The organism is Leifsonia sp. 22587 (genome assembly GCF_052044215.1).
GTDB lineage: Bacteria > Actinomycetota > Actinomycetes > Actinomycetales > Microbacteriaceae > Leifsonia > Leifsonia shinshuensis_C.
On the sequence record NZ_JBQENB010000001.1, the window covers coordinates 1 to 111365 of the forward strand.

Consider the following 111365-nt stretch of genomic DNA (forward strand, 5'->3'; position numbering starts at 1 on the left):
GGGCGTCGATGACGCCCGGGACTCAGCTGCGCACTCGGGAATGCCGTCCCGGATCGATGTGTTCACATGGGTATAGCCAGGCAATGGAGCCGCGTCCCCTGTACATCAGCATCTCTGGAGCATCCATGTCCCTCGCATCCGCCCCCGTCCGCACCGCCGAGACCTCCGTCCCGCTGCTGCCCGTGCTCGCCGAGCGCTGGAGCCCGCGGGCCTTCGACCCCGTCGCCCCCGTCGACGAGGACAAGCTCACCGCCGCCCTCGAGGCCGCGCGCTGGTCGCCGTCCGCCGCCAACACGCAGCCGTGGCGCTTCATCGTCGCCCGTCGGGGGTCCGAGGCGTTCGACGCCATCGTCGCGAACCTGATGGGCTTCAACCAGGTGTGGGCCGGGAGCGCCGGCGTCCTCATCGTCGCCGTCGCCGAGTTGGTGGACGCCGAGGGCAAGGAGCGCCGCTGGGCCACCTACGACCTCGGTCAGGCTGTCGCGCACCTGAGCATCCAGGCCCACCACGACGGCCTGCACGTGCACCAGATGGGCGGCTTCGACGTCGACGGCCTGCGCCGCGCGTTCGAGATCGACGAGAGCTTCGAGCCCGTCTCGGTCACCGCCCTCGGCACCGTCGGGGACGCGGAGTCGCTGCCCGAGCCGCTCCGCCAGCGCGAGCAGGCCCCGCGCACCCGCCTGCCGCTCGCGGACATCGTCGTCGTCAACGACTGACGCAGCGCACGAAATCGCTCGAAGGGGCGGTCGCCGATCCGGCGGCCGCCCCTTCGTCGTGTGAACGGCATGTGTCCCGGGTGTAAAAGTTCGTAACATTCACGGAGGGCCGCGGCGGGCCCTCGACCGGGGGACAAAATCGGGGCAGTCCGGGCGTGTCATGGATGCGCGCCCCGGCACCCGCCGCAGTGCCGCAAAGATCGGTTGATCGGCCCTTTCTCATCGGCCCCGCCGGCCCTGAGCGTTCTCTCACCGCTCCCAGCCGGCTGTCCGCCTGACGACGGACCCGCGCCTCCAGAGCGCTCCGCGACACGCCGGAACGGCCCCGTCGACCCCCTCTTGCGGGTCACTCGAACCCTCACGTAGAACTGACCTCACCCGAACCCCGACCAGATCCCCAGTGCTGCGGATGCCACCCCCACCACAGTGAGAGGTCCCGTCCGTGTTCATCTTCCTTCTTCAACTCCGCCACATGCTCGGCGGCCATCCCGAGTTCTATCTCTTCGCCGTCTACTCGGCCCTGATCTGGGTCATCTGGATCGTCAAGGTGCTCATGTCGCGCCGCTACCGGGCCTACACCGGGGAGTTCCACGGCACGACCAGCGTCGTCGTGCCCGTGGTCGACGAGCCCCTCGACCTGTTCCGCGACGTGCTCGGCCGGATGGTCGAGCAGCGTCCGGGCGAGATCATCGTCGTCATCAACGGCGCCCCCAACCCCGAGCTGGCGGAGGTCTGCGAGGAGTTCGCCCCGCTCGTGCGGTGGGTCCACACGCCCATCCCGGGCAAGCGCAACGCGGTCATGATCGGGACGAAGATGTCGACCGGCGAGATCACGGTGCTGGTGGACTCGGACACCATCTGGACCGAGGGCACCCTGGCCGAGCTGGTCAAGCCGTTCGCCGACCAGCGCGTCGGCGGCGTCACGACCAAGCAGCGCATCCTGGAGCCGGCCCGCAGCTGGATCACCCGCTGGGCGGACTGGCTGGAGAACTCCCGCGCGCTCTACTCGATGCCCGCGCAGAGCGTCGTCGGCCAGATCGGCTGCCTTCCCGGCCGGACCATCGCGTTCCGCCGCTCGATCCTGATGCGGGTCATGGACAAGTTCATGACCGAGAAATTCCTCGGCGTGTTCCTCGAGGTCTCCGACGACCGCACGCTGACGAACCTCACGCTGAAGGAGGGCTACCGCACCGTCTACCAGCACACCAGCCTCGTCTACACGGATGCCCCGCTCAAGGTGAAGAAGCTCTTCAAGCAGCAGCTCCGCTGGGCGCGCGGCAGCCAGTACAACACGCTGCGCATGCTTCCGTGGATGCTCGGCCACGCGCCGGTGCTGGCGTTCTTCTTCGTGATGGACATCATCCTGCCGTTCATGCTCGCGGGCGTCATCGGCGGCTGGATCTACCGCTCGATCACCGGCGGCGGCTACAACTTCTACGAGGGCTTCCTGAAGTCCTACGGGATCGAGGGCGGCATCCTCACCGTCGTGGCGCTGATGGTCGCGTCGTCGGTGATCAGCATGTCGATCCGCCAGATCCGCCACCTCTCCGAGAAGCCGAGCGACTTCTTCCGTCTGCCGGTGTTCATCATCGTGTCGACCTTCTTCCTGATGCCGATCCGCCTGATCGGGTTCTTCCGGATGGCGCACGCCAGTGGATGGGGTACCCGCGCCGGCGCCTACGCCGGCGGCCCCGGCGAGATCAGCTCCGAGGAGGAGATCGCGCAGCACACCACCGCGGCCGCTCCGTCGGGCCACGTGGCCCCCGCGCTCCCGGACTCCGTCGGCGGCATGACCACCGCGACCGCGCTGGCCACCCGCACGCAGCTGGCCACCCGGGCCGAGGCCAAGGCGGCAGCAGCCGCTCCCGCCCCCAAGCCCGCAAAGAGCCGTCGTCGCAAGCTCAACCCTTACGCCGCCATCCCCTACCTGATCGGCATCGCGATCCTGACCCTGGAGGCTCTCTTCCTTGTCTGACCAGACCGCTCCCTCGCGGACCGCCGCCTGGTGGTCCCAGTCCAAGTCCCGCTCGCAGGCCACGGCGGCCGCGGCCATCGTGCTCACCGCCGTGCTGGTCGGAATCTCGGCCTACGTCTGGGTGTCGCCGACCGGCGCCCCGCTCCGCAAGGCGGTCGACCAGGCCACCGCCGTGATCAACCCGATCGCGGCCCAGAACGCCGAGCTGAAGCGCAACCTCGACCGTGCCACGGAGACCATCGCGTCCCAGAAGGGCAAGCTCACCGCTCTGCAGAAGGCCTCCCTCGCGGCTCAGGCCGCGGCGGCGAAGCAGCTCGCCACCGCCCAGCAGAAGGCGTCCGCGGCCGAGGGGCAGCTCGCCAGCGTGCAGGCGCAGCTCTCCGCCGCGCAGGCGAAGAGCGCCTCCGGATCGGCGTCCGCCGCGGGCTCGCACACCTCGACGGGATCCGGCAGCAAGGGCGGCGGGTCGGGCTCCGGCTCCTCCGCGGCCCCGATCACCGCCCCGTCGCGCGCCGCACTCGTCAACCCGGACAAGCGCTACTTCGGCATGTACACCGAGCAGGCGCCGTTCAACTGGGCGACGTTCGACGCGACCAGCGCGAAGGTCGGCGTCGCGCCCAACATGGTCGGCTACTTCAGCGGCTGGGACGAGAACTTCCGCGCCAACGCGGTCACCCGCGCCTGGCAGCAGGGCCGGATGCCCCTGCTGACCTGGGAGTCGCGGCCGATCGGCGACGCGAACAACGTCGTCGACTCTCCCGCCTACTCCCTCCCGAAGATCATCGGCGGCGACTTCGACGCCTACCTGCACCAGTACGCGAAGGACATCGTCGCGACCGGCCTGCCCCTCGCCATCCGCCTCGACCACGAGATGAACGGCAACTGGTACCCCTGGTCGGAGTCCGACGGCAACGGCGGCACGATCAACGGCAACAACGCGGGCGACTACGTGAAGATGTGGCGGCACGTCCACGACATCTTCCAGCAGGAGGGCGCCAATGACCTGGTGATCTGGGACTGGTCGCCGAACATCGTCAACAAGCTCTCGCCGTCCCTCCGCTCGGACACCTACCTCCGCTCGCTCTACCCGGGCGACGAGTACGTGGACTGGGTGGGCGTGTCGGGCTACCTGCGGCCGCCGTACTCGGCGAACCAGGCGTTCACCTTCGACTACACCTACAAGACCACCCTCGACATGCTGCGAGCGATCACCGACAAGCCGATCCTGCTGTCCGAGGTCGGCGCCTCGGAGATCGGCGGGCACAAGGCCGCCTGGGTGACCTCGTTCTTCGAGGCGCTGGGCGAACCGGAGAACTCGGATGTGATCGGGTTCAGCTGGTTCAACCTCGCCATCACCAGTTACGTGCAGGGCGAGCGCGCCACGAACGACTGGCGCATCGACTCCCGCTCCGACTCGCTCTCCGCCTTCATCGCCGGGCTCACGCGTCCCGAGGACGACTTCGAGCTCACCCCGGCCCCCTGACCTTCCGCAGACCACCAGAAAGGACGATCCCATGACCGCTCCGAAGAAGACCGCAGACCAGCCCGCCCCGCGCATCAGCGTGATCGGCACCGGCTACCTGGGCGCCACGCACGCCGCCGCCATGGCCGAACTCGGGTTCGACGTCGTCGGCGTCGACACCGACCCGCGCAAGGTGGAGGAGCTGAAGGAGGGGCGCGCACCCTTCTTCGAGCCGGGCCTGCCCGAGCTCATCCGCCGGAACGTGGCCGCCGGCCGCCTCACCTTCACCACGGACCTCGCCGAGGCGGTGGCCGTGTCGGATGTGCACTTCATCTGCGTCGGCACGCCCCAGCAGTCGGGTTCCTTCGCCGCCAACCTCTCGTACGTGGAGGCTGCTGCGCGCGGGATCGCCGAGAACCTCACCCACGACGGCCTGATCGTCGGGAAGTCGACGGTGCCGGTCGGGACCGGCGCGCGGCTCCGCGCGATCGTGGCGGATGCGGTGCCCGCGGGCATCGACGTCGAGCTGGTGTGGAACCCCGAGTTCCTCCGCGAGGGCAAGGCGGTGGAGGACACCCTGTCGCCCGACCGCCTCGTGTTCGGCGGCACCTCGGCCCGCTCGGAAGCCACCCTCCGCCGCATCTACCAGAAGCCGATCGCCGAGGGCTCGCCGGTGCTGGTCGCCGACCTCCCGACCGCCGAGCTGGTGAAGGTCAGCGCCAACGCGTTCCTCGCCACCAAGATCTCGTTCATCAACGCGATCGCGGAGGTCTGCGACGCGGCGGGGGCGGATGTGTCGCTCCTGGCGGACGCGCTGGGCCACGACAAGCGGATCGGGCGGCAGTTCCTCAACGCCGGCCTCGGCTTCGGCGGCGGCTGCCTCCCGAAGGACATCCGCGCCCTCATGCACCGCTCGAACGAGCTCGGCGCCCACGCCGCGGTCGGCTTGCTGCAGCAGGTGGACGAGATCAACATGGGCCGCCGCCAGCGGGTCATGGACCTGGCCCTCAAGGCGCTCGGCGGCTCCGTGCTCAACCGCCGGATCGGCGTGCTCGGCGCCGCGTTCAAGCCGCACACGGACGACGTGCGCGACTCGCCCGCGCTCAACGTGGCGGCGGCCCTCCACCTGCGCGGCGCCCAGGTCGTCGTGTACGACCCGCAGGCGCGGGAGACCGCGCAGCGGCTCTTCCCGACGCTCGGCTACGCCGACTCGATGGAGGAGGCGCTGACCGGCGCCGACCTGACGGTCGTACTGACCGAGTGGGACGAGTTCACGTCCGCCGACCCGGCCGCCCTCGCATCCATCGTCCGCAACCGCACCGTCATCGACGGCCGCAACTGCCTCGACGCCGGGACGTGGAGCCGTGCCGGATGGTCGCTCTACGCCATGGGCACCGTCCCCGAGGTCGCGCCCCTGGCCGACGACCTCGCCGCCCTGGCCCCCGTCCGCTGACCCCGCTACCCCTTTCGTCGAGGTGCACGTTGTTGCGCAGTCGCACGGCGTGTCGACCACAACAACGTGCACCTCGGCGGAGAAGACAAGGAGAGAAGACATGACCAGTTACGTGACGAAGGCGGTCATCCCGGCGGCGGGACTCGGCACCCGCTTCCTCCCGGCGACCAAGGCGATGCCCAAGGAGATGCTCCCGGTGGTCGACAAGCCGGCGATCCAGTACGTCGTCGAGGAGGCCGTCACCTCCGGCCTCCACGACGTGCTGCTGGTGACCGGCCGCAACAAGAACGCGCTCGAGAACCACTTCGACCGCAACGCCGAGCTCGAGGACGCCCTGGCGAAGAAGGGCGACCACGACCGCCTGCTCAAGGTCAGCTACTCCACGTCGCTCGCCGACATGCACTACGTGCGGCAGGGCGACCCGAAGGGCCTCGGCCACGCCGTTCTGCGCGCCAAGATGCACATCGGGCACGAGCCGTTCGCGGTGCTGCTCGGCGACGACATCATCGACGCCCGGGACCCGCTGCTCGGCCGGATGCTGGAGGTGCAGCACGCGCTCAACACGACCGTCGTCGCCCTGATGGAGGTGCCGCCGGAGTCCATCCACCTGTACGGCGCCGCCGCGGTGGTCGAGACGGACGACGACGACGTGGTGCGGATCACCGGCCTGGTCGAGAAGCCGAGCCGCGAGAACGCGCCGTCGAACTACGCCGTGATCGGCCGCTACGTTCTGCGCCCGGAGATCTTCGACATCCTGGAGAAGACCGAGCCGGGCAAGGGCGGCGAGATCCAGCTGACCGACGCGCTGCAGGGCCTCGCGACTGCGCCCGCCTGGACCGGCGGCGTCCACGGGGTCATCTTCCGCGGTCGCCGCTACGACACGGGGGACCGGCTGGACTACCTGAAGGCGATCGTTCAGCTGGCGGTCGCGCGCGAGGACCTCGGGCCGGAGCTGCTGCCCTGGCTGAAGGAGTTCGCCACGACGGCCGGTCCCGCGGAGACCGCGCCCATCCCGACGCTGCCGGCGATGCCGTCGCTGGTCCCGGCCGCGGAGACCCCCGTCAAGCCGGCGCCGAAGCGCGTGGCGCCCGCCAAGGCGCCCGCACCGATCCCGGCAGAGCCGGAGCGCGAGCTGGAGGCCGCGGTCGGCGCCTGAGGCCCGGTCCGTGCGGGAGGCGCACCCCGACCCCCAACGCGCCTCCCGTGCGGATCGACGGCGGCGACCGCCCGTCGGTCAGTCGAGGCCGAGCCGCTTCAGCGTGTGCTTCTCGCTGTGGCCGGCGTCGGTCTCGATCTCGTCGATCGCGATCGGGATGCTGGGCCCGACGGCCAGCCAGACGAAGCCGTCGCGGTGCACCAGCGGCACGAGGTCGGTGGTCCCGTCGCGGAGCAGCGTCCGCACCCGCTTCAGCAGCGCGTAACCCTCGGCCGGCTTGGTCACGTAGGTCTTGCGGCGGTAGTGGATGACGTGGGCGACGGTCTTGGCGCTCAGCCCGGCGACCTCGGCGTCGGGCAGCACCTCCGCATCCACGGTTCGGGTGTCGGTCATGGAACGCACGGTACGCCGCGTGCGCCTCCCCCGACAGGCGGCGATGCGGCTCTCGTCGCGTCCCTCAGCGGGACGATTTGTGCCAAATCGAGGTTATGCCGCCGCGAAAACCGCGATTTGGCACAAATCTCGGCACGGAGAGCGGAGGGTGCGGCGAGGAGCCTACGGTGCGGAGGCCGGGGCGGGCTCGGCGCGGTACGACGCCAGGAACGTTCCGGCGTACAGCGCAGCCGCGACCAGGAAGCCCGTCGCCATGGCGTACGACGCCCAGTCGCTGCCGAGCGTGATGGTGAGCACGCCCGCAAGGAACGTGAGCACGATCACCACCAGCGCCCAGAGGGCGAGCCGCTGGCCGACGCCGGCCGCCCGCGCGGCCAGGAGCGCCCGGATGGCGACCACGATCAGCCCGACCGCGACCAGCACGTGCAGGATGACGATGATCGTGTCGATGACGCCAACCAGGGCGCTGTCGGGCTCGCCGATGAGGTTGGCCGCCATCCCCAGCAGGTACTGGACGGCGAGTGCGACGAGCGCCTCGCGGGACCGGCGGAGGAGGTTCGTGGCGGCGGGGCTCACCGCTGTGGCGGATGCGGACATGGGCACTCCTCGAGGAGAGACGGTCAGGGCGTCGGCGCCATTCTGCTCTTCCGTGCGTCGCCACAACAGCCGGCGTATCGCGGACGCCCCGCGCCGAGGCGTCAGGCGCCGAAGATCGCCCGGAGCTCCTCGATCGGCGCCTTGGGGCGGCGGTCCTCGAAGACCAGCCCGTTGGTCTCCTGGCCGGTGTCGGCGAGCTGCGTGTAGCAGTAGCCCGCCAGCGGCGCGGCGGACCGCACCGCTCCGACCAGGGCCCGCAGCCGCTCCACGAGGTCGTCCGCGCTGGTCGCGGTCGAGTAGCCCCAGGCGTCCTCCGGGCCGTTCTCGGTGTACGAGATGCCGCCGAACTCGGTGAGCATGATCGGCGCGTCCGTCCGCTGGGCCGCATCCACGATCAGGCGCCGGCCGGGCAGCGTGAACGAGGCCGAGAGGATGCCCTCCCGGGTCGCATAGCGCTCGGCGACCCGGCCCGCGTCGTAGTCGTAGTCGTGGATCGAGAGGATGTCCGAGTCCGCGTGCTCCCAGCCGTCGTTCGAGATCACGGGGCGGCTCGGGTCCAGGGTCTTGGTCAGCTGCACGAGCGTCTTCGCGTACGAGACCATCCGCTCGTCGTGGGCGATGTGCTGGACGCCCCAGCTCTCGTTGAGCGGCACCCAGGTGACGATCGAGGGATGCGAGCGGTCGCGGTCGAGGATCGCCGACCACTCGGCGACGCTGCGGCGCACGGCCTCCGGGGTGAACGCGTACGCCGCGGGGGCCTCGGACCAGACCAGCAGTCCCAGCCGGTCGGCCCAGTAGAGGAAGCGCGGGTCTTCGTACTTCTGGTGCAGCCGCGTGGCGTTGAAGCCCAGGTCGAGGATGAGCTGCGCCTCCGCGCGGAGGGCGTCCGCGCTCGGGGCGGCGGAGTGCGACGCCGGCCAGTACCCCTGGTTCAGCACCGACCGCAGGTAGAGGGGCCGGTCGTTGAGCAGGAAGCGCCCGCCCTCGACGCCGACCGAGCGCAGCCCGAAGTACGAGCGCACCACGTCCTCGGCGGCTCCGGGCACCCGGAGGCTGACCGTCGCGTCGAGGAGCGTCGGGCGCGACGGGGACCAGAGCAGCTCCTCGTACGCCTGACCGTTGGTCTGCCGCTGGATGCGGAACGGGACCTCGATCTCGCGGCCGGAGACGGAGGTATCCAGCGTCGCCAGCTCGTCGGAGCCCACGGCGACCTGGATGCGGACGCTCGTCCCCGCGGGCGCGGGCCGGCTCAGCCGCACCTGCGCGGTCACCTCGCCACGCGGGACGTCGGTGACCCAATGGAGCTGCTCGACCCGGACGGCGGGAGCGGCCTCCACCCAGACCGGCTGCCAGATGCCGGTCGTGCGGTGGTACCAGATGGAGTGCGGATGGTGCCGCCAGTCCTGCTTGCCGCGCGGCTGCGCCACGTCGGCGGGGTCGTCCTCGGCCCGGACCGTGATGGAGACGTCGCCGTCGCCGACCAGGTCGGTGATGTCGAGCGTGAACGGGGTCGACCCGCCCTCGTGGCGGCCGGCCGAGCGGCCGTCCACCCACACCTCGCAGTCGTGGTCGACCGCGCCGAGGTGGAGGAGGATGCGCTCGCCTGCCGGCAGGTCGTCGCGCACGACGGTCCGCTGGTACCAGACGACGCGGTGGAAGCCGGTGTCGCCGACGCCGGACGCCTCCGACTCGAAGGGGAACGGCACCTGGATGACGCCGGGCAGTGAGCCCCGCGACTCCCAGTGCTCGCGGCGGCCCCGGTCGTCGTCGTCGAAGGCGAAGGTCCAGGCGCCGGACAGGTCGAGCCAGTCGGCCCGGACGAGCTGCGGGCGCGGGTAGCGTCCGTCCTGTGCGGTGGCCGCCCCTACGCGGCGTTCCTCGGTGAGCATCCACTTAGCATGCACGATTCGTGCAGCGCTGTAAAGCCGGTAAAGGTACCGGAACGGCCCGTCAGGGGATCGCGGGCGCGCTCTCCCGGGAGACCAGTGAGAACGGCGCCAGCTCGTGGCGGCCCATGCCGTCGTATCCGGAGATCCGCTCGAGGAGCATGTCGACGGCCCGCGAGGCGAGGCCGCGCATGTCCGGTGCGACCGAGGTGATGGACGGATACGTGACGGCGGTCATCGGCGTGTTGTCCCAGCCGGTGACCGCGACGTCCTCCGGCACCCGAAGGCCCCGCTCCTGCAGGGCGCGGAGGGCGCCGATCGCCGCCAGGTCGTCGCGGCACACCAGCCCGTCGAACCGGAGGCCGCCGTCGAGGGCGGCGCCCACGGCGCGCACGGCGTTGCCCGCGGTCACGGCCTGGCTGGAGATGAGGAGGGCCGGATCGGGCGTGATCCCGGCATCCTCGAGCGCCTGCTGGTAGCCCGCGATGCGCAGCTCGGAGGTGCGCGTCCGCCGGGGGCTCTCGTGGCCGGCGAAGGCGATCCGGCGGCGGCCCTGCGCCAGCAGGTGCTGGGTGGCGGTCCGGGCCGCCTCGACATTGTCGATCATGATGCGGTCCACCGTCAGCGGCGCCGCGTTCTCGCCCAGCACGACCAGGGGGATGTCGGAGCGCGACTGTGCCAGCTCGGCCGAGTTCATGACGCTCGGCTGGAAGAGCATGCCGTCGACGAGGCCCGATTCGCTCGCCGTCACGACCGCGCGCTCGCCCTCGATCGTGCCCTCCGTCTGCTCCAGCAGCACGCGGTAGCCGCGCCGCTCCGCCTCGTCGGCGACGACCCGGGCGAGCTCCGCGAAGTAGGGCAGCGTCACGTCGGCGAAGGCGAGCGCCAGCAGCCCCGTGCGACCGGTCGCCAGCCGTCGGCCCATGATGTTGGGCCGGTACCCGAGCTCGTCGATCGCACGCTGCACGCGCTCCCGCATCTGCGGACTGACGTGCGCATAATTGCGGACGACGTTCGACACGGTCTTCATGGAGACGCCGGCGTGCTCCGCCACGTCCTGAAGCCTGACCGCCATCGCGCATCCTCTCGCGTCATGATGCGGTTTCCCGCGGGGTCACTCTACAGCGCGGCGCGCATACCGGTCACGCCTGGTTGACACCGGATGTCCAGCGCTGTAAATTCACGGAACATGCCGGGTGTCTCGGCTCCAGCACCAACCGATCACGTTCCCGCCCCGGCGGGGCCCCCGCGTGAGCGGCTCACTCAAGGGAGAGATCACATGAAGAAGCGATTCGCCGCACGCGCGATCGCCGTCGCGGTCACCGCGGGCCTCGGGCTCGCGCTGACGGCCTGCGGAAGCAGCTCCGGGTCAGGAGGAGCCGAAGTCTCCTCCGGCGACTACACCGGACCGAAGGTCACCATCAGCTTCTGGAACGGATGGACCGGTGGCGCAGCCCCCGTGCTCGTTCCGAAGCTCGTCGACAAGTTCAACTCCGAGCACAAGAACATCGTGGTGAAGGACGTCCCGATGGAGTGGGCGGACATCGCCCGCAAGATGCCGCTCGCGGTCAAGGCCGGCAAGGGCCCGGACGTCGCGGTCGGCCACGGCGACGACATCGCGACCTATGCGGCCCAGGGCCTCGTGCTCAAGGCCGACAGCATCGTGAAGTCGCTCGGCTACAAGGCCAGCGACTTCCCGGAGGGGCTGCTGGACGCCGGCAAGTACAACGGCGGCCAGTACGCGGTGCCGTGGAGCGTCACGCCGCTCGGCCTCTACGTCAACAAGGACGTGCTGCAGTCGGCCGGCGTGGACCCGAACTCCATCCCGCAGGACAAGGAGTCGTACCTCGCCGCGCTCGACAAGCTGAAGGCAGCGGGCGTCCAGGGCGAGTGGGTGGACGGCTACGTCTTCACGGGCACGTTCGAGTTCGAGAGCCTGCTCTGGCAGTACGGCGGCGACCTGTTCAACAAGGACGCGACCAAGGCGACGTTCAACTCCGACGCCGGCGTCAAGGCGCTGACCTGGATGACCGACCTCATCAAGAAGGGCTACAGCCCCGCCGATGTCGCCCAGGACGGCAACATCAACGCCCTCATCGCCGGCAAGACCGCGTTCAACTGGAACGGCGTCTGGCAGACGACGAACACCGCGTTCGACAAGCTGAAGTGGCAGGCGGTCGCCGTGCCGCAGATCGGCGACGAGAAGGCCGTCTGGTCGTCCTCCACCCACTGGATGTTCATGAACAACAAGGGCCAGGACAAGAACAAGACCGCGGCCGCGGCGACGTTCGTGAAGTGGATGAACGACAACTCGGCGGACTGGCCGAAGACCGGTGAGCTGCCCGCCAAGAACTCGGTGCGCAACGACCCGAAGCTGGTGCAGACCTACCCGAACCTGAAGCCGTTCCTCGACGAGCTGCCCTACGCGCACTACGAGCCGATCGCCGCGGGCATCACCACGGTGGAGGCCACGATCACCACCGCGGTGAACGAGGCGATCACCGGCAAGAAGGACCCGAAGCAGGCGCTCGACGACGCGGCGGCCAAGGCCGACACGCTGCTCAAGCAGAACAAAGAGAAGTACGGTGACTGAGACCGCTTCGATCGTGGTGCCCCGGGAAGCCGGGGCACCACGCCTGCTCCGCCAGGGGCGCAACGCGGGCCGCCGGCCCGGCGCCCCGCGACGCACAGGCGTCGCCTACCTGTTCCTGGCGCCGTTCCTGGTGCTGTTCGTGGTGTTCGTCCTGGCACCGGCGGTCTTCGGCCTCTGGATCAGCCTCACCAACTGGAGCCCGTTCCGCGCCACCCAGAAGTTCATCGGGCTGCAGAACTACATCGACCTGTTCACCCCCGGCAGCGCGACCTCGGGCGACTTCTGGCAGTCGATGCTGGCGACCCTGATCTTCACGCTGGCCAGCGTCCCGTTCCTGCTGATCATCCCGCTGCTCATCGCCGTGCTGCTCAACCAGAGGATCCGGGCCGGATCGTTCTTCCGCGGCGTCTTCTTCGCCCCGTACGTGCTGGGCGTCGCCGTCATCGGCGTGATCTGGAAGTACCTCCTCGACACCCAGTCCGGCATCGTCAACCACCTGCTCGGCATGATCGGGCTCTCGGACAACATCCCGTGGACGGTCGACGTGCCCTGGGTGTGGGTCACCCTGGCGGGCGTCACGGTCTGGTGGACCATGGGGTTCAACACCGTCATCATCCTCGCCGGGCTCAAGGGCATCAGTCCCGACCTCTACGAGGCGGCGGCGCTCGACGGGGCCGGAGCGGTCCGTCAGTTCTTCAGCGTCACCCTCCCGGGCCTGCGCCAGGTGATGACCTTCGTCATTACGATCACCATCCTCGCGAGCGCCAACATGTTCGGCCAGTCGTTCCTCATCACCAAGGGCGGGCCGGGCAACACCACCCGCACGGCGATCATGTACATCGCCGACCAGGGTCTGTCGCAGAACAACATGGCCGCGGCCTCCGCGATGAGCTACGTGCTCTTCGCCTTCCTCGCGATCATCAGCATCGTCAACTTCCGGCTCCAGCGGGAGCGGGCGGAGAAGAGCGCCTCATGACCACCACGACCGCCCCTGAGACGACCGCGACCCAGCGGCCGGCCGCCCGCCGCAAGCAGAGCCCGCAGCGCGCCCTCCGGAAGAGCGTGCTGTACGCCGTGCTGATCGTGCTCGCGCTGGTCGTCATCCTGCCGCTGCTGTGGATCCTGATCACGTCGTTCAAGACCGACGGCGACGCCATCCGCAACCCGTACTCCGCCATCCCGAACCCGTTCTCGACGGAGGCGTACACCACGCTCGCGAGCGGGCAGCAGCCGGTGTTCCGCTGGTTCCTGAACAGCCTCGCCGCGGCGGCGCTGCAGACGGTCATCATCCTGGTCACGGCCTCCATGGCCGCCTACGCGCTCGCCCGCCTGGAGTTCTGGGGCAAGCGGATCGTGTTCGGGCTGATCGTCGCGACGCTTCTGGTGCCGCCGGTGATCTTCCTGATCCCGAACTACCTGATCGTGCAGAACCTCGGCTGGCTCGACACCATCTGGGCCATCACCATCCCCGGGGCCGCCAGCGCGTTCGGCGTGTTCTTCCTCCGCCAGTTCTTCGTCGGGCTCCCCGCGGAGATCGAGGAGGCGGCGCGCATCGACGGTGCGGGCGACTTCCGCATCTTCCTGCAGATCGTCCTCCCGCTGGCCCGCCCGGCGCTCGCCACGCTCGCCGTGCTCAGCTTCCTGGCCAACTGGAACGACTTCCTGTGGCCGGTCTACGTGCTCCTCAGCCCGGAGAACCTCACGCTGCAGCCGGGTCTGTCGCAGCTCCAGGGGGCGTACTCCACCCACTACGCCATCGTGATGGCCGGCGCGGTGATCGCCTCGGTGCCGGTGCTCATCCTGTTCTTCTTCGCGCAGAAGCAGATCGTGGAGAGCGTCGCCACCAGCGGGGTCAAGGGATGACGGCTCGCCGGCGCATGCTCGGAGCGGCGACGGCGGCGGCGGGCCTGGTCGCCCTCGCCGCCGCGCTCACGGGCTGCTCGTCCGGCTCGGCGCCGAGCGGAGAGCCGTCGTCGTCGATCGCCCCGTTCCAGATCGACAGTGACTTCCCCGATCCCGGGGCGCTGGTGGTCGGCGACCGGGTCTACGCCTATGCGACGAACACCCGCGCCGTGAATGTGCAGGTGGCGTCCAGCACCGACATGAAGCACTGGACGGTCTCCGACCAGGATGCGCTACCCCAGCTGCCGTCATGGGCCCTGCCCGGCAAGACGTGGGCGCCCGGACCGGCCGAGCTCGCGGACGGCCGCTTCGCCCTGTACTTCACGGCGTCGGATGCGGCCAGCAAGTTCCAGTGCATCGGCGTCGCGTTCTCCGACAAGCCGGAGGGCCCGTTCACGTCGACCGCCGACAAGCCGCTCGTGTGCCCGGTCGACGAGGGCGGAGCGATCGATGCGAGCGTGACGGCGGATGCGGACGGCCAGCGGTACCTCGTCTGGAAGAACGACGGCAACTGCTGCGGCTACGACACGTGGATCTCCGCGCAGCCGCTGTCCGCCGACGGCGCGTCCCTCGCCGGCGAGCCCACCCGGCTGATCAAGCAGACGGAGTCGTGGGAGGGCAAGCTCGTCGAGGCCCCGGTCATCGTCCGGCACGGCGACGAGTACGTGCTGCTCTACTCCGCCAACGACTACGCCAACTCCTCGTACGTGACCGGAGCGGCCACCGCGAAGAGCCTGCTCGGGCCGTACACGAAGTCGAAGCAGCCGCTCCTGTCGACCCCGGGGACCAAGGGACGGTATCTCGGACCGGGCGGCGAGGATCTCGTGACCTTCCAGGGCAAGGACTGGATGCTGTTCCACTCGTGGGACGAGGCGTTCGCCTACCGGGGAATGCACGCCGTCCCGGTGACGTGGAAGAACGGCCTTCCGGAGCTCGCATCGTGAGCGTGTCGTCGCTTCGCGTGACGCGGCACTGGGGTCCGGTGTGGGACGGCTACTTCGCCGACCCGTTCGTCCTCCGGCTCGCGGACGGCGGCTACGTCGCCTACGGCACGCACCCGGAGAGCGACGGCGACCGAGTCTTCGAGGCGCTCGTCTCGCCCGACCTGGAGCACTGGGAGAGCGCCGGACCGGTGCTCGAGCGACTCCCCGGCCGCTTCGGCGACGACTACTGGGCGCCCGAAGTGGCGGAGGCCGACGGCGCGTTCTGGATGTACTACTCCGTCGGGCGCGGCATCGAGGGTCACCACCTCCGCGTCGCGCGTGCGGAGTCCGCGACCGGGCCGTTCCACGACCTCGGCGTCGACCTGACGCCCGACGAGCTCTTCGCGATCGACGCGCATCCGTTCCGCGACCACGACGGCCGCTGGTACCTGTTCTTCGCCCGGGACGTGCTCGACCACGAGCGCCCGGGAACCCACCTGGCCGTCGCACCGCTCGACGCGGGCATGACGTCGCTTGCGGCTGCGCCCACGGCGGTGCTCGCCCCGGACGCCGACTGGCAGCTCTACGAGCGCGACCGGCTCATCCACGGACGCCGCTTCGACTGGCACACCCTCGAGGGTCCTGCGGTGCTGCACCGGGACGACCGGTACTGGCTGACGTACTCCGGCGGCGCGTGGACCGGCCCCGGCTATGCCGTCGGGGTCGCGGTCGCCGCGCATCCCCTCGGCCCCTGGACCCACGTCGATCAGCCCCCGCTGCTGAAGAGCGGCGGCGACCTCCGCGGGCCCGGACACAACTCGCTCACGACCGGGCCCGACGGCGGCGACGTGATCGCGTTCCACTCGTGGAACGCGGAGTCGACGGCCCGGCAGCTCCACCTCGGCACGCTGCGAATCGAGCAGCACGCGCGCGACGGACGGCTCGCGCAGACCATCACCTGAGAGGAACGACGACCATGGACGACGCGGTTCCGCACGTCACCCCCACCCTCCCGGACACCACCGGCCTCGACCCGGAGCTCCGGAACGCCGTCGAGACGATCTACACCGACGGGATCGTCGGCAAGAAGGGCGCCTTCTCCGCCGAGTGGGCCGACCGGCTCCGCGAGGACATCGAGGTCGCCTTCGAGGAGGCCCTCGGCCGGCCGGGCGGCGCGGTCGGCCGCGGGACCAAGCGCTACTACGTCGAGATCCATCCCGAGCAGATGCGGGGATGGCTGGAGCTGGTCGATCACCCGTGGGTGCGTGGCGTCTGCGAGGCGGTGCTCGGACCGGACTACCAGATCGTCGAGCTCGGCTTCGACGTTCCCGGGCCCGGCGCGAAGGACCAGCCGTGGCACCGCGACTTCCCGATGCCCGACGAGACCATCCAGACCGGCCGGCTGACGTCGCTCGCCTTCAACCTCACCGCGGTCGACACCGCCGAGGACATGGGCCCGTTCGAGATCGCGCCCGGCACGCAGTGGGACCTGCCGGTCGGCTTCGAGCACGACATGTTCCCGAAGCCGGAGCTCTACCCCCGGTTCCTGGAGCGTGCCGTGCGCAAGTACCCGCAGCGCGGTGACGTCTCCGCGCGCTCGGCGCTCACGCTGCACCGCGGCACGCAGAACACGTCCGACCTCTCGCGCCCGGTCCTGGTGCTGGGTGTGGATGCGCCCGGCGCGGGGAACGCGGAGCACCACGACATGGCGGTCACCCACGGTTTCTACGAGTCGCTGCCCGAGCGCGTCCGTCGCCATCTGGTGTGCCCGGTGGTGGATGAGCTCACCCCGATCACGCAGAAGCACACGATCGAGGGCCTCATGATGGGCGACGCCTGACGGAGCCGAGCGTTCGCCGTTAAACCACGATGCCGGGCTGTGGGAAGACTAGGGTTTCTTCCTACGGCCCGGCATACGTTCGGGGTTACGCAAGATGGATATTCGGGTTCCTCCTGCGCTCTTTGAGACTACACGAAAAGTCCGCGTTGTGTAGGTCAAATGGAGGACAATTTTGTACCCCGACACCTACCCAGTGTGGGGGGTAAGCGGTTCAGGCGTCCCGCAGCTCCTGCGTCAGCGCCGCCACGAACGCGTCGATGTCGTCCTCCGTGGTGTCGAAGGCGCACATCCACCGCACCTCGTTGTTGGCCGCATCCCAGTCGTAGAACCGGAAGTGCTGCCGCAGGCGGTCGGCGACGCCGGACGGCAGCGTCGCGAAGACGCCGTTCGCCTCAGTCTTCTGGCTGAACCCGACACCCTGGATGCTGCCGTCGGCGATGCCCGCCTCGAGGGCCGTGCGGAGGCGGGTGGCCATCGCGTTGGCGTGCGAGGCCGAGCGCAGGTAGAGGTCGTCCGTGAGCAGGGCGATCAGCTGCGCCGAGATGAAGCGCATCTTGGAGGCGAGCTGCATGTTCAGCTTGCGGAGGTAGATCAGGCCCTCGGAGGCCTCCGGGTTGAGCACGACGACGGCCTCGCCGTAGAGCATGCCGTTCTTGGTGCCGCCGAAGCTCAGCACATCCACCCCGGCGTCGGTCGTGAAGGCGCGCAGCGGCAGGCCGAGGGTCGCCGCGGCGTTGGAGATGCGGGAACCGTCCATGTGCAGCTTCATGCCGCGGGCGTGGACGTGGTCCGCGATCGCCCGGATCTCGTCGACCGTGTAGGCGGTGCCGAGCTCGGTGGTCTGCGTGATGGAGACGACCAGCGGCTGTGCACGGTGCTCGTCGCCCCATCCCCAAGCCTCCCGGTCGATCAGCTCGGGCGTCAGCTTGCCGTCGGGGGTCTCGACGGGCAGCAGCTTGATGCCGGCGACCTTCTCGGGCGCTCCCGCCTCGTCGGTGTGGATGTGCGCGGTCTTGGCGCAGACGACGGCGCCCCAGCGGGGCAGCATCGACTGCAGGCCGACCACATTCGCGCCCGTGCCGTTGAACACCGGGTACACCTCGACGCCGGCACCGAAATGGTCGGCGAACACCTCGTGCAGGCGGGCCGTGTAGACGTCCTCGCCGTAGGCGATCTGGTGGCCGTTGTTGGCGGCGGCGATCGCGTCGAGGATCTCGGGATGCACGCCCGCGTAGTTGTCGGAGGCGAAGCCGCGCAGGGTCAGGTCGTGGAGTTGAAGCGTCACCCGTCCATCCTTTCAGGCTCGAGGGGGATGCGTCGGCCGTTGACCGCCGCCGCGTCCTGCTCCCACAGGCGCACGACCTCGTCTCCGAGCCGTGGCTCGAGGCCCTCGAGAGTCTTCACGACGAAGACGGTCGCCGCGGACCGGGGCGCCTGCTTGGCGAAGCCCTGCGCGATGGCGCGCACCCAGGCGTCGGCCGCCGCCTTCGCCGCGGCGTAGTTCGCGCCGCCCGGGTACGGCTTGTCGACGGCGGTCGACGAGACGATGGCCAGCCGGCCCGCGGGGGAGGCGGCGAGGTCGTCGAAGAAGATGCGGGTGGTGTTCCGGAGGGTACGGAAGCCCCGCTCCAGGAACTCCCAGTCCTCGTCGCTCTGGCCGGCGATCCCGCCGCCGCCGCGCCAGCCGCCGACGAGGTGGATGAGGCCGTCGATGTGCCCGAACTTCAGGTGGATGCGCATGGCCAGCTCGGCCACCGCATCCCTGTCGGACAGATCGCACGGTCGCGTGTCGACGCCGGGGACCGCCGCGGCCAGCGCATCCAGCGCCTCCTGCCGGGTTCCGACCGCCAGCACGGTCGCGCCGGCCGCCACCAGCGCGCGGGCGACCGCCTCGCCCGACGCGCTCGCGGCGCCCGCGATCAGGACGAGACGGCCGCGGACGGTGTCCGCGCCGAGCGGCCCGGCCTCCGAAGAGGGCCGGGCCGCCTGGTCCGCCGTGGGGGCGTCGGTCATGCCGCGTCGGTCGTTCCGGTGATGCCGGCGGTGGACTCGATGACTCCTGCCATCTTCTTGTTCAGCGCTTCGTAGAACATCGAGAGCGGGAACTCGTCGTCCAGCACCTGGTCGGTGTAGCCCTTCGGCGGTCCGGCCAGCACCTCGTCCGACAGCCCGCGCGCCCAGTTGGAGGCGGGGTGCGGGGTGAGGGTCTCGGTGAGCATCTCGTAGGCGGCCAGCCAGTGCGCCACCTTCGGGCGGTCGATCGAACGCCAGTAGAGGTCGTTGATCCGGTCGCTCAGCGCGACGACCACGTCGGGGACGTTCTCCCAGTCGATGGTGAGCTGGGTGTCCGTCCAGTGCAGCACGTTGTGCTGGTGCATCCACGCGAACAGCAGCTGGCCGCCGAGCCCGTCGTAGTTGCGCACGCGGCTGCCGGTGATGGCGAACCGGAAGATCCGGTCGAAGATCACCGCGTACTGCACCAGGTGGGCGTGGTCGCGGATCGCCCGCTGCGCGTCCGACAGCTCCGACTCCGGCAGGGCTCCGAGCTCGCGCTCCAGCTTCACCGACTCGCGGAACGCCGTCAGGTCGCAGCGCAGCTCCTCCAGCGAGTAGAGGAAGAACGGCATCCGCTGCTTGATCATGAACGGGTCGAACGGCAGGTCGCCGCGCATGTGGCTGCGGTCGTGGATGATGTCCCACATCACGAAGGTGTCCTCCGTGAGGTGCTGGTCGCCCAGCATCGCGGCCGCGTCCGCGGGCAGCTCCAGCTTCGTGATCTCCGCGGCCGCCCGGACGACGCGGCGGTAGCGTGCCGCCTCGCGGTCCTGGAAGATCGCGCCCCAGGTGAAGGACGGAATCTCGCGCATGGCGACGGTCTCGGGGAACAGCACGGCCGAGTTGGTGTCGTAGCCCGGCGTGAAGTCGACGAAGCGCAGCGCGACGAACAGCTTGTTGCCGTAGTCGCCGGCCTCCAGCTCCGCGATGAAGTCGGGCCAGATGACCTCGACCAGCAGCGCCTCGACGAGCCGGTTCGGGCTGCCGTTCTGCGTGTACATCGGGAAGACGACCAGGTGGCCGAGCCCGTCCACGCGGTGCTGCTGCGGCTGGAACTCGTTGAGCGCGTCGAGGAAGTCGGGCACGCCGAATCCCTCGTCCGCCCAGCGGCCGAAATCGCGCTGCAGCGCGGCGAGGTAGGACGCGTCGTGCGGGAACGCCGGTGCGAGTGCGGCGATCGAGTCGACGATGGTGCGGACGTGCTCGGCGGCGGCGGGCCGGTCGGCCTCGTTCTCGACGGAGCCGTCCTTGACCTGCAGCGCCTGCAGGGCGATGGCCGCATCCTTCAGGCGCAGCCAGGCGGGATCGTTCGCGACCTCGCGGACCGGTCGGCCGTCCTCGACGACCTCGGGCTCCCCGACAATCGCGTCTGCGGTGAAGTGCTGGACGAATTGAGACATGACGAACCTCCCGTCGCTGGTCGGCCGCTCGCACGCGGCAGTGGTGTGAATGGAACGAGCCTATCCGGGGATCGCAAGCGTTTTGTTGTCCATTCCGGCGGAAAAGTGCGCGATCTGCGCTGAAGGCGCAGCTAATCGCTAGCGTGCGGCCTGATCGGCGGCTGTCCACACAGGCGTGCACAACGATTCGAGGCGGTCGCAGGCATCGAGCAGACCGCGCGGCTCGGTCCCGGCCGCGGCGACGATGTCGTCGAGCGCCCGAAGACCGACCCGGTCGAGCAGCCGCTTCTCGTTCGTCACCCAGACACCGCTCGCCGCGGCCGACGCGTGCGCGGTCTGGAGCGCGGCGACCGTGAGGGTCGCGAGGCACTGGGCCGACCGCCCGGAGGCGGCGTGGCTCCGCGCGTACGCGGCGTGCAGGCGAGCCGTACCGGCCCAGACGGCGGGTGCCCGTTCTCGGAGCCGCGGCGGGTACGAGGGGCGTGGCAGCTCGCCGGCGAGCACCCGGGCGATCGCGAGTTCGGCCAGGAGGATGTACCCGGGGATTCCGGCCAGGTGGAAGGACAAGGGCTCGATGTGCATCCGTCCCTCCTCGGCGTCGGCCAGTTCCCGCTCGACCACGTCGAGGTCGCGCCAGTGCAGGTCGACGGGCACGCCGCCGACGCGCAGCCAGGCGCCGCCGTTGAACACGCCCCCACCCCAGGCGCCGAGCTCGGACACCTCGCCGGGGTAACCGAGCGCCCGGACGGCGTCCGGGTCGAAGGTGCCGCGGTAGTAGACCCCGAGGTCCCAGTCGCTGTCCGGGCGTTCGTCGCCCGTCGCGCGGGAACCGCCGAGAGCCACAGCCTGCACGCCGTCGAGGGCGGCCAGCTGCGTCACGAGTCGCTCGATCGCCTCATCCATCCCGCGATGGTAACGGCATCCCGCGATGGTAACGGCCCGTCGCGCGTCGGCAGGAGGCGGGGCGCGCCGGCGCCGACACTGCGATGATGGAGGCATGGGCAGGACGGTTCGCGGGGCGCGGGTGCTGGTGACGGGTGCGGCCTCGGGGATGGGGCGGCTCTATGCGGAGCGCGCCGTGCTCGAAGGGGCGCGCGCCGTCGTGCTGTGGGACCGGGACGAGGCCGCGCTGATGGACCTCACGCACCGGCTGCGCCGTGAGGTGCTCGCGGGGCGCACCTCCGCCGCGTGGGGCGCACCGCCGCGCTCGCCGAGCTCGGCCGGCGGCGCACCGGCCACCAGCGTGCTCCCGTACGTCGTCGACCTGACCGAGCTCGGAGCGATCGCGCAGAGCGCGCAGGCCGTCCGCAAGGAGCTGGGCGGGATCGACGTGCTCATCAACAACGCCGGGATCGTGCGCGGCAAGTACTTCTGGGAGCACGACAACGGCGAGGACACCCGTCCCACCATGCAGGTGAACGCGCTCGCTCCCATGTACGTGACCCGCGAGTTCCTGCCCGGGATGCAGCAGAGCGCCCGGGAGGCGCGGATCGTGAACATCGCGTCCGCCGCGGGCACCCTGTCCAACCCGCGCATGAGCGTCTACGCGGCGAGCAAGTGGGCGGTCATCGGCTGGAGCGACAGCCTCCGCCTCGAACTGGTGCAGCAGGGCTACGAGCACGTGAAGGTGACGACGGTCGCGCCGAGCTACATCGACACCGGGATGTTCGCGGGCGCGCGCGGGCCGCTGCTCACGCCGCTCATGACTCCCGAGTACGTGGTCGACCGCGTGTGGCGCGCGATGCTGGCCGGACGTCCCATGCTGATGCTGCCGTGGACGGTGGGGCTGGCGAAGACGCTGCGCGGCATCCTGCCCACACGCGCGTGGGATGCGGTGGCCGGGCGGGTGTTCGGCGTCTACGACTCGATGGAGGAGTTCACCGGGCGGCAATAGCGTGCCGGTACTCCCGTTTCTGTGAGAACTCACATACAGTGCTCCCCAACGAGCGATCGAAGGAGCACACCGTGAGCGATCCGTCGTGGACCCAGGTGGTCAAGACCGTCGAACCGGAGCAACCGGAGCTGAAACGCGCCCTCGGGCCCGGCCTCCTCCTGCTCTTCATCGTCGGCGACATCCTCGGCACCGGCGTCTACGCCCTGACCGGGCAGGTGGCCGCCGAGGTGGGCGGCGCAGCGTGGCTGCCGTTCCTGCTCGCGTTCGGCGTCGCCACGGTGACCGCGTTCTCGTACCTGGAGCTGGTGACCAAGTACCCGCAGGCGGCGGGCGCAGCGCTCTACACGCACAAGGCGTTCGGCATCCACTTCCTCACCTTCATCGTGTGCTTCGTCGTCATGACGTCGGGCATCACATCGGCCTCGACCGCATCGCGCGCGTTCGCCGTGAACCTGACGGTCGCGTTCGGGCTCTCGGACGACAACCTGACCACCCTGCTCATCGCGCTCGCGTTCATCGTGCTGATCATGCTCGTGAACCTCCGCGGGGTGAGCGAGAGCGTCTGGCTCAACGTCGTGCTGACGCTCGTCGAACTGTCCGGCCTCCTGCTGGTGATCTTCATCGGGCTGTGGGCGATCGCCGGAGGCAACGCCGACTGGTCGCGCGTCGTCGCGTTCGAGACGCCGCAGGACAAGGGCGTGCTCCTCGCGGTCAGCACCGCGACCTCGCTGGCGTTCTTCGCAATGGTCGGGTTCGAGGACTCCGTGAACATGGCGGAGGAGACGAAGGATCCGAGCCGGATCTTCCCGAAGATGATGCTTAGCGGGCTCGGCATCGCCGCCGTCATCTACGTGCTGGTGTCCATCACCGTCGTGGCGCTCGTGCCGATCGGCGAGCTGGCCGGCAGCGAGACCCCGCTCGTCGCGGCGGTCGAGGCGGCCGCCCCCGGATTCCCGATCAACGACCTCCTCCCGTTCATCTCGATGTTCGCCGTGGCCAACACGGCGCTGATCAACATGATGATGGCGAGCCGCCTGCTCTACGGCATGAGCCGGCAGAACGTCCTCCCGCCGTTCCTCGCCAAGGTGTCGCCGAAGCGGCGCACGCCGTGGACGGCCATCCTGTTCACCTCGGCGCTCGCCGTGGCCCTCATCGGCTACGTGTCGCTCGACCCGAAGGGGTCGATCGTGGCGCTGCTCGGAGGCACGACGTCGCTGCTGCTGCTGGCGGTCTTCGCGATAGTGAACGTCACCGTGCTGGTGCTGCGGAGGCAGCCGGTGGATCACAAGCACTTCCGCTCGCCGAGCGTGCTTCCGGTGATCGGCGCCATCACCTGCGTGTACCTGGTGCTGCCGTGGACCTCCGGCCGCCCGGCCGGTCAGTACACGATCGCGCTGGGGCTCCTGGCGATCGGTGTGCTGCTCTGGGTCGTCGAGCGGATCTACTCCGCGGTGGCGCGGAAGCGCACGGCGGGCGTCCCGAAGTAGGTCACCGGGTGGGCCCGGGACCGGGGTCGCCGCGCTCGACGATGGCGGCGGGGTCCAGGTCGTCCTCCGGCGGCACGGGGACATCGCCGACATCGTCCGGGCCGCCGGTGCCCGGGCGGACGCTCGCGCCGGTCGAGTCCGCCTGCTTGGCCTCTGTCTCGCGTTCGCTGGACGGGCTGTAGGAGCGGTCCTTCGCTGTCTGGTCGGCGTCGCTCTGGTGCTCGTCGGGCGCATCCGGTGTGGCGTTCATTGCGCGGACGGTACGCGCACATGGCTCCCGGCTTAAGCCCCTGACCACCGGCGGCGACGGGTGTTCCGTGGGGAGCACACGAATGGAGGTCATGGATGTCTTTCCCTGAGCAACAGCAGCAGCCGCCCGGCGAGACCGAGGCGATGGAACCGCGCCCCGACCACGGCGAGGAGAGCTATCGCGGCAGCGGCAAGCTGACCGGCAAGATCGCGCTCATCACCGGCGCGGACAGCGGCATCGGCAAAGCCGTCGCCATCGCGTACGCGCGGGAGGGCGCCGACGTGGCGATCTCGTATCTGTCGGAGGACGAGGACGCGGAGGACACGGCCAAGTGGGTTCGTGAGGCGGGGCGGAAGGCGCTGCTCCTGCGCGGCGACGTCTCTGATCCGGCCCATTGCCGCGAGATCGTCCGGAGGACCGTGGAGGAGCTCGGCGGCATCGACGTGCTCGTCAGCAACGCCGCCTTCCAGATGAACCACGAGTCGCTGGAGGAGATCCCGGACGACGAGTGGGATCACACGATCGCGACGAACCTGTCGGCGTTCTTCCACCTCGCGAAGGCGTCGGTTCCGCACATGAAGCCCGGAGCGAGCATCATCGGGTCGTCGTCGGTGAACTCCGACATGCCGTCACCCACGCTGCTCCCGTACGCGGCCACCAAGGCGGCCATCGCGAACATGACCGCGTCGCTCGCGCAGCTGCTCGGCGAGAAGGGCATCCGCGCCAACAGTGTGGCCCCGGGGCCGATCTGGACGCCGCTCATCCCGTCGACCATGCCGGAGGAGAAGGTGAGCCAGTTCGGGAGCGACACCCCGCTGGGGCGCGCCGGGCAGCCGGCCGAGCTGGCACCGGTCTACGTGCTGCTGGCCGGCGACGACGGCTCGTACATCTCGGGCGCGCGCGTCGCGGTCACGGGCGGGCGGCCCATCCTGTAACCGTCCGTACGGCGCCTCGGCACACGGAACGGCGCCCGGTGCGTGATGCACCGGGCGCCGTCTTCGTCGTGATTCTCCGTCGTGGGGGAGCGGTCAGACCGTCTCGCCGCGGTCGACCTCGCCGCGCCAGGCGCCGGTCTCGGTGCCCTGCGACTCGATGAACTTCTTGAAGTTCTCGAGGTCCTTCTTGACCGCGTGGTCGTCGAGGCCGAAGACCGAACCGATCTTCTCCAGGGCGTCCGAGGGCGCCCACTCGAGCTGGACCGTCACCTTGGTCTCGGCGTCCGAGAGGCGGTGGAAGGTGACGACGCCGGCGTGCTCGGTGTCGCCGGCCACGGACTTCCACGCAACGCGCTCGTCCGGGAGCTGCTCGGTGATGACGGTGTCGAACTGACGCTCAGCACCGCCGATCTTGACCCGCCAGTGGTTGGTCGTGTCGTCCACCTGGGTGATCTCCTCCACCTCGTCGAGGAAGTGGGGGAAGGACTCGAACTGGGTCCACTGGTTGTAGGCGGTGGTCACGGGCACGTTCACGTCGATGGACTGGGTCACTGCAGCCATATCGGCTCCTTTCGTCGTCTGTTCGTCTCTGTCCTCCGCGACGGTAGGCCGGGCCCGGATTCGATATAGGGCCTCGACTTCACAGGGAGTTCGTGCGATGGCAAGCGCCCTGCAAGGTCTTGCCAGCGCCGGAGATGGGGGTAGGCGTGGAGGGGAACAGACCGCAGACGGAAGGAGCGGATCATGGCCGACCGGCCCATCCAGATCGACGTGCAGAAGTACCTGGGCGGCGTGGACTACCCCGCGAGCAAGGCCGACCTGGTCGGCAAAGCCCAGGGTCAGGGAGCCCCGAAGGAGGTCATCGACGCCCTCGAGAGCCTGCCGGACCGCCGGTTCGAGAGCCCGGTGCAGGTGACGGAGGGCATCAGCGGGAGCTGAGGCTCGGGGCGCAGCAGCCGTGCCGTACGGCGGTCGGTTTCAGCTGCGCGTGCCGCTGGTGCGACCGCTCCAAGAGAGGGAGTGGCGCGCCTGTTCCGCCGTGAGGGCGGTCTCGCCTCCGCAGTTGGTGCACTGGTTCACGTAGCGCGTCGACACGGGGAACAGCGGAATGAAGAACAGCGTGAAGCGGTTCGAGCGCTTCACGACGTTCTGGGGCGCGTCCACGCCGCAGTAACCGCACACGAAGCGGACGACGTTGATGATCGTCTCGTGCAGGCTGGAACCGAATATCAGGAGCATGCGTCGGGCCTTCCTCTGGGCAGCCGCTCCATCTAGCAGCGCTGTTCCCCATCGGGGTAAGCCCTTGACCGGGCCGGGGAACGGCGCTCAGAAGGTGGCGCCGGGCACGCCCGAGATCACGAGGGCGGCGCCGCCGACCCAGACGCCGACCGCGAGCAGGATGCCGACGATCGGCACCCAGAAGCTGATCCGGCGCAGCACGAGCAGGACGACCGCGGCGATGATCGCGACGACAGTCACCGCCGCCGGCCCGATCAGCGCCACGAAGAATCCGATGCCCATCCGTTCGGTGTCGCACACGGTCGACCCGCCGCAGGGGTCGCTCGCGAACACCAGGAAGAACGCCGCGAACGTCAGGATGCCGGCGAGGACGACGCCGACGACCATCAGGACGATCGACGTGACGAGGTCCCAGACGATGACCGGGCGACGCGTCGTCGTCCCGGGCGGAAGCGTGGTCACGAGCGGATGCTCCTCAGCCGAAGATCATCGGACGGTCGTCGTCGTCCTCGGCCGCGGGAGGCGATGCGAGTTCGACGAGCACGGGTACGTGATCGCTGGGCGCGGTTCCCTTGCGCTCGTTGCGGTGGATGCTCGCACCCACCACGCGGTCGGCGAACGCGCGCGATCCCAGGATGAAGTCGATCCGGAGGCCCTCGTTCCGCGGGAAGCGCAGCTGCTTGTAGTCCCAGTAGGTGTAGCCGTCCGGAACGATCGGGCGCACCACATCCGTCAGGCCGGCCTTCTCGAACGCCGCAAAAGCCGTCCGCTCCGGCGGCGAGATGTGAGTGGACAGGCCGGGCACGAGGCTGGGATCGCCGACATCCGAGTCGAGGGGGGCGACGTTCCAGTCGCCCATCAGCGCCAGCTGAAGCTCGGGGTCATCGGTGAGCCAGCGCTGCGTGTCGGCCGCGAGGGCGGCCAGCCAGTCGAGCTTGTACACGTAGTGCGGGTCGGACAGGGAGCGGCCGTTGGGCACGTACAGGCTCCACAGCCGGAGGCCGTCGACGGTCGCGCCGATCGCGCGCGCCTCCTTCGGGAGGTCGGGGCCGTCGTGGTCCTTGAGGAATCCCGGCATGTCGGGGAAGCCGATCGTCACATCCTCGATCGGCAGACGGCTGGCGATCGCGACGCCGTTCCACTGGTTGAGACCGTGCAGCACGACCTCATAGCCCGCCGCCTCGAACTCGGCGTAGGGGAACTGCTCGGGCTTGCACTTGATCTCCTGCATGGCGAGCACATCCACGTCTTCGCGGACCATCCAGTCGACGACCCGGACGACGCGGGTGCGGATCGAGTTCACATTCCAGGTGGCGACGCGCATGCCCCGATCGTATCGGCCCCCGCCGACGTCGCCGGAGCCGGGAGCCGCGGCTGTGGACGGCGGGCGGCCTGTGCACAACTCCCGGTCGCACGCCCCTTCCCCTCTAGAATCGGGGATGTGACCGACGCACGACAGCAGCTCATCGACTACATCGCCGCCGAGGCCGTCTTCCACGGCGACTTCACCCTGACCAGCGGCAAGAAGGCGAGCTACTACGTCGACCTCCGCAAGGTGAGCCTCGACCACCGCGTCGCGCCGCTGATCGGCCAGGTCATGATCGACCTCATCCGTGATGTCCCGGACGTGGTCGCCGTCGGTGGGATGACGATGGGCGCCGACCCGGTCGCCGCGGCCATCCTGCATCAGGGCGCCGCCCAGGGTCTGTCGTACGACGCCTTCGTCGTGCGCAAGGAGCCGAAGGACCACGGCCGCGGCAAGCAGGTGGAAGGGCCCGACCTGCAGGGCAAGCGCGTGATCGTGCTCGAGGACACCTCGACCACCGGCGGCTCCCCGCTCAAGGCGATCGAAGCGCTCACCAAGGTCGGCGCCGAGATCGCGGCCGTCGCCGTGGTCGTGGACCGCGACACGGGCGCCCGCGAGGTCATCGAGGGCGCCGGCTACCCGTACTTCGCCGCCATCGGCCTGAAGGACCTGGGGCTGGCGTAGTGTCCGACGAACGCGGGAGGGGCGCGGGGGACGACGCCCACCTCGACGACGAGCGCCCGGGTGACGAGCGCCTCGGCGACGAGCGTCCCGGCGACGAGCGCCCCGGTCACGACGACGCGGCACCCGCGGAGCCCGAGTTCGGGAGCTCGGAGTGGCTGCTCCAGCAGCTGACCGGTGGCCGCCACGTCGACCGGCCCGTGGATGCGGACACCGCAGAGCCGGACGCGAACGGGCCCGAGGCCCCCGCGGAACAGCCCTCCGTCGACCAGCCGGCGTCGTCGGTCTCCGAACCCTTCGAGGATCTCCTCGGGCCGGGAGAGCAGCCCACCGCTGTCGCTGAGGAGCCCGCCACCGAGTTCCCGGTCGCGTTCTCGTGGAACCTGAAGCCGGGCGAGGGCTACGACCCGCTGGTGGGAGAGCCCGCGGCGGAGTCCGCTCCGGCCGCCGCGGAGTCCACTCCCGTCGTCCCGGCCGCCGAGCCGGCACCCGAAGCTTTCTCGCTCGCCGAACCGACGCCCACTCCTCCCACCGGCTGGGCAACGGGCATCCCCGCCGACGACGAAGACGTCCGCGAGGAGGACGTCCGTGACGAGGAAGTCCGCGACGAGGACGCCGACGGCGAGCCCGCGGACGAGCGATCCGACGCACCCACCCCGACGTCGGAGACACCCGTCGCCGCCGGCTCCTGGATCATCGAGACGCCCGCGCCGGCGCCCGCGGCTCCGGAGCCGACGCGCACCATCTTCGATCCGCCTGCGCCGCGCGCGGACTCGGACGACACGTCCGAGAGCCACGGGCTGGCCGCCCTGCTCGGATTCGGCGCGCCGGAGGCGGACACGCCCACGGGCCGCTCCATCATCGGTGACACGACCAGCGTCATCCCGATCCTTCCGGCGGACCTGAGCCGCCCACCGGCGAGCGACCCCGTCGAGGAACCGCCCGCCGCGCCGGATCGTTCCGTCGCCGACACGCCCACCCAGCAGCTCGACGCAGCGGCGATGGCAGCGCTCCTGCGCCACGACGAGCGAGACGATGTCCTCCCGTCGGAGCTCGCCATCCCCGCCGCGGAGGCCGAGCTCGCGATGGGCGGCGTGCCGTCCCCCGCCACGAGCCCGATCGACGCCGCCAGCATCGCCGCCGCGTCCGAGCCGGAACCGTTCGCGCCCGCCACGGAGGCGGCCGAGACCCCGGAGGATGTGGATGCCGCCGATGACGGCGAGCAGACGCCGTCGGACGGGATCGCCGCGCTGTTCGGAGAGGTCGCCGTCCCGGTGGAGGACGTCGCCGCCCCTGCGGAGATCGACGAGCCCGCCGCCGAGGAGCCAGAACTCGCCGCGGAGCCGGAGCCCGAGCCGGGGCCCGAGCCGGAAAGGTGGCCTGCGCCGAGGCCGGAGCCCTCGCCGGACCCGGAGCCCGAACCCGAGCCCGCCGCCGACCTCGAGGGCCCTCAGCTCACCGCGACCATGCCCTTCTCGCGCATCGCCCCGGACGCCGAAGAGCAGCCGGACGGTCGCGCAGACGTCCTGTCCCCGCCGACGTTCACCCCGCTGGCGACGCAGCCGATCGCCCCCGCGAGTGCGACTCCGCCGGTGGCTGCCGCGACGGCGACCTCCGCGACCGCGCCGGGTGAGCCCGGTGACCCGGGCGCACCCTCCGGCCCGACCGGCCCGACTGGCCCCGGTGGCCCGACCGGCCCCGGAGGCCCCGGAATCTGGGCATCGCGCAACAACCGCATCCTGCTGCTCGCGCTCGCCGGTCTCGCCGTCGTGCTGGTGCTCGTCGGGCTGTTCGCGCTGGGCACCCGCATCCCGTCGCTCGTCGGTGCGCCCGCGCCCGCCGCGCAGCCCACCGGCTCGGCGAAGCCGTCCGCTCCGTCTCCGACGCCGACCCCGACTCCCACGCCGGTCCCGACCGTCACCCCGAAGCCCGCTGCGGCGGTCGGCCCGGGCACGCACCCGTGGGATGCGCTCGGCGGCGGCGAGTGCATCCAGCCGTTCACGTCCGTGTGGGCCGAGGAGTTCACCGTCGTCGACTGCGCCGCCCCGCACACCGCGCAGCTGCTCTACACGAACGTGCTCTCCGCCGATCCGGCAGCGCCGTATCCCGGGGCGGATGCGCTGGCCCAGCAGATCCCGGGCCTGTGCACCGCCTCCGGCGTCGTCGACCTCGGTGCGGCCGGCGCCTACCCGGACCTCCAGGTCACCGGCTCCTTCCCGGCCACGGAAGAGCAGTGGAAGAACGGCCAGCGCTCGTACTACTGCTTCGCGAACCGGTCGAGCGGCCAGCCGCTCACGTCGTCCGTCGCCGGTCCCGGCCCGTCCGCCTGACCGGGCCCGAGGCCGCGAAGCCGCGCCGCGACCCTCAGAGCTCGGTCTCGACGGGCTCCCGCACGACCAGCTCGTCGACGCCGCGCAGCACCTCGTCCGGGCGGAACGGGTAGCGCTCGATCTCGCTGTGGTCGCTGATCCCGGTGAGCACCAGGATGGTGTGCAGGCCGGCCTCGATGCCCGCGACGACGTCCGTGTCCATCCGGTCGCCGATCATCGCGGTGTTCTCGGAGTGCGCGCCGATGCGGTTCATCGCCGAGCGGAACATCATCGGGTTCGGCTTGCCGACCACGTACGGGTCGCGGCCGGTGGCCTTGGTGATCATCGCGGTCACCGCACCGGTCGCCGGCAGCGGTCCCTCGGCGCTCGGGCCGGTGGCGTCGGGGTTCGTGGAGATGAACCGTGCGCCCTTGCCGATCAGCCGGATGGCCTTCGTGATCGCGTCGAAGGAGTAGCTGCGCGTCTCGCCGACGACCACGTAGTCGGGGTTCGTGTCCGTCATGATGAAGCCGGCCTCGTGGAGCGCCGTGGTGAGTCCCGCCTCGCCGATCACATACGCGCTCCCGCCGGGCATCTGCGACTTCAGGAAGTCCGCGGTCGCCAGGGCCGAGGTCCAGATCGACTCCTCGGGAACGTCGAGGCCCGAGGTGCGCAGCCGCGCCGCGAGGTCGCGCGGCGTGAAGATGGAGTTGTTCGTCAGCACCAGGAACGGCGTCCCCTGGTCCCGCCACTGCTGGATGAGGTCCGACGCGCCGGGCAGGGCCTGGTTCTCGTGGACGAGCACGCCGTCCATGTCGGTGAGCCAGCACTCGATCTCGTCGCGACGCGTCACGCGGACTCCTTCCACGGGGGATTCGATGCGTCCAGCTTAGGGGCCGGGGCGACGCTGCGGTGAGGCACCGCATCCGGTGGTGGATACGCTTGTGCGGTGGACGACACGCCCAACCCGACGCACGAGCTGACGACGCACGGTGTCGGACCGTGGCCGGGCGAGTGGCCGGACGACCCGCGCTACGACCCGGAGCTGCTGCGACACGGGGACACCCGCAACGTCATCGACCGCTACCGGTACTGGCGCATGGAGGCGATCGTCGCCGACCTCGACGAGCACCGCCACCCCTTCCACGTGGCGATCGAGAACTGGCAGCACGACATGAACATCGGCTCGATCGTGCGCAGCGCGAACGCGTTCGCCGCCGACACCGTCCACATCATCGGGCGTCGGCGCTGGAACAAGCGCGGCGCGATGGTCACCGACCGTTACCAGCACGTCGTGCACCACGAGGATGTGGAGTCCTTCGTCGCGTGGGCACGCGCACAGGGGGTGCCGGTGATCGCGATCGACAACGTCCCCGGCTCGGTCGGCATCGAGACGTTCGCGCTCCCGCGGGAGTGCGTCCTGCTCTTCGGTCAGGAGGGTCCCGGACTCTCGGAGGCGGCGCTGGATGCGGCGGACGCGGTGGTCGAGATCGCCCAGTTCGGCTCCACCCGCTCGATCAACGCCTCCGCGGCCGCGGCGATCGCGATGCACACGTGGATCACGCAGCACGTCCCGTTCGCCTGACAGCCGTGGTCAGCGGTTGACCCTCCGCCAGACGAGCTTCAGCCCCGACCAGTCGGTGTCGATCGCGGCGACCTTCACATCCACGAGTCCGCGCTCCAGCGCCGCATCCCGGATCACGTTCTCGTTCAGGTCGCTCACGTGCCCCGCGGCCTTGCGCGGCCAGGCCGCCCAGATCATCCCGTCGGGCCGGATGCGCTCGCCGAGGGCGTCGAGCTCGGCGAGGAACTCCGCCGCCGAGCGGTAGAACGCCAGCACGAGTCCCGCCGGGCCGTCGTCGGCCCAGTCGACGGACGCCGGATCATCGAGGGGGATGCGCCACCCGGCGTCGGCGTGGAGCACGGACACCCGCATGCCGGGTTTCACACCGAGCTTCTTCCACAGCGGTGTGCCGGAGTATCCGGCGGCAGTGCTCACCGGCGCCAGCCCGCGTCGTCGGCGATGCGCCGGATCGCCTCCGCGTCGAGGTCGTAGACGGTCTCGCCGTCGTCCTTCGCCGGTGCGGCGATCATGTGCGCCCGCATCGGGCCATCCGCGGGCAGCTGGATCCAGGCGAACCCGGCGCCGCGCACGGCACGCTCCCGCGGCGGCGGCCAGAGCACGTCCGTCGTGTTGGCGACCGCCGGCGCCACGACCACCGGGATGCCCGTGCCGCCCGCCTCGGTGACCAGGCCGTGATGGAAGTGCCCGGCGAGGATGAGCCGGACGCCGCCTCCCGCGCACATCTCCAGCAGCGGCTCGGGCTCGACCAGCCGGAGCGGCTCGAACAGCACCGTGGTCGGCGGGACGGGTGGATGGTGCAGCACGACGACCGTGCCGTGCTCGGCCGACGTCGACAGGGTCTCGCGGAGCCGGTCGAGCTGCGCTTCCGTCACCTTGCCGTACCCGGCTCCCGGCACGGAGGTGTCGACCGTGACGATCCGGAACCCGCGCACCGAGACCTCGGTCTCGCGGTCGCCGAGCACCTGCTCGAACCCGTCGCGGAGGTCGTGGTTGCCCATCGCGTAGACGACGACCGCTCCGCGTTCCGCGGCCCACGGGTCCAGCGTCGCCTTCAGCCGCCGGTACGACGCGGCGCTGCCGTCCTCGGAGAGGTCGCCTGAGACGACCACCGCATCCACCTCGGTGAGCGACGCGGCGCGCGCCAGAACGCGGTCGAGCGCGCCCAGGGTGTCGACGATGCCGTAGTGCAGCCGCCCGTCGCCGAACAGGTGCGTGTCGGAGAGGTGGAGGATGCGCAGCGAATCGGTCACGCCGCCACCCTAGCGCCGGCCACCGTCGTCGCCCGGGCGCCGCCCGTCACTCGGTGTCGAGCGCCTGGATCAGCGCGTCCACCGCCGTCACCAGGTTGTGCAGCGCCTGTCGTTCGATGGAGTCCTCCGGCAGCTTCTGGATGTCGTAGCTCGCGGCGCTGGCCGCCTGTCGCGCCTGGGAAAGCGCCGCCTGGACTTCGAGATCGGCCATGGTCGTCCTCCTGAAGGTCGAGTGCTGGTGGGCGCCACACTAGCGCCAGGCGATGGGCGCCCACCAGAGTCTCCGGGACCTCTCCGGGACGGGGTCCGGCCGTCAGCCGATCAGCGACGGCCGGAGGTCGCGCAGGGTGCGGAAGTGCGTCATCCGCGTGACCCCGATGGCGGCGATCAGCAGGGCGATCAGCATCCACAGCGCCAGCACGCCGGCGTCCGCCCAGGCGGTCGCCGGGTTGCCGCCGTACATGAGCTGACGGATGCCGTCCACGGCGTACGACATCGGCAGCGCGTGGTGCAGGGCCGCGAGCGGACCAGGCAGCGTCTGCCAGGGGAACGTGCCGCCGGCGGTCACCAGCTGCAGCACCATCAGGACCAGGCCGAGGAACTGCCCGACGCTCCCCAGCCAGACGTTGAGCGCCAGGATGATGGCCGCGAACGTGACCGAGGCGAGCGCCATCATCCCGAACATCCCTGCGGGGTTGTCGATGCGGAACCCGAGAGCCCCCGCGACGATCGCGAACAGGCCGACCATCTGGATCGCGCCGAGCAGGCCCGGGGTGAGCCAGCCGGCGAGGGTGATCTTGAGCGGCGAGTGCAGCGCCGTGATGGCCCGGCGCGAGACCGGCTTCACGATCAGGAACAGAGCGTAGATGCCGATCCAGCCCGCCAGTGCGACGAAGAACGGGGCCAGTCCGGCGCCGTACGTGCCGGCGGAGGTGATCGAGTCGTTCTTGAGGTTCACCGGATCGGAGATCGTCGACGCCTGCTTCTTCTGCAGGGCGGGGGAGTTGTCCGGGATGCGGTCCACACCCGACTTCAGCCCATCCGCCAGCTGCGTCGTGCCGTCGTGCAACGTCGTCAGGCCGTCCCGGAGCTGTGCGGCCCCGGTCGCGGCGCTCGAGGCGCCAGAGGCCAGCTGCGATGCGCCCGCGGCCGCCTGCTGCGAGCCGGAGGCGACCTGCGACGCCCCTCCGGCGACCTGGTCCGCGCCCGCCGACAGCTGGTTGATCTGCCCGACGGCGGTCTGGATCTGCTCGTTGCCGGACGTCACCTTCGTGTCGAGGTCGCCGAGCACGGCCTTCACCTGGTCCAGCTGCTCCGGCGTGGCGCCCGCGGCGGTGAGGCGGTTCAGCAGGTCCTGCTGGGCAGCCGGCGCGGCCGCTGCGATCTGCGTCGCGGCCGCCGCGGCGTCGTTCGCCTTCGCGGCGAGCTGCCGATTGCCCGCTGCCACCTGTGCCGCGCCGTCGCTGACCTGCTGGGCGCCGGAGGCGAGCTCGCCGAGCTTTCCCGCCAGTTCCTGCGATCCGGACGCGAGCTGTGCGGTTCCATCGGCCAGCTGTGACGCGCCCGACTGCGCGGTCGCACTGCCGTCGACCAGCTTGTCCGCGCCGTCGGCAGCGGTCACGAGGTTCGAGCGGATGTCGGCGAGGCCGACGAGGAACTGCTTCGCCGCCTCCTCGTTCACCTGCTTGACGATGGAGGTGCGGATCTTCTCGGCAGCCTGCGTGCCGATGGTCGACGCCAGGTAGCTGTTGGTGTCGTTCGTGGTCAGGGTCACGACCGCGCGGTGCGGGTCGGTGCCCGACGCGGACGCCAGCGCCGAGGAGAAGTCCTTCGGGAACGTGATGCTGAAGTCGTACTTCGAGTCGTCCACGCCGCTGGCCGCGGAGCCCTCGGCGACGCGGTGCCACTGGAACGAGCCGTCCTCGATGAGCTGATCGGCCACCTGGTCGCCGTAGTTCACGGTGGCGCCGTCGACCGCGGCGCCCGTGTCGTCGACGACGATCGCGGCGGGGATGCGGTCGAGGTTGGCGTACGGGTTCTGGTTCGCCCACAGGTACAGCCCGCCGTACAGCACGGGAACGCACATCAGGGCGATGAGCGCCACGATGGACATGGGGCTGGCGGTCAGGCGGCGGAACTCCGCCGCGATCATCTGCGGGATCTTCATGCGCCTTCTTCAATCGGCTGGGTCATGATCAGGTCCGGGAGATCGTCGGTGTCGTCCCGGCCGGGGTCTTCGTCAAAGGTCTGCTGGTCGGTCTCGTCGATGCGCGAGACCAGGGATGCCGCGGCGATCGCGGCGGCGGAGGCGTCACCCGCCACCACGAGCACGGCGATGCCGCGCCCGGCGAGCTCGCGCGCGAAGCGCCACCACTCGACGGGGTCGCCGCCGTGCCGGTCGGGCGAGACGAGCACGAGGCCGTCCACCCCCGCGCGCAGCAGCGCCAGCTCGGCGAGCAGGCGGATGCGCACCGTCGGCGGAACCGTCCCGATCGACTGCCGCGCCCATTCGGAGGCGTCCAGTTCGCGCAGGCAGCGGTTGACCGCGACGGGATGCGACGCGCGGCCCGCGAACATCAGCTCCTCGGCGACGATGCCCGCGACGGTCACATCGGCGGCCGGCTCCGACACGTCCGGCGCGTCGATCAGGGCGATCCGCCGCCGCATGGTGCGGAAGTCGGTGGTGCCATCGATCGTCACGGTTCCCGCGTCGGGGCGCATCCGTCCGGAGGCGATGAGGCCGAGAACGGTGGGCCGCTGCTCCGTCTCGGCACGGGCGAGCGAGGCGCGCCCGGTCTCGAACGAAGCGGACGTGGGCGGCAGGGCGGCGCCCTTCGCGACGCGGTCGAGGACGACCTTCATCGGCGTGCCCCTTCCGCCGTGGTGGAAGCGGTGGATGCGGGGGATGCTGTGGTTCCGGCGGCGCCGAAGGCCAGCTCCGGCGTCGCGGCGATCAGCGCTCCGGCGTCCGTCCATCCCATCCCCGCGGCGCCCAGCCCGGCCAGCATAACGAGGCGGTGACCCGCCTCGGGGCTGAGCCGCGCGCGGGTCGCCTCGTCGAGCACGGACACGGCGGCGTTCTCGATCAGGCGGGTGACCGTCTCGCGGTCGAGGTCGGTGCGGATGCGCCCCGACTCCATCCCGCGGCGGACCGTCTCGCGCAACCGCTCGCGGGCGGGGTCGAGCGCGGTGCCGACCAGCTCGCGGTGCGGTCCGCGGACCGCCAGAGCCGCGCTCACCCGGACGTGCTCGACCTCGGCCCACAGTGTGGCGCCGAAGAGGGCGATCTCGACCAGCGGGTCGGGATGCGACACCGGGTCGAGCAGGGCGGCCAGGCGACGTGCGCCTCGCGTGAACACCTCGACGAGGAGCTCGTCGCGGGTCGCGAAGTGTCCGTACACCGCGCGGCGGCTGAGGCCGGCGCGCGCGGCGATGTTCTCGAGGGAGGCGTCGATGTCCTCGTTCAGCGCGACCGCGGCGGCGGCGAGGATCGCCTCGCGGTTGGCGGTCGCGTCGCGGCGCGGTGCGCGGGTGGAGGGGGTGGGCATGCCACCAGTGTACTCCCTTCTTGCACACGTGTGTGCAACTTAGTGTCTCGCGATAGGATCGAGTGCGACGGTCGTCCGGGTGGCGCCGACGCGTTCCATCCACCGAGAGGACATCCACGTGCCCGCGATCGTGATCATCGGCGCCCAGTGGGGCGACGAAGGCAAAGGCAAGGCGACCGACGTCCTGGGGAGCCGCATCGACTACGTGGTCAAGTTCAACGGCGGCAACAACGCCGGCCACACCGTCGTCGTCGGCGACGAGAAGTACGCCCTGCACCTGCTGCCGTCCGGCATCCTCACCGAGGGCGTCACCCCGGTCATCGCCAACGGCGTCGTCGTCGACATCGAGGTGCTGTTCGAGGAGCTGGATGCGCTGATCGCGCGCGGCGTCGACGTCTCCCGCCTCAAGGTCAGCTCGAACGCGCACGTCATCACCTCGTACCACCGCACGATCGACAAGGTCACGGAGCGCTTCCTCGGCAAGCGCCAGATCGGCACCACCGGCCGCGGCATCGGCCCGACCTACGCCGACAAGATCAACCGGGTGGGCATCCGCATCCAGGACCTCTTCGACGAGAACATCCTGCGGCAGAAGGTCGAGGGCGCCCTCGACCAGAAGAACCACCTGCTCGTGAAGGTCTACAACCGCCGCGCGATCACGGTCGACGAGGTCGTCGAGCAGTTGCTCGAGTACGCCGAGCGCCTGCGCCCGATGGTGGTCGACAGCTCCCTGCTGCTCAACCAGGCGCTTGAGGACGGCAAGTACGTGCTCTTCGAGGGCGGCCAGGCGACGATGCTGGATGTCGACCACGGCACCTACCCGTTCGTCACCTCCTCCAACTCCACCGCCGGCGGCGCCGCGACCGGTTCGGGCATCGGACCCAACCGCATCGACCGCGTGATCGGCATCGTGAAGGCGTACACCACCCGCGTCGGTGCCGGTCCGTTCCCGACCGAGCTCTTCGACGAGTGGGGCGAGTTCCTGCGCGAGCGCGGCTTCGAGTTCGGAACCACCACCGGCCGCCCGCGCCGCACCGGCTGGTACGACGCCCCGGTCGCCCGCTACACGGCGCGCGTCAACGGCGTCACCGACTTCGTGCTCACCAAGCTGGACACGCTGACCGGCATCGAGCGCATCCCCGTCGCGGTCGCCTACGACGTCGACGGCGTGCGCCACGACGAGGTCCCGGCCTCGCAGAGCGACTTCCACCATGCGGCGCCGATCTACGAGGAGTTCCCCGGCTGGACCGAGGACATCAGCGGCGCTCGCACCTTCGAGGACCTGCCGAAGAACGCCCAGGACTACGTGCTCGCCCTCGAGCGCATGTCCGGCGCCCGCATCTCCGCGATCGGCGTGGGCCCGGCCCGCGACCAGATCGTGGTGCGCCACGACCTGATCGACTGAGGCCGACGGGCTCGGGCCGCTCCGGCCTCAGAACCAGGTGCTGAGGCGCGGGGGCACCGCCGTGCGGAACAGCCGGTCGAGCGCCTCGGCGTCGCCCTGGATGCGGCCGGCCAGCGCGAGCGCGCGGGCCGTGTCGTGGCCGAGGTACACGCTGCCCAGCGAGGCGACCGGCAGGGTCACGTCCGCGTCGTCCTCGGTGGTGGCGACCTCGGCGCGGCGGTCCGTCACCGTCAGGCGGTAGCGGCCGCCGGCCATGCCGAGGTCGTCGGCCACCTCGAGCGCGATCGAGCCGTCGCGCTCGTATGTCCGCGCCTGCAGCGCCGCCGGGACGTCGAGGATGCGCACCCACAGGTGGTCCTCGACCGCGGTGACCTGGGCGCCGCGGATGTCGGAGACCAGCGCGGGCAGCGGCTCGTCGACGCCGCGCGTCCAGACCTTCACGCTGGCCACCAGGTCGAGCTCCAGCAGGTAGCGCCACAGGGCGGTGAGCGCCTCGTCGGTGGCCGCCGCCAGGTAGCTGACGTCCACCGTGTGGCGCGTGAAGTCGTCGTCGCCCTTGACCGTGTACGAGACGAAGCCCTCGGGCTCGCCGGACGGCGAGTCGTAGCGCACCAGGCGGTACTGGTCCGCTTCGGTGTTGCCCTTCAGCGGTCCGGTCAGGCGGTGCGCCAGGTAGGTCTCCAGGCCGATCTCGCCGTGCCGGCCCGCCATCACGCGGTCGAGCACGCGCTCGGCGGTGTCCCGGTACTCCTCGGGGTCGGTGAACGACAGGCGCCCGGTGGTCTCGGCGCCCGCCCAGCGGACGCGCTTCGTGTCGACCGTCCAGGCCGTCGCGTACGTCGCGGGACCGAAGCCCCAGCGTCCGTAGATCACCGACTCGGACACGGTGAGGATGGCGAGCGGAACCCCGAGCGCGTGCGCGGTGCGCAGTTCGCCGCCGAGCAGGGCGCGCGCGATGCCGCGACGGCGGTGCGTCGGCGCCACGGTGACGGAGCTGATCGCCCAGGCGTCGACGCGGGCGCCGCCCGGGACGGTGAGCGGCGCGACCCACGAGTTGACCGTGCCGACCGGTTCCCGCGTCGGGATCGCGTCGTCGTAGACGCCGGTGGTGCGGCGGCCGCCGAGGTAGCCGCGCGCCTCCTCCAGCACCTCCTCCTTGGGGCGCCCGCTGTGGAAGCCCCGGAAGTCGGCGCGGATCCAGCCGTCGAAGGCGGCCGCGTCGGTCGTGTCGACCAGCGCGAGGCGCAGGCCGCCCGCGGAGAGGTCACGTTCGGAGGTGGGATCGATGGGCTGGGTGCGGTAGTCCATCCCTTCACCGTATCGGCCGCGGGGCGGCCGCGGCAGGTCCGGCCGTCCGATACCGTTGGAGCATGAAGGTGCGGGGACTCATCCAGACCAGTCTGACGAGCGAACTCACCGCCGAGGCGGACGATGCGGAGTCGGCCCGCGCGCTGATCGAAGCGCAGGTGCCCGACGGATTCGACCTCCTCCAGGTGCACAACGCCATGCCGCGAGGCGGGCGGGTCATCGCGACCGCCGTCATCCGCGAGTCGGCGGTCCAGGAGCTCGAGGCGGAGGGCGCGGACTATGCAGCTGCCCGCGATGCCCTCCGCGCCAAGGTGCCGGCCGACCACCGGCTGCTCTCCATCGTCGTCGCCGCGTAGGCGCGCCGGGTGACCGGCGCGCCTACGCGGTCAGACGTCGCGCCGACGCACCAGCACCAGCCCGGCGACGAGCGGCACGACCGCCCAGCCGACCACGATGAGGAGGCTCTGCCACGGGGGCATCGCGCCCTCGGCTCGGGGCATCACGACACCCGTCGCCGCGTTGCTCAGCAGGTAGTCCTGCGCGTGGGCCAGCCACTCGGCCTGGGTGACCCCGATGACGATCTGGACCACGATGGTCAGCACGAAGAGCACCCCGACGCAGATGGAGATCGCGGCGGCGGTGGACCGGACGATCGCGCCGACGGCGAGCCCGAAGACCGCGGTCAGAGCCAGGCACCCGGCCGTGCCGAGGAGCGACCAGAGCGGGACGGAGAGGTCGGGGAAGGCGATCGACGCGCCGCGCGCGACCAGGATCGCGTATGAGGCCGCCCATGAGAGCACAGCCGTCACGGCGCCGAGAACGAACGACGCCGAGCCGACGATGATGGCCTTGCCTCCGAGCAGGGAGACGCGGCCGGGGACAGCGGCGAACGAGGAGCGGATCATGCCGGTCCCGAACTCCGAGGTGATCGAGATCACGCCCAACACCACGACGATCAGCTGGAGGAAGGCGAGGGCGATGCCGACCGGGAGGGCGACGGTGCTCGTGCCGTCGTGATTCCGCGGGTCGTCGAGGACGTCGCCGCCGAGGGAGAACGCCAGGAGTGCGCTGATCGCCACGCCGAGGACGACGAGGCTGGTGGCGACCCACCACGTCGACCGCAGCGATCGCAGCTTGACCCACTCCGACGACAGGATGCCGCCGAAGCTGACTCCGCCGCTGCGCGGTCGGATGCGTTCCTGTGCAGGTGCCGCGACACTGCCGCTCATCGTGCGATCTCCGTCCGGTACTCGACGGCGTCTTTCGTCAGATCCAGGTACGCCTCCTCGAGGGACGCGCGGACCGGGGTCAGCTCGTGCACCGGGATGCCCGCCGACGCGGCGGCGTCGCCGATCACCTGTGCTCCGACACCGCGCACCTCCACCGTGTCGTCGCCGACGGGTGTCACCGTCACATCCGGGGACTGGATCGCGGCCGTCAGCGCGCCGACGCGTGGGCTGCGCACCCGGACGTAGTCACCGGAAGCCGAGCCGACGATCTCGCTGATCGGCGCATCCGCCAGCACCCGGCCGCGGCCGAGCACGATCACGTGGTCCGCCGTCTGCGCCATCTCGCTCATCAGGTGCGACGAGAGCAGCACGGTGCGGCCCTCGTGCGCGAGCTGCCGGGTGAACTCCCGCACCCAGCGGACCCCCTCGGGGTCGAGTCCGTTCACCGGCTCGTCGAGGATGAGGACGCCCGGATCACCGAGCATGGCGGTCGCGATGCCCAGCCGCTGACCCATGCCCAGCGAGTAGCCGCCGACGCGCTTGTCGGCGACCGATTCGAGGCCTGTCATCCCGATGACCTCGTCGACGCGGCGACGTGGGATGCGGTTCGTCGCGGCGAGGGCGACCAGATGATTCCGGGCGCTGCGCCCGGGGTGGGCCGCCTTCGCGTCGAGCAGGGCGCCGACCGTGCGCAAGGGCGCGTCCAGGTCGGCGTAGCGGCGTCCCTCGACGAGTGCCGAGCCGGCATCCGGCCGGTCGAAGCCCATGATCATGCGCATCGTCGTCGACTTGCCCGCCCCGTTCGGACCGAGGAACCCGGTGACCGCGCCCGCCTGGATCGTCGCCGAGACGTCGTCCACCGCGCGCCGATCCCCGTAGCGTTTCGACAATCGATCCAGTGTGATCACGCGCGGTCCTCCGTCGCCGTCGCCTGCGGTCGATCCGCGGGCTGTGCTTGTTAAGACGGCGGCGTGGGCGCGTCGTGACGGGATTGCGACGAGAGTCTCAGAGCAGGGCGAATGGCTGGCAGGAGGCCTGCTCGAGCAGCGGCCACAGGCGCGCTCCCAGCCGCGGCGACCGCGACGCCCGGGTGGCGGGTGCATGGACCGGGGCGCCCTTGGTCCAGAGCGCGGGGCCGAGGTAGTCGCCGCCCTCGATATCCGCGTCGAGCACGGCCCGGACCGGCACGTGGGCGCCGTCGTCCTTGCCCTGCGTCCAGGCCGCCTGGAGGTTGTCGGCGAAGCGCTTCAGCCGTGTCGGCTGGTTGACCCCGCGGATGCCCGGCGTGCGACCCGAGGTCGAGTACCCGGGGTGCACCACGATGCTGCGCACCGGCGTCCCCGAGGCGCGGAGGCGCCGGTCCAGTTCGAAGCCGAAGGCCTGAGACGCGATCTTCGACCCCGCGTACGCCCGCCACGACGAGTACGACCGTTCCAGCTGCAGGTCGTCGAGGCGGAGGCGGCCGAGACGGCTGGCCAGCGAGCCGAGGGTCACGACGCGCGGGTCCGGAGCGGAGGTGAGCGCGGGCAGGGCGCGCGCAACCAGGCGGAAGTGGCCGAGGACGTTCGTGGAGAGCACGAGCTCGTTGCCCTCGTCATCGGTCCGCCGCGACCGGGGAGGGTGCACGATCCCCGCGTTCAGCACCAGCGCATCCACCGCGCCGTGCTCGAGGATCGCCTCCGCGGCTGCGTCGATGGAACGGCGATCGGTCACGTCGAGCGGCATCGCCTCGACGCTCGCGCGGGTGACCCGGCGGCGGATCGCCGAGACGGCGGCCTCCGCGCGCTCGGGGTCGCGGCAGGCCAGCACGACGTGCGCTCCGGCGCGCGCGAGCTGCTCCGCGGTGAAGTAACCGACGCCCGCGTTCGCGCCGGTGATGACGACCGTGCGGCCGCTCGCGTCCGGCAGGGACGCCGCATCCCAGCCCACCGGCTCAGCGACCGTTCTCGCCGGCGATGCGCTCGTGGTGGTGGATGACCTCGGCGACGATGAAGGTCAGGAACTTCTCCGCGAACGCGGGGTCGAGGTGGCTCTCCTCCGCCAGCGCACGCAGCCGCTGGATCTGCTCCTTCTCGCGCTCCGGGTCGGCCGGGGGAAGTCCGTGCTCCGCCTTCAGCGCGCCCACCTGCTGGGTGAACTTGAACCGCTCCGCGAGCATGTGGATGACCGCCGCGTCGATGTTGTCGATGCTCTGACGGATGCTGTGCAGCTGCGCCAGCGCATCCTCCATCTCGCGCTCCCGGTTCTCTCCCATGCCTCGACCCTACTGGACCGGCGGGCCGGTCACAGGCTTGGTGACGGCTCCGCCAGCACCCGGGAGAGCACCGGCCGCGTCGCGCGCAGCGCACCCCAGACCAGGCCGATGCCCGCCGCGAGACAGCCTGCGATCGTCGCGAGCGTGAACGGCGACAGGAGCAGGCTCAGACCGGTCAGCGGGAAGAGGACGACGGCGGCGGTCACGGCGGAACCGATCGACGTGATCCGCAGCGGCCACAGCACGGCGCGGCTGCGGGCGGCGTTCATCTCGGCGACGGGCATCCCGATCCGGTCCAGGCTGACGTAGAGGTCGCGCCGGTCGAGGATCGCCGCGGCCTGGTTGACGCCGACCGAGCACGCGACCATGAGGAAGGAGACGACCAGGGTGATGATCACGCCCGTGCGGAGGTCGGCGACGAGCTGGCGGGTCTCGGCGTCCGCCGACCCGGCTGCCGCATCCATGACCGCCAGGCCGACGCCGGCCACGACTGCGACGAAGCTCGTCATGGTCACACCCGAGACCTGGCGCCAGGCCGCCTTGGGCGATTCCAGGATGCTGCGGGCGGCGAGCAGGCGGCGTGCGGTCGTGGCCCGCCGCGCCTGCCGGGAGGCGAGCATCCTCAGCAGCCACGGGCCGACGAGGTGCGAGACGGTGAGGCTGCCCGCGAAGGCGATGGTGAGCACGACCAGCACCACGCCGAGGTCGGGCACGACCTGGACCAGCGCCATCAGCCCGACGATCGCGGCCAGGGCCAGCACCGTGGCGATCACCCTGACCCAATGGATGCGCGGAGCCTGCTGCCGCGTGCGGATGCCCAGCGGTGAGAGCACGACACGACGAAGCCCGACGACGGCGCTGACGGCCGAGAGCACGACCACGCCCGCGACCATCGCGAGAATGCCGACCGGAGCGAGCAGCGACGACGGGCCGAGCGGCGCGCCGCGGAAGGGGATGAGCGCCACCAGCGGGGAGCCTGCGACGGCGAGCACCACGCCCAGCACGGCACCCGCCAGGGCGAGGCGGGCCGACTCGATGACGGCCAGGCTCTTCACCATCCGGGGGGTGGCCCCGAGCAGCCGCAGACCGGCGAGCCGGTCGTCGCGTCGGCGTGCCGACAGCCGGGCCGCCGAGCCACCGAGCGCGAGGAGCGGCGCCACCAGCAGCGATAGCGCGACGACGGCCAGCGCCTGGTAGAGCCCCGCGCGGTCGTCCGTCCACGAGAAGAAGGCCTGGGCCCCTCCGGCGACGATGATCAGGAGGGCGGTGACGACGGCGAAGGCGGTCAGCGGCAGCGCGACCGTCGAGCGGTCGGAGCCGCTGCGCCGGGCGAACAGCCAGGCGAGACGGAGGGTGGTCATCGCGCGCTCACCCCGTCCACGATCCGCCCGTCCGCGAGGCGCACGGTGCGCGCGCAGCGCGCGGCGACGGACTCGTCGTGGGTGACGACCACCAGCGACCGCCCCCGTCCCGTGGTGGAGCGGATGAGCGCATCCATCACCTCCGCGGAGGTCACCGAGTCGAGTGCTCCGGTCGGTTCGTCCGCGAACACGACCGACGCGCCGGTGGTCTGCGCGCGGGCGATCGCCACGCGCTGCGCCTGGCCGCCGGAGAGCTCGCCGATGCGGCGCGACTCGAGACCGGCGAGGCCGAGGTCGGCCAGCCAGCCGGCCGCCGTCGATTCGGCCGAGCGGCGATCGGATCCGGTCAGCATGAGGGGAAGCGCCACGTTCTCGACCGCGGTCAGCTCCGGCAGCAGAAGTCCCTGCTGGAAGACGAAACCGAACTCCTCCCGTCTGAGGCGCGACCTGCCGGCCTCGTCCATCCCGGTGACGTCGAACCGGCCGGAGCCGGTGGTGAGGACCACGGCTCCGCTGTCCGGACGGACGATCCCGGCCAGGCAGTGCAGCAGCGTCGTCTTGCCCGAGCCGGACGCGCCCATGATGGCGACGGACTCGCCGGCGGCGACGCGGACATCCACCCCGGCGAGGGCGGTGGAGGGACCGTAGCTCTTGACGAGGCCGGTCGCGACGAGGGCGGGTGCGGAGGCGGGCGCGGAGGCGGGGGATGGTGCTGTGTTCATGCCCTCAGCCTGGCGGCGGGGCCGCGGGCGGACATCGTCCGGTGGAGGCATCCCCGGGGGACGGCGTCATCCTCGGGATGTGGTCCCGCGGTACCAGGGCTCAGCCGGTGGCGACGCGTCCGACCTTCTCGGTCTTGTCCCAGCGCGCCTCGGTGCCCGCGAGCTCCTTCAGATAGGAGTCGAAGGTGATCGCGCACAGCAGCGAGCCGTAGCCCGCGAGGTAGATCAGGGCGGGGGACAGCCAGCGGCCCGCACGCGTCTTCTCGGCCTTGCGCGCCAGCCACGCCACCACCATCGAGAACGGGATCCAGATGTAGATGGCCAGCGTGATGGCGAACAGGGCCGGTCCGTCGAGCGTGACGCCGAAGAGCCCGGGCAGCCAGACCAGCATCACGGGCGGGAACAGCGCCGTGACCATCACCAGCATGTTGATGATCCCGGGGAACAGCAGCACGTGACCCAGTTCGCGCTTGGTCGTCGCCCCGTCGGTCTGCGAGCCCAGGATCAGCACGAAGAGGTACGCAAGGGCCGCCGAGATCCACAGGACGCGGAACACCCCGGTCGCCACCTCGTTCGAGAGGAGCAGCAGCCCGGCCAGCCCGATCGACGACAGGATCATGATCAGCGGCAGCAGCCAGAGCGAGAACCAGACGATCCCGAAGCTGATGCCGCCGAGGTGGTGCCGGCGGCTCGGGCGGAACCAGACCTTCGCGTAGCGCGCGGTCACCGACACGTTGCCGCGCGCCCAGCGCAGCCGCTGCTTCCAGAGTCCGTCGATGGCGCGCGGCTCCTCCGCGAGCACGTGCGCGTGCGGCTCGAAGACCACCTTCCGGCCCTGCAGCTGCGTCTCGAACGTGGTGATGGTGTCCTCGGCGAGAGTGGAGGTGTCGATCCGGCCGCCGATGGCGAGCAGGTTCTCACGGGTGTGCAGCTGCGCGCCGCCCGCGAGGCAGGCCTGCGCGCCGAGCACGTTCTGCGCGCGGCGCGCGGCCGGCTGCGAGAGCACGTACTCGGTGCTGATGAACTTGGTCAGCCAGTTGCGGTCCTCGCTGCCCTCGTGGATGTACGCCGACACCGCGCCGACCTCCGGGTCCGCGAGGTGACGGGTCATGCGGCGCAGCGAGGTGGGCGTGTAGATCACGTCGGCGTCCATGATGAGGAGCGCCTCCATCCAGTCGTCCTCGAGCACCTTGGCGATGCCGTGGTTGAGGGTGTGCGCCTTGCCCTGGCCGCCCTGTTCGCGGCGCAGCAGGTGGACGTTGCCCGGGTAGCGGGATGCGCGGTCGCGCACGACATCAGGGGTGTCGTCGGTGCTCGCGTCGTCGACGACGTAGATGCGGAGCGCCTCCAGCGGGTAGTCCAGCTTCATCAGCCGGTCGATGGATGCGCCGATCACCGCGCCCTCGTTCCAGGCCGGGACGACGATGGCGACCCGCGGCAGGTACGGTGCGGCCTTCTTGTAGTGGTTGATCCACGCGTGGAACGGGATGACCACGAACGTCGCCGCGGCCGCGACCACCGGGATGAGCCCGGAGAGCGCGAGGATCAGGCAGACGACGACGCCGATCCACTGCAGCACGCTGAGAACGTCCAACCCCAAGACCTCCCTGTTCTACCCTGCACCCTACCGCGGCCGCCCCGGTCCCGAGACGGCAACAGGCCCCGGCGATGCCGGGGCCTGTTCGCGGACGGAAGGCTGTCCGCGGCTATCGCCGGGCGCCGGGAAGGGTCCCGCCCGCGGCGAGGCGCATCAGGTCGGAGCCGAGGTCGATGCCGAGCTCGTTCCCTCCGGCCGAGCCGAACTCGTGCTGGTAGCTGTCCCACGACGTGTCGGTGATCTTGGACTCGACCTCCGACTCCATCAGCACGACCAGCTCGCGGGCCGCGCGGTCGATCCGCTTGCCGAGCGACTTGTCCTGCCAGTCCTCGGTCGACGCGAACACCGAGGTCGGCGCGGTCATCGTGCGGAGGAAGGCGAACAGGGACCGCATCTCGCCGTCGACCACGAGCGCGTGCCGGGCCGTGCCGGCGGTCGCGCCGAGCACGACCGGCTTCGCGATCAGCAGGTCGTTGTCGAGCACCTGGAAGAACGAGGTGAACAGCCCGCTCGGACCGGCCTTGTAGACCGGCGCGGTCGCGATGATCCCGTCCGCCGACTTGAGCGCCTCGATCGCCTTGGTGAACTTCGGCCCGAGGTGACCGGAGGCCAGGGCTGCGCCGAGCTCGGGCAGCACCTCACGCAGGTCGAGGTTGAGCGTCTCCACGGTGCGCCCGTCGCGCTGGGCGGCGGCCTCGACCCGCAGGGCGAGCCGGTCGGCGAGCATCTTGGTGGACGACGGGTCGCTGACGCCCGCGTTCACCACGACGACGCGGAACGGTCGCGGGGATGTGGTCATGATCTTCCTTCTCTCAGGTGCGCTGTTCTCACGGCCGCCGTCAGAGCGACGGGTAGCTGGCCTGGAACTGCTCCTCGGTGTCCTGGTAGGGGGACGCGCCGGTGACGTTGTCCCCGCGGTTGGCGTTCGGCCGCGGCTGGCGCGGGTCGGCGTCGCCGTACTTGGCCTTGATGAGCGACTCGTGCGTCGGGGCGTCGGGCGTCTCCGGGTCCTTGCGGGCCTCGGTCTCCTTGCGGAGCACGGGGATGACGTGCTCGCCGAGCAGGTCGAGCTGCTCCAGGACCGTCTTGAGCGGCAGGCCTGCGTGGTCCATCAGGAACAGCTGGCGCTGGTAGTCGCCGGCCCACTCGCGGAAGGTCAGCGTCTTGTCGATGACCTCCTGGGGGCTGCCGACGGTCAGCGGGGTGGCGTCCGTGAACTCCTCCATCGTCGGGCCGTTGCCGTACACCGGCGCCTCGTTGAAGTACGGACGGAACTGGTTCTTCGCGTCCTGCGAGTTCTTCGCGATGAACGCCTGGCCGCCGAGGCCGACGATCGCCTGCTTGGCGGTGCCGTGGCCGTAGTGCTCGAAGCGCTCGCGGTAGAAGGCGATCAGGCGCTGGAAGTGCTCCTTGGGCCAGAAGATGTTGTTGGCGAAGAAGCCGTTGCCGTAGAAGGCGGCCTGCTCGGCGATCTCCGGGGTGCGGATGCTGGCGTGCCAGACGAACGGCGGCACGTCGTCGAGGGGGCGCGGCGTGGAGGTGAAGCCCTGCAGCGGGGTGCGGAAGCGTCCCTCCCAGTCCACGACGTCCTCACGCCACAGCCGGTGCAGGAGGTTGTAGTTCTCCAGCGCGAGCGGGAGGCTCTGGCGGATGTCCTGGCCGAACCACGGGTACACCGGGCCGGTGTTGCCGCGCCCGACCATCAGGTCCATGCGGCCCTTGGAGAGGTGCTGCAGCATCGCGTACTCCTCGGCGATGCGCACCGGGTCGTTCGTGGTGATCAGCGTGGTGGACGTGGTGACCGTGAGGCGCTCGGTGAGCGCGGCGATGTGGGCCAGCAGCGTGGTGGGGGACGAGGAGAAGAACGGCGGGTTGTGATGCTCGCCGATGGCGAAGACGTCCAGCCCGACCTCCTCCGCGTGCTTCGCGATCTTCACGATCGCGTCGATGCGCTCCGCCTCGCTCGGCGTCTGCCCGGACACGGGGTCGCGGGTGATGTCGCTGACGGAGAAGATTCCGTACTGCATGGCTGGCTCCTCTTTTCGGTCTTGCCGTTCTATGCAAATGCATACAACGTGGAGGCGCGGGAAGTATTCCCGCCTCCATGATGGCTGCTGGGAGGCGGCTCGGCGAGGCTCCGCGGATGGCCGGATCTCATCCATTCGTGTCCCATTTCCGCGCGCGGAGGGTCGGCGGCACCCGCTAGCGTCGAGGGGTGAAGGTCGCTCTGCAGTTCGCCGCGATGGGGCTCGTCTGGGGCGCCAGCTTCCTGTTCATGAAGGTCGCTCTCACGGGCGTGAGCTTCGGGCAGGTCGCCTGGGCGCGCCTGGTCTTCGGAGCGATCACCCTCGGCATCATCGCGCTCGTGATGCGCGCCCGTCTCCCGCGTGAGCCGATCGTCTGGCTGCACTTCACCGTCGTCGCCATCACGTACTGCGTCATCCCGTTCCTCCTGTTCGCGTGGGCGGAGCAGTACGTGTCGTCGAGCCTGGCGAGCATCTACAACGCGGTGACGCCCATTACCACCGCGATCCTGGTCACGGCCGCGTTCCGGGTCGAGAAGCTGAACCGCGACCAGGTGCTGGGCGTGCTCATCGGCATCCTGGGCGTGGTCATCGTCGTCGGACCGTGGGCGGTGGATGCGCTCGCCGGCAGCCTCTGGGGCCAGCTCGCCTGCCTCGGCGCGGTCACGTGCTACGGCTTCAGCTTCGGCTACATCCGCCGCTTCATCAGCCCGCGCGCGATCTCCGCGACCACGAGCGCTCTCCTCAACATCGGGTTGGCCGCGGTGATCATGATCCTGCTGACGCCGGTCGTCGCCTGGCATCCGATCGCGTTCAGCTGGCCGGTGCTGCTGTCGCTGCTGGCGCTCGGCGCGCTCGGGACGGGCGTCGTCTACATCTGGAACATGAACGTCCTCCGCGCCTGGGGACCCACCACCACGTCGGGCGTCACCTACGTGACGCCGGTCGTCGGAGTCGCGCTCGGCATCCTCGTGCTCGGCGAGCACCTGACGTGGAACGAGCCGGTCGGCGCGGTGGTCGTGCTCGCGGGCATCCTGCTCACGCAGCAACGGGTGCGGCTGTTCACGCGGCGGCAGGCCGAGCTCGCGGCGCAGGAGGCGGCGACCCGCTAGGCGGTGCACGTCCGTCGGACGCGCCCGTACCTGGGGTGTCTCTGGGAATCGGACGCATCCGGCCACCCCGCATCAGAAAGCGGGCATTAGTGCGTCTCTAAGTCCGAGGGACATCCGCCGTTTCCGTTCCAGAGGTGACGTGCGCGCAGGATCCCGAGACTCTTTCGACTCGAAGGTATGGAGCACACATGTACAACTCAACGGGCGTCGTCGTCGGCGTGGGAGCGGCTGGTACGCAGGCCCTCGCGATGACAGGATCCAGCGTCGGCTGGCTGGGATACTCCCTCGCCGCGGCGGCGATCGTCATCGGCGGGCTGATGACCCTGCGCACCTACCTGCTGAAGCGCCGCCAGGAGGTCGCCGGAGACGCGGACTGATGCGCGCCGGATCACCGGCGACGGAGGCCTCGACGCTGTGACCGTCGTCACGATGGTCATCAACGTCCTCGCGGCGCTGGTGATCACGCTCTCGCTGGTCTACTTCCTGTGGGTCACCTTCGCGGGCTTCCACGAGCTCCGGCGACGCAGGCTCACTGTCGGTGTGCAGGGGGACGCCACGTACGGCCGGCCCTTCGTCGATGAGCCGGCGACGTTCGACACGTACGTGCTGATCCCGTGCCTCAATGAGGAAGCGGTGATCGGCGCGACGGTCGCCGCGCTCAACGGCGGTCGGCGGAACACCACCATCGTTGTCGACGACGGCTCCGACGATCGCACGGCGGCCATCGCCGAGGATGCCGGCGACTCCAGCACCATCGTCCACCGACGTACGGCCCCTCACGCACGACAGGGAAAAGGCGAGGCTCTCAACGACGCGTTCCAGCTGGTACGAAAGCTCGTCGCCGAGCGGGGGCAGGATCCGTCCCGGGTCCTGGTCGTCGTGATGGATGCGGACGGGCGGCTGTCCGACGGGGCTTTCCGTGAGATCCTCCCCGTCTTCGAGGACCCCGAAGTGGGCGGCCTGCAGGTCGCCGTGCGCATCCGGAACCGGGAGACCAACTTCCTGACCCGCTTCCAGGACTTCCAGTTCTGGTCGCTGGCGGCGCTCGCCCAATACGGCCGCCGCAAGACGGGCACCGTGAGCCTCGGGGGGAACGGGCAGGTCACCCGGTTCACGGCGCTCGACCGCATCGGCGACAAGCCGTGGTCGAGCTCCCTGACGGAGGACCTCGATCTGGCCATCACTCTGGCCCAGGAGGGCTGGGCGCTCGAGACGGTTCCCACGGCATCCGTCGATCAGCAGGGGGTGACCGAGCTCCGGCGGCTGTTCGTGCAGCGGCGGCGCTGGTACCAGGGTCACATGATGACGACCAAGCGCCTCGGCGAGATCTGGTCGAACCCGCGGCTCACGAATGTCCGTGCGCTCGAACTGAGCGCTTACCTGCTTGTTCCGTGGCTGTTCGATCTCCCGTGGTCGCTGCTGTGGCATTGGAACATCGTGCAGACGTTGCTGCGCCTGGATGCGATCTTCGCCTACGTCGACGGCTTCCTCAGCCTGTGCATCGGGTTGCTTGTCGGATACGTTCTCGCCTTCGGTCCTACGATCCTCTCCGTCGTCGTGTTCCTCCGTCGCGATCGGCGGCACTCGCTGATCTCGGCGCTCGTCCTCGGGCACTCGTTCCTGGTGATGAACTACCTGGCGTTCGCCTGCGCGTGGGGCGCCTTGTGGCGGATCATCACGGGCAAGCGCGGATGGGACAAGACGAAGCGGGTCGCCGAGGGCGCTGCGCCGCCGGCTCTCGAGGCTCAGGAGGCTGCGTCGTCCTGAGTGACGGCAAGCCTGCGGAGGAAGTCGACGAGGGCGGTCAACGCCTCCTGCGCCTCGTCGAATCGCAGGTGGAACTGGTACTCGTGGGGCAGGGGCGGCTCGTGGTCGGCCGGCCAGAAGAGCTTGGTCACGTCCACGCCGGCTGCCCGCAGGGCGGCCGCCATCGGCAGCGACTGCGACGCCGTGAGCCCGTCGCCGTTTCCTCCGGAGATGAAGGTGGGCGGAAAGTCGCCGGTGACCGCGTGGATGGTCGACATCGTCCGGCCGGCTGCCGAGTCCGACCAGTCCTTCGTTCCGCTGTACGCCCACATCGCGGTCTTGAACCCCCAGCCGAGGAGTCCGGTCAGGTCGGCGAGCGCCTGCAAATCGTAGACGCCGCAGAACAGGACGACGCCGGCCAGGTGCGACGGTTCGAGGGCCGGCCGGATGCCCACCTGCCGCGCGTACGCGGGGTCGCTCGTGATCGCGGCGAGCTGGCTCGCGAGCTGGGCCCCCGCGGAGTCTCCGGCCAGGATGATGCGGGCGGGGTCGATGCCGAGTTCCGCCGCGTTGTCGACGAGGTGGGCGAGCGCGGAGTTGAGCTGCCGGAGCGCCGTGGGGTAGGCCGCCTCGGGCGCGATCGTGTAGTCGGGCGCGACCGCCGTGAACCCCTCGGCGGCGAGGATGTGGAGGTACGGCGTCACGTCCGCGGCCACGCCGGACAGCCAAGCGCCACCGTGGATCCAGACCACGGTGGGCAACGGTCCCTCGGCCGCCGCCGGGCGGAAGATGTCGAAGGTGGTGTCGCGCGATCCGGACGCGTACGCCACGCGGGTGCGAGCGGTCACCCCGTCCGGCACGAACGGCTCCATCTCGGCCACCGTCTCGGCGGCGCCCTTCGTGAACACGCGGCGGATGATGAGCGCCGCGGGCCACGGCGTCGCTCGCAGAGCGGCGAATACTGCGGATCCGAGGAGCGCGACGCCGGCGATCCAAGTCACCACGCGCCGCGCTCTCGTCATGCCCTCACCGTAGCGGCATGCGGCGGCGACGCCTCATCAGCCTCGGCGCTCGACACGCCGAAGCGACGTCGGTATCGCGGTCGCGCCCGCGCCCGTCAGGCGACGGTCGGGCCGAAGTGCTCCGGAAGCGTCGAGCGGTGCACGCCGTGCAGCTCCTCGAGGCCGATCGTGAAGACGTCCTGCACCTCGAGCACCGGCTGGGCGCCGACCTCGGCGTCCGTGACGCCGATGCGGAGGGCGGGGATGCCGCGTCCCTCGCACAGGCCGCGGAACTTCACGTCGTCCTCGCGCGGGACGGTGACGATCACGCGGGCGGTCGACTCCGAGAACAGGGCGGTCGCCGCATCCACACCGTCGCGCTCCTGGATCTCGGTGAGCCAGACCCGCGCTCCCACGCCGAAGCGCATGACGCTCTCGGCGAGGGCCTGGGCGAGGCCGCCGTCGGCGAGATCGTGCGCGGAGGAGACGAGACCCTCGAGCGAGGCCGCGTGCAAAGCCTCGGCGAGCGAGCGCTCCGCATCCAGGTCGACCGCGGGCGGACGTCCGCCGAGGTGACCGTGGATGGTGCCCGCCCACGCCGAGCCGTCGAGCTCCTCGCGGGTGGTGCCGAGCAGGTAGATGTTCTCGCCCTCGTCCTGCCAGCCGGCGGGGATGCGACGGGCCACGTCGTCGATGACGCCGAGCACGCCGACGACCGGGGTCGGGAAGATCGGGGTGTCGCCGGTCTGGTTGTAGAAGGAGACATTGCCGCCGGTGACCGGGATCTCGAGCTCGAGACACGCGTCCGAAAGGCCCTCGACCGCCTGCGAGAACTGCCACATGACCTCGGGGTTCTCCGGGCTGCCGAAGTTGAGGCAGTCCGTGACCGCGACCGGCACGGCACCGGATGCGGCGACGTTGCGGTACGCCTCCGCGAGCGCCAGCTTGGCGCCCTGCTTCGGGTCCAGCTGGCAGTAGCGCCCGTTGGCGTCGGTCGCGATGGCGAAGCCGAGGCCGGACTCCTCGTCGACGCGGATCATGCCCGCGTCGTCGGGGAAGGCGAGCGCGGTGTTGCCGCCGACGAAGTAGTCGTACTGGTCGGTGATCCAGCCCTTGTCGGCCAGGTTCGCGCTGCCGAGGAGGGCCAGGGTCTGCTCGCGGAGCTCGTCGCCGGTGGTCGGGCGGGGGAGCGCCGAGGCGGTGTCGTCCTGCAGGGCGTCGATCCAGGTCGGGTAGGCGACGGGTCGCTCGTAGACCGGGCCGTCGACCGCGACGGTTCGCGGGTCGACGTTGACGATCTCCTCGCCCTTCCAGTTGATGACGAGGCGGCCGGTCTCGGTGACCTCGCCCAGCACGCTGGTCTCGACATCCCACTTGGCGGTCACGGCGAGGAACGCGTCGAGCAGTTCCGGCTTCACGACGGCCATCATGCGCTCCTGGCTCTCCGACATGAGGATCTCCTCGGCCGTGAGGCTCGGGTCGCGCAGCAGCACCTTGTCCAGCTCGATGAACATCCCGCCGTCGCCGTTGGAGGCGAGCTCGCTGGTCGCGCACGAGATGCCGGCGGCGCCGAGGTCCTGGATGCCCTCCACGAGCTTGTCGCGGAACAGCTCCAGGCAGCACTCGATGAGCACCTTCTCGGCGAACGGGTCGCCGACCTGGACGGCCGGGCGCTTGGTCGGTCCGCCTGCGGAGAACGTGTCGGAGGCGAGGATGCTCGCTCCGCCGATGCCGTCGCCGCCGGTGCGCGCACCGAAGAGCACCACCTTGTTGCCCGCGCCGGAGGCGTTGGCCAGGTGCAGGTCCTCGTGGCGGAGCACGCCGACGGAGAGCGCGTTGACGAGGGGGTTTCCCTGGTACACCGGGTCGAAGTAGGTCTCGCCGCCGATGTTGGGCAGGCCCAGGCAGTTGCCGTAGAACGAGATGCCCGACACGACGCCGTGCACGACGCGGGCGGTGTCCGGGCTGTCGATCGCGCCGAACCGCAGCTGGTCCATGACCGCGACGGGTCGCGCGCCCATCGAGATGATGTCGCGGACGATGCCGCCGACGCCGGTCGCGGCGCCCTGGAACGGCTCGATGTAGGAGGGGTGGTTGTGCGACTCCACCTTGAAGGTGACCGCCCAGCCCTCGCCGACATCCACCACGCCGGCGTTCTCGCCCATGCCGACCATGAGGTTCTTCTTCATGGCCGGGCTGACCTTCTGCCCGAACTGCCGCAGGTAGATCTTGGACGACTTGTAGGAGCAGTGCTCCGACCACATCACCGAGTACATCGCCAGCTCGCCGCTGGTGGGGCGGCGGCCGAGGATCTCGCGGATGCGGGCGTACTCGTCCTCCTTGAGCCCGAGAGCCGCGAACGGCTGCTCCCGCTCCGGGGTCTCGATCGCGTTCGCGACGGTGTCGACGACGTGGGCGGTTGCGGTGTCGGTCACGCGGGCACTCCTGGAAGGGAAGGGACGGACGGAGAGAAGGGGATCAGGCCTCGACGAGCGCCGAGCGGATGACGGAGGTGAAGAAGGTGAGGCCGTCGGTGCCCGAGCGCATGGCGTCGTGGGTGTCGGGGCCGAAGCCCGGCTCGACCGCGTGCTCGGGGTGCGGCATGAGGCCGACCACGTTGCCGCGCTCGTTGCGCACGCCCGCGATGTCGTCGAGCGAGCCGTTCGGGTTCACGCCCGCGTAGCGGAAGACGACGAGGCCCTCGCCCTCGAGCCGCTTCAGCTCCTCGGCCGAGGCGATGAAGCCGCCCTCGCCGTTCTTCAGCGGGATGACGATCTCCTGGCCCTGCTCGAAGCCGTTCGTCCACGGCGTCTGCGTGTTCTCGACGGTCAGGTGCTGGTCGCGGCGGATGAAGGTGCCGTGGTCGTTGCGGATCAGGCCGCCCGCGACCAGGTGCGCCTCGGCCAGCATCTGGAAGCCGTTGCAGATGCCGAGCACAGGCATCCCCTTCTGCGCTGCATCCACGACCTCGGTCATGATCGGCGAGAGGGAGGCGATGGCGCCGCAGCGCAGGTAGTCGCCGTAGCTGAAGCCGCCGGGGAGCACGAGGGCGTCCACGCCCTGGAGGTCGTGCTCGCCGTGCCACAACGCGACCGGCTCGGCGCCGGCGAGGCGAACGGCGCGGAGCGCGTCGCGGTCGTCGAGCGAGCCCGGGAAGGTGATGACGCCGATGCGCATCAGGCGTCCACCTCGGCCGGGTAGTGGATGCCCACGACGTCTTCGATCACCGAGTTGGAGAGGATCTCGCCCGCGATCTCCTCGACCGTGGCGCGCACGGCGTCGTCGATCGGGCCGTCGACGGTCAGTTCGAAGCGCTTGCCGACGCGCACACCGCTGACGACGCCGCGTCCGGTGCGGGCCAGGGCTCCGGCGACCGCCTTCCCCTGCGGGTCGAGCAGCTCGGCCTTGGGCATCACTTCTACAACGATGGTCGGCACGGGGATACTCCGCTCACTCGGGCGACAAGGGTGGGGGTTCGCCGACGATTCTACCGTGCGCGGCCGACAGCAGGTTCCGGGGCGGCGACCGCGGCCGCATAGGCGATCGCGCGCTCCTCGAGCTCGTCGCGGAGCCGGCGGAACAGCGCCGCGGACGCGTCCCCCGGCCAGTCCGGATCGAGCGCGGAGCCGGGGAGGCCGGGGTCGCGGTACGGGATGACGCGCCACTCGTCGAGCGCGCGCATCCACAGGGCGAAAGCCTGCGCGTCGTCGGCGGGCGGCCGCGCGTCGCCGAAGCGCGAGAGGAACGACTCGTGCGCGCGACGGATGGACGGGAGGTCGTACCAGCGGGCGAGGCCCGCGGCCAGATCGCCGCGTGGGGACGCGTCGGCGAACAGCACGACCTCCGCCTCGGCGGCGATCTCCCGGGCGGCCGCGGCCAGCTCGTCCTCGAGGGATGCGGGCGCGATCCAGAGGCCGTCGGCGACCGAACCGCAGCCGAGCGCGCTGAGCCGGCGGCGGAGACGATCACGGCTGCCGCGGCTGCGCTCGGGGAAGGAGAAGGAGAGCAGACACCACGCCGTCGCCTCCGAGCGCTCGCCGAAGATGCGCGCGTCCCCGCTCTCGAGCATCGGGATGGCGGCCTCATCGAGCGCATAGCCCGCGACGCCGTCGCGCGGCTCCCGGCGCAGGACGCCGCGCGTGCACAGCCGCGCGAGACTGGAGCGGGCGGTCGCGGGAGGCACGTCCAGCGCATCCATCAGCCGCACCGCGCCCGCGGCGCTCATCCACCCGCCGGCCGGTCGCAGCACGTTGCCGACCACGGTCCGGAGCAGCGCGGTGGCGCTGCCGCTGCTCGCCTCGAGGTCGTCGCGTCTGGCGGCGGCTTCAGTCATGCGTCAGTTCGCCGAGGGCGTCGCGCACCGCGGCCATCCCGACGCAGAGCTCCTCGAAGCCGGTGCTCAGCGGCGACAGGCCGATGCGCAGCCCGTCCGGGTCGCGGTAGTCGGGGATGACGTCACGCTGCCAGAGCAGGGCCGTGACGTCGCGCATCGCCGGGTGGCTGAGGGTGATGTGGCCGCCGCGCCGTTCCGCATCCCGCGGGCTGGCGAGTGCCACCCCGAGCGGTGTCAGCCATTCCTCGGCAAGCGCGATCGCAAACTCCGTCAACGCGACGGACTTCGCCCGCACGGCGTCGATGCCGGCCTCACCGATCATGGCGATCGTGTCGCGCATGGCCAGCATGCCGACGATCGGCGGCGTGCCGCTGAGGAAGCGGCGGACGCCCTCGGCCGGCTGGTACTCCGGACCCATCAGGAAGACGTCGCGCACGCCCATCCACCCCTGGATGGGCTGGGTCAGCCGCGGGATCAGGCGCGCGTTCACGTAGCCGAACGCGGGCGAACCGGGTCCGCCGTTCAGGTACTTGTAGGTGCAGCCGACCGCGAGGTCGACGTCCGCGGCGTCGAGCTCGACCGGGACGGAGCCGGCGGAGTGGCAGAGGTCCCAGAGCACGAGCGCGCCCGCGTCGTGCACGATCCGGGTGATGGCGGGGAGGTCGGCCAGGAAGCCCGACCGGTAGGCGACGTGGCTCAGCACGACGAGGGCCGTCCGGGGGCCGACCGCCGCGGCCACCTGTTCGGGCGTGACGCCGGCCTCGGTGTCGGCCTCGATCCACACCAGGCTGAGGCCGCGCTCGCGGGCGATCCCGTCCAGGAGGTAGCGGTCGGTCGGGAAGTTGTCGGTGTCGAGCACGATCTCGCTGCGCTCGGGCAGCGCATCCACCGCCGCCCGGGCGAGCTTGTAGAGCAGCACGGTGGTCGAGTCGCCGATGAACGTCTGGCCGGGCGCGGCGCCGAGGGCGACCCGGCCGAGGTCGTCCCCGATGACGAACGGGAGGTCCATCCACTCCTCGTCCCAGCCGCGGATCAGGCGGTCGCCCCAGCCGTCGAGGAGGAAGCGGTGGATGCGCTCCACGCTTGCGCGCGTCGGGCGGCCCAGCGAGTTGCCGTCGAAGTACGCGGTGACCTGCGCGCTGCCGTCGTCGATGCCGGCGAATCGGTCGCGGAACGCGGCGAGCGGGTCCGCGGCGTCGAGGGCCCGGGCGGCGGTCAGCGGGTCGGGCGACAGGGTGGACGGAAGGGCGGTGTCGAAGTCGGTCATGCGTGGTCCTCGGTGGAGCGGGTGGCGTGGGAATCCGTGTCGTGGGGATTCGTGTCGTGGGCGGATGCGGCGAGCCGGGCGACGGCGAGCCCGCGGGCATCGGCGAGCCAATCGGGGAGGGCGTCGGTGAGATCCTCGGGAGGCGGCGACGGCACGAGGGCGACGCGCGGGCCGATCGTCGGCGCTGTGCCTTCGGGCGTGGGCCGGCCGCCGGCGATGGAGCGCAGCACCGCCTCGGCGGGGACGCCGGCGTCCAGCATGCCGCGCAGCTCGCGGGCGTTCACGCCGACCGGGAGCGGGCCGTTGCCGAGGTCGGTCCCGTAGAGCACGGTGCCGCCCGCGCGGGCGAAGCGGCCGAGGTTGTCGGAGGCGATGCGGTGGTGCTCGGTGGGGTCGCCCCAGCCGTGGATGTCGAGCGTGCTGACCCAGCTCATGCCGCGGCGGACGCACTCGGCGATCAGGGCGTCGTCGAGGCGCTCGGTGAACGGCGTGTGCGCCAGCTGGTCGGCTCCCGCGGCCACGGCTCGCGCGGTCTGCCCCGCGCCCTCCACGTGGACGGTCACCGGAACGCCCTGCGCGTGGGATTCGCTCACAATTCCGCGCAGGATGCGGTCGTCCACAGTTTCGCCCGCGACCGTGTTGAGGGTCACCTTGATGCGGGAGGCTCCCAGCATGACATTCGCACGAACCGCCAGCCGAGCCTCCCGTTCGCCGCCGACCTCCGTCGAGGAGCCCGGCGGTCCCCACCCGGCGTTGACCGGGTAACCGCCCACGCAGGTGAGCAGGGAGCCCACGATGGCGACCGCCGGCCGCGTCAGGTCGTCGGTGAGCCACCCGGCTGCAACGGCGGGGATCCAGCCCAGGTCGATCGCGTGCGTGATGCCACCGGAGAGCAGGGCGTGCTGGTCGGTGAGCCCGAGGTGCGTGTGGTGATCGGTGAGGCGGGGGAACAGTGTCCCGGCGATGCGGTGGTGACGGGTGCGCGCGTGCGCGGGGACGTCCGTCACCGGGTGGAGGCGCTCGCCGTCGCTGCGGAAGGTGGTCTCGCCGAGGAATCGGCGGCCGTTCCAGACGGCGTCGACCGTGAGGTACAGGTCGCCGGCGGCCGCCCCTGACCGGTCGGGTAGGTCGGGCACGTGGGTCACGCGGGTGCTCCGATCTCGGTGCGGACGGCGTAGAGCTCGGGGAAGAAGGTGAGGTCGAGCGCCTTCTGCAGGAACCCGGCGCCGCTGGAACCTCCCGTGCCGGCCTTCATACCGATGGTGCGCTGCACCGTCTTCAGGTGGCGGAAGCGCCAGAGCTGGAAGTTGTCCTCCAGGTCGACGAACTCCTCGCAGGCCTCGTACTCGCGCCAGTGGTCCGTGGCGTGCTCGTAGATGTCGCGGAACACGGTCACCAGCTCGGGAGTGAACACGTGGGCCTGCGTCACGTCGCGGCCGAGCAGCGCCTCGGGGACGGCGAAGCCGGCACGAGCGAGGTAACGGAGGAACTCGTCGTAGATGCTCGGCGCCTCCAGCAGCGCGGACAGCAATGCGTGCGCGGCGGGGTCGCTCTCGAAGACGCTCAGCATGCGGCGGTTCTTGTTGCCCAGCACGAACTCCACGGCGCGGTACTGGTACGACTGGAAGCCGGACGAGTTGCCGAGGAAGCCACGGAACTCGGCGTACTCGGTCGGCGTGAGCGTCGCCAGCACCGACCACTGCTCGGTCAGCGTGCGCTGGATGTGCTTCACTCGGGCGATCCGCTTGAGGGCGGGGGAGAGGTCGTCGGCCCGCAGCAGGTCGCGGGCGGACTCCAGCTCGTGCAGCACGAGCTTGAGCCACAGTTCGGTGGTCTGGTGCTGGATGATGAACAGCAGCTCGTCGTGGTGCGCCGGCCGGCTCACCGGGCGCTGCGCGCTCAGGAGGGTGTCGAGGTCCAGGTACGACCCGTACGACATCCGTTCCCGGAAGTCGGTGACGATGTCGGGATCGAACTCTCGGGTGTTGTCGCCGTCGGCCATGCTGCAATTCTGCGCCGGTCGTCGGATAAGTGCAACAGTGGATGGGATCGCGCGGCAGTGCCGTCCGTCCTCCCGCCGTTCACCCTGCCGTTACCCGGCGTTGCGTGGCTCGTCGCACCCCGCTCCTAGCCTGGCGGGACGCCGACGTGGAACGACGCGCGTGCGCGGCGTGGCCACCGTGTCCGCCGCGTCGTCCACCGCACAGGGAGGCACCGGATGGGCAGGCACTACGATCTCGCGGTGGTCGGCGCCGGCATCGTCGGCCTCGGTCACGCCGTCGCGGCCCTCCGCCGCGGGCTCACGGTCGCCGTCGTCGAGCGGGCGTCCACGGTCAACGGAGCGTCGCTCCGGAACTCTGGTCACCTCTGCGTCACCGGTCAGGACGGCGAGGCCCGCGCCTACGCCGAACTCGCCCGCGAGCTCTGGCTGACCCTCGCCCCGGAGGCCGGCTTCTGGCTGCGCGAGTCCGGCACGGTCGTGGTCGCGCGGAACGCCGACGAGCTGGCGGTGCTGGAGGAGTTCCGCGAGCGCCGTGGCGGCCACGACGTGCGACTCCTCGGACCGGCGCAGGTGCGCGAGAGCGCACCGCTGGCCGACGGTGTGGCGATCGGGGGAGCGTTCCTCCCGTCCGACCTGCAGGTCGATCCGCGCGAGGCCGCCCCGGCGATCGCCCGCTGGCTCGACGCGCACGGGGTCGACCTCTTCTGGCACACGACAGCGCTCGCCGTCGAGCCGGGCACCGTCCACACGAGCCGCGGCCGGGTCGCCGCCGACGCGGTCGTCGTCGCCGTTGACGCGGATGTCGACCAGCTGTTCCCCGGCATGGCGGATGCGCACGGCATCCAGCGCCGCGGCCTCGACATGCTGCTTGTGGATGCGGCACTCGACGCTCCGCTCTCCGCGCCCCTCCTGACAGGCTGGTCGCTCGTCCAGCAGACCGCGTTCTCGCGCACCCCGGGCGCCGGCGCCCTGCGTGACCGCCTGGTGGCGGAGCAGCCGGCCCTGGCGGCCCTGGGCGCGGAGGTTTCCTTCGTCCAGCGCCCGGACGGCTCGCTCCTCATCGGATCGACGGCTCGCCAGGGCGAAGACGCCTCGCCCTTCCAGCCGGAGGCGGCCTTCGAGGCACTCCTCGACCAGACGCGCGACCTGTTCGGCGCCGTGCCGCTGCGGGTCCGCGAACGCTGGCAGGGCGTGCACGCGGCGGCGCCCGACGACTTCCTCGTCGCGGCGCCGGCCCCGGATGTGCGGGTCGTCTCCGTCACGGCGGCCATCGGGATGACGACGGGGCTCGGTCTCGCCGACCGCGTCGTCGACGAGCTGTTCTCGGACGCGCCCGGCTCCCTCCTCCCCGCCGGCGCCACGCGCGCCCGTTAGTCCCGACCGCGACGAAAGGCACCACCATGACCCCCGACGGACGCATCACCAGCGAGTTCGACGACGTGACGATCGACGACGCCGCAGCCTCGCGCCACGCGGACGCGACCGGCGCGGACGACGAGGAGTGGGACGAGTTCGACGACGGGCCCGACGAGTTCCCCGAGGGCGACGACCGCGACGAGGACGACCTCGCCGACCTCGAGCTGGTGGTGCTCGGCCTGACCGGCACCACGCTGCTCGACGACGGCGCCGGAGCGCCGCGCGCGCTCCCCGGGGCGGAGGACCTCATCCACAGGCTGCGGGCCACCGGTGTGAAGGTCGCGATCGTGAGCGGCTCCCCGCGTCCGGCCGTCGACCTCCTCCTGGACGCCGTGGGCTGGACCGGGACCGCCGATGCGGTGCTCACTCCGGAGGACTCCGGCCGGGCGCAGCCCTTCCCCGACCTCCCGCTGACCGCGCTGCTGCGCACCGGCGCCTCCAGCGTCGAGGGGATGGTCGTGGTCGACGACACGGCGGACGGCATCGCCGCGGGGATCGCCGCCGGCGCAGGGCTCGTCGTCGGTGTGCTGACAGGTGCGGACGGCGAGGACGAGCTCCTCGAGGCCGGCGCGGACGCGGTGCTGCCGAGCGTCGCCGACCTGCCCGAGCTGCTCGGCTACGAGCACACGGATGCCGACCGCTCCGCCGGCGACGCAGCCGACCGTCGAGCCGAGGGGGCCGGCGCCCGGTGACGATCAAAGCGGTCACCCCGCGCGTCGTCGCACCGCCGGCACGCCTGGGGATGGGGGTGAGCGTGTACCCGTCGGCCACCGCGATGGTGTGGCCGGGTGAGGGGCACACGCACGAGGCGGTCGCCGTCCCCGGTGTCCGGCTCGCCCCGGGCGACGTGCTCGCCCAGGTGGAGCTCGCGACGGTGTGCGGCTCCGACATCCACACGGTCCTCGGTCACCGGCAGGCGCCCGCGCCGCTCGTGCTCGGGCACGAGCAGGTCGGCCGCGTCATCGCGCTCGGCCGCGGCGGCGCCAAGACGACCGACGGCCATCGGGTGGAGCTGGGGGAGCGCGTCGTCTGGTCGGTGGCCGTCCCGTGCGGGCGCTGCGCGCGCTGCCGCCGCGGCCTGCCGCAGAGGTGCTCGAACCTGCAGAAGTACGGCCACGAGCGGATGCGCAGGGGCTGGGAGCTGTCGGGCGGGTTCGCGACGCACGCGCACATCCTGGACGGCACGCCGCTGGTGCGGGTGCCGGAGGACATCCCTGCCGTGGTGCTCGCGCCGGCCTCCTGCGCGACGGCGACGGTCGCCGCCGCCGTGGAGGCCGCCGGGGCGATCGTGCCGCTCGACGGCGCACTCGTGCTCATCGCCGGGGCCGGGATGATGGGACTCACCGCCGCCGCGATGGCCACGGATGCGGGCGCGCGGGTCGTGGTGAGCGACCCCATCCCGCAACGCCGGGAGGCGGCGCTCGCGTTCGGCGCGGTGGGCGTGGCCGACCCCAGCCCGGGCGCGGACCACGCCACCTCACTGCCGACAGTGCTGGCGAAGGCTGGCGGCCGCGGCGCGGCTCCGGTCGCCGCCCTGGAGCTCTCCGGGAACCCGGCGGCCGTGCGGACCCTGCTCGACGGCCTGGATATCGGCGGAGTCCTCGTCCTGGTCGGTTCCGTCTCGCCCGGGCCGGACCTCGCGGTCGCCCCCGAGCAGCTCGTGCGCCGCCTGCTCACGATCCGCGGCGTCCACAACTACGCACCGCGGCACCTGGAGCAGGCCGTGCGGTTCCTCGCCTCCGCCTGGCAGCGGTACCCGTTCGCCGAGCAGGTGGGTGAGACGTTCCCGCTCGCCGAGGTGGATCGGGCGCTCGCGTCCGCCGCGTACCCCCGCGTGGCGGTGCGGCCGTAGCCTGGGTGGATGCTCGACCGCTTCTTCGACCTGATCCGGGAGGTCCCGGCCCCGGACGACGCCGAGCTGCTGTTCGGCTTCGACGAGCTCGGCCGGCTCCGCGAACGCAACCTGCGCCGCTACCTGGAGACGCCGCACGCGCCCATCCTGCTGCTCGGCGAGGCTCCCGGCTGGCGCGGGATGACCGTCACCGGCGTGCCCTTCACCTCGGTGCGCGAGGTGGAGGCCGGCGTGCTGCCGGGGCTCGAGCTGCCGGCTCAGCCGCAGGCGCCCTGGGAGGCGTCGAGCCGCGTCTTCTGGGAGACGATGAGTGCCTGGCGCGGTCCGCTGCCGCTCTCCTGGCCGGTGTACCCGCACCATCCGTTCGTCGCGGGACGGCCGCTCACCAATCGGACCCCGCGCTCGTCCGAGGTGCGCGCCGGCGCCCCGGTGGCCGAGGAGCTGATCCGCGCGCTCGGCATCGAGACCATCGTCGCCGTAGGGCGCAAGGCGCAGGGTGCGCTCGCCGAGGCGGGGATCGAAGCACCCGCGGTGCGGCACCCCGCGCAGGGCGGCGCCCGCATGTTCACGGAGCAGTTGCTCGCCCTCAACCGGGCGATGCTCGACGGCTGACGACCGGTCGCAGCGCAGGTCGCCACGCCCGGCTAGAGCGCCTGAGCGTCCCGGTGCTCCGCCGTCTTGTCGAGGTACACGGCGGCGTTCCGGCGGATGCCGTCCAGCTCGTCGTCGGTGAGCTCGCGCCGCACCTTCGCGGGGACGCCCGCCACGAGCGACCGCGGCGGGATGACCGCGCCCTGCGTGACGACGGCCCCGGCGGCGATGAGCGAGCCGCTGCCGACGGTCGCTCCGTTCATCACGGTCGCGCTCATCCCGACCAGGACGTCGTCCTCGATCGTGCACCCGTGCAGCACGGCGTTGTGCCCGACCGAGACCCGCTCGCCGACGGTCAGCGGGAAGCCGGGGTCGACGTGCGCGGAGACATTGTCCTGCAGGTTGGAGTCGCGGCCGATGCGGATCGGCGCGTTGTCCGCCCGCACCACCGCTCCGTACCAGACGCTCGCCCCGGGCTCGAGGGTGACCGCCCCGACCAGGGTCGCTCCGGGCGCCACCCAGGCGTCGGCGTCCACCTGCGGAGCCCGGTCGCCGGGCAGCGCGTAGAGCATCCGGTCAGTCCCGCTCTTCGTCCGCTTCGAGCGCCTCGTCCGCGTCGACGAAGGTGTCGTCGGTCTCGGTCGCCCGGATCGCCGCCTCGGCCTCCTCGGACTCCAGCGCTTCTGCCTCGCGTTCGCGTCGGTGTTTCGTCATCGCGCACCTCCACGAGGCAGCGTAGCGGCAGGATGCGGAGATCGGTTGACCTGCGTTGGTCGGAGCGGTATATTCCTTCTGGAATAATCAAACCGGAACACTCATGGCTGAATCACGCATCCTCACCCCTCTCGCGGTCGCCGCCCTCGCGCTGCTGGCCGAAGGTCCGTCGCATCCGTACGAGATGTACCAGACCCTCATGCTCCGCTCCGAGGACCGCCTGGTGAAGGTGCGGCCCGGCTCGCTCTACCACACGGTCGACCGCCTGGCGCGGCACGGCCTGGTGCGGGTGACCGGCACCGAGCGCGAAGGCAACCGGCCCGAGCGCACTACCTACGCGATCACCGAGGAGGGCACGCTCGCCCTGGGCGAGCGCATCGCCGAGATCATCGGCACCCCCGTGAATGAGTACCCGGAGTTCCCCCTTGCGCTGGGGGAGGCCCACAACCTGCCGGTCGAGACCGTCGTCGCGCTGCTCCGCAAGCGCATCGGACTCATCCGGGCCGACATCGCCGCCTACGACGAGGGGATCCGAACGATTCGGGCCAAGTCCGTCCCGGCGATGTACTGGGTGGATGTGCGCTATCAGCGCGCGATGGCGGAGGCCGATGTGGCCACGCTCGAAGCCCTCATCGACGACCTCGAGTCGGGAGCGATCTCCTGGGTCGAGGAGAAGCACTGAGCGACACCGCTCTCAACAGGAAGAACGTGACATGGAACGCGTACTGAAGCCGTGGCCTGCCCTCTGGGCGCTGGTCATCGGGTTCTTCATGATCCTGATCGACACCACCATCGTGTCGGTCGCCAACCCGTCGATCATGAAGGGTCTCGACCTCGGGACCGACTACAACGCCGTCATCTGGGTGACGAGCGCCTACCTGCTCGCCTATGCCGTGCCCCTGCTCATCACCGGTCGTCTCGGCGACCGCTTCGGGCCGAAGAACATCTACCTGATCGGTCTCGTGGTCTTCACGGGCGCCTCCGCCTGGTGCGGCTTCGCCGGGCACATCGGCATCCTGATCGCGGCCCGCGTCGTGCAGGGCCTCGGTGCGGCGCTCATGACGCCGCAGACGATGGCGGTCATCACGCGGATCTTCCCGCCGGACCGCCGTGGTGCGGCCATGGGTCTCTGGGGCGCGGTCGCCGGTGTGGCGACGCTGGTCGGCCCGCTGCTCGGCGGCATCCTCGTCGACACCCTCGGCTGGGAGTGGATCTTCTTCATCAACGTGCCGGTCGGCATCGTCGCGTTCATCCTCGCGGTACGGCTCGTGCCCAAGCTGCCGACGCACACCCACAGCTTCGACATCCTCGGCGTGGTCCTCTCGGCTGTCGGCATGTTCCTGCTGGTGTTCGGCATCCAGGAGGGCGGCACCTACGACTGGGGCGTCATCTGGGGCCCGATCTCGGTCTGGGGTCTGATCATCTCGGGAATCGTGGTGCTCGCCGCGTTCATCGTCTGGCAGGCCGTCAACAAGAAGGAGCCGCTGCTCCCGCTGCCGCTGTTCCGCGACCGCAACTTCTCGCTCGCGAACGGCGCCATCACGACCGTCGGCTTCGCGGTGACCTGCATGGCGCTGCCGCTCGTGTTCTACTTCCAGACCGTCCGGGGACTGACCCCGACCGAGTCGGCGCTGATGCTCGCCCCCACGGCCGTGCTGTCCGGTGTGCTGGCCCCGTTCGTCGGCCGCCTGATCGACCGGGTGAACCCGCGCAACATCACCACGCCTGCGCTGGTGCTGTTCTCCTTCTCGCTGTTCCTGTACTCGCGGATGCTGTCGCCGGACGTCAACATCTGGCTGCTGCTCATCCCAAGCTCGCTGCTGGGCATCGCGATGTCGGGCGTGTGGGGTCCGATCTCCACCACGGCGACGCGCAACCTGCCGATGAACCAGGCGGGCGCCGGCTCCGGCGTCTTCAACACGACGCGCCAGATCGGCGCGGTGCTCGGAAGCGCCTCGATCGCCGCCCTGATCGAGAGCCGGCTCGCCGTCGACCTGCCCAAGGCGCCGGGCGGAGCGGCCAACGCCGGCGCGGCGACCTCGGGCACCGAGCTGCCGCAGTTCCTGCACGCCGGCTTCACGCAGGCGATGTCGGAGGCGCTGCTGCTCCCCGCGGCGGTCGCCTTCCTCGGCGCGCTGATCGTGATCTGGTGGGAGCGGCCGAAGCCGCGCGCCTGGGGCGCCGGGGCGCCGGCGGGTGCGGGTGCCGCGGGTGCGGGCGGGGCTGGTGCCGCTGGTGCGGGTGCCGCTGGTGCTGGTGCTGGTGCGGGTGCAGGTGCGGCCGAGCCGGCCGGGGTCGGCGCGGTGCAGTCCGGCGCTGCGAGCACGGCCGACGAGGCGATCGCGCCGACGCATGGTGCGCACGCGGCACCGGTCCCCGTGGATGCGACGCCGCGCGGCTCGCACGCCGCCCCCGTCCCGCCCGCGACGGACGTCGCCCCCGGCGAGGAACCGCCTCACGGCGTCCACGCCGCGCCGGTCACCGACTGACGCCCGTCTCGCGCACGATGAGCGCCGTACCCATAGGGGTGCGGCGCTCTGCGCATCCCGGCCCTGCGTGGCGCCACCGGCACCCACGATTTGTGCCAAATGTAGGGAATGCGCCCCACGATTTGTGCCAAATCTTGCAACGTCCCGCGCGACCATTCGTGCCGAATGCGGCGCAAGGGCGCCGCGAAGGGACTATTCGTGCCGAATGTTGCGAGAGCGTGCGCTGACTATTCGTGCCGAATGTTGCGAAAGGCCGCCGCGGGGCGACGATTCGTGCCGAATGATGCGGAAGCGCGCTGCGACGATTCGTGCCGAATGTCGCAGAGAGCGGCGGCAGCGGAGGCGGCGCACCGCACCGCGCCGCGCGACCTACGGCTTCAGCCCCACCGCGGGCAGCAGCACCCCGTCGATCAGCGACAGCAGGAACTCGCGGTCGACCGGCTTCTGCAGGATGAGGACGCGGTACGCCGTCATCGAGGGCACGATCAGGGCGAGCGTGTCCACGTCCGTGTCCGCCGGGATCTCGCCGCGCTCGATCGCGCGGCGCATGAAGAGCCGGTTGAGGGACGCGCGCGGCTCCACGATCGCGGCGGTGACGGCGTCGACCAGCTGCGGGTCGCGGGCCAGCATCGACGTGATGCCGGCCATCACCTGGAGCTTCTTCTCGCCGTCCTGGATGGCGTGCGGGCGGATCATCGCGACGAGGTCCCCGCGCAGGGTGCCGGTGTCGGGCAGGTGCTCGAGGTCGATGTCGTTCTTCTTCATGCACGCGATCGCGTCGACGACGAGGTCGCCCTTGGACGCCCAGCGCCGGTAGACCGTCGCCTTGCCGGCCTTCGCCCGGGCGGCGACCATATCGATCGTCATCCCGTCGTAGCCGGTCTCGGCGAGCACCTCGAGCGCGGCGTCGAGGATGTCGGCGTCGCGCGTGTGGTCTCGCCGGCGGCCCAGGCGGGGGGCTGCGCCGTCGGTGTCGAGCTGCGTCATTGCGGCTCCTTCAGGTCTGGTCGATGCATCCAGACCATTGTAAGGTTAATTTTAGAACTCGGGAGATCCGAAACTCGCCAGTTTCGTATATGCTGACGCTCATGTCGCAGACTTCCTCCGTCACCGCGGTCTCACCCGAACCGTCCGGAACCGCGGTTCCGCACTCCCGGCGCTGGTGGACACTCGTCACCGTCGCCCTCGCCCAGCTCATGGTGGTGCTCGATTCCACCGTCGTGAACATCGCCCTCCCGTCCGCTCAGCAGGACCTCGGCTTCTCGAACGCCGACCGCCAGTGGATCGTCACCGCTTACTCGCTCGCCTTCGGCAGCCTCCTGCTGTTCGGCGGCCGCATCTCCGACCTCATCGGCCGCAAGCGCGCCTTCATCATGGGCCTCATCGGGTTCGCCGGCGCGTCGGCGCTGGGCGGCGCGGCGGGGACGTTCGGGATGCTCGTCGGCGCCCGCGCGCTGCAGGGCGCGTTCGGCGCGCTGCTGGCCCCCACCGCGCTGGCCGTGCTGACCACCACCTTCACCATCCCGAAGGAACGCGCCCGCGCCTTCGGCATCTTCGGTGCGATCGCGGGGGCGGGCGGCGCCGTCGGCCTGCTGCTCGGCGGGGTGCTCACGCAGCAGTTCAACTGGCGCTGGAACCTCTACATCAACGTTCCGATCGCCGTCATCGCGATCATCGGCGCCGCGCTGTTCGTCACCTCGGTGAAGCGCACCGGCCCGCGTCCGAGGCTCGACGTCCCGGGGACGCTGCTCGTCTCCGCCGCGCTCTTCTCGCTCGTCTACGGCTTCTCGAACGCCGAGACCGACGGCTGGGACTCGCCGCTCACCTGGGGCTTCCTCGGCGCCGCCGTCCTGCTCCTCGTGGTGTTCGTGCTCTGGCAGCGGCGCGCCGCGCATCCCCTGCTCCCGCTGCACATCGTGCTGGACCGCAACCGGGGCGCGTCGTACAGCTCCATCCTGATCGCCGGTTCCGGGATGTTCGGCATCTTCCTCTTCGTGACCTACTACCTGCAGACCACGCTGAAGTTCACGCCCATCCAGACCGGACTCGCGTTCCTGCCGATGATCGTGATGCTGGTGATCGCCGCCCAGTTCTCCACGAACGTCTTCGTCCCGCGGTTCGGGCCGAAGGTCATGGTGCCGATCGGCATGGTCATCGCAGGCTCCGGGATGGTGTACCTCACGCACCTCGGCGTCACCGCGAACTACGCCACCGACATCCTCCCGCCGCTGATGATCCTCGGCGCCGGGATGGGCTCGATCATGCCCGCCGCGATCCAGACCGCCACGCTCGGCGTCGACCGCCACTTCGCGGGCGTCGCCTCCGCGCTCGTGAACACCAGCCAGCAGGTCGGCGGCTCGATCGGCACCGCGCTGCTGAACACGCTGGCCGCGACCGCGGCGACGGACTACCTGGCCTCGCACCTGCCGCCGACTCCCGCGGTGATCCAGGATGCTGCCGTGCACAGCTACGCGACCGCGTACTGGTGGGGCGCCGCGTTCTTCGCCTTCGGCGCCGTGCTGTCGGCGCTGCTCTACCGTCGCCGCTCGCAGGGGCTGTCCCTGGCCACGAGCCGGACGCCGGCCCTGGGCGAGGCACCGGTCGGCGACGCGCCGCTGCCCGCGGCGCACTGACTCAGGCCGGGAGCGTCTCCGCCGCGGCTCCGGCTGCCGGCGCGGGCGCTCCCGGCTCCGCGACGACCCGCACGGCGTTCGCCCACGGGTCGTCGAACGTGACCGACCGCCCGTCGTCGCGGGCGGGGACGCCGTAGTGCCGCATCCGCTCGCTCAGCTGCCCGAGGTCGTCGGCCGACGGCACACGGATCTCGACCTCGCCGAGGCCCAGCGCGAGCCGGCGGGGACCGGCGCCGCGGCTGTTCCACGTGTTCATCGCCATGTGGTGGTGGTAGCCGCCGGCGCTCACGAACAGCGCGCTGCCACCGAGGCTCGCCGTGGTCTCGAAGCCGAGCCGGTCGACGTAGAACGCGCGCGCCGACTCCACGTCGCCGACCGACAGGTGGACGTGCCCGACCGTGGCGTCGCCGAACGGATCGATCCCGTCGGCGTCGGCCAGCGCGACGCCGCGCTCGGTGAGGTGCTCGGTCAGGAACCGGTTCGGGTCGAGGTAGAGCGTCGCCATCTCCACCTGGCCGTGGGTCCAGCTCCACAGGCTGCGGTCGCGGTCCCAGTACAGCTCGACGCCGTTCCCCTCCGGGTCGGTGAAGTAGAACGCGGTGCTCACGAGGTGGTCGGCGCTGCCGGTGAAGGTTCCCGGCGCACGGCGGGCGACCGAGTAGACGGCCGCGGCGAGCGCCTCCTGGGTGTCGAAGACGATCGCGGTGTGGAACAGCCCCGCCTCGCCGGGCGACGCGTGACGCAGCTCGGGTGCGTGCTCCAGGATGACCGCCGGTGTGGCGCCGCGACCGAGGATGACGCGGTCGCCCTCCGCCGCGAGCACGGTCAGCGTGACGGCGTCCCGGTAGTAGCGGGTCATGGCGTCGAGGTCGGCGACGCGGAGGGTCACGGCCCCCATGGCGGAGTCGGCGGGCAGCAGTTCGGGCATGGACCCTTCAACGCCCGGTGGATGCGGGAAATTTCACGTCTCGATCGCACCGCCGTTCTCGGCGAGGTAGCGACGCAGCGTCAGCGCCGGGTCGGCGGCCTGCTCGCGGCGGTAGCGGGCGAAGTCGAGCTGGTCGCGCAGGGACGAGCCGCCGCGCATCCGCTCGGCCTGGGCGCCCTCCACCGACTGGATGCGCGCCGCCTCCGCGAACAGCGCCTCGCGGTCTGCGGCCGCCAGCACCAGGACGCCGTCGTCGTCCGCGACGATCCAGTGCTCCGGGGTGACCGTCACCCCGTCGAGGAAGGCCGACCGCATCGCGGTTCCGGCCGGAGGCACCCGCCTCGGACCGAAAGGATGCGCGCCGCGGCTGAACACCGGCAGCCCGATCTCGCGCAGCTGTGCCGTGTCGCGGTGCCGGCCCCAGATGACCGCGCCGGCGAGGCCGGCGGTCGCCGCCTCCAGCAGCATCAGGTCGCCGACGCAGGCTTCGTCGTCACGACCGCCGTTGTCGACGACGAACACGGCCCCGGGAGGCGCGTCGTCGATGGTCTCGAGCAGCACATCCACGCTGCCGAGATGGGTGACGGGGGCGGCCGGTCCGGCGAACGGGCGCCCAGGGAACAGGGCGACGAGGCTGACGGGTGCCGTACCGACGGGGACGCCGAGGCGAACGGCGGCATCGGCGACGGCGGCCGTCGCGGGGAGGGTGAGCTGGTCCATGACGGGACGCTATACCGCCCGGCATGCCCGCGGAGGAATGGCCCCGCTCGCCGCCGTGCCGCGGCTACTCCCCGGTCAGCCGCTCCAGCAGCTCCCGGTACCGCGCCGCGGTGCGGTCGACCACGTCCTGCGGAAGCGCCGGCGGCTCGCCCGTCTTGTCCCAGTTCGCGGCGAGCCAGTCGCGCACGATCTGCTTGTCGAAGCTCGCCATCCGCTCCTCCGGCGTGGTCCCGGCCGCGTACGCGGCCGCATCCCAGTACCGGCTGGAGTCGCTGGTCAGCACCTCGTCCGCGAGCGTGATCTCGCCGGTCGCACGGTCGGCGCCGAACTCGAACTTGGTGTCGGCGATGATGACGCCGCGCGCCTCCGCGATCGCGGCTCCCCGCTCGTAGACGTGCAGGGACCGTCGCCGCAGCTCCTCGGCCACGTCGGCTCCGACGAGTTCGACGGTGCGCTCGAAGCTGATGTTCTCGTCGTGCTGACCGAGCGGGGCCTTCCAGGCCGGGGTGTAGATCGGCTCGGGCAGGCGGTCGCCGTTCCGCAGTCCGTCGGGCAGGGGGATGCCGCACACGCTCCGGCTCTGCTGGTACTCCGCCCATCCACTGCCGGTGAGGTAGCCGCGCACGACGCACTCGACCGGGAACATGTCGAGCGGCTTCACGAGCATCGAGCGGCCCGACACGGCGGCGGGGATCCGCTCGACCACGCGCTCGCCGACGAGGGTGTGGTCGGGCACGAGGTGGTTCGGGACGTCGTCCAGCTGGTCGAACCACCACAGGCTCAGGGTGGTGAGCAGCTCGCCCTTGTCCGGGATGCCCGGCTGAAGCACGTGGTCGAACGCGCTCACCCGGTCGCTCGCGACGACCAGCACACTGTCGGTGTCGGCGAGTCCCTCGGCGCCCTCGGGCACGTAGAGGTCGCGCACCTTGCCCGAGTAGACGTGGACCCATCCCGGAATCTCGCTCACCCGTCCATCGTAGGGGCGGGCGGCGAGACCGGGATGCGCGTCAGGCCAGCAGCTTCGCCTTCGCCGACGCGAACTCCTCGTCGGTGAGCACGCCCTGCGTGTGCAGGGTCGCCAGCTGCTGCAGCTTCGTCATCATGTCGTCTTCGGCGGGAGCCGCCGCCGGCGCCGGCTGCTGCGCCGCCTGCTGCGCTGCCGCCTGCTGCGCCATCTGCTGCATCTGCATCTGCTGTTGCTGCTGCTCGTACTGCTGCTGGTCGTACTGGCTCTGCGCCTTCTCCTGCTGGTGGCGCTGCACGCTTCCGGAGACCGCGGTCGCCGTACCGGCGACCACCGCCGTGCGCGCCGCCATCCCGATCAGTCCCGGGCGTCCCATCCGTCGCAGTGGCATGGTGTCCTCCTCAGCTCTCCGTGGTCTCGAGTTCTTCGTACGCCTCGGCCGCCACCGCGTTCAGCACGGGTGCGGGGATGCGCTCGCTGTGCAGCACGACGCCGCCGGACTCGAAGAAGCGGCTCGCCAGCTCCTTCGCCCAGAGGTGCTCGATCACGAGGATCGCGCCGGTCGTCCCGGGTTCGAGCAGCTCGGCGATCTGCTGCACGTCCTCGTCGCCGGCCAGGCCGCTGCCTTCAAGCGTGATGTCGGTCATCCCGATCTCGTCGCCGATCTCCTCCAGCTCGATGATGTCGATGCTCCCGTCGTCGTGACGTTCGACGAAGACGAGGTCGAGCAGGCGGACCGTACCGCTCGCGACCAGGTCGAGGATCGCCTGAACGACGCCCGCCGACGGGCGGTCCGTATCGAACGCGGCCACCATGAATTCCGCCGGACCGTACTCGAAGTCGGCCATGTCTGCCCCTTTCCCAAGCGGCCCTCGTCGTTTTTCACGGGCACCATACTGCGCGCCTCACCGGCCTGGCTACGCACCATTTCGCTGCCGGCGGCGGAGGTTGATGTGTCCGGTCACATCCGTAGGATGGAGGGGTGCCAACGGCCGCCCGGCCGCTGACGATGACCCGAGGAAGGGCCGCAATGGGCGAGAAGAACTGGGCAGGCAACTACGAGTACCGCGCGGCGAGGATCGCCCGCCCGACCACGCTGGAGGAGCTGAGCGACCTCGTCCTGGACTCCCCGGCCGTTCGCGCGCTCGGCAGCCGCCACTCGTTCAACGACCTTGCCGACACCGAGGGCGTGCTCATCAGCACGGCCGGCCTCCCGGGCGACGTGCGCATCGACGAGGCGGCGCGGACCGTCACCGTCGGCGGCGGCGTCCGCTACGGCGACCTGGCGCGCGAGCTGCAGGACGCGGGATGGGCCCTGCACAACCTCGCGTCCCTGCCGCACATCTCGGTGGCAGGCGCGATCGCCACGGCGACCCACGGCTCCGGCGACCGCAACGGCAACCTCGCGACCGCGGTCGCCGGGCTGCGCATCCTGAACGGCTCGGGCGAGCTCGTCGACCTGCGCCGCGGCGATGAGGGCTTCGAGGGCGCCGTGGTGGGCCTCGGGGCGCTGGGCGTCGTCACGGACGTCACCCTCGACATCCGTCCGACCTACGACGCGCGGCAGCGGCTCTTCGGCGGTGTGCCGTGGGAGGCGGTGCTCGGGCGGTTCGACGAAATCACGTCGGCGGCGTACAGCGTCAGCCTCTTCACGACCTGGGACGAGGAGGCGGTGTCGCTCGCGTGGCTCAAGGAACTGGCCGGAGCCGAGACGCTGATCGAGGACGACTTCTTCGGCGCCCCGGCGCTGACCGAGCCGCGGCACATGATCGCGACGATGGATGTGCGCAACACCACCGAGCAGCTGGGCGTGGTCGGCCCGTGGAGCGAGCGGCTCGCGCACTTCCGGTTCGCGTTCACGCCGTCGAACGGCGAGGAGATCCAGTCCGAGTACCTCGTGCCGCGGGCACGTGCCGTGGAGGCGATCGAGGCGGTGCGTGCGCTCGCGCCCCTGATCGCGCCGCTGCTGCAGATCAGCGAGATCCGCACCGTCGCGGCGGACGACCTCTGGCTGTCGAGCGCGTACGAGACGGACGTCGTGGGCCTGCACTTCACGTGGTTCCGCGACCAGGCCGGCGTGGAGGCGGTGCTCCCCGAGCTGGAGGCCGCTCTGCTGCCGCTGGGCGCGCGTCCGCACTGGGGCAAGCTCTACGTCGACCGCGACGGGATCGTCCCGTCCCTCTACCCGCGCCTCTCCGACTTCGCGGCTCTCGCGTCGCGCTTCGACCCCGCCGCCCGCTTCCGCAACCCCTTCCTCACCCGCCTGCTCCCTTAGGCCCGCTCCGCCCACCGTCGAGTACACGATTAGTGCACGCGACACGCCGCGAAGGCGTGCACAAATCGTGCACTCGACGGAGGGTGTCGAGGCGAGGGGGTCAGGAGACGCGGGCGGCGATGTCGGTGCGGTAGTGGGAGCCGGCGAGGTGGATGCGGCCGAGCGCCGTGTAGGCGCGGTCCCGCGCCTCGGCGAAGTCCGTTCCGCGGGCCACGACGGAGAGCACGCGGCCGCCCGTCGCGAGCAGCTCGCCCGTCGCCTCGTGGAGCACGGTCGCCGCGTGCGCGATGGTCACCTCGGGCACCGCGGCCGCCTCGCCGAGCCCGGTGATCGGGCGTCCGGTCTGGGGCGCCTCCGGGTAGCCCTCGCTGGCGAGGACGACCGTGACGGCGGTGTCGAGCGCGAACTCGGGTCGCGGCATCCCGCCGAGCCCGCCGGTGGCGGCGGCGTAGAGCAGCGTGGACAGCGGGGTCACCAGCCGCGGGAGCACCACCTGGGTCTCCGGGTCGCCGAAGCGCGCGTTGAACTCGATCACGCGGATGCCGCGGTCGGTCACGATCAGGCCGCAGTAGAGCAGCCCGATGAACGGGGTCTGCTCGGCGGCGAGGGTGCGGACGGTCGGAAGCGCGATCGTGTCGATGACCTCGTCGACGAAGCCCTCGGGCAGCCAGGGGAGAGGGGAGTACGCACCCATCCCGCCGGTGTTCGGGCCCGCGTCGCCGTCGAGCAGTCGCTTGTAGTCCTGCGCCGGCGAGAGCGGCAGCACGTCGTGACCGTCGCTGACCAGGAACAGCGACACCTCCTGGCCGTCCAGGAACTCCTCGATCAGCACGCCGCCGTGCCGCAGCCAGTGGGTCGCGTGCTCGACGGCCGCGGCGCGGTCGTCCGTGACGAGCACGCCCTTCCCTGCGGCGAGGCCGTCCGCCTTGACGACGTACGGCGCGCCCAGCTCGTCGAGCGCGCGCTCCGCCTCGGCCAGCGTCTCGGCGCGCACCGCACGGCCGGTCGGAACGCCCGCGGCGTCCATGATCCGCTTCGCGAACGCCTTCGACCCTTCGAGCTGCGCCGCGGCCTTGCCCGGTCCGAACACGGGGATGCCGCGGGTACGCAGTGGATCGGCCACCCCTGCGACGAGCGGAGCCTCCGGACCGATGACGACCAGGTCGATGCCGTGCTCGATCGCGTACTCGGTGACCGCCTCGCCGTCGAGCGGGTCCAGGCCCGTTTCGACCCGCACATCCTGCGCGATGCCCGCATTGCCGGGCGCCGCGACGATGTCGTGCCGCTCCTCCTCGCTGAGCAGCGCGGTGATGATGGCGTGCTCGCGGGCACCGGAACCGAGGACGAGAATCTTCACGCCACCATGCTAGAGGGAGCGGATGCCGCGGCTCAGCCGGGTGGAAGGATGGAACGCATGGCGAGAGCGAAGATCGCGGACGACGTGGGTGGACCGGCCGTCCGGGCCGCCGTCGCGGGGGGAGCGCCCCGTGACACGACGGCCACGGCCGTGCGGTACCTGCTGCAGCTGCTCGCGGAGCGGGCGCCGGGCAACACCGTCGAGGTGCGGGTGCCGCCGTTCGGTGCGGTGCAGTGCATCCCCGGTCCGCGTCACACCCGCGGGACCCCGCCGAACGTCGTCGAGATGGATGCGGCCACCTGGCTCGGTCTCGCCTCCGGGTCGTTCACCTGGGAGGAGGGCGTCGCCTCGGGCGCCGTCCACGCCTCCGGGCAGCGCGCTTCCCTCGAGGGCCTCGTGCCCTTGCGCTACTGACCGCCGTCGCCGTTCCCCAAGGTTCCGTCACCGACGGTCACCCAGCTTCGATCTGGGAGAATGGGAGTCATGAGCGACACCCCGCAGGACGAGCCGGTCGACGAGGTCGAAGAGACCGTCATCCCGGCCGAGGTGCGGGTGCGGCGCTCGCCGCGGTACTTCCGGTTCATGATCACGGGCGCCGTGCTGTTCGCCATCGTGGCGCTCATCCTCACCTTCGCCTTCCCGGAGAACCCGACGTACGACCGCGGAAGCGTCTTCGGCTTCCTGCTCGCGATCTGCGTCACCGTGGGCGTCGCCGTCGGCGCGGTCGTCGCGCTCATCCTCGACCGCACCACCGCGCGTCGAGCGCGCAGCGTCCAGGCGGATAGAATCGACGTGCGCGTCACCGAGCCCGGGTCGTCGCCTGCACGGCGCGAGGGCTCGCAGCCGGAGCCCGGCACACCGAGCACCACGCAGGGCAGCACGCAGAGCACCACCAGCGACACCGAGAGCTGAACATCCCGACTTCCTGAAAGGGGTCCGCTGTGGCCGGAGGCGACGGTCTTCTCAGTCACGAACTGCTTCCCGGCGAGAAGGGACCGCAGGACGCCTGCGGTGTCTTCGGCGTCTGGGCCCCCGGTGAGGAGGTCGCGAAGCTCAGCTATTTCGGGCTCTACGCGCTCCAGCACCGCGGCCAGGAGTCGGCGGGCATCGCGACGAGCGACGGCGACAAGATCCTGATCTACAAAGACATGGGTCTCGTCTCGCAGGTGTTCAACGAGAACGCGCTCAACTCGCTCCCCGGCCACATCGCCGTCGGCCACACGCGTTACTCGACGACCGGAGCGTCCAGCTGGCAGAACGCGCAGCCGACGCTCGGGTCCACGGCCAGCGGAACCGTCGCCCTCGGCCACAACGGCAACCTGACGAATACCGCCGAGCTGATGCAGCTCGTGCACGAGCGCTACCCGCAGCACGACGGAGAGCTCTCCCGCGGCAACACGACCGACACGGCCGTCGTCACGGCGCTCCTCACCGGCGACCTCGATCACACCCTCGAGTCGACCGCCCTCGAGGTGCTTCCGCGCCTGCGCGGCGCCTACTGCCTCGTCTTCATGGACGAGCACACGCTGTACGCGGCGCGCGACCCGCAGGGCGTGCGACCGCTGGTCCTCGGCCGGCTTGAGCGCGGCTGGGTCGTCGCCTCCGAGACCGCCGCCCTCGACATCGTCGGCGCCAGCTTCGTGCGCGAGGTCGAGCCGGGCGAACTGATCGCCATCGACGAGAACGGACTGCGCAGCCAGCGGTTCGCGACCGAGAAGCGCGCCGGATGCGTCTTCGAGTACGTCTACCTCGCGCGTCCCGACACCACCATCGCCGGCCGCGGCGTCTACGAGGCCCGCGTCGAGATGGGGCGCCAGCTGGCCCGCGAGCACGCCGTCGAGGCCGACCTCGTCATCCCGACCCCGGAGTCCGGCACGCCCGCCGCCATCGGCTACGCGCAGGCGTCCGGCATCCCGTTCGGACAGGGCCTGGTCAAGAACTCCTACGTCGGCCGCACGTTCATCCAGCCGTCGCAGACCATCCGCCAGCGCGGCATCAAGCTCAAGCTGAACCCGCTCAAGGAGGTCATCAAGGGCAAGCGCCTGGTGGTCGTCGACGACTCGATCGTCCGCGGCAACACCCAGCGCGCGCTGGTCTCGATGCTCCGTGAGGCGGGGGCAGCAGAGGTGCACGTCCGCATCTCCAGCCCGCCCATCACCTGGCCGTGCTTCTACGGCATCGACTTCGCGTCGCGCGCCGAGCTCATCGCGACCGGGCTCGGGGTCGAGGCGGTGCGCCAGTCCATCGGCGCGGACAGCCTCGGCTACCTCTCCGAAGACGGCATGATCGACGCGACCGAACAGCCGCGCGAGCGCCTCTGCACGGCGTGCTTCACGGGCAACTACCCGATCGAGCTGCCGGATGCGCACCACCTCGGCAAGAACCTGCTCGAGCGTCCGGCCGTCGCCGCGACGGACGACGGTTCCGACGCGACCTCCGACGGCTGCGAGCCGGGCCCGGACTCCGAGCTGGAGCCGCTGCTGTCGTTCGGCGACCCCGGCCGCCAGGAGTGAGGCGGGAGGCGCCCGCCTCCGCCGATACGATGGAGCGGTGACCGACTCCACCGCCTCCTCGTCCGCCTCCTACGCCGCCGCCGGCGTCGACACCGCGGCCGGCGACCGGGCCGTCGAGCTCATGAAGGCCGCCGTCGGCCGCACCCACGGCCCCGAGGTGCTCGGTGGTGTCGGCGGGTTCGCCGGCCTCTTCGACGTGTCCTTCCTGCGCGACTTCCGCCGGCCGCTGCTCGCGACCTCCACCGACGGCGTCGGCACCAAGGTCGCCATCGCCCAGGCACTCGACAAGCACGACACGATCGGCCAGGACCTCGTGGGCATGGTCGTCGACGACATCGTCGTGGTGGGCGCGCGTCCCCTCTTCATGACCGACTACATCGCCTGCGGCAAGGTCGTCCCCGAGCGCATCGCCGCCATCGTCGCCGGTATCGCCGGCGCCTGCGCCGAGACCGGAACGGCCCTGGTCGGCGGCGAGACGGCCGAGCACCCCGGCCTGCTGGGAGCCGACGACTACGACGTCGCGGGCGCTGCGGTGGGAGCCGTGGAGGCCGACGACGTGCTCGGCGCCGAGCGCGTCCGCGACGGGGATGCGGTGCTGGCGATGGCGTCGTCGGGACTGCACTCGAACGGCTTCTCGCTGGTCCGCCACATCCTGGCCGCGCGCGGCATCGGGTTCACCGACCGCTCCGAGGAGTTCGGCGGCGTCGTGGGCGAGGCGCTGCTGGAGCCGACCCGGCTCTACACGGGCCCGCTGCTGCGGGTGCTGCAGGATGCATCCCTCAGCGGAGCGATCCACTCCCTCAGTCACGTCACCGGCGGCGGCATCGCCGCGAACCTCGCGCGGGTGCTCCCGGTCGGGTCGTGGGTGGAGGTCGACCGCTCGACCTGGTCGCCCACGCCGGTGTTCCGCATCCTGAGCGACCTGGCGGGCAGCAGCCTGGAGTCGAGCGAGGGCACCTGGAACCTCGGCATCGGCATGTTCGCCGTCGTCGCTCCGGAGGCGGCCGAGGCGGTCGCGGCCGCGCTCACCGCCGACGGCATCCCCACCTGGCGTGCCGGGACGGTGTCCACGGCCGCCCGCGACCTCACCGGCTTCGAGCAGGGCGCCAAGGGCGTCGACGGCGGCGCGGTGCGCCTCGTCGGCGGCTACGCCGCCTGAGCCCGCGTCACCCTTTTTGGTCGGAGCGCCGCGCCCGCGCCTGCCGCTAGAGTGGCGCGTGTGAGCCGACCGCACGCCAGCCTTCGCATGGCGGGTGCGGTGGCACTCGCGGCGGTCGGTGCGCTGCTGGGAGCGGCGCCCGCTGCGGCGGCCGGGCTTCCCGCGTCCCCTCCACCCGCGACCCCGGCGCCATCGGCGCCGTCACCGGCGCCTGCGTCCGCCGCTGGGCCTGCGGATGCGCTCGTGCCGTTGGTCGACTGCGTGCAGGATGCGCCGCTCGGCGCCGTCTCGTCCCGCACGGTCGTGCTCGGCTACCGCTCGACCGCGGCCAGCCCCGTGACCGTGCCCGCCGCATCCGGGACGAACGACCTCACCGCGGGCACCGCGGACCGCGGCCAGCCCTCCGCCTTCGCGCCGGGGGAGCACCACGGCGTCTGGCTGCTCACCCTCGACTCGGCCGCCGAACCGGAGCTCGCCTGGCGCCTCGGCGCCACGGAGGTGCGCTTCGACGGCGCTCCGGCCTGCACGGCGGCCACCGCGGTCGCCGTCAGCGCGCCGGAACGGATCAGCGCGGGCGACACGGTCTCCGTCTCCGCCGCGGTGACGCGGATGCTGCTCGCGCCGCCCTCCACGGGCGCGATCGCGTTCGCCCTGGACGGCGGCCCAGCGGTGACGGCTCCCGTCTCCGCCTCGGGCGTCGCCCGGGCGGACCTTCCGGTGGCGGCCGCGGGCGCGCACACGGTGACCGCGACCTACCTCCCGGCCGACGGCTCGGGGCTCCTCCCTTCCGGCGGCAGCGCGACCGTCACCGCGACAGCTCCGAGCGCGCCGCTCGAGGTCGCGGTGGGGTCGGTCGTGACCGGGAGCAGCAGTGTGCTGGTCACCGTCGCACGCGCCTCCGCGGAGGGGACGGCGTCGGCCGACCTGATGACCGCCGACGGAACCGCTACTGCCGGCGCGGACTATTCGCCCCTGGCGACCACCGTCGCGCTCGACGAGGGGCAGCCCACCGCGACGGTCCGCGTCGATCTGCCGCCGCGTCCCGCAGGATCGCCCGCCGCGACCTTCTTCGTGCTGCTGCAGCGCGCATCCACCGCCGTCACGACAGCGTCGGCCACCGTCCGCCTCCCCGCGGTCCCGGCCACGGTGCCGGCGGCGGCGGGGAACGGGGCAAGCCGGGCGGGCGCGTTGCCCGGTGCGTCCTCGGCGCTGCCGCCGGACGACCCCACCGCCGGTGCGCCCGCGACGGCGAGCACCGCACAGGACCTGGCCATGCTCGCCGGGGGCATCCTGCTCACCGCGGGCGGCATCCTGGGTGTGCTCGGGCTGGTGCGCGCGGTGGGGATGCGTGAAGCGCGGGCATGACGAACGTCACGTCCCGACGGTGACAGCTTTTCGGGGTGCCGGATCGCTGACGACCCAGCGGGCCTGGCTCTGGGGAGGGCTGGCTCAGGGGCGAAGGGCGGCGCTACGCGCGCTTCGGGGTGCCCGTCTCCTCGTCTTCGTCGTCGTACTCGTACTCGTCCTCCGACTCGGTCTCCTCGTCGGATTCGTACTCCGCCCACTTGGCGTACTGGTCGTCTTCGCTGTGGGAATGACCGGTCAGCTCACGCTCCAGGGCGTCGTAATTCACGGAAGGACTGAACGACTTCAACTGGCGAGCGATCTTGGTGTGCTTCGCCTTCTGACGGCCGCGCCCCATGCGTGACCCCCTTTTGGTCCCAGCCCGCGCGAGAGACTCGCCGGGGATCGAATAAGAACAGTGAAAACTAGCATCGAGTTTAGCATGCGGCCCTCATGGCACCCCGAGTCGCCGCACAGCGAGAAGTGGTGGGATGAGCGCGTGAGCACGACCAGGACCGACACCCAGGTGGTGGTGATCGGCGCAGGCCAGGCCGGCCTTGCCGTGGCGTATTACCTGAGGCGGTTCGAGCTGACTCCCGGGGTCGACTTCATCGTCTACGACCGGGGTCCGCGCACCGGTGGAGCGTGGCAGCACCGGTGGGATGCGCTCAAGCTCGGCAGCGCCCACCACGTGAACGACCTCCCCGGGATGTCGGAGCTGGGGCTCAGCTTCGACACGGCCGATCGGTCGCTCCCGGCCCGCGACATCGTGGCCGGCTACTACCGCCGCTACGAGGAGTACTTCGGGCTGGATGTGCAGCGCCCGGTCACCGTCACGAGCGTGTTCGACCGCGGTGCCGACCTCGTCGTCCAGCACACGGCAGGAGAGACGGGCACGCGCATCGTCGTGAACGCGACAGGCACCTGGGGCGCGCCGTTCGTGCCGTACTACCCGGGCATGAACGACTTCCGCGGCCGGCACGTGCACACGTCGAGCTACCTGTCGGCCGAAGAGTTCGCCGGGCAGTCCGTCGTGGTGGTCGGCGGCGGCACGAGCGCGATCGGCTTCCTGCTCGAACTAGAGGGCATCGCGTCCTCGCTGACCTGGGCGACCCGGCGCCCCGTGGATTTCCGGGACGAGTCCGAGTTGACGATCGAGGGCGGCGTCGCGGCCGTCGCGATGCAGGATGCCGCAGCCCGGGCCGGGCAGGCGCTCCCGTCGATCGTGAGCGGCACGGGCGTGCCGCGCACGCGACGCATCGCCGCGGGGATCGAGCGCGGTGTGCTGATCGAGCGGGAGATGTTCACCCGGATCGAGGAGGACGGCGTCCGCTGGCCGGACGGCTCGTTCACGCAGGCGGACGCGATCATCTGGGCGACCGGCTTCCGTCCGGAACTGCGTCATCTGGCGCCGCTTCGGCTGCGGGAGAAGTCGGGCGGACTGACCGTCGCGTCCGGCGCCTCCTGGCAGGACCCGCGCATATTCCTCGCCGGGTATGGGCCGCAGGCGTCCACGATCGGGGCCAACCGCGCCGGGCGCATCATCGCCCGCCAGATCATGGCGCAGCTGTAGGAGCCGGGCCGACGCGTCAGACCGTGATGTCGCGGCTCTCGCCCGCGAACCGCAACCCGCACACCCGTATCCCGCCCGTGGCCGGGTCCGCATCCACCTCGAGCACGCCCGCCGCTGCGCCCGGCCGGAGCCCCAGCCGCGCGCCGAGCACGGCCACGGCCGCCGCCGCGGACCACGCCTGCGGGCGGCACGCCGCGGGGTAGGGGATGGGCGACGTCGTCTCGTCCGCGCCGTCTCCCGCGTGCAGCTCCGGCATCCGGTAGCCGAAGCCGGCGGCGGCTGCGAGCAGCCCGTCGGACAGCACGGCGGCTTCCTCCCGGAATCCGTCGTCCGCGAGCGCGCGCACGACAATGGCGGTGTCGTGCGCCCACACGCTGCCGCCGTGGTAGCTGAGCGGCCAGTAGCCGGCGGAGTCCGTGGACATCGTCCGCAGACCGTAGCCGGACGAGAGCTCGGGGGAGACGAGACGGCGCACGACCAGGGCGGCCTGGTCCGCATTCAGGATGCCCGTCCCCAGCAGGTGCCCGATGTTGCTCGTGACGGTGTCCACGCGCCGCTTCGCCGCGTCCAGGGCCACGGCGGGGTAGGCGCCCGCCGGGTCGTCGATCCAGAAGGCGTCCGCGAACCGCTGCTTGAGCCCCGCCGCCCAGTCGCGCCACTGGTCGCCGCCCGGCCGGTCGAACGCGTCGAGCAGCTCCGCGCCGCCGATGGCCGCCTCGTAGGCGTAGCCCTGGACTTCGCACAGGGCGATCGGGCCCTCGGCGAGGCTGCCGTCGCGCCACTGGATCGAGTCGCCGGAGTCCTTCCAGCCCTGGTTGGCCAGTCCGTGGCCCGTGGTGTCGACGTACTCGAGGAAGCCGTCGTCGTCGCTGTCGCCGTAGTCCCGCATCCACGCCAGAGCCGCCTCCAAGTTGGGGAGGAGCGGCTCGATCTCGTGCCGGGGCATGCCCCACCGCCACGCGTCGTGCAGCAGGCAGACCCACAGCGCGGTCGCGTCGACCGTGCCGTAGTAGAGAGGCGGAAGGACGACACCCTCGCCCGGGATGGCGAGCGCGCCGGGCCGGAGCTCGTGCATGATCTTGCCCGGCTGTTCCGCGGTGTCCGGCACGACGCGGGTGCCCTGGTAGTGCGCGAGCACGCGCAGCGTCGAGGCGGCCAGCTCGTGCCCGAGGGGGAGGAGCAGGCGGGCGGCCCAGATCGAATCCCGCCCGAAGAGGGTGAAGAACCACGGGGCGCCGGCCGCCAGGAAGACGTCGTCCGGACGCTCGCGCGTCGACATGCGCAGTGCCTGCAGATCGGCCACCGCCTGCCGCAGCCAGGAGCCCAGGCGGGAGTCGTCGGTGCGGGCCTCGAACGCCGCCCACTCCTCGGAGGGGCGCGCGCCGGCGACCACCGCTGTCGGGTCGTCGACCTCGATGCGCCACTCGACGACGGCCTCGCCGTGGGCGGGTGCCTCCACCTCCCAGCGCAGCACAGAGACATCGCCGTCGACGGTCACGTGAGCCCGGGGTACGCGGACCGTCGCGGTGATGGGGCCGCTACGGAGCACCGCTCCGTCGGCGCTGGCGTCGACGCTCACCGGATGCTCGCTGCCGGTGAGACCCGCCTTGATCTGCTGCATGGGAGAGAAGTCGGCGTGCAGCGCCACCTCGATGGTGGTGCGGACCGGCGCGCCGAGCGCGTTCCGCAGGACGAGCCGTTCCTCCAGGGAGCCGGCGCCCACGATCCGGGTGCGGTCGACCCGCACGCGCGGATCGGCCGTGCGGTCGTCGATGCCGCGGGCGAGTCCCGTGAAGACGGCGGTGGCCGCATCCGGGCCGGCGGTCGCGATGTGTTCGGGCTCGGCGCCGCCGATGGTCAGGAGCACGCGATCGAGCACGCGGAGATCCGAGTGGTAGAAGCCGTGGATGCCGTGCCCGTCGATCCTCCCGTCCGGCGCGGACCAGGCCTGCGAGGGTGCGGTGAGCACCACGACGCTGTCGTGCAGGAGCGGCTGGAGGGGCTGGGTCATCGTGGCGGTGGTGCTTTCGTGCTCGGTGGTGGTGTCCGTCATGGTGGTGGCTGCCGTCATTCCTTCACGGCCCCCTCGCTCGCGTTCATGATCCGTCTCTGGAAGATGAAGAAGACCACGGCGACGGGGATCGTCATGACCGCGGCAGCGGCGAGTTTCAGCGGGTACTGCGTCCCCTGGCTGAGCTGCCCGCTGGCGAGGCCTGCGACGCCCTTCGTCAGGGTGGTCAGGGCCGGGCTCTGCGTGGAGACGATGAAGTGCGCCAGCTCGTTCCACGACCCCTGGAACGACAGGATGATGATCGTGATCAGCGCGGGCCGCGCCATCGGGAGCACGACCGACCAGAACACGCGGAACGTCCCCGCGCCGTCGATGCGCGCCTGCTCCTCGACGCTCGCCGGGATGGATTCGAAGAAGTTCTTCATGATGAAGACGCCCGCGGCGTCCGTCAGCAGGGGCACGATCATGCCCGTGTACGAGTCGTAGATGCCGAGCTGGTTGATCACCAGGAACTTCGGGATGAGCAGCACCACGGTCGGGACCGCCATGATGGCGACGAGAGCGGCGAACACGACCGAGCGGCCGCGGAAGTGCAGGCGCGCGAGCGCGTACCCGGCCAGCGAGTCGAAGAAGACCCGGCCCAGGGTCACCACGATGGTGACGACCGCCGAGTTGGCGAACCAGACGGGGAAGTCGGAGTTGAGGAACAGTTTCGCGTAGGCCGCCGTGGTGAAGGTCTGCGGAATGAGCGCGACCGGGTTCGAGGCCGCCTCCGCGTCCGTCTTGAACGACGTCGCCAGCTGGATGAGGAACGGCATGATGTAGACGATCGCCAGCACCACCAGCACCGCGTAGGTGACGGAGGTCGCGACCACGGTGCTCGTCGATCGTCGGCGGCCGACGGGCCGTGGGGAGGACGGCGGTGGCGAGACGGCGGCGCCGCGCTCGCTCTGCATCGCTGTGGTGCTCATCGGAGCGCTCCCTTCCGGTCGGAATCGTCGGTCTCGGGTGCGGCCGGCACGCTGCTCGGAGCGCTGCCGGCGGCCGTCCCCGCCGCCAGCGCCGGCTGGTAGAGCCGCATCCGGCGCTTCGAGACCTTCCGATCCCTGAGCACCCAGCGCTGGAAGATCGTGAAGACGACGATGATGACGAACAGGATGAACGCGATGGCCGCGCCCTGGCCCCACTCCTGGTTGACGAACGACGTCTGATAAGAGAGGTACGCGGGGGTGAGGGTGGTCTTGCCCGGCGCGCCGCGGGTGCCCGTGTAGATCTGGTCGAACACCTGCCAGCAACCGATCAGTCCGAGGGTCAGGACGGTGAACAGCGTCGGCCGGAGCTGCGGGAGGGTGATGCGCCAGAAGCGCTGCCAGCCGTTGGCGCCGTCCATCATCGCCGCCTCCGTCACGTCGCCGCCGAGGTTCTGCAGGGCCGCCAGGAAGAGCAGCATGAAGGTGCCGCTCGTGGTGAACACGGCCATGATGATGAACGCCGTCATCGCCACCGACGGGCCGCCGAGCCAGTCCCACCAGGAGACGCCGAGCGCGGTGTTCCGAGTCAGCGCGGCCGGTCCCTGCGTGACGCCGAAGAGCCGTAGGAAGTTGTGGATGATCCCGCTGGGATCGTTGAACCAGTTCGGGCCGTTGATCCCGAACCAGGAGAGCACCTTGTTGACGGCACCGCTGGTGCTGAACAGGAACAGCCAGAGCACCGTGATGGCGACCGAGCTCGTCACGGAAGGGAAGTAGAACGCCGTGCGGAAGAACCCCCGCCCACGGAGGATCGCGCGGCTGACCAGCACGGCGAGACCCAGCGACACCGCGGTCTGGATGGGGACGACCAGCACCACGTACCAGGCGTTGTTCTTGAGCGCGGTGCCGAAGTCCTGCTCGGCCAGCCCTCCTCCGCCGAGAAGCGTGGCGTAGTTGTCGAGGCCGACGAACTTCACGTCCGGCGAGAAGGGGCTGCCGCGGCCGCCCCAATCGGAGAAGCTGACCCAGAGGGCCATCAGCACCGGGACGACGAGGAAGACGCCGAGCAGCAGGATGACCGGGGCGGTGAACAACCACCCCGAGGCGGCCTCGCCGCGCCGGATTCCGGTGCGACGAGACCGACTCGCGGTTGCAGACATGACGGGCCTTTCCTCCGGTGGGCGCGTGCTACTTCAGCAGCGCTTCGAGGTTCTTCTGCGTGGTGTCGAGGATGGACTTCGGATCGCCGGTCGCCAGCGACTCGAGCTTGCTGTTGAGGTCGGTGACGACGTCGGCGGAGCCCTTCGCGGTCGGCACGCCCTTGGCGTAGTCGGCGGCGTCCAGGAACGGCACCAGGTCGGGGTTGTCCGACTTCCACTCGTCAGCGGCCGACTTGATGGACGGCATCGGGCCGAAGGCCTTCGAGAAGGCGAGCTGGTCCGACTTGCTGGTCAGCTTCTCGACCAGCTTCAGCGCGGCGGCCTGGTTGGGGCTGTCGGCGGCGATGCCCCAGCAGTTGGTGAACTGCAGCGTGCCCTGGCCGGCCGGTCCCTTCGGCAGCTCTGCGATCTTGTACTTGATGTTCGGGAAGTCGGACTTGAGGGCGCCGGTGATCCAGTTGCCCTCGATCGTCATCGCCGCGAGGCCCTTGCCGAACGCCTCGCCGCCCCAGCCGGCGCCGAGGTCCTTCGCGTACTTCAGCTCCCCGCCGTTCAGCATCCGCTTGACGAAGTCGAGCGCCTTCACGTTGGCCTCGCTGTTCGCGGTGGCCTTGGTGCTGTCCTCATTCATGAGGTTTCCGCCGGCCTGGACCATGAACGAGCCGATGCGGGCGTACTCGCCCGAGATGCCGAGCCCGACCTGGCTGCCCGTCGTGAGCTTCTTGGCGACGGCCTCGAGGTCGTCCCAGGTCTTCGGGATGTCGGCGTCGGTCAGCCCGGCGGCCGTCCAGGCGTCGGTGTTGATCACCAGCTGGAGCGTGGAGAAGTCCTTCGGCGCGCAGTAGAACTTGCCGTCGTAGGTGAAGGATTTGACCAGGCCCGGGTAGAAGTCGCTCTTGTTGCTCAGCTGGTCGCCGTAGGCGAGGAGCGACCCGTTGGACGCGTACCCGGCCAGCGCGTCGGTCGAGAGGTAGAAGACATCGGCCGGCTTCTTCGCGGCGAAGCCCTGCGAGAGCTGCTGGTTGAGGTCGCTCGCGACCACCAGGTTCGCTTTGGTGCCCGAGCTCTTGGACCAGTCGGACACTGCGGACTTCACCGCGGTGGTCTCGGCGTCGCCGGACGAGCCGATCATGACGGTCAGCGCCTTGTCGGACGAGGTGAGCTTGCCGGTGTCGGAACTGCTGCTGCCGCCGAAGCCGGAGCCGCACGCCGTGAGGGCGAGCGCGGTCGCCGCGGCGACGGCGCCGCCCGCGAGCCAGCGGTGTGTGATCTTGCGCATTCGTGTCTCCTTGGTATGAGTGTGCCCGCGAGAAGAGGCGCACACGGGAAGGGGCGGGAAGGTTGTGGACAACCCGTCGGATGGTGCGGTCTGTGAGCGGATCCCGGGCACGTCGGAGCCGGTGCCGGTGCTCCGCTGCGATGCGCGCATCCGACCTCCTCCGCTCCGTCGCCTGATTCGTCACTCCTGGTTTGATCGATCAAATCAACAGCCACTACGCTGAGTTTGAACGATCAAACCGGGATGCCTGTCACAGTAACCGCGCGCTTCCACAGGTGTCAAGCAGCCCACTAGGGTCGTATCCAGCCACGAGACGAGCCGGAGGGAGGCCAGGCGATGGGTGCGCAGCCGACCGTGACCGACGTCGCCGACGTCGCCGGAGTGTCCCGCCAGACCGTGTCGAACGTGCTCAACGCGCCGGAGCTCGTTCGCCCGGAGACGCGGGAGCGGGTGCAGGCCGCCATCCACTCGCTCGGCTACCGGCCGCACGCCTCCGCGCGCCGGCTCCGCACGCAGAAGAGCTCCACGATCGGCATCCGCCTCGACCCCATCACGCAGGACGGCATCTCGGGCAGCATCCTCGACCGCTTCCTGCACGCGCTCACCGAGCAGGCCGACCGCCAGGGTCTCCGGGTGCTGCTCTTCACCGCGACGGGGCCGGAGGACGAGATCGAGCAGTTCCGCCGGCTGTCGGATGCTGCGGACGTCGACGCCTTCGTGCTCACGTCGACGTTCCACGGCGACCCCCGCACGGAGTGGCTGATCGAGAACGGCCGGTCGTTCGTGACCTTCGGCCGCCCGTGGGGCATCGACGACATGACCGATCCCGAGCATCTGTGGGTGGATGTGGACGGTCGCGCCGGCGTGCGCGAGGCGACGGCGCATCTGCTCTCCCGCGGCGGTCCGCGCATCGGCTTCATCGGCTGGCCCAGCGGGTCCGGGACGGGCGACGACCGGCGCGCCGGCTGGCTGGAGGCGATGCGCGCGGGGAGCGGTCTGGCCGAGGAGGAGCTACGGCTGCTCGACGCGGCGGTGGAGGACGTCGTCCCGAACGGTGCGGACGCGGTGCGCCGCCTCGAGCAGCGCGCCGGCCGCCTCGACGGGGTCGTCTGCGTCTCCGACTCCCTCGCGCTCGGCGCCCTCACGGCGACGGCGGGCCGCATCCCCGTCGTCGGGTACGACGACACGCCGGTCGCCGAGGCGCTGGGCTTCTCGAGCGTCGCCCAGCAGCTCGACGAGGTCGCCGCCGGCGTGCTGGAACTGCTCACCGGCGCACACGGCGGCCGCGTCCAGCGCGGCGACCCGGTGACCGACCCGCGTCACCGCCTGGTGACGCCGCGCCTGGTGGTGCGCGACGGTCCGTCGCTCATCGGCGACCGCACGCTCTGAAATCCGCGTGTAACGCGCTGCGGAGACAATGGAGGCATGTCTCCACAAGAGCCTCTGCTGGATGCGCCACGAGCGCGTCGCCTCCCGATCACCGTGTCCATCACCCGCCGTGTCGACAGCACGCGCCTGGCCGAGGTCACCCACTGGGTGCAGGCCGGCGTGAACCTGGCCAACACGTATGACGGCTTCCTCGGCTCCGGCTGGGTGCGCGCCCACGCCGACTCCGACGAGTGGCACATGCTCTACCGCTTCGCGGACGCGGACACCCTGGAGGCCTGGGAGGCGTCGGACGACCGTGCCGACTGGCTCTACGCGGGTCGCGAGCTGGTGGAGGTGTCCCGCGTCGAGCGGAGGACCGGCATCGAGGGCTGGTTCGACCAGCCGCAGCCGGGCGTGCCCGCGGCGCCGCCGCGCTGGAAGCAGGCCGTGACGATCTGGCTCGGCTTCTTCCCGCTGTCGCTCGCCTTCACGTACCTCACCGTGACGTTCGTGCCGGGCTGGCACAGTCTGTGGCTGCTCGCGACGGTGCTGCTCAGCACGCTCTGCCTGACGCCCACCATGACGTACGTGCTGCTGCCGTTCGTCACCCGGCTGCTGCAGCCCTGGCTCCGCCGGTAGTTCACTCGGGGTTCTCCCTGACCCGACCCTGAACTCCGGGAATCCTGCCCGCGCACCCTTGCATCCCTCGTAATCGCGATATATCGTGAATCCGTCAACAGTCGCGATATAACGCGAGTCACCGACGGTCCCGGCATGGACCGGAGAAGCAAGGAGAACGAACCATGGCACAGGAGAAGTGGCTGATCCAGCCGGGCGAGAGCCGCACCATCGATGTGGAGCTCGTCCGCGCGCTGAAGGTCGGATTTATCGGCGGTCAGATCGACATCGTCGGGCACGACGAGCCCGGGGCGCGGATCGAGGTCCACTCGGTCGAAGGGCGTGACCTGAAGATCGTCATCGACGGCGACCGCCTCGAGATCGACCACCCGCAGCTGCGCTGGGACAACTTCATCGAGGTCTTCAAGTCCATGCGGTCCAGCGCCCGGGCCGACGTCAGCGTGCTCGTGCCGCGCGATGTCGAGCTCAAGTTCGGCGTCGTCTCCGCGACCGCCCTGGTCTCCGGACTGCACACGGACGCGCGGCTCAGCACCGTGTCCGGGGATGTCGTCGCCGACGGCCTCACCGGCGACATCGAGCTCAACTCCGTCAACGGCGAGCTCTCGGTGCGCGACCACACGGGCCGCATCTCCGCCCACACCGTCTCGGGCGACGTGACCGCGACCGGCGCCATCCGCCGCTTCTCGGCCGACGGCGTCTCCGGCGACGTCATGATCGACGTCACCGGCACCCCGGACGAGATCGCCGTGAACACGGTCTCCGGCGACACGACCATCCGCATCCCGGAGGCCGTCGGCGCGCGCTACCGCGTGAACACGGTGTCGGGGAAGGTGCAGCTCGACAACATGACCGTGGTCGGCGGGATGGGCAGGGGCTACACCGGCACCTCCGGCACGCTCAACGGCACCTGGGTCGAGATCAACGTCAACTCCGTTTCGGGCGATGCGGCAGTGCTGCGCAGTGCCGCGACGGCGCAGGGCGCGAATGCGCAGGAGGCGTCGGCGTGAGCCCCGTCTTCTCGCACGGCAGCCTCCGGCTGTACCTGCTGAGCCTCCTCGACGAGTCCCCACGGCACGGCTACGAGCTCATCCAGGCGCTCAGCGACCGCTTCGGCGGCACGTACAGCCCCAGTGCCGGGACGATCTACCCCCGCCTCGCCAAGCTCGAGGAGGAGGGGCTGGTCACCAAGACCACCGAGGGCCGCAAGACCGTCTACGCGATCACGGACGCCGGGCGCGCGGAGCTGGACGCCCGCCGCCCCGAGCTGGACGCGATCGAGGAGGAGGTCACCGACTCGGTCCGGCGGCTCGCCGACGAGGTGCGCGCGGGCGTGAACGACGCCATGCGCACGCTGCGTGCCGAGCTGGCGTCGGCCGCCCGGGAGGCCAAGCGGAACGCGTCGCGCGTCGACCCGCGCCAGGAGTCCCGGGACGCCGGCCGGGATGCACGCGCAGCCGGGATGACGGCGGTCCGGGATGCGGAGGCGGCGCTCAACGAGTTCCGTCAGCAGCTGCGAACGGACCTCCGCTCCGAGGCGGCGCGCGGCGCCCTCCCCGTCGACGTCGTCCCGCTCCTCAAGGGCGAACTGGACCGCGTCCGGCGCACCGTCGCCGAGGCGCTCAGCCGCCGCTGAGCGCGAGCGTTCGGCTTTGGGAAAGAGTCAGCGAATGCTCATCCGGCTCCCAGTGAGACCACTGCCGGTCGCCGTGCCGCGCCAATCCGCCACACCCGCCCCGTCTGCAGGGCAACGCCCAGTGTTTGCAGATCGGGAGGGTGCTGGGGGCGCGACGCGCCGACTTGACAGTGCATTGCCAGCGAGTATGCTCGCACCTCGTGACAAATGAGGGGAGATCCCCGAAGCGCTGGTTGATCGGCGACCCGCTTCCGAGTGAGAAGCTCGAAGGACAACTGCTCCCGAAGCACCTCGCCCTACCCATCTTCGCCTCGGATGCGCTCTCGAGCGTCGCCTACGCTCCGCAGGAGCTCCTGATGATCCTGCTGCTCGGCGGGCTGGCGTTCCTGACGTTCGCGCCGTGGGTGGCCGCGGCGGTGGTCGTCCTGCTCGTCACGGTCGTGCTCAGCTACCGGCAGCTCGTCAAGGCGTACCCGTCGGGCGGTGGCGATTACGAGGTCGCCCACAAGAACCTCGGCGAGAAGGCCGGGCTGGTCGTCGCGTCCGCGCTGCTGGTGGACTACGTGCTCACTGTCGCCGTGTCGGTCGCGTCCGGCGTCGACAACGTGATCTCGGCGCTCCCCTTCCTCGCCCCCTGGCGGGTCGAGCTCGCCATCCTCTGCGTCATCGTCATCGCCGCCGTCAACCTGCGCGGCGTGCGTGAGTCGTCGAAGGCGTTCGCGCTGCCGACCTACATCTTCATCGGCAGCATCGGCCTCATGGTCGTCACGGCGCTCATCCGCACCGCCTTCGGCGACGCTCCGGTGGCCGAGTCGGCCGGGTACCAGGTGCACGCGGACTCCCTCACCCAGGCGGCCGTCGTGCTCCTGCTGCTGCGCGCCTTCTCGAGTGGATGTTCGGCTCTGACCGGTGTCGAGGCGGTCGCCAACGGCGTCCCCGCGTTCCGCACGCCGAAGATCCGCAACGCCCGCATCACCCTGGGACTCATGGGCGGCATCGCCATCACCCTGTTCGCCGGACTCACCGCGACGGCCCTGATCAGCGGCGTCCACTACGCCGAGAACCCGTGCGACCTTCAAGGCTGGGCGCAGTGCGCGACGTCGCCGCAGCGCAGCCTGATCGCCCAGATCGCCGCCGCCACCTTCGGCAACAACACCTTCTTCTTCTTCCTGGTGCAGGCCGCGACCGCCGTCGTGCTGCTGCTGGCGGCCAACACCGCCTTCAACGGCTTCCCGCTTCTCGGCTCCGTGCTCGCCCGCGACTCCTACGCCCCGAAGGCGCTGAACACCCGCGGCGACCGCCTCGTGTACTCGAACGGCATGATCATCCTCGCGCTGGCGGCGACGGTGCTGCTGGTCGTGTACCAGGCGAACCTGACCCAGCTCATCCAGCTCTACATCATCGGGGTGTTCGTGTCGTTCACGCTCGGCCAGTCGGGCATGGTGAAGCACTGGATCTCGCTGCTGCGCGAGGGCGGCCAGACCGGGCGTGAACGCACCGGGATCATCCGCTCGCTCTGCATCAACGCGTTCGGCGCGTGCCTCACCGCGATCGTGCTCATCGTCGTGACGATCACCAAGTTCACGCACGGCGCGTACCTGGTCTTCATCTTCATGCCGATCCTCTGGTTCCTCATGCTCGGCGTGAACCGGTACTACCGCGACGTCGAGAAGGAGGTCGAGGTCGACCCGGTCACGACGTTCGGAAGCGTCGGCGACCACGCCATCGTCCTCATCGGCAAGATGCAGAAGCCGGCCCTCAAGGCGCTCGACTACGCCATCGCCGCCCGGCACGACTCCATCGAGGCCGTCCACGTCTCCATCGACGAGGAGGCGACGCAGAAGCTGCAGCGCCAGTGGATCGAGCAGAACATCCACGTGCCGCTCACCATCATCGAGTCGCCGTACCGTGAGTTCGGCATCCCCCTGGTGAAGTACCTCAAGCACCGGCGGGAGGAGCACGGCTCCGAGGTCGTGACGGTCTACCTGCCGCAGTACATCGTCGGCCACTGGTGGGAGTCGCTGCTGCACAATCACCGTGCCCGCCGCATCAGCAAGCAGCTCATGCTGTGCCACGGCGTGACCGTCGCCCTCGTGCCGTGGCTGCTCGACTCGTCGTCGCTCATCTACGGCCGCCGGTCCCGCCCGCTGCCCGGACAGGACCGCCGCGGCGAGCCGGTGCGCCCGGTCGCACGCCGGCCCCTCGTGCCCGCGTCGCGCGCGCACACGCGCATCCACATCCACCCGGTGCCGCTCACGATCGGCGACCCGGCCGAGAGCGCGGAGCAGGTGGCGGCGACCATCCCGGAGCCGCAGCCGCAGGGCGATGCGACGACGGGGGAGCAGGCGGAGAAGCGCGAGCCGGCGGGCGCCGGCGGCGGTCCGAAGGCGCGCGCGAAGCGCTAGGCGGCGGGGCCGCTAGGCGGCGGCGACGCCGCTAGCCGGCGGCGTGCGGGGCGAGCTCGACGATCGGTCCGTGCCCCGGCAGGATGCGGGCCGCGTCGCAGAGGACGAGCCTCCGGGCGCTCCGGGCCGCCTCGTCGGCGTCGTGCTGGAAGAACCCGGGCAGCTGCTGCAGCTCGCCCGACTCACGGAGCAGTGGATGACCGCTGACGACGGCATCGCCCGACAGCAGTGATTGCGATTCGGGCTCGAAGAAGCAGACGCTCCCGGTCGTGTGCCCGGGCGCCGGCACCAGCTGGAGCTCGTGGCCGGTGCTGAGCAGGATGCTTTCGCCCTCCAGGGCCACGGCATCCCGCACGCCGACGTCGCCCAGGCCGCCGGCGCGCACCGCGGCGACGGTCCACCGAACCGTTCCCCGCTTGAAGATCGAGGGGAGCAGGTCGGCCACGGTGACCTGCTCGGTGACGTCGCGGCGCACGTTGGGGAGCTCGGCGGGCGACGCGGCCACCACGACGCCCCGCTCGGCGGCGAGCCGTGCGCTCGCGCCCAGGTGGTCGGAGTGCCCGTGGGTGATCAGGATGCGGCGCAGGTCGGCCGGGTCGGCCCCCGCGAGGCGGATGGACTCCTCGACCAGCGGCAGGTCCGCGGGGTAGCCGCAGTCGACCAGTTCCACGGCGCCGGCGCCGTGAAAGACGGTCCAGTTGGAGAGCGGCCCTTCGACGAAGAGGATGCCGGGGGCCACGCGGACGGTCGAACGGATGCCACTCACACGGTCACTCTAGCGACGCGCTTGACCTTGACGTAACGTCAACTCCTAGCGTGGGTGCTGCATCGCACGAGAGGAGGGGACATGGACTGGTCCATCCAGGACATCGCCCGGATCGCCGGGACGACCAGCCGGACGCTGCGGCACTACGACGCGGTCGGGCTGCTCAAGCCCAGCCGTGTCGGGGGCAACGGCTACCGGTACTACGACCGCGACTCCCTCATGCGGCTGCAGCGCATCCTGCTGCTCCGCGACCTCGGCCTGGGCCTCGACGCCATCGGCCGGGTGCTCGACGACCGGACGGATGCGGCGCCCGCCCTGCGCGACCACCTCGCGTGGCTGCGCACGGAGCGGGAACGGCTGGCGCGGCAGATCGCGTCGGTCGAGTCGACGATCCACGCCGTGGAGGAAGGAGAGGAGATCATGGCCGAGCAGATGTTCGACGGCTTCGATCACACGCAGTACAAGGACGAGGTCGAGGAGCGCTGGGGGAAGGAGGCGTACGCCTCCTCCGACCGCTGGTGGCGCAGCAAGACGCCGGAGGAGCGCCGCGACTGGCAGGAGCGGCAGCAGCGTCTCGCCGCCGACTGGCAGGCGGCCGCCGCGGACGGGGTCGCACCCGACTCCGACCGGGCGCAGGAGCTGGCGCGACGTCACGCGGACTGGCTGGCCGACATCCCGGGCACGCCCGGCTACGGCACCGGCGCCCCGCTCGCCGCGTACCTGACCGGTCTCGGCGACATGTACGTCGCCGACCCCCGCTTCGCGGCCAACTACGGCGGGGAGGCCGGCGCGACGTTCGTCCGCGACGCCCTCCGCCACTACGCCCAGCACCTCGCCTGACCCGCGCCTCGGTCGCCCCGGTCTAGCGCGCTGAGCCCCCGTCGAGTACACGAAAAGTGCACGGTTTCGAGCTGAAACCGTGCACTTTTCGTGTACTCGACGGTTGGGCGCGAGGGCGCAGGCGCGAGGGCGCGCGAGGTCAGGGGTGGCGGGGGCGGCCGGTGAGGCGGTCGTCGAGCCAGTGGGCGGCGACGACGCGGGAGGGACGCGAGCGGCGCTCCGACGGAGGGTCCGCGGGCGCGCGGTCGGGCTGGGGGCCGTGGACGAAGGGGGAGTCCGGGCGGATGGCGCGGTCGTGCGCCGCCCGGTCGGATTCGAGCAGGATGCCGTCGCGCACGTCGAAACGGACGGCACCCTGCTCCTCCTCGAGGCCGGCCGACTGCTCGGCCGTTCCCTCGAGCTCGCTCTCCAGCGCCGCCGCAGCCGTTGCAGCGTCCTGCGGCAGGCGGATCGCGAAGAAGGGGAGGGTGATGCTGCAGAGCGGGCCGACCAGCAGCGCGAACGCGAGCGTCCCGACGCCGACGTTCCCGCCGAGCGCCCACCCGATGATCAGGACGGTCACCTCGATGGCGGTCCGCACCATCCAGATGGGCCGTCCGGTGCGGGCGTGCAGGCCCGTCATGAGGCCGTCGCGCGGGCCGGGTCCGAGGCGCGGGCCGATGTAGAGGCCGGTCGCGACGGCGAGCAGGAGCAGGCCGCCGACGAAGAACAGCACCTGCGCCCACAGTTCCGTCTGCTGCGGGAGGAGGTCGAGCCCCAGCTGCGCACTCGGGCCGACCAGCAGGACGTTGAGCACCGTGCCGAGTCCCGGCCGCTGGCGGAGCGGGATCCAGAAGGCGAGCACGACCAGCCCGACGATGTTTGTCACCAAGCCGAACGGGATGCCCGTCTTGAGGGAGAGACCTTGGGCGAGCACATCCCACGGCGACAGCCCGATGCCGGCGCGGACCATGAGCGCGATGGCGATGCCGTAGAGGAACAGGCCGATCAGCAGCTGCACGAGGCGCCGGGTGAGGAGGAGTCGGGTGGTCATGAGAACAATCCAATCGCGATGATTGGACTGGCGGCAAGATGCCAATTCGCCTAAAGTGGCCTGCATGTCGGATGCGCAGCTCACCGCCCGGTCTCTCGAACTCCTGCTCGGGACCTGGCGCACCTCCGCCGCGTCCTACGCCGCCCTCGCCGACCGCATCCGGCTGCTCGTGCTCGACGGGCGCATCCCGATCGGCACCCGTCTGCCCGCCGAGCGAGACCTCGCCGGAAGGCTGCAGCTGAGCCGCACCACCGTCGCCGCGGCCTACCGGCAGCTGCGGGAGGGCGGCTTCGTCGACAGCGTCCGCGGCTCCGGCAGCGTCACCCGCCTGCCCGGGCGCACGCTTCCGCTGCCCGCGACCGGCGGCGAGGGGATGCTCGACTTCACCAAGGCGTCGCTCCCCGCGGCCTCTCCGCTCGCCGCCGCGGCCCGGGCGGCCGCCGAGGAACTGCCGCGCTTCCTGCCCGACCCGGGCTACGACCCGGTCGGCCTGCCGCACCTGCGCGCCGAGATCGCCGAGCGGTACACCCGCCGGGGGCTGCCGACCGACCCCGGCCAGATTCTCGTCACCGTCGGCGCCCAGCAGGCCATCGCGCTGATCGCGCGCACCTTCCTGCAGCGCGGCGACCGGGTCGTGATCGAGGTGCCGACGTACCCGCACGCCATTGAGGCGATGCGGCTGGCCGGCGCGCGGCTCGTGCCCATCACGGTCACGGCGCCCGAAGAGGGCCCGCACCGGCTGGGGGAGGAGACGGACGGCTGGGATGCGGAGGGCATCGAGCAGACGTTCCGCCGGGCGAATCCCGCGCTGGCGTACCTGATCCCGGACTTCCACAACCCGACCGGCGCCTCGATGAGCCCGGAGACGCGTCGCCGGGTGCTCGCCGCGGCGGCCGGCCACGGCACGATCGTGGTCGCGGATGAGACGACCGCGGAGCTCGACATCGACCGGGTCGGCGAGTACCTGCCGCTCCCCGGCTACGCGGACCCCGCGACGCCGGCGGCCCCGATCGTGATGATCGGCTCGGCGAGCAAGACGCTGTGGGGCGGCCTCCGGATCGGCTGGATCCGCGCGGAGCGCTCGCACATCCAGCGCCTGATCGCCGCAAAGCCCGCGACCGACCTCGGAACGCCGGTCATCGAGCAGCTGGTCGTCGCGCAGCTTCTCCCGCAGCTCGCCGAGATCGCCGAGGAGCGCCGGGAGCAGCTGCGGCTCGGCCGCGCGGAGGTCCACCGGCTGGTCGCCGAGACCTTCCCGGAGTGGACCGTTCCGCCACAGCACGGCGGCCTCACCGCGTGGGTGGGCATCGGGGCGCCGGTGAGCTCGGCGCTGGCACTCGCGGCCCGCAGCCACGGCCTCCTGATCGCAGCCGGCCCCCGGTTCGGGCTCGACGGAGCGTTCGAGCGCTTCCTGCGCATCCCGATCACCTACACGCCGGAGGAGTACGACCGGGCGTTCACGGCGCTGTCGCGGGCGTGGGCGGTCGCGGCCAGCGAGCCGGCGCCGTACTTCGACCAGGGGGCGCTGCCGAGCGTGGTCTGACGCCGGCGGTGAACATCGCGGGGACGCCCCCGGGAGTACAGGGATGTCGTACCAGGGCATGAAGCGCTCGCCCAAGCACGGCTGACATACTTTCCGAGCGCCATCGTCGCCGCGCGTCCCGTCCGCCGTTCCTTAAGGGGAATTCCGTGCACTTCCTCGCCGTCCTCAGCATGAAGAACCGTGCCCTGATCGCGCTCGTCACGATCGTCGCAGCGGTCTTCGGCGGCCTCGCGCTCACCAACCTCAAGCAGGAGCTCATCCCCTCGATCTCCTTCCCGCAGCTCGTGGTGCTCTCCAGCTACCCCGGCGCATCGCCGGAGGTCGTCAACAACGACGTGAGCACCCCGGTGGAGGCGGCGATCCAGGGGGTCCCGGACCTCGACAGCACCTCGGCGGTCAGCAGCACGAACCAGTCGATCATCACGGCGAAGTTCACCTACGGCACCGACCTGGCGACCGCCGAGCAGAAGATCGACCAGGCGATCAACCGCATCAAGTCCACGCTGCCCTCGGGCGTCGAGCCGCAGGTCCTCTCGGGAAGCATCGACGACCTTCCGGTGATCCAGCTGGCGGTGACCGGCGGCACGGATCAGCGGGCGCTCGGGAACGACATCACCAAGCTTGTCCTGCCCGACATCAAAGACCTCAACGGCGTCAACGACGCCCAGCTCGTCGGCGAGGTCGGCCGTCGCATCACCATCACGCCGGACGCCGCGAAGCTCGCGGCCGCCGGCGTCTCGACGTCCGCAATCAAGGATGCGCTGCAGCAGAGCGGCGTGCTCATCCCGGGCGGCGACATCACCGAGGACGACAAGACGCTGTCCATCCAGTCGGGCAGCCAGCTGGGGTCGGTCGAGGACATCGCCGGACTGCCGCTGGTCCGCTCGGCGGGCGGCGCGGGGGCGTCGGGTGCGGGCGGAGCCGCGGGTGCGGCAGGAGCGGCGGGCGGCGCGGGGGCGTCGGGTGCGGGCGGAGCGTCGGGCGCGGCCGCCGGCAGCGCAGGTGCCGCCGCAGGCGCCGCAACCGGCGCGAACGCAGCGACCGCCGCAGCCGCGGCCACGCCGCCCCCCACCATCGGCGCGGTCGCGACGGTCGAGGAGACCGACGACCCGATCACGTCCCTCTCCCGTGTCGACGGCAAGCCGGCGCTGACCGTCGCCGTCACAAAGCTGCCGTCCGCCAACACCGTCGAGGTGTCGCACGAGGTCAGTAACCTCATCCCGGACCTCGAGAAGAAGCTCGGCTCCGGCGTCACCATCACCGTCGTCTTCGACCAGGCGCCGTTCATCACGCAGTCCATCAACTCGCTCACCGAGGAGGGGCTGCTCGGCCTCGCGATGGCGGTCATCGTCATCCTGGTGTTCCTGCTGTCGGTCCGGTCGACCCTCGTGACCGTCATCTCCATCCCGACGAGCGTGCTCATCACGTTCATCGTGATGTGGGCCTCCGGCTACACGCTCAACATCATCACGCTCGGCGCGCTCACGATCGCGATCGGCCGCGTCGTCGACGACTCGATCGTCGTCATCGAGAACATCAAACGGCAGCTCGTGGCGGGGTCCGATCGCGCGGTCGTGATCGTGCGCGCCGTGCGCGAGGTCGCAGGAGCGATCACCGCATCCACCATCACGACGGTCGCGGTGTTCCTGCCTCTCGCCTTCGTCGGGGATGTCACGGGCGAGCTGTTCCGGCCGTTCGCCGTCACGGTGACGATCGCCCTGCTCTCGTCGCTGCTGGTGGCGCTGACGATCGTCCCGGTGCTGGCGTACTGGTTCCTGCGAGCGCCGAAGGTGCACAAGCACGAGGGCGGCGACGACGTCGAGGCCGCCCACCTGACCGTCGAGGAGGCCGCGGCGTCGGGCGTGGACGAGCTCGAGCATCCCTCGCGCCTCCAGGCGGCCTACCTGCCGATCATCCGCTGGACGCTCAAGCACTCGGTGTGGACCATCGTCGCGGCCGCGCTCGTGCTGGTTCTGACCGTCCTCTCGTTCCCGCTGGTGAAGACGAACTTCCTCGGCTCGAGCGGGCAGAACTCGCTCACGGTCACGCAGACCCTGGATCCGGGCGCGAGCCTCCAGGCGAAGGACGACGCCGCGAAGGTCGTCGAGAAGAAGCTGCTCGACACGTCGGGCGTCAAGACCGTGCAGGTCTCGATCGGCTCCAGCGGATCGTCGCTGCGTGACGCCTTCACGGGCGGAAGCGGTGGCACCACCTTCTCGATCACGACCGACCCGGACGCCGACCAGGCGAAGCTGCAGAACACCATCTCGGACGAGCTCGCGGCGATCAAGGGCCAGGGCGAGATCACGCTATCGGCGTCGAGCGGGTTCGGCGGGTCGACCGACATCCAGGTCGACATCTCGGCCTCCAGCAACGCCGACCTGCAGAAGGCGACGGACTCGGTGGTCGCGGAGCTCGACAAGAAGTCGTCGCTCAAGCAGGTCACCAGCAACCTGAGCGCGTCGCTGCCGTATGTGGCCGTGGCGGTGGACCGCTCGAAGGCGGCCGCCGCCGGGCTCAGCGAAGTGGCCGTCGGCACGATTGTGTCGCAGGCCATGCAGCCGACGCAGGCCGGATCGGTCGCGATCGACAACACGACGCTCAAGATCTACCTGCAGAGCGCCAACCCGCCGACGACCGTAGCCGGGCTCGCGCAGCTGCCGATCCCGACCGCGGCCGGCGTCGTCCCGCTCGACACCCTCGCCTCCGTGAAGGAGGTCAAGGGACCGGCGACGGTCACCACCGAGCGCGGCCTGCGCACGGCCAGCGTGACCGCGACACCGGCGACGGACAACCTGACGACCGCGAACGCAGACGTCACTGCGAGCCTCAAGGCGGCCGACCTGCCCGAGGGTGCGACGGCGAAGATCGGCGGCGTCTCCGCCAGCCAGTCCGACGCGTTCCAGCAGCTCGGGATCGCGCTGCTCGCGGCCATCCTCATCGTGTACATCGTGATGGTGGCCACGTTCCGCTCGCTCCGTCAGCCGCTGCTGCTCCTGGTCTCGGTGCCGTTCGCGGCGACCGGCGCCATCCTGCTGCAGATCATCTCGGGCATCCCGCTGGGCGTGGCGTCGCTGATCGGCCTCCTGATGCTGATCGGCATCGTCGTGACCAACGCGATCGTTCTGATCGACCTCGTCAACCAGTACCGACGGCGGGGCCTCAGTGTGTCGGATGCGGTCGCCCACGGCGCCTCCCGCCGTCTGCGCCCGATCCTGATGACGGCGCTCGCGACGATCGCCGCCCTCACGCCGCTGGCCATCGGGCTGACCGGGCACGGCGGGTTCATCTCCCAGCCGCTCGCCATCGTGGTGATCGGCGGGCTGATCTCGTCGACTGTGCTGACGCTGGTGGTGCTGCCGACGCTGTACAACCTCGTCGAGGGGCGGCGCGAGCGGAAGGCGGCCCGGCGCGCGGCGAGGCTCGGCGGGGACGGCGACGGGACATCCGGAGGCGGCAGCGACGTGCCGCCGACCGGCCCCTCGGGTGGGGACGGCTCCTCCGGGCGGACCCCGGAGCCGCCGGTGTTCACCCGGCCGGCGGGCGGCTCGCAGATCTGAGCCGGACGTCGCGCGGCGTCTGAGATCCCGGACAGGCGACGCGCGACGGCCCGGCCTCTGGCGCCGGGGTCTGGATAGGGTCGCGGTATGAGCGAGCAGCCGCTGTCCGTCGATCCGCTGTGGCCCCGCGCGGGCGGGTGGGCGCCCCTGGGGCCGGACGGCGCGGACCTGACGCTGCTCGGCATCCCGACGCACGAGACGTCGCTCTCGCCGACGGGAGCGCAGGCGACGCCCGGTGCGGTGCGGGATGCGCTGCGCCGGTACTCGGCGTTCGTGCCGGGACTCGACGTGGAGGCGCTGCGCTTCGCCGACGCCGGCGATGTCGAGTCGCCCGATGCGCCCGGCGGCCGGGAGCGCGCGATCGACGCCATGGCGCACGCGGTCGGTCTGTCGCGGCTGACGGTCGCCGTGGGCGGGGACAATGCGCTCACCGTCCCTGCAGCGCTCGGCGCGTTCGGGCCGGACCTTGGCGCCGCCGGATTGATCACGCTGGATGCGCACCACGACCTCCGGGACGGGCGGTCGAACGGCTCACCCGTCCGGGAGCTGCTGGAGGCAGGGCTGGACGGGCGCCGGGTCGTGCAGATCGGTATCGCGGACTTCGCCAACTCGGCCGCCTACACCCGGCGCGCGGCCGAGCACGGTATCACCGTCATCCCGCGTGACGCCCTGCACACGCGCCCGCTCGACGACGTCGTGGCGGAAGCGTTGGAGATCGCCGGGGCCGCGGGCGGCCCGGTGCACGTGGACCTCGACGTAGACGTCTGCGACCGTTCCGTCGCGCCCGGCTGCCCGGCCTCCGTCCCCGGCGGCCTGGCGGCGTGGGAGCTGCGGCGCGTCGCCCGGCTGCTCGCCGCATCCCCCTCGGTCCGCTCGATCGACATCGCGGAGGTCGACGCGACCGCCGACGCCCCCGACCAGCGCACGGTGCGCCTCGCCGCGCTGCTCGTCCTCGAGGCCGCCGCCGGCCTCGCCTCCCGCTAACCCGCGCGCCGGTCCCCTCCGCCCCTCCGTCGAGTACACGAAAAGTGCACGCTCTCGCCGCGTGTCGCGTGCACTTTTCGTGTACTCGACGGAGGGCGGAGGCTCAGGAGGCGCGGACCGTGCGGGAGACGAGGGGGACGCCGGGACGGTAGGCCAGGTGCACGTGGCTGGGGGCGGCCAGGACCGCGAAGTCGGCCCGCGCGCCCGGGCGCAGGTGGCCGACGTCGTCGCGGCGGAGCGCGGCGGCGCCGCCCAGCGTCGCGGCCTCCAGCGCCTCGGCGGGAGTGAGGCCGAGCTCGCGCACGGCCAGCGCGATGCAGAACGGCATCGACGACGTGAACGACGACCCCGGGTTGCAGTCGCTCGCGATCGCCACCGTGGCGCCCGCATCCCGCAGCCGCCGCGCGGACGGGTACGGGTGCCGCGTCGAGAACTCGACGCCCGGCAGGAGCGTCGCGACCGTGGCGGAGGCCGCCAGGCGCTCGACGTCGTCGTCGGTCAGGTAGGTGCAGTGGTCGACGCTCGCCGCATCCACCTCGACCGCCAGCTGCACGCCGGCTCCCGGGCCGAGCTGCGACGCGTGGACGCGCACACCGAGTCCGCGCGACGCTCCAGCGGTCAGGATGCGGCGGCTCTGCTCCGTGGTGAAGGCGCCGGTCTCGCAGAAGACGTCGATCCAGGTGGCGTGCGGCGCGCAGGCGTCGAGCATCGGGCCGACCACCAGATCGACGTAGGCGTCGGGGTCGTCCGCGAACTCGGGAGGGACGACGTGCGCACCCAGGAAGGTCGTCTCATCCGTGACCTCGCGGGCGAGCCGCAGCAGACGCTCCTCGTCGGCGACGGTGAGCCCGTATCCGCTCTTCACCTCGAACGTCGTCGTGCCCTGGGCGTGAAGTTCCGCCACGAAACCCGCCAGGCGACGGCGTAGCGCAGCGTCGCTTGCCTCACGCGTCGCCGCGACGGTCGACCGTATGCCGCCCGCGGTATACGGCCGCCCAGCCATCCGGGCCTCGAACTCCGCCGAGCGGTCACCCGCGAAGACGAGGTGCGTGTGCGCGTCCACGAAGCCGGGGACGACCGCCGCTCCGTCCAGCTCCTCGACCGCGTCGGCGTCCTCCCGCGGCGCGGCGGACGCCGGCCCGGTCCACGCGACCCGACCGTCCACGGTGAGCAGGGCCGCGTCGGTCACGAGCCCGAGGGCCCCGTCGTGCGCCGGGTCGAACGTGACCAGCTCGCCGATGCCGGTGAAGAGCGTGGCGGTCATGGCCGGTCGGCTCCCTGCTCGCGCATCGGGATGCGCAGCCCGCGCTCCTCCGCGACCTCGACCGCGCGCTCGTAGCCCGCATCCACGTGCCGCATCACGCCCGTTCCGGGGTCGTTGACGAGCACGCGCTCGATCTTCTCGGCGGCGAGGGGCGTCCCGTCCGCGACCACCACCTGCCCGGCGTGGATGCTGCGCCCGATCCCGACGCCGCCACCGTGGTGCAGCGACACCCAGGTCGCACCGGATGCGGTGTTCAGGAGGGCGTTGAGCAGCGGCCAGTCCGCGATCGCGTCCGAGCCGTCGGCCATCGCCTCGGTCTCCCGGTACGGGGAGGCGACGGATCCCGAGTCGAGATGATCCCGCCCGATGACGACGGGCGCTGACAGCTCGCCGGACGCGACCATCTCGTTGAACCGCAGGCCGGCGAGGTGCCGCTCCTTGTATCCCAGCCAGCAGATGCGCGCGGGCAGGCCCTCGAAGTGCACCTTCTCGCCAGCCTGGGTGATCCAGCGTCGCAGGTGCTCGTCGTGCGGGAACAGCTCCAGCACGGCACGGTCGGTCGCCGCGATGTCGGCCGGGTCGCCGGACAGGGCCGCCCAGCGGAACGGGCCCTTGCCCTCCGCGAACAGCGGGCGGATGTACGCCGGCACGAAACCGGGGAAGTCGAACGCACGGTCGTAACCGCCGAGCTGCGCCTCGGTGCGGATGGAGTTGCCGTAGTCGAACACCTCGGCGCCCGCGTCGAGGAAGCCGACCATCGCCTCCACCTGCGCCGCCATCGACCGGCGCGCGTCGTCGGTGAACCGCTCGGGGTCGGCGGCCGCGCGCTCGCGCCACTCGTCGACGGTGTAGCCCACGGGCAGGTACGAGAGGGGGTCGTGGGCGCTGGTCTGGTCGGTCACGATGTCGATCGGGACGCCGCGCCGCAGCAGCTCCGGGAAGACCTCGGCGGCGTTGCCGACCACGCCGACGGAGAGCGCCCGGCGCTCGTCCTTGGCGGCGAGTGCCCGCGCGACGGCGTCGTCCAGGTCGTCGGCGAGCACGTCCAGGTAGCCGTGGTCGACGCGGCGCTGAAGGCGGGTGCGGTCCACATCCACGATCAGCACGGCGCCGCCGTTCATCGTGACGGCGAGCGGCTGAGCGCCGCCCATCCCGCCGCATCCGCCGGTCAGCGTGAGGGTGCCGGCGAGGGTCGCGTCGGCGTCGTCGCCGGGGACGCGCTGCGCCGCGAGCTTGCGGGCGACCGCGCCGAACGTCTCATACGTGCCCTGCAGGATGCCCTGCGAGCCGATGTAGATCCAGGATCCGGCGGTCATCTGGCCGTACATCGTGAGGCCGAGCGCCTCCAGCCGGCGGAACTCAGGCCACGTCGCCCAGTCGCCCACCAGGTTGGAGTTGGCGATCAGCACCCGCGGCGCCCACTCGTGCGTGCGGAAGACGCCGACCGGCTTGCCGGACTGCACCAGGAGCGTCTCATCCGCCTCCAGGTCGCGCAGGGTCGCGACGATCGCGTCGTAAGCCTCCCAGCTGCGCGCGGCGCGGCCGGTGCCGCCGTAGACGACCAGGTCGTCGGGGCGCTCGGCGACCTCCGGGTCGAGGTTGTTCATCAGCATGCGTAGCGGCGCCTCGGTCTGCCAGCTCTTGGCGCTGAGCTCGGTTCCGCGCGCCGCGCGCACCGGTCGTGCTCCATCCATCGTCTTACGTCCTTTCGGCGTTCGTGCTGTGCTCCCTCCGTCGAGTACACGAAAACTGCACGCTTTTCGGAGTGAAACCGTGCACAAATCGTGTACTCGACGGTGGGGAGGGGGGTCAGGGGAGGGGGGTCGGGAGGGCGGCGCGGAGGGCGCCGGAGCGGACGAGGTCGGTGGCGGCCTCGATCTCGGGGGAGAGGTGGCGGTCGGGGCCGGGGCCCGGGACGGCGGTGCGCAGGGTCGCGATGACGGCTCCGGTCGCGGGGCCGGGGCGCAGCGGGGCGCGCAGGTCGGCGCCGCGGGCGGCGGTCATCGCCTCGATCGCGATCACGCGCGTGAGCCCGTCGATCGCGCGTCGCAGCTTGCGGGCGGCCGCCCATCCCATCGACACGTGGTCCTCCTGCATGGCGGACGAGGGGATGCTGTCGACGGACGCCGGCGCGGCCAGCCGCTTCAGCTCGGAGACGATGCCCGCCGCGGTGTACTGGGCGATCATCAGCCCGGAGTCGACGCCCACCTCGTGCGCGAGGAACGGCGGCAGCCCCTGGTTGCGGGCCGGGTCGAGGAAGCGGTCGGTCCGGCGCTCCGACATGCTGGCGACGTCGGCGACCGCGATGGCGAGGAAGTCGAGCACGTAGGCGACCGGTGCGCCGTGGAAGTTGCCGTTCGACTCCACCCGTCCGTCCAGCGTGAGCACCGGATTGTCGACGGCCGACGCGAGCTCCCGCTCGGCGACGAGCTCGGCATGGGCGAGGGTGTCGCGGGCCGCGCCGTGCACCTGGGGAGCGCAGCGGAGGGAGTACGCGTCCTGCACCCGGGTGCACTCCGGCCCCTTGTGGCTGGCCACGATGGGCGAGCCGGCGAGCATGGTCCGGATGTTCGCCGCGGAGACCGCCTGGCCCGCCTGCGGCCGCAGCCGCTGCAGATCGTCCGCGAAGACGGCGTCGGTGCCGAGCAGCGCCTCGACGCTGAGCGCAGCGGCGATGTCGGCGTCGGTCAGCAGGCCGTGGAGGTCGTGGATCGCGAGGGCGAGCATCCCGAGCATCCCGTCGGTGCCGTTGATGAGCGCCAGGCCCTCCTTCTCGGCGAGGACGACGGGGTGGATGCCGGCGGCCGCGAGCGCGTCGGCGGCGTCCTGCAGTTCCCCGTCGACGCGCACGCGCCCCTCGCCCATGGCGGCCAGCGCGCAGTGCGCCAGGGGCGCGAGGTCGCCGGAGCAGCCGAGGGAGCCGTACTCGTGGACGACCGGGGTGATGCCGGCGTTCAGCAGGGCGGCGTAGGTCTCGACCGTCTGCGGCCGCGCGCCGGTCCGTCCGGTCATGAGGGTGGAGAGGCGCAGCAGCATGAGGGCGCGCACCACCTCCCGCTCCACCTCGGCGCCGGAGCCGGCGGCGTGCGATCGGACGAGACTGGCCTGCAGCTGAGCACGCCGGTCGGCCGGGATGAACGTGGTCGCGAGGGCGCCGAACCCGGTCGAGATGCCGTAGTGCGGCTCGGTGTCGTCCGCGAGGGCCTCGACGATCGCGCGGGAGGCGGCGACGCCCGCGAGAGCGTCCGGATCGAGCTCGACACGAGCGTCGTCCCGGGCAACGGCAACGACGTCGGCGATGGTCAGCGGTCCGGCGCCGACGGTGACGGAGGTCTGGGTCTGGAGCATGCTCCGATCATCGCGCCGAGGCGTCTGGGCGCGCCCCGGCTGTAGGCTGCTCGGTGTCCGGGATCCCAGACGCACGGCCCAGGATGCCCAAGCCCAGGATGCACAGCCGGGAGGATGCGATGAGCAAGGTGCCCGCAGCGGAGAACACGCTGCGCATCCTCGGCTACCTCGGCGCTCAGCGCGGCCCCGCCCCGGCGGCGGCGATCGCCTCCGCCCTCGGTCTTCCGCGCTCCACGGTCTACCACCTGCTCGCCGTGCTGACGGAGCACGGCTTCGTGCTGCACTTCCCCGAAGCGCGCCGCTACGGCTTGGGCGTCGCGGCCTACGAGCTGTCGAGCGGGTTCTCGCGGCAGCAGCCGCTGAGCCGCCTCGGGCGTCCCATCGTCGCGGCGCTCGTCGACGCGATCGGCGAGTCGGGTCACGTCGCCGTGCTCCACGGCCGCGACGTCGTCTACATCGTGGAGGAGCGTGCGCCCCGGCGCCCCCGGCTGGTGACGGATGTCGGCGTGCGCCTCCCGGCCCACCTCACGGCGAGTGGACGCGCGCTGCTCGCCACCCTTCCCCGGGAGCAGCTGCGCGCGCTCTACCCGGACTCCGGAGCGTTCGAGGACCGCACCGGCGCGGGCCCGCACTCCTACGCCGAGCTGCGCCGCGTCGTCACCGAGGCCCGCGAGCGCGGTTACGCGACCGAGGACGGCGAGGTCACGCCCGGGTTCGCGTCCGTCGCGGTCTCGGTGCGCGACCATGCCGGGTGGCCGGCGGCGGGTATCGCCGTCACCTTCCCGCGCGAGAACGTGGCACCCGAGGGGTGGGATGCGCTCGCCGCGCGGGTCCGCGACGCCGCGGCCGAGCTCTCGCGCCGCATCCGGGGCAGCTGATCCGGGAGCGGCGTCAGGACGCCGGGACCGGGAGCGCCTTCGCGTAGCAGACCGAGTAGGGATCGCCCACGTAGGGCCCGAAGTTCGGGATGCGCGCATACCCCGACCGCTCGTAGAGCGCGATCGCGGCGTGCTGCAGCGGGCCGGTCTCCAAGCGCAACTCCGCGACGCCTGCGTCGGCCGCCGCGCGCTCGATCGCGGACAGGAGCAGGCGGGCGAGGCCGCGCCCGCGCGCATCCTCGTGCACGAACATCCGCTTCAGCTCGGCCCGGGGAGCCGCGCTGTCCGACGCCTCGCCGACGACCAGCGCCGCGATGCCGAGCGCGCGGCCGTCCACCCGGGCGACGAACACGGTGACCCCCGCGCGCTCCAGTTCGGAGACGTCGAGGAGGTAGCAGCTCTCGGCCGGGTACAGCGAGAGGGCGTACTCGTCGCTGAGACGGAGCAGGTCCTCCACCTCGGGCTGTCGAGGCGGTTCCACGCGGACGTCGATCGGCATGCGTCGATGCTAGCCGCGCGGTGTGACGGCGGGGTTACACGGGCCGGTGGATGCGACGGGCGCGACCCGGCGTATCCACCGCCCCGAAGGCCTCAGGCCCGGCTCGGCGTGCGGTTCTCGGCGCTGACCATCCAGGCGAACTGCTCGAGCCGCTCGATGATCGCGTGCAGGAGGTCCGCGGAGGTCGGGTCCTCCTCGTCGACGTCGTCGTGCACGTCGCGCATGGTGCGGACGACCGCCTCCAGCCGCTCGGTGATGAGGTCGACGGTCTCGGTCGTGTCGACCTCGCCGTTCGGGAACTCCGGCAGGCTGGTCTGCTCGGCGACGGTCGCACTGCGGCCGTCGGGTGTCGCGTGCAGTGCGCGCAGGCGCTCGGCGACGTCATCGCTGAACTCGCGGGCGGCCTCGACGATCTCGTCGAGCTGCAGGTGGAGGTCGCGGAAGTTGCGTCCGACCACGTTCCAGTGCGCCTGCTTGCCCTGGAGGTGCAGCTCGATCAGGTCGACGTGCACGCGCTGGAGGTTCTGGGCGAGCTCGGCGGAGGCGACGAAGCCGTGCTCCGCGTGCTCGCGACGCGTCGGCGCGACGCCGACGGCGGCGGTGCGGCGCACTGCGGGCGTCTTCGGAGTGGTCTTCTTGGTGCTCGTCTTGGTCTGGCTAGCGGCCACGATGGGGTCCCTTCCGGTCGATGGACCTCACGCACGGTAGGCCGCCGGAGCGCATCGCGGAACCGGGTTGACTTCGGTGCGAAGCTCTTGGCACTCTCCGGGCCCGAGTGCTAAAATCTGTGGTCGAAAGCGGGAGGCATTCCGCCTCTCACCAGCTCAATTGAAGAAAGGGGTACATCCAATGGCCATGTCGTTCGATCCTTTCTCCCAGTTGGACCGGATCGCACAGAGCGTCTTCGACACGAGCCGTCAGCCGCGCATCATGCCGGTGGACCTGTTCCGCGAAGGCGACCGCTACATCCTCAACGCCGACCTCCCCGGCGCGGACCCGGCGTCGGTCGACGTGGACGTCGACGGCCACCTGCTGACCATCCGCGCGGTGCGCAGCGCCGCCGACCGCGACGGCGCCCGCTGGCTCGCGCAGGAGCGCCCGTACGGCGCCTACATGCGCCAGTTCACGATCGGCGACGACGTCGACAACGACGGCATCACCGCGTCGTACGACAACGGTGTGCTGAGCGTCGTGATCCCGATCGCCGAGCGGGCGAAGCCGCGCAAGATCGCGGTGGAGTCGCCCCGCGAGAACGGCGCGCGGGCGGTCTCGGCCGGCTGATCGGCCGTCCGGCAGCGGTGAGAGCCCGGGGGCGCTCCGTCAGGCGGCGGCGCGCCCCCGCGCCACCCACTCGAGACGCCGCAGGGCCTCGGCATTCCGGATGTGGAGCAGTGCGTCCGCGATCACACCGGGGATCCGCGTGACGATCCCGGTGTGCGGGTACTCGATCATCCGGACCACGCAGCCGCCGCTGCCGCGCGGCTTCACCTCGATGATGACGCGCTCGGACCCGAACGGGCGGGTCTTCGCCTCGAGCACCATCCGGTGGGGCGGATCCCACTCGTCGATGCGCGTCTCGTCGTTGAGCACCAGCGGCCAGATGCCGATCGAGTGATGGAGACGCGACCCGACGGCCGGGTAGCGGTCGTCGGCCGCGCGCAGCCGCGAGGCTCCGACGACCCACGTCGGGTACACCCACGCGTCGGCGAGGACGGAGAACACCTGCTCGGGCGAGCAGGCCATACGGCGGACGTTGACGGACATGATCACGGCTCCCGGGGGGTCGGCGGAAGGATGGCATCGGGGATGAGCGACGGACCGGACGGCGTGAACGTCTGGCCGGGTCCGGGGGCGAGGTCCGGCATCCTCGTCACGCCGAACTCGTGGCGCAGCGCGCTGCGGGCGGCGTAGTAGCCGCCGAGGCCGTGGACGCCGGGGCCCGGGGCGACGGACGCCGACGCGAGGTAGAGTCCGCGACCGGGCATCCGCCAGGGGTCGGAGCTGAGCACCGGGCGGGCGACGAGCTGCCCGAAGTCGGGCGAGCCCGCGGAGATGTCGCCGCCGATGTAGTTCGGGTTGTGCTGTTCCATCTGGACCGCCGTCATGGTCGAGGTCCCGATGATCAGATCGCGGAAGCCGGGAGCGAAGTGCTCGATCCGGCGGATGATCGCCTCCGTGCGGTCCACGGTGGAGCCGCGCGGGACGTGTGTGTACGCCCAGAGCACGTGCTTGCCGGCCGGCGCCCGGCTGGCATCGAACAGCGAGGGCTGCGAGAGCAGGACGTACGGCGGGTCGCTCTCCCGTCCGGCCGCCACCTCGTTCTCGGCACGTGCGACCTCCCGCCGGCTGCCGCCGAGGTGCACGGTCGCGGTCTCCGCCAGCTCCGGGTTGGTCCACGGCACCGGCCCGGAGAGGGCGAAGTCGGCCTTGAACACGCCGTTGCCGTCCCGGAACCGTCCG

109 protein-coding genes (1 of these 109 running past the window's edge) are annotated in these 111365 nt (G+C 71.1%); 48 read left to right on the plus strand and 61 right to left on the minus strand.

Annotated elements, in window-relative coordinates; translation table 11 throughout:
- Positions 1-125: 125 nt before the first annotated feature.
- From ACTJI1_RS00005 to galU, 5 genes are all read left to right on the plus strand, one after another.
- A complete protein-coding gene (locus ACTJI1_RS00005; RefSeq protein WP_440741039.1) occupies positions 126-716 on the plus strand; it encodes a nitroreductase family protein in 591 nt (196 codons plus the stop codon).
- A gap of 442 nt (positions 717-1158) precedes the next feature.
- The gene (locus ACTJI1_RS00010) at positions 1159-2691 is read left to right on the plus strand and encodes a glycosyltransferase family 2 protein (RefSeq protein ID WP_440741040.1); all 1533 of its coding nucleotides are present in this window, start codon (positions 1159-1161) and stop codon (positions 2689-2691) included.
- Positions 2684-4174, plus strand: coding sequence for a glycoside hydrolase family 26 protein (locus ACTJI1_RS00015; protein WP_440741041.1), 1491 nt, complete (start codon positions 2684-2686; stop codon positions 4172-4174). The genes ACTJI1_RS00010 and ACTJI1_RS00015 overlap by 8 nt, the downstream gene beginning before the upstream one ends.
- Before the next feature lie 31 nt (positions 4175-4205).
- Complete coding sequence (locus ACTJI1_RS00020) at positions 4206-5606, plus strand: UDP-glucose dehydrogenase family protein (RefSeq protein ID WP_440741042.1); 1401 nt, start codon at positions 4206-4208, stop codon at positions 5604-5606.
- 100 nt (positions 5607-5706) lie between these two features.
- A complete protein-coding gene (galU, locus tag ACTJI1_RS00025) occupies positions 5707-6762 on the plus strand; it encodes a UTP--glucose-1-phosphate uridylyltransferase GalU (protein ID WP_440741043.1) in 1056 nt (351 codons plus the stop codon).
- 78 nt (positions 6763-6840) lie between these two features.
- Here galU and ACTJI1_RS00030 read toward each other — a convergent pair whose 3' ends face one another.
- The 4 genes from ACTJI1_RS00030 to ACTJI1_RS00045 all read right to left on the minus strand — a co-directional run bounded on the left by ACTJI1_RS00030 (position 6841) and on the right by ACTJI1_RS00045 (position 10713).
- Positions 6841-7155, minus strand: coding sequence for a hypothetical protein (locus ACTJI1_RS00030; protein ID WP_440741044.1), 315 nt, complete (start codon positions 7153-7155; stop codon positions 6841-6843).
- 162 nt (positions 7156-7317) lie between these two features.
- Entirely contained in the window at positions 7318-7752 is a 435-nt protein-coding gene (locus ACTJI1_RS00035) for a hypothetical protein (RefSeq protein ID WP_440741045.1), read from the minus strand.
- A 101-nt stretch (positions 7753-7853) separates the two neighbouring features.
- Positions 7854-9641: a glycoside hydrolase family 2 protein gene (locus ACTJI1_RS00040; protein WP_440741046.1), complete on the minus strand. Its 1788-nt coding sequence runs from the start codon at positions 9639-9641 to the stop codon at positions 7854-7856.
- A gap of 61 nt (positions 9642-9702) precedes the next feature.
- A complete protein-coding gene (locus tag ACTJI1_RS00045; protein ID WP_310131839.1) occupies positions 9703-10713 on the minus strand; it encodes a LacI family DNA-binding transcriptional regulator in 1011 nt (336 codons plus the stop codon).
- A gap of 204 nt (positions 10714-10917) precedes the next feature.
- On the opposite strand from ACTJI1_RS00045, the gene ACTJI1_RS00050 reads away from it, so the two are divergent.
- Genes ACTJI1_RS00050 through ACTJI1_RS00075 form a run of 6 tightly spaced genes read left to right on the plus strand, consistent with a single transcriptional unit; the run spans position 10918 to position 16896 of the window.
- The gene (locus ACTJI1_RS00050) at positions 10918-12231 is read left to right on the plus strand and encodes an ABC transporter substrate-binding protein (protein WP_440741047.1); all 1314 of its coding nucleotides are present in this window, start codon (positions 10918-10920) and stop codon (positions 12229-12231) included.
- Positions 12224-13207, plus strand: coding sequence for a carbohydrate ABC transporter permease (locus ACTJI1_RS00055; RefSeq protein ID WP_440741048.1), 984 nt, complete (start codon positions 12224-12226; stop codon positions 13205-13207). Before ACTJI1_RS00050 ends, ACTJI1_RS00055 begins: the two co-directional genes overlap by 8 nt.
- Positions 13204-14094, plus strand: a complete 891-nt coding sequence (locus tag ACTJI1_RS00060; protein ID WP_440741049.1) for a carbohydrate ABC transporter permease — start codon at positions 13204-13206, stop codon at positions 14092-14094. The genes ACTJI1_RS00055 and ACTJI1_RS00060 overlap by 4 nt, the downstream gene beginning before the upstream one ends.
- Complete coding sequence (locus ACTJI1_RS00065) at positions 14091-15077, plus strand: glycoside hydrolase family 43 protein (RefSeq protein ID WP_440741050.1); 987 nt, start codon at positions 14091-14093, stop codon at positions 15075-15077. The genes ACTJI1_RS00060 and ACTJI1_RS00065 overlap by 4 nt, the downstream gene beginning before the upstream one ends.
- 2 nt (positions 15078-15079) lie before the next feature.
- Positions 15080-16018 carry a glycoside hydrolase family 43 protein gene (locus tag ACTJI1_RS00070; protein ID WP_440741051.1) on the plus strand — a complete coding sequence of 313 codons (939 nt, stop codon included), beginning with the start codon at positions 15080-15082 and terminating at the stop codon, positions 16016-16018.
- A 14-nt stretch (positions 16019-16032) separates the two neighbouring features.
- Complete coding sequence (locus tag ACTJI1_RS00075; protein WP_440741052.1) at positions 16033-16896, plus strand: phytanoyl-CoA dioxygenase family protein; 864 nt, start codon at positions 16033-16035, stop codon at positions 16894-16896.
- Positions 16897-17107: 211 nt separating this feature from the next.
- Here ACTJI1_RS00075 and ACTJI1_RS00080 read toward each other — a convergent pair whose 3' ends face one another.
- The 4 genes from ACTJI1_RS00080 to ACTJI1_RS00095 form a co-directional block, all read right to left on the minus strand.
- Positions 17108-18181: a threonine aldolase family protein gene (locus tag ACTJI1_RS00080; RefSeq protein ID WP_310131827.1), complete on the minus strand. Its 1074-nt coding sequence runs from the start codon at positions 18179-18181 to the stop codon at positions 17108-17110.
- The gene (locus tag ACTJI1_RS00085) at positions 18178-18909 is read right to left on the minus strand and encodes an SDR family oxidoreductase (RefSeq protein ID WP_440741053.1); all 732 of its coding nucleotides are present in this window, start codon (positions 18907-18909) and stop codon (positions 18178-18180) included. The genes ACTJI1_RS00080 and ACTJI1_RS00085 overlap by 4 nt, the downstream gene beginning before the upstream one ends.
- Entirely contained in the window at positions 18906-20351 is a 1446-nt protein-coding gene (locus ACTJI1_RS00090) for a DUF6421 family protein (RefSeq protein WP_440741054.1), read from the minus strand. Before ACTJI1_RS00090 ends, ACTJI1_RS00085 begins: the two co-directional genes overlap by 4 nt.
- Before the next feature lie 138 nt (positions 20352-20489).
- Positions 20490-21254, minus strand: a complete 765-nt coding sequence (locus tag ACTJI1_RS00095) for a nucleotidyltransferase domain-containing protein (RefSeq protein WP_440741055.1) — start codon at positions 21252-21254, stop codon at positions 20490-20492.
- A gap of 94 nt (positions 21255-21348) precedes the next feature.
- On the opposite strand from ACTJI1_RS00095, the gene ACTJI1_RS00100 reads away from it, so the two are divergent.
- Entirely contained in the window at positions 21349-22245 is an 897-nt protein-coding gene (locus ACTJI1_RS00100) for an SDR family NAD(P)-dependent oxidoreductase (RefSeq protein WP_440741056.1), read from the plus strand.
- 71 nt (positions 22246-22316) lie between these two features.
- Positions 22317-23732 (plus strand): APC family permease, encoded by a 1416-nt coding sequence (locus tag ACTJI1_RS00105; RefSeq protein WP_440741057.1) that lies wholly within the window; start codon positions 22317-22319, stop codon positions 23730-23732.
- Position 23733: 1 nt separating this feature from the next.
- Here ACTJI1_RS00105 and ACTJI1_RS00110 read toward each other — a convergent pair whose 3' ends face one another.
- Positions 23734-23982: a hypothetical protein gene (locus ACTJI1_RS00110; protein ID WP_440741058.1), complete on the minus strand. Its 249-nt coding sequence runs from the start codon at positions 23980-23982 to the stop codon at positions 23734-23736.
- Between the two features lie 95 nt (positions 23983-24077).
- Here ACTJI1_RS00110 and ACTJI1_RS00115 point away from each other — a divergent pair, with 95 nt between their 5' ends.
- Complete coding sequence (locus ACTJI1_RS00115; RefSeq protein WP_310131812.1) at positions 24078-24917, plus strand: SDR family oxidoreductase; 840 nt, start codon at positions 24078-24080, stop codon at positions 24915-24917.
- A 93-nt stretch (positions 24918-25010) separates the two neighbouring features.
- Here ACTJI1_RS00115 and ACTJI1_RS00120 read toward each other — a convergent pair whose 3' ends face one another.
- Positions 25011-25478 (minus strand): SRPBCC family protein, encoded by a 468-nt coding sequence (locus ACTJI1_RS00120; RefSeq protein ID WP_440741059.1) that lies wholly within the window; start codon positions 25476-25478, stop codon positions 25011-25013.
- 183 nt (positions 25479-25661) lie between these two features.
- Between ACTJI1_RS00120 and ACTJI1_RS00125 the strand changes: the two genes are divergently transcribed.
- A complete protein-coding gene (locus ACTJI1_RS00125) occupies positions 25662-25856 on the plus strand; it encodes a DUF2795 domain-containing protein (RefSeq protein ID WP_440741060.1) in 195 nt (64 codons plus the stop codon).
- 39 nt (positions 25857-25895) lie between these two features.
- On the opposite strand, the gene ACTJI1_RS00130 is transcribed toward ACTJI1_RS00125, so the two are convergent.
- The 3 genes from ACTJI1_RS00130 to ACTJI1_RS00140 form a co-directional block, all read right to left on the minus strand.
- Positions 25896-26156, minus strand: a complete 261-nt coding sequence (locus ACTJI1_RS00130; protein ID WP_310131809.1) for a zinc-ribbon domain-containing protein — start codon at positions 26154-26156, stop codon at positions 25896-25898.
- Positions 26157-26243: 87 nt separating this feature from the next.
- A complete protein-coding gene (locus ACTJI1_RS00135) occupies positions 26244-26618 on the minus strand; it encodes a hypothetical protein (protein ID WP_440741061.1) in 375 nt (124 codons plus the stop codon).
- Positions 26619-26631: 13 nt separating this feature from the next.
- Positions 26632-27480, minus strand: a complete 849-nt coding sequence (locus tag ACTJI1_RS00140; RefSeq protein WP_440741062.1) for an exodeoxyribonuclease III — start codon at positions 27478-27480, stop codon at positions 26632-26634.
- A gap of 117 nt (positions 27481-27597) precedes the next feature.
- On the opposite strand from ACTJI1_RS00140, the gene pyrE reads away from it, so the two are divergent.
- Positions 27598-28146, plus strand: coding sequence for an orotate phosphoribosyltransferase (gene pyrE / locus ACTJI1_RS00145; RefSeq protein ID WP_310131804.1), 549 nt, complete (start codon positions 27598-27600; stop codon positions 28144-28146).
- The gene (locus tag ACTJI1_RS00150; protein WP_440741063.1) at positions 28146-30473 is read left to right on the plus strand and encodes a hypothetical protein; all 2328 of its coding nucleotides are present in this window, start codon (positions 28146-28148) and stop codon (positions 30471-30473) included. Before pyrE ends, ACTJI1_RS00150 begins: the two co-directional genes overlap by 1 nt.
- A gap of 34 nt (positions 30474-30507) precedes the next feature.
- On the opposite strand, the gene ACTJI1_RS00155 is transcribed toward ACTJI1_RS00150, so the two are convergent.
- Positions 30508-31305 carry an HAD-IIA family hydrolase gene (locus ACTJI1_RS00155; protein WP_310131799.1) on the minus strand — a complete coding sequence of 266 codons (798 nt, stop codon included), beginning with the start codon at positions 31303-31305 and terminating at the stop codon, positions 30508-30510.
- A 96-nt stretch (positions 31306-31401) separates the two neighbouring features.
- Here ACTJI1_RS00155 and ACTJI1_RS00160 point away from each other — a divergent pair, with 96 nt between their 5' ends.
- Positions 31402-32037 carry a TrmH family RNA methyltransferase gene (locus tag ACTJI1_RS00160; RefSeq protein WP_440741064.1) on the plus strand — a complete coding sequence of 212 codons (636 nt, stop codon included), beginning with the start codon at positions 31402-31404 and terminating at the stop codon, positions 32035-32037.
- A 9-nt stretch (positions 32038-32046) separates the two neighbouring features.
- Here the strand turns inward: ACTJI1_RS00160 and ACTJI1_RS00165 are convergent, their stop codons facing one another.
- The 6 genes from ACTJI1_RS00165 to ACTJI1_RS00190 all read right to left on the minus strand — a co-directional run bounded on the left by ACTJI1_RS00165 (position 32047) and on the right by ACTJI1_RS00190 (position 36835).
- Entirely contained in the window at positions 32047-32451 is a 405-nt protein-coding gene (locus tag ACTJI1_RS00165; RefSeq protein ID WP_440741065.1) for a DUF3052 family protein, read from the minus strand.
- Positions 32448-33287 carry a metallophosphoesterase gene (locus tag ACTJI1_RS00170; RefSeq protein WP_440741066.1) on the minus strand — a complete coding sequence of 280 codons (840 nt, stop codon included), beginning with the start codon at positions 33285-33287 and terminating at the stop codon, positions 32448-32450. The genes ACTJI1_RS00165 and ACTJI1_RS00170 overlap by 4 nt, the downstream gene beginning before the upstream one ends.
- A gap of 46 nt (positions 33288-33333) precedes the next feature.
- Positions 33334-33498 carry a hypothetical protein gene (locus ACTJI1_RS00175; RefSeq protein WP_310131790.1) on the minus strand — a complete coding sequence of 55 codons (165 nt, stop codon included), beginning with the start codon at positions 33496-33498 and terminating at the stop codon, positions 33334-33336.
- Between the two features lie 102 nt (positions 33499-33600).
- Complete coding sequence (locus ACTJI1_RS00180; protein WP_440741067.1) at positions 33601-35454, minus strand: YhgE/Pip family protein; 1854 nt, start codon at positions 35452-35454, stop codon at positions 33601-33603.
- On the minus strand, positions 35451-36149 hold the full coding sequence (locus ACTJI1_RS00185) for a hypothetical protein (RefSeq protein WP_440741068.1): 699 nt from the start codon (positions 36147-36149) through the stop codon (positions 35451-35453). Before ACTJI1_RS00185 ends, ACTJI1_RS00180 begins: the two co-directional genes overlap by 4 nt.
- A complete protein-coding gene (locus tag ACTJI1_RS00190) occupies positions 36146-36835 on the minus strand; it encodes a TetR/AcrR family transcriptional regulator (protein ID WP_440741069.1) in 690 nt (229 codons plus the stop codon). The genes ACTJI1_RS00185 and ACTJI1_RS00190 overlap by 4 nt, the downstream gene beginning before the upstream one ends.
- Before the next feature lie 118 nt (positions 36836-36953).
- Between ACTJI1_RS00190 and ACTJI1_RS00195 the strand changes: the two genes are divergently transcribed.
- Positions 36954-38240: an adenylosuccinate synthase gene (locus ACTJI1_RS00195; RefSeq protein WP_440741070.1), complete on the plus strand. Its 1287-nt coding sequence runs from the start codon at positions 36954-36956 to the stop codon at positions 38238-38240.
- A gap of 27 nt (positions 38241-38267) precedes the next feature.
- Here ACTJI1_RS00195 and ACTJI1_RS00200 read toward each other — a convergent pair whose 3' ends face one another.
- Positions 38268-39548, minus strand: coding sequence for a GNAT family N-acetyltransferase (locus tag ACTJI1_RS00200; RefSeq protein WP_440741071.1), 1281 nt, complete (start codon positions 39546-39548; stop codon positions 38268-38270).
- A gap of 62 nt (positions 39549-39610) precedes the next feature.
- Here ACTJI1_RS00200 and ACTJI1_RS00205 point away from each other — a divergent pair, with 62 nt between their 5' ends.
- A complete protein-coding gene (locus ACTJI1_RS00205) occupies positions 39611-39904 on the plus strand; it encodes a hypothetical protein (RefSeq protein ID WP_440741072.1) in 294 nt (97 codons plus the stop codon).
- 30 nt (positions 39905-39934) lie between these two features.
- Here ACTJI1_RS00205 and ACTJI1_RS00210 read toward each other — a convergent pair whose 3' ends face one another.
- From ACTJI1_RS00210 to ACTJI1_RS00250, 9 genes are all read right to left on the minus strand, one after another.
- Positions 39935-40777, minus strand: coding sequence for an ABC transporter permease (locus ACTJI1_RS00210; RefSeq protein ID WP_440741073.1), 843 nt, complete (start codon positions 40775-40777; stop codon positions 39935-39937).
- On the minus strand, positions 40774-41685 hold the full coding sequence (locus tag ACTJI1_RS00215) for an ATP-binding cassette domain-containing protein (RefSeq protein ID WP_440741074.1): 912 nt from the start codon (positions 41683-41685) through the stop codon (positions 40774-40776). Before ACTJI1_RS00215 ends, ACTJI1_RS00210 begins: the two co-directional genes overlap by 4 nt.
- 97 nt (positions 41686-41782) lie before the next feature.
- Positions 41783-42706, minus strand: coding sequence for an SDR family NAD(P)-dependent oxidoreductase (locus ACTJI1_RS00220; protein WP_440741075.1), 924 nt, complete (start codon positions 42704-42706; stop codon positions 41783-41785).
- Positions 42707-42710: 4 nt separating this feature from the next.
- Positions 42711-43031, minus strand: coding sequence for a chorismate mutase (locus tag ACTJI1_RS00225; protein WP_310131764.1), 321 nt, complete (start codon positions 43029-43031; stop codon positions 42711-42713).
- A gap of 29 nt (positions 43032-43060) precedes the next feature.
- Positions 43061-44392, minus strand: a complete 1332-nt coding sequence (locus tag ACTJI1_RS00230; RefSeq protein ID WP_440741076.1) for an FtsX-like permease family protein — start codon at positions 44390-44392, stop codon at positions 43061-43063.
- Positions 44389-45114: an ABC transporter ATP-binding protein gene (locus tag ACTJI1_RS00235; RefSeq protein ID WP_440741077.1), complete on the minus strand. Its 726-nt coding sequence runs from the start codon at positions 45112-45114 to the stop codon at positions 44389-44391. Before ACTJI1_RS00235 ends, ACTJI1_RS00230 begins: the two co-directional genes overlap by 4 nt.
- 100 nt (positions 45115-45214) lie before the next feature.
- Positions 45215-46693 carry a glycosyltransferase gene (locus ACTJI1_RS00240; protein WP_440742158.1) on the minus strand — a complete coding sequence of 493 codons (1479 nt, stop codon included), beginning with the start codon at positions 46691-46693 and terminating at the stop codon, positions 45215-45217.
- 127 nt (positions 46694-46820) lie between these two features.
- Positions 46821-47510 (minus strand): CE1759 family FMN reductase, encoded by a 690-nt coding sequence (locus tag ACTJI1_RS00245; RefSeq protein WP_310131756.1) that lies wholly within the window; start codon positions 47508-47510, stop codon positions 46821-46823.
- Positions 47511-47550: 40 nt separating this feature from the next.
- A complete protein-coding gene (locus tag ACTJI1_RS00250; protein WP_310131754.1) occupies positions 47551-48738 on the minus strand; it encodes an LLM class flavin-dependent oxidoreductase in 1188 nt (395 codons plus the stop codon).
- Positions 48739-48926: 188 nt separating this feature from the next.
- On the opposite strand from ACTJI1_RS00250, the gene ACTJI1_RS00255 reads away from it, so the two are divergent.
- The 3 genes from ACTJI1_RS00255 (at position 48927) to ACTJI1_RS00265 (ending at position 51614) form a co-directional block, all read left to right on the plus strand.
- The gene (locus ACTJI1_RS00255; RefSeq protein ID WP_440741078.1) at positions 48927-49847 is read left to right on the plus strand and encodes a DMT family transporter; all 921 of its coding nucleotides are present in this window, start codon (positions 48927-48929) and stop codon (positions 49845-49847) included.
- Between the two features lie 188 nt (positions 49848-50035).
- Entirely contained in the window at positions 50036-50224 is a 189-nt protein-coding gene (locus ACTJI1_RS00260; protein ID WP_310131748.1) for a hypothetical protein, read from the plus strand.
- Positions 50225-50261: 37 nt separating this feature from the next.
- Positions 50262-51614 (plus strand): glycosyltransferase, encoded by a 1353-nt coding sequence (locus tag ACTJI1_RS00265; RefSeq protein WP_440741079.1) that lies wholly within the window; start codon positions 50262-50264, stop codon positions 51612-51614.
- Here ACTJI1_RS00265 and ACTJI1_RS00270 read toward each other — a convergent pair.
- The 8 genes from ACTJI1_RS00270 to kynA form a co-directional block, all read right to left on the minus strand.
- The gene (locus ACTJI1_RS00270; protein ID WP_440741080.1) at positions 51593-52615 is read right to left on the minus strand and encodes an alpha/beta hydrolase; all 1023 of its coding nucleotides are present in this window, start codon (positions 52613-52615) and stop codon (positions 51593-51595) included. The genes ACTJI1_RS00265 and ACTJI1_RS00270 overlap by 22 nt on opposite strands.
- Positions 52616-52710: 95 nt before the next feature.
- Positions 52711-55029: a phosphoribosylformylglycinamidine synthase subunit PurL gene (gene purL, locus ACTJI1_RS00275; RefSeq protein WP_440741081.1), complete on the minus strand. Its 2319-nt coding sequence runs from the start codon at positions 55027-55029 to the stop codon at positions 52711-52713.
- A gap of 43 nt (positions 55030-55072) precedes the next feature.
- On the minus strand, positions 55073-55771 hold the full coding sequence (purQ, locus tag ACTJI1_RS00280) for a phosphoribosylformylglycinamidine synthase subunit PurQ (protein ID WP_310131738.1): 699 nt from the start codon (positions 55769-55771) through the stop codon (positions 55073-55075).
- Entirely contained in the window at positions 55771-56031 is a 261-nt protein-coding gene (gene purS, locus ACTJI1_RS00285) for a phosphoribosylformylglycinamidine synthase subunit PurS (RefSeq protein WP_310131736.1), read from the minus strand. Before purS ends, purQ begins: the two co-directional genes overlap by 1 nt.
- A 50-nt stretch (positions 56032-56081) precedes the next feature.
- Positions 56082-56927: a PaaX family transcriptional regulator gene (locus tag ACTJI1_RS00290; RefSeq protein ID WP_440741082.1), complete on the minus strand. Its 846-nt coding sequence runs from the start codon at positions 56925-56927 to the stop codon at positions 56082-56084.
- Positions 56920-58194, minus strand: a complete 1275-nt coding sequence (locus ACTJI1_RS00295; protein WP_440741083.1) for a kynureninase — start codon at positions 58192-58194, stop codon at positions 56920-56922. The genes ACTJI1_RS00290 and ACTJI1_RS00295 overlap by 8 nt, the downstream gene beginning before the upstream one ends.
- The gene (locus ACTJI1_RS00300) at positions 58191-59339 is read right to left on the minus strand and encodes a hypothetical protein (protein WP_440741084.1); all 1149 of its coding nucleotides are present in this window, start codon (positions 59337-59339) and stop codon (positions 58191-58193) included. The genes ACTJI1_RS00295 and ACTJI1_RS00300 overlap by 4 nt, the downstream gene beginning before the upstream one ends.
- Positions 59336-60196: a tryptophan 2,3-dioxygenase gene (kynA, locus tag ACTJI1_RS00305; protein ID WP_440741085.1), complete on the minus strand. Its 861-nt coding sequence runs from the start codon at positions 60194-60196 to the stop codon at positions 59336-59338. Before kynA ends, ACTJI1_RS00300 begins: the two co-directional genes overlap by 4 nt.
- A 216-nt stretch (positions 60197-60412) precedes the next feature.
- On the opposite strand from kynA, the gene ACTJI1_RS00310 reads away from it, so the two are divergent.
- The 4 genes from ACTJI1_RS00310 to ACTJI1_RS00325 are packed head-to-tail and all read left to right on the plus strand — an operon-like array spanning position 60413 to position 64076.
- Positions 60413-61570, plus strand: a complete 1158-nt coding sequence (locus ACTJI1_RS00310) for a TIGR03364 family FAD-dependent oxidoreductase (RefSeq protein WP_440741086.1) — start codon at positions 60413-60415, stop codon at positions 61568-61570.
- Positions 61571-61596: 26 nt separating this feature from the next.
- Positions 61597-62304: an HAD family hydrolase gene (locus ACTJI1_RS00315; RefSeq protein ID WP_440741087.1), complete on the plus strand. Its 708-nt coding sequence runs from the start codon at positions 61597-61599 to the stop codon at positions 62302-62304.
- On the plus strand, positions 62301-63464 hold the full coding sequence (locus ACTJI1_RS00320; protein ID WP_440741088.1) for an alcohol dehydrogenase catalytic domain-containing protein: 1164 nt from the start codon (positions 62301-62303) through the stop codon (positions 63462-63464). Before ACTJI1_RS00315 ends, ACTJI1_RS00320 begins: the two co-directional genes overlap by 4 nt.
- 9 nt (positions 63465-63473) lie before the next feature.
- On the plus strand, positions 63474-64076 hold the full coding sequence (locus ACTJI1_RS00325) for a uracil-DNA glycosylase family protein (protein WP_440741089.1): 603 nt from the start codon (positions 63474-63476) through the stop codon (positions 64074-64076).
- A gap of 32 nt (positions 64077-64108) precedes the next feature.
- On the opposite strand, the gene ACTJI1_RS00330 is transcribed toward ACTJI1_RS00325, so the two are convergent.
- Positions 64109-64627 carry a gamma carbonic anhydrase family protein gene (locus tag ACTJI1_RS00330; RefSeq protein ID WP_310131720.1) on the minus strand — a complete coding sequence of 173 codons (519 nt, stop codon included), beginning with the start codon at positions 64625-64627 and terminating at the stop codon, positions 64109-64111.
- Between the two features lie 4 nt (positions 64628-64631).
- Positions 64632-64769 carry a hypothetical protein gene (locus ACTJI1_RS00335; RefSeq protein ID WP_310131719.1) on the minus strand — a complete coding sequence of 46 codons (138 nt, stop codon included), beginning with the start codon at positions 64767-64769 and terminating at the stop codon, positions 64632-64634.
- Positions 64770-64872: 103 nt separating this feature from the next.
- On the opposite strand from ACTJI1_RS00335, the gene ACTJI1_RS00340 reads away from it, so the two are divergent.
- Together ACTJI1_RS00340 and ACTJI1_RS00345 are read left to right on the plus strand one after the other, a co-directional pair.
- Positions 64873-65451 (plus strand): PadR family transcriptional regulator, encoded by a 579-nt coding sequence (locus ACTJI1_RS00340; protein WP_440741090.1) that lies wholly within the window; start codon positions 64873-64875, stop codon positions 65449-65451.
- A gap of 31 nt (positions 65452-65482) precedes the next feature.
- Positions 65483-67258, plus strand: coding sequence for a DHA2 family efflux MFS transporter permease subunit (locus ACTJI1_RS00345; protein WP_440741091.1), 1776 nt, complete (start codon positions 65483-65485; stop codon positions 67256-67258).
- A 369-nt stretch (positions 67259-67627) separates the two neighbouring features.
- On the opposite strand, the gene ACTJI1_RS00350 is transcribed toward ACTJI1_RS00345, so the two are convergent.
- Positions 67628-68245, minus strand: coding sequence for a TetR/AcrR family transcriptional regulator (locus tag ACTJI1_RS00350; protein WP_310131710.1), 618 nt, complete (start codon positions 68243-68245; stop codon positions 67628-67630).
- Positions 68246-68346: 101 nt separating this feature from the next.
- Here ACTJI1_RS00350 and ACTJI1_RS00355 point away from each other — a divergent pair, with 101 nt between their 5' ends.
- On the plus strand, positions 68347-69891 hold the full coding sequence (locus tag ACTJI1_RS00355) for an MFS transporter (protein WP_440741092.1): 1545 nt from the start codon (positions 68347-68349) through the stop codon (positions 69889-69891).
- A gap of 1 nt (position 69892) precedes the next feature.
- Here the strand turns inward: ACTJI1_RS00355 and ACTJI1_RS00360 are convergent, their stop codons facing one another.
- The 5 genes from ACTJI1_RS00360 to ACTJI1_RS00380 form a co-directional block, all read right to left on the minus strand.
- Positions 69893-70819 (minus strand): VOC family protein, encoded by a 927-nt coding sequence (locus tag ACTJI1_RS00360; RefSeq protein WP_440741093.1) that lies wholly within the window; start codon positions 70817-70819, stop codon positions 69893-69895.
- A 33-nt stretch (positions 70820-70852) separates the two neighbouring features.
- Positions 70853-71539 (minus strand): RraA family protein, encoded by a 687-nt coding sequence (locus ACTJI1_RS00365; RefSeq protein WP_440741094.1) that lies wholly within the window; start codon positions 71537-71539, stop codon positions 70853-70855.
- A 64-nt stretch (positions 71540-71603) separates the two neighbouring features.
- Entirely contained in the window at positions 71604-72506 is a 903-nt protein-coding gene (locus ACTJI1_RS00370) for a phosphoribosylaminoimidazolesuccinocarboxamide synthase (protein WP_440741095.1), read from the minus strand.
- Between the two features lie 40 nt (positions 72507-72546).
- Positions 72547-72894 carry an SHOCT domain-containing protein gene (locus ACTJI1_RS00375; protein WP_440741096.1) on the minus strand — a complete coding sequence of 116 codons (348 nt, stop codon included), beginning with the start codon at positions 72892-72894 and terminating at the stop codon, positions 72547-72549.
- Between the two features lie 10 nt (positions 72895-72904).
- Positions 72905-73351 carry a DUF6325 family protein gene (locus ACTJI1_RS00380; protein WP_310131692.1) on the minus strand — a complete coding sequence of 149 codons (447 nt, stop codon included), beginning with the start codon at positions 73349-73351 and terminating at the stop codon, positions 72905-72907.
- 182 nt (positions 73352-73533) lie between these two features.
- On the opposite strand from ACTJI1_RS00380, the gene ACTJI1_RS00385 reads away from it, so the two are divergent.
- Positions 73534-74778, plus strand: a complete 1245-nt coding sequence (locus ACTJI1_RS00385; protein ID WP_440741097.1) for an FAD-binding protein — start codon at positions 73534-73536, stop codon at positions 74776-74778.
- A 100-nt stretch (positions 74779-74878) separates the two neighbouring features.
- On the opposite strand, the gene purD is transcribed toward ACTJI1_RS00385, so the two are convergent.
- Positions 74879-76135: a phosphoribosylamine--glycine ligase gene (purD, locus tag ACTJI1_RS00390; RefSeq protein ID WP_440741098.1), complete on the minus strand. Its 1257-nt coding sequence runs from the start codon at positions 76133-76135 to the stop codon at positions 74879-74881.
- A gap of 57 nt (positions 76136-76192) precedes the next feature.
- Between purD and ACTJI1_RS00395 the strand changes: the two genes are divergently transcribed.
- The 5 genes from ACTJI1_RS00395 to ACTJI1_RS00415 all read left to right on the plus strand — a co-directional run bounded on the left by ACTJI1_RS00395 (position 76193) and on the right by ACTJI1_RS00415 (position 81172).
- Positions 76193-76549 (plus strand): sterol carrier family protein, encoded by a 357-nt coding sequence (locus tag ACTJI1_RS00395; RefSeq protein ID WP_440741099.1) that lies wholly within the window; start codon positions 76193-76195, stop codon positions 76547-76549.
- Positions 76550-76618: 69 nt separating this feature from the next.
- Entirely contained in the window at positions 76619-77047 is a 429-nt protein-coding gene (locus ACTJI1_RS00400; RefSeq protein WP_440741100.1) for a hypothetical protein, read from the plus strand.
- A 29-nt stretch (positions 77048-77076) separates the two neighbouring features.
- Positions 77077-78648 carry an amidophosphoribosyltransferase gene (gene purF / locus ACTJI1_RS00405; RefSeq protein ID WP_440741101.1) on the plus strand — a complete coding sequence of 524 codons (1572 nt, stop codon included), beginning with the start codon at positions 77077-77079 and terminating at the stop codon, positions 78646-78648.
- Between the two features lie 37 nt (positions 78649-78685).
- Positions 78686-79807, plus strand: coding sequence for a phosphoribosylformylglycinamidine cyclo-ligase (gene purM, locus ACTJI1_RS00410; protein WP_440741102.1), 1122 nt, complete (start codon positions 78686-78688; stop codon positions 79805-79807).
- 60 nt (positions 79808-79867) lie between these two features.
- Positions 79868-81172 carry an Ig-like domain repeat protein gene (locus ACTJI1_RS00415; protein ID WP_440741103.1) on the plus strand — a complete coding sequence of 435 codons (1305 nt, stop codon included), beginning with the start codon at positions 79868-79870 and terminating at the stop codon, positions 81170-81172.
- 103 nt (positions 81173-81275) lie between these two features.
- Here the strand turns inward: ACTJI1_RS00415 and ACTJI1_RS00420 are convergent, their stop codons facing one another.
- Positions 81276-81509 carry a DUF3073 domain-containing protein gene (locus tag ACTJI1_RS00420; RefSeq protein ID WP_310131674.1) on the minus strand — a complete coding sequence of 78 codons (234 nt, stop codon included), beginning with the start codon at positions 81507-81509 and terminating at the stop codon, positions 81276-81278.
- Positions 81510-81650: 141 nt separating this feature from the next.
- Here ACTJI1_RS00420 and ACTJI1_RS00425 point away from each other — a divergent pair, with 141 nt between their 5' ends.
- Complete coding sequence (locus ACTJI1_RS00425) at positions 81651-82724, plus strand: NAD(P)-binding domain-containing protein (RefSeq protein WP_440741104.1); 1074 nt, start codon at positions 81651-81653, stop codon at positions 82722-82724.
- A gap of 16 nt (positions 82725-82740) precedes the next feature.
- On the opposite strand, the gene ACTJI1_RS00430 is transcribed toward ACTJI1_RS00425, so the two are convergent.
- The 4 genes from ACTJI1_RS00430 to ACTJI1_RS00445 are packed head-to-tail and all read right to left on the minus strand — an operon-like array spanning position 82741 to position 88145.
- Positions 82741-84795 carry a glycogen debranching N-terminal domain-containing protein gene (locus ACTJI1_RS00430; RefSeq protein ID WP_440741105.1) on the minus strand — a complete coding sequence of 685 codons (2055 nt, stop codon included), beginning with the start codon at positions 84793-84795 and terminating at the stop codon, positions 82741-82743.
- The gene (locus tag ACTJI1_RS00435; protein WP_440741106.1) at positions 84792-85706 is read right to left on the minus strand and encodes a carbohydrate ABC transporter permease; all 915 of its coding nucleotides are present in this window, start codon (positions 85704-85706) and stop codon (positions 84792-84794) included. The genes ACTJI1_RS00430 and ACTJI1_RS00435 overlap by 4 nt, the downstream gene beginning before the upstream one ends.
- Positions 85703-86866 carry a carbohydrate ABC transporter permease gene (locus ACTJI1_RS00440; RefSeq protein WP_440741107.1) on the minus strand — a complete coding sequence of 388 codons (1164 nt, stop codon included), beginning with the start codon at positions 86864-86866 and terminating at the stop codon, positions 85703-85705. Before ACTJI1_RS00440 ends, ACTJI1_RS00435 begins: the two co-directional genes overlap by 4 nt.
- Positions 86867-86894: 28 nt before the next feature.
- Positions 86895-88145: a sugar ABC transporter substrate-binding protein gene (locus ACTJI1_RS00445; RefSeq protein ID WP_440741108.1), complete on the minus strand. Its 1251-nt coding sequence runs from the start codon at positions 88143-88145 to the stop codon at positions 86895-86897.
- Positions 88146-88481: 336 nt separating this feature from the next.
- Between ACTJI1_RS00445 and ACTJI1_RS00450 the strand changes: the two genes are divergently transcribed.
- The 5 genes from ACTJI1_RS00450 to ACTJI1_RS00470 all read left to right on the plus strand — a co-directional run bounded on the left by ACTJI1_RS00450 (position 88482) and on the right by ACTJI1_RS00470 (position 94190).
- The gene (locus ACTJI1_RS00450) at positions 88482-89534 is read left to right on the plus strand and encodes a LacI family DNA-binding transcriptional regulator (RefSeq protein WP_440741109.1); all 1053 of its coding nucleotides are present in this window, start codon (positions 88482-88484) and stop codon (positions 89532-89534) included.
- A 36-nt stretch (positions 89535-89570) separates the two neighbouring features.
- Positions 89571-90152, plus strand: a complete 582-nt coding sequence (locus tag ACTJI1_RS00455) for an antibiotic biosynthesis monooxygenase (protein WP_440741110.1) — start codon at positions 89571-89573, stop codon at positions 90150-90152.
- Positions 90153-90316: 164 nt separating this feature from the next.
- Positions 90317-91159, plus strand: coding sequence for a DUF4097 family beta strand repeat-containing protein (locus tag ACTJI1_RS00460; protein ID WP_310131658.1), 843 nt, complete (start codon positions 90317-90319; stop codon positions 91157-91159).
- Positions 91156-91785: a PadR family transcriptional regulator gene (locus tag ACTJI1_RS00465; protein ID WP_310131657.1), complete on the plus strand. Its 630-nt coding sequence runs from the start codon at positions 91156-91158 to the stop codon at positions 91783-91785. Before ACTJI1_RS00460 ends, ACTJI1_RS00465 begins: the two co-directional genes overlap by 4 nt.
- A 233-nt stretch (positions 91786-92018) precedes the next feature.
- Entirely contained in the window at positions 92019-94190 is a 2172-nt protein-coding gene (locus tag ACTJI1_RS00470; RefSeq protein ID WP_440742159.1) for an APC family permease, read from the plus strand.
- 31 nt (positions 94191-94221) lie between these two features.
- Here the strand turns inward: ACTJI1_RS00470 and ACTJI1_RS00475 are convergent, their stop codons facing one another.
- Entirely contained in the window at positions 94222-94956 is a 735-nt protein-coding gene (locus ACTJI1_RS00475) for an MBL fold metallo-hydrolase (RefSeq protein WP_440741111.1), read from the minus strand.
- Between the two features lie 81 nt (positions 94957-95037).
- Here ACTJI1_RS00475 and ACTJI1_RS00480 point away from each other — a divergent pair, with 81 nt between their 5' ends.
- The gene (locus ACTJI1_RS00480; protein ID WP_440741112.1) at positions 95038-95796 is read left to right on the plus strand and encodes a MerR family transcriptional regulator; all 759 of its coding nucleotides are present in this window, start codon (positions 95038-95040) and stop codon (positions 95794-95796) included.
- 139 nt (positions 95797-95935) lie between these two features.
- Here ACTJI1_RS00480 and yczE read toward each other — a convergent pair whose 3' ends face one another.
- Positions 95936-96829, minus strand: coding sequence for a membrane protein YczE (yczE, locus tag ACTJI1_RS00485; RefSeq protein WP_440741113.1), 894 nt, complete (start codon positions 96827-96829; stop codon positions 95936-95938).
- A gap of 64 nt (positions 96830-96893) precedes the next feature.
- Between yczE and yczR the strand changes: the two genes are divergently transcribed.
- The 3 genes from yczR (at position 96894) to ACTJI1_RS00500 (ending at position 102916) form a co-directional block, all read left to right on the plus strand.
- Entirely contained in the window at positions 96894-98372 is a 1479-nt protein-coding gene (yczR, locus tag ACTJI1_RS00490) for a MocR-like transcription factor YczR (RefSeq protein ID WP_440741114.1), read from the plus strand.
- A gap of 146 nt (positions 98373-98518) precedes the next feature.
- Positions 98519-101932, plus strand: a complete 3414-nt coding sequence (locus tag ACTJI1_RS00495; RefSeq protein ID WP_440741115.1) for an efflux RND transporter permease subunit — start codon at positions 98519-98521, stop codon at positions 101930-101932.
- Positions 101933-102019: 87 nt separating this feature from the next.
- Positions 102020-102916: an arginase family protein gene (locus ACTJI1_RS00500; RefSeq protein ID WP_440741116.1), complete on the plus strand. Its 897-nt coding sequence runs from the start codon at positions 102020-102022 to the stop codon at positions 102914-102916.
- A 103-nt stretch (positions 102917-103019) separates the two neighbouring features.
- Here ACTJI1_RS00500 and hutI read toward each other — a convergent pair whose 3' ends face one another.
- The 3 genes from hutI to hutH form a co-directional block, all read right to left on the minus strand.
- Positions 103020-104180, minus strand: coding sequence for an imidazolonepropionase (gene hutI, locus ACTJI1_RS00505; RefSeq protein WP_440741117.1), 1161 nt, complete (start codon positions 104178-104180; stop codon positions 103020-103022).
- The gene (locus tag ACTJI1_RS00510) at positions 104177-105874 is read right to left on the minus strand and encodes a urocanate hydratase (RefSeq protein ID WP_440741118.1); all 1698 of its coding nucleotides are present in this window, start codon (positions 105872-105874) and stop codon (positions 104177-104179) included. The genes hutI and ACTJI1_RS00510 overlap by 4 nt, the downstream gene beginning before the upstream one ends.
- Before the next feature lie 115 nt (positions 105875-105989).
- Positions 105990-107528, minus strand: coding sequence for a histidine ammonia-lyase (gene hutH / locus ACTJI1_RS00515; protein WP_440741119.1), 1539 nt, complete (start codon positions 107526-107528; stop codon positions 105990-105992).
- Between the two features lie 119 nt (positions 107529-107647).
- On the opposite strand from hutH, the gene ACTJI1_RS00520 reads away from it, so the two are divergent.
- Positions 107648-108406 carry an IclR family transcriptional regulator gene (locus tag ACTJI1_RS00520; RefSeq protein ID WP_440741120.1) on the plus strand — a complete coding sequence of 253 codons (759 nt, stop codon included), beginning with the start codon at positions 107648-107650 and terminating at the stop codon, positions 108404-108406.
- 13 nt (positions 108407-108419) lie between these two features.
- On the opposite strand, the gene ACTJI1_RS00525 is transcribed toward ACTJI1_RS00520, so the two are convergent.
- On the minus strand, positions 108420-108905 hold the full coding sequence (locus ACTJI1_RS00525) for a GNAT family N-acetyltransferase (RefSeq protein ID WP_440741121.1): 486 nt from the start codon (positions 108903-108905) through the stop codon (positions 108420-108422).
- A gap of 92 nt (positions 108906-108997) precedes the next feature.
- Complete coding sequence (locus tag ACTJI1_RS00530; RefSeq protein WP_310135004.1) at positions 108998-109516, minus strand: Dps family protein; 519 nt, start codon at positions 109514-109516, stop codon at positions 108998-109000.
- 238 nt (positions 109517-109754) lie between these two features.
- Here ACTJI1_RS00530 and ACTJI1_RS00535 point away from each other — a divergent pair, with 238 nt between their 5' ends.
- Positions 109755-110186: an Hsp20/alpha crystallin family protein gene (locus ACTJI1_RS00535; RefSeq protein ID WP_396427086.1), complete on the plus strand. Its 432-nt coding sequence runs from the start codon at positions 109755-109757 to the stop codon at positions 110184-110186.
- Between the two features lie 39 nt (positions 110187-110225).
- Here ACTJI1_RS00535 and ACTJI1_RS00540 read toward each other — a convergent pair whose 3' ends face one another.
- Both ACTJI1_RS00540 and ACTJI1_RS00545 read right to left on the minus strand, forming a co-directional pair.
- Positions 110226-110669, minus strand: coding sequence for an SRPBCC family protein (locus tag ACTJI1_RS00540; protein WP_440741122.1), 444 nt, complete (start codon positions 110667-110669; stop codon positions 110226-110228).
- 2 nt (positions 110670-110671) lie between these two features.
- Positions 110672-111365, minus strand: the 3' portion of a protein-coding gene (locus ACTJI1_RS00545) for a phytoene desaturase family protein (RefSeq protein WP_440741123.1). Its footprint extends 851 nt past the window's final position; 694 of the gene's 1545 nt are visible here — the last part of the coding sequence; the start codon falls outside the window, past its right edge; it ends in the stop codon at positions 110672-110674.

Excerpts from the sequence above, each read along its gene's own strand:
- ACTJI1_RS00355 (WP_440741092.1), top strand. The coding sequence starts at position 68,347 with ATGTCGCAGACTTCCTCCGTCACCGCGGTCTCACCCGAACCGTCCGGA.
- ACTJI1_RS00250 (WP_310131754.1), bottom strand. The coding sequence starts at position 48,738 with ATGCAGTACGGAATCTTCTCCGTCAGCGACATCACCCGCGACCCCGTG.
- ACTJI1_RS00230 (WP_440741076.1), bottom strand. The coding sequence starts at position 44,392 with ATGACCACCCTCCGTCTCGCCTGGCTGTTCGCCCGGCGCAGCGGCTCC.
- ACTJI1_RS00175 (WP_310131790.1), bottom strand. The coding sequence starts at position 33,498 with ATGGCCGATCTCGAAGTCCAGGCGGCGCTTTCCCAGGCGCGACAGGCG.
- ACTJI1_RS00440 (WP_440741107.1), bottom strand. The coding sequence starts at position 86,866 with ATGTCTGCAACCGCGAGTCGGTCTCGTCGCACCGGAATCCGGCGCGGC.
- ACTJI1_RS00260 (WP_310131748.1), top strand. The coding sequence starts at position 50,036 with ATGTACAACTCAACGGGCGTCGTCGTCGGCGTGGGAGCGGCTGGTACG.
- hutH (WP_440741119.1), bottom strand. The coding sequence starts at position 107,528 with ATGCTCCAGACCCAGACCTCCGTCACCGTCGGCGCCGGACCGCTGACC.
- ACTJI1_RS00180 (WP_440741067.1), bottom strand. The coding sequence starts at position 35,454 with ATGAAGATCCCGCAGATGATCGCGGCGGAGTTCCGCCGCCTGACCGCC.
- ACTJI1_RS00020 (WP_440741042.1), top strand. The coding sequence starts at position 4,206 with ATGACCGCTCCGAAGAAGACCGCAGACCAGCCCGCCCCGCGCATCAGC.
- ACTJI1_RS00295 (WP_440741083.1), bottom strand. The coding sequence starts at position 58,194 with ATGACCGACTTCGACACCGCCCTTCCGTCCACCCTGTCGCCCGACCCG.
- ACTJI1_RS00125 (WP_440741060.1), top strand. The coding sequence starts at position 25,662 with ATGGCCGACCGGCCCATCCAGATCGACGTGCAGAAGTACCTGGGCGGC.
- ACTJI1_RS00290 (WP_440741082.1), bottom strand. The coding sequence starts at position 56,927 with ATGACTGAAGCCGCCGCCAGACGCGACGACCTCGAGGCGAGCAGCGGC.
- ACTJI1_RS00480 (WP_440741112.1), top strand. The coding sequence starts at position 95,038 with ATGGACTGGTCCATCCAGGACATCGCCCGGATCGCCGGGACGACCAGC.
- ACTJI1_RS00065 (WP_440741050.1), top strand. The coding sequence starts at position 14,091 with ATGACGGCTCGCCGGCGCATGCTCGGAGCGGCGACGGCGGCGGCGGGC.
- ACTJI1_RS00040 (WP_440741046.1), bottom strand. The coding sequence starts at position 9,641 with ATGCTCACCGAGGAACGCCGCGTAGGGGCGGCCACCGCACAGGACGGA.
- ACTJI1_RS00190 (WP_440741069.1), bottom strand. The coding sequence starts at position 36,835 with ATGCCCACCCCCTCCACCCGCGCACCGCGCCGCGACGCGACCGCCAAC.
- ACTJI1_RS00120 (WP_440741059.1), bottom strand. The coding sequence starts at position 25,478 with ATGGCTGCAGTGACCCAGTCCATCGACGTGAACGTGCCCGTGACCACC.
- ACTJI1_RS00395 (WP_440741099.1), top strand. The coding sequence starts at position 76,193 with ATGGCGAGAGCGAAGATCGCGGACGACGTGGGTGGACCGGCCGTCCGG.
- ACTJI1_RS00350 (WP_310131710.1), bottom strand. The coding sequence starts at position 68,245 with ATGACGCAGCTCGACACCGACGGCGCAGCCCCCCGCCTGGGCCGCCGG.
- yczE (WP_440741113.1), bottom strand. The coding sequence starts at position 96,829 with ATGACCACCCGACTCCTCCTCACCCGGCGCCTCGTGCAGCTGCTGATC.
- ACTJI1_RS00090 (WP_440741054.1), bottom strand. The coding sequence starts at position 20,351 with ATGTCTCAATTCGTCCAGCACTTCACCGCAGACGCGATTGTCGGGGAG.
- ACTJI1_RS00210 (WP_440741073.1), bottom strand. The coding sequence starts at position 40,777 with ATGAGCGGCAGTGTCGCGGCACCTGCACAGGAACGCATCCGACCGCGC.
- ACTJI1_RS00450 (WP_440741109.1), top strand. The coding sequence starts at position 88,482 with ATGGGTGCGCAGCCGACCGTGACCGACGTCGCCGACGTCGCCGGAGTG.
- ACTJI1_RS00340 (WP_440741090.1), top strand. The coding sequence starts at position 64,873 with ATGGCTGAATCACGCATCCTCACCCCTCTCGCGGTCGCCGCCCTCGCG.
- ACTJI1_RS00310 (WP_440741086.1), top strand. The coding sequence starts at position 60,413 with ATGGGCAGGCACTACGATCTCGCGGTGGTCGGCGCCGGCATCGTCGGC.
- ACTJI1_RS00520 (WP_440741120.1), top strand. The coding sequence starts at position 107,648 with ATGAGCAAGGTGCCCGCAGCGGAGAACACGCTGCGCATCCTCGGCTAC.
- ACTJI1_RS00335 (WP_310131719.1), bottom strand. The coding sequence starts at position 64,769 with ATGACGAAACACCGACGCGAACGCGAGGCAGAAGCGCTGGAGTCCGAG.
- purQ (WP_310131738.1), bottom strand. The coding sequence starts at position 55,771 with ATGCGCATCGGCGTCATCACCTTCCCGGGCTCGCTCGACGACCGCGAC.
- ACTJI1_RS00005 (WP_440741039.1), top strand. The coding sequence starts at position 126 with ATGTCCCTCGCATCCGCCCCCGTCCGCACCGCCGAGACCTCCGTCCCG.
- ACTJI1_RS00460 (WP_310131658.1), top strand. The coding sequence starts at position 90,317 with ATGGCACAGGAGAAGTGGCTGATCCAGCCGGGCGAGAGCCGCACCATC.
- ACTJI1_RS00420 (WP_310131674.1), bottom strand. The coding sequence starts at position 81,509 with ATGGGGCGCGGCCGTCAGAAGGCGAAGCACACCAAGATCGCTCGCCAG.
- ACTJI1_RS00500 (WP_440741116.1), top strand. The coding sequence starts at position 102,020 with ATGAGCGAGCAGCCGCTGTCCGTCGATCCGCTGTGGCCCCGCGCGGGC.
- galU (WP_440741043.1), top strand. The coding sequence starts at position 5,707 with ATGACCAGTTACGTGACGAAGGCGGTCATCCCGGCGGCGGGACTCGGC.
- ACTJI1_RS00100 (WP_440741056.1), top strand. The coding sequence starts at position 21,349 with ATGGGCAGGACGGTTCGCGGGGCGCGGGTGCTGGTGACGGGTGCGGCC.
- hutI (WP_440741117.1), bottom strand. The coding sequence starts at position 104,180 with ATGACCGCCACGCTCTTCACCGGCATCGGCGAGCTGGTCACGTTCGAC.
- ACTJI1_RS00270 (WP_440741080.1), bottom strand. The coding sequence starts at position 52,615 with ATGACGAGAGCGCGGCGCGTGGTGACTTGGATCGCCGGCGTCGCGCTC.
- ACTJI1_RS00400 (WP_440741100.1), top strand. The coding sequence starts at position 76,619 with ATGAGCGACACCCCGCAGGACGAGCCGGTCGACGAGGTCGAAGAGACC.
- ACTJI1_RS00380 (WP_310131692.1), bottom strand. The coding sequence starts at position 73,351 with ATGGCCGACTTCGAGTACGGTCCGGCGGAATTCATGGTGGCCGCGTTC.
- ACTJI1_RS00050 (WP_440741047.1), top strand. The coding sequence starts at position 10,918 with ATGAAGAAGCGATTCGCCGCACGCGCGATCGCCGTCGCGGTCACCGCG.
- ACTJI1_RS00110 (WP_440741058.1), bottom strand. The coding sequence starts at position 23,982 with ATGAACGCCACACCGGATGCGCCCGACGAGCACCAGAGCGACGCCGAC.
- ACTJI1_RS00360 (WP_440741093.1), bottom strand. The coding sequence starts at position 70,819 with ATGCCCGAACTGCTGCCCGCCGACTCCGCCATGGGGGCCGTGACCCTC.
- ACTJI1_RS00330 (WP_310131720.1), bottom strand. The coding sequence starts at position 64,627 with ATGCTCTACGCGCTGCCCGGCGACCGGGCTCCGCAGGTGGACGCCGAC.
- ACTJI1_RS00365 (WP_440741094.1), bottom strand. The coding sequence starts at position 71,539 with ATGGACCAGCTCACCCTCCCCGCGACGGCCGCCGTCGCCGATGCCGCC.
- ACTJI1_RS00060 (WP_440741049.1), top strand. The coding sequence starts at position 13,204 with ATGACCACCACGACCGCCCCTGAGACGACCGCGACCCAGCGGCCGGCC.
- ACTJI1_RS00035 (WP_440741045.1), bottom strand. The coding sequence starts at position 7,752 with ATGTCCGCATCCGCCACAGCGGTGAGCCCCGCCGCCACGAACCTCCTC.
- ACTJI1_RS00375 (WP_440741096.1), bottom strand. The coding sequence starts at position 72,894 with ATGCCACTGCGACGGATGGGACGCCCGGGACTGATCGGGATGGCGGCG.
- ACTJI1_RS00095 (WP_440741055.1), bottom strand. The coding sequence starts at position 21,254 with ATGGATGAGGCGATCGAGCGACTCGTGACGCAGCTGGCCGCCCTCGAC.
- ACTJI1_RS00075 (WP_440741052.1), top strand. The coding sequence starts at position 16,033 with ATGGACGACGCGGTTCCGCACGTCACCCCCACCCTCCCGGACACCACC.
- ACTJI1_RS00445 (WP_440741108.1), bottom strand. The coding sequence starts at position 88,145 with ATGCGCAAGATCACACACCGCTGGCTCGCGGGCGGCGCCGTCGCCGCG.
- ACTJI1_RS00345 (WP_440741091.1), top strand. The coding sequence starts at position 65,483 with ATGGAACGCGTACTGAAGCCGTGGCCTGCCCTCTGGGCGCTGGTCATC.
- ACTJI1_RS00455 (WP_440741110.1), top strand. The coding sequence starts at position 89,571 with ATGTCTCCACAAGAGCCTCTGCTGGATGCGCCACGAGCGCGTCGCCTC.
- ACTJI1_RS00115 (WP_310131812.1), top strand. The coding sequence starts at position 24,078 with ATGTCTTTCCCTGAGCAACAGCAGCAGCCGCCCGGCGAGACCGAGGCG.
- ACTJI1_RS00225 (WP_310131764.1), bottom strand. The coding sequence starts at position 43,031 with ATGGGAGAGAACCGGGAGCGCGAGATGGAGGATGCGCTGGCGCAGCTG.
- ACTJI1_RS00510 (WP_440741118.1), bottom strand. The coding sequence starts at position 105,874 with ATGGATGGAGCACGACCGGTGCGCGCGGCGCGCGGAACCGAGCTCAGC.
- ACTJI1_RS00540 (WP_440741122.1), bottom strand. The coding sequence starts at position 110,669 with ATGTCCGTCAACGTCCGCCGTATGGCCTGCTCGCCCGAGCAGGTGTTC.
- yczR (WP_440741114.1), top strand. The coding sequence starts at position 96,894 with ATGTCGGATGCGCAGCTCACCGCCCGGTCTCTCGAACTCCTGCTCGGG.
- ACTJI1_RS00200 (WP_440741071.1), bottom strand. The coding sequence starts at position 39,548 with ATGGACTACCGCACCCAGCCCATCGATCCCACCTCCGAACGTGACCTC.
- ACTJI1_RS00205 (WP_440741072.1), top strand. The coding sequence starts at position 39,611 with ATGAAGGTGCGGGGACTCATCCAGACCAGTCTGACGAGCGAACTCACC.
- ACTJI1_RS00325 (WP_440741089.1), top strand. The coding sequence starts at position 63,474 with ATGCTCGACCGCTTCTTCGACCTGATCCGGGAGGTCCCGGCCCCGGAC.
- ACTJI1_RS00525 (WP_440741121.1), bottom strand. The coding sequence starts at position 108,905 with ATGCCGATCGACGTCCGCGTGGAACCGCCTCGACAGCCCGAGGTGGAG.
- ACTJI1_RS00535 (WP_396427086.1), top strand. The coding sequence starts at position 109,755 with ATGGCCATGTCGTTCGATCCTTTCTCCCAGTTGGACCGGATCGCACAG.
- ACTJI1_RS00435 (WP_440741106.1), bottom strand. The coding sequence starts at position 85,706 with ATGAGCACCACAGCGATGCAGAGCGAGCGCGGCGCCGCCGTCTCGCCA.
- ACTJI1_RS00430 (WP_440741105.1), bottom strand. The coding sequence starts at position 84,795 with ATGACGGCAGCCACCACCATGACGGACACCACCACCGAGCACGAAAGC.
- ACTJI1_RS00130 (WP_310131809.1), bottom strand. The coding sequence starts at position 26,156 with ATGCTCCTGATATTCGGTTCCAGCCTGCACGAGACGATCATCAACGTC.
- ACTJI1_RS00235 (WP_440741077.1), bottom strand. The coding sequence starts at position 45,114 with ATGAACACAGCACCATCCCCCGCCTCCGCGCCCGCCTCCGCACCCGCC.
- ACTJI1_RS00245 (WP_310131756.1), bottom strand. The coding sequence starts at position 47,510 with ATGACCACATCCCCGCGACCGTTCCGCGTCGTCGTGGTGAACGCGGGC.
- ACTJI1_RS00315 (WP_440741087.1), top strand. The coding sequence starts at position 61,597 with ATGACCCCCGACGGACGCATCACCAGCGAGTTCGACGACGTGACGATC.
- ACTJI1_RS00385 (WP_440741097.1), top strand. The coding sequence starts at position 73,534 with ATGGGCGAGAAGAACTGGGCAGGCAACTACGAGTACCGCGCGGCGAGG.
- ACTJI1_RS00185 (WP_440741068.1), bottom strand. The coding sequence starts at position 36,149 with ATGAAGGTCGTCCTCGACCGCGTCGCGAAGGGCGCCGCCCTGCCGCCC.
- ACTJI1_RS00030 (WP_440741044.1), bottom strand. The coding sequence starts at position 7,155 with ATGACCGACACCCGAACCGTGGATGCGGAGGTGCTGCCCGACGCCGAG.
- kynA (WP_440741085.1), bottom strand. The coding sequence starts at position 60,196 with ATGGCCGACGGCGACAACACCCGAGAGTTCGATCCCGACATCGTCACC.
- ACTJI1_RS00140 (WP_440741062.1), bottom strand. The coding sequence starts at position 27,480 with ATGCGCGTCGCCACCTGGAATGTGAACTCGATCCGCACCCGCGTCGTC.
- ACTJI1_RS00045 (WP_310131839.1), bottom strand. The coding sequence starts at position 10,713 with ATGGCGGTCAGGCTTCAGGACGTGGCGGAGCACGCCGGCGTCTCCATG.
- ACTJI1_RS00085 (WP_440741053.1), bottom strand. The coding sequence starts at position 18,909 with ATGACCGACGCCCCCACGGCGGACCAGGCGGCCCGGCCCTCTTCGGAG.